At 65.3% G+C, this 110,703-nt stretch carries 127 protein-coding genes, 2 tRNA genes and 1 pseudogene (2 of these 130 cut by a window edge); 48 read left to right on the top strand and 82 right to left on the bottom strand.

Annotated elements, in window-relative coordinates:
- From leuS to holA, 5 genes are all read left to right on the top strand, one after another.
- Positions 1-168 carry the 3' portion of a leucine--tRNA ligase gene (gene leuS / locus LGT36_RS03240; RefSeq protein ID WP_226095726.1) on the top strand. 2,343 nt of this gene lie to the left of the window's left edge, so only the last 168 of its 2,511 coding nucleotides appear in the window; its start codon lies off the left edge, out of view; the stop codon is at positions 166-168.
- Between the two features lie 6 nt (positions 169-174).
- Complete coding sequence (locus LGT36_RS03245) at positions 175-1,050, top strand: DegV family protein (RefSeq protein WP_226095727.1); 876 nt, start codon at positions 175-177, stop codon at positions 1,048-1,050.
- Positions 1,051-1,200: 150 nt separating this feature from the next.
- The gene (locus tag LGT36_RS03250; RefSeq protein ID WP_226095728.1) at positions 1,201-1,947 is read left to right on the top strand and encodes a ComEA family DNA-binding protein; all 747 of its coding nucleotides are present in this window, start codon (positions 1,201-1,203) and stop codon (positions 1,945-1,947) included.
- Positions 1,944-4,319 (top strand): ComEC/Rec2 family competence protein, encoded by a 2,376-nt coding sequence (locus LGT36_RS03255; protein WP_226095729.1) that lies wholly within the window; start codon positions 1,944-1,946, stop codon positions 4,317-4,319. Before LGT36_RS03250 ends, LGT36_RS03255 begins: the two co-directional genes overlap by 4 nt.
- Before the next feature lie 4 nt (positions 4,320-4,323).
- A complete protein-coding gene (holA, locus tag LGT36_RS03260; protein ID WP_226095730.1) occupies positions 4,324-5,334 on the top strand; it encodes a DNA polymerase III subunit delta in 1,011 nt (336 codons plus the stop codon).
- Between the two features lie 142 nt (positions 5,335-5,476).
- On the opposite strand, the gene rpsT is transcribed toward holA, so the two are convergent.
- The 3 genes from rpsT to LGT36_RS03275 all read right to left on the bottom strand — a co-directional run bounded on the left by rpsT (position 5,477) and on the right by LGT36_RS03275 (position 8,103).
- A complete protein-coding gene (gene rpsT, locus LGT36_RS03265; protein ID WP_226095731.1) occupies positions 5,477-5,737 on the bottom strand; it encodes a 30S ribosomal protein S20 in 261 nt (86 codons plus the stop codon).
- Between the two features lie 82 nt (positions 5,738-5,819).
- Positions 5,820-6,317, bottom strand: coding sequence for a type II toxin-antitoxin system PemK/MazF family toxin (locus tag LGT36_RS03270; RefSeq protein ID WP_226095732.1), 498 nt, complete (start codon positions 6,315-6,317; stop codon positions 5,820-5,822).
- A 10-nt stretch (positions 6,318-6,327) separates the two neighbouring features.
- Positions 6,328-8,103 (bottom strand): bifunctional diguanylate cyclase/phosphodiesterase, encoded by a 1,776-nt coding sequence (locus LGT36_RS03275; protein ID WP_226095733.1) that lies wholly within the window; start codon positions 8,101-8,103, stop codon positions 6,328-6,330.
- A 135-nt stretch (positions 8,104-8,238) separates the two neighbouring features.
- Here LGT36_RS03275 and lepA point away from each other — a divergent pair, with 135 nt between their 5' ends.
- Entirely contained in the window at positions 8,239-10,092 is a 1,854-nt protein-coding gene (gene lepA, locus LGT36_RS03280; RefSeq protein ID WP_226264464.1) for a translation elongation factor 4, read from the top strand.
- Positions 10,093-10,130: 38 nt separating this feature from the next.
- On the top strand, positions 10,131-11,357 hold the full coding sequence (gene hemW, locus LGT36_RS03285; RefSeq protein ID WP_370634271.1) for a radical SAM family heme chaperone HemW: 1,227 nt from the start codon (positions 10,131-10,133) through the stop codon (positions 11,355-11,357).
- 25 nt (positions 11,358-11,382) lie between these two features.
- On the opposite strand, the gene LGT36_RS03290 is transcribed toward hemW, so the two are convergent.
- The 6 genes and pseudogenes from LGT36_RS03290 to LGT36_RS03315 form a co-directional block, all read right to left on the bottom strand.
- Positions 11,383-12,528, bottom strand: a complete 1,146-nt coding sequence (locus LGT36_RS03290) for a methyl-accepting chemotaxis protein (protein WP_226264358.1) — start codon at positions 12,526-12,528, stop codon at positions 11,383-11,385.
- Positions 12,529-12,627: 99 nt separating this feature from the next.
- A pseudogene (locus LGT36_RS03295) lies at positions 12,628-13,799 on the bottom strand (IS3 family transposase).
- 54 nt (positions 13,800-13,853) lie between these two features.
- Positions 13,854-14,252: an MCP four helix bundle domain-containing protein gene (locus tag LGT36_RS03300; RefSeq protein WP_226096042.1), complete on the bottom strand. Its 399-nt coding sequence runs from the start codon at positions 14,250-14,252 to the stop codon at positions 13,854-13,856.
- 234 nt (positions 14,253-14,486) lie between these two features.
- Positions 14,487-14,927 carry a DUF4870 domain-containing protein gene (locus tag LGT36_RS03305; RefSeq protein ID WP_226096041.1) on the bottom strand — a complete coding sequence of 147 codons (441 nt, stop codon included), beginning with the start codon at positions 14,925-14,927 and terminating at the stop codon, positions 14,487-14,489.
- 90 nt (positions 14,928-15,017) lie between these two features.
- Positions 15,018-15,380: a DUF4870 domain-containing protein gene (locus tag LGT36_RS03310; protein WP_226096040.1), complete on the bottom strand. Its 363-nt coding sequence runs from the start codon at positions 15,378-15,380 to the stop codon at positions 15,018-15,020.
- A complete protein-coding gene (locus LGT36_RS03315) occupies positions 15,373-15,729 on the bottom strand; it encodes a DUF4870 domain-containing protein (RefSeq protein WP_226096039.1) in 357 nt (118 codons plus the stop codon). Before LGT36_RS03315 ends, LGT36_RS03310 begins: the two co-directional genes overlap by 8 nt.
- A 109-nt stretch (positions 15,730-15,838) precedes the next feature.
- Here LGT36_RS03315 and hrcA point away from each other — a divergent pair, with 109 nt between their 5' ends.
- From hrcA to LGT36_RS03360, 9 genes are all read left to right on the top strand, one after another.
- On the top strand, positions 15,839-16,846 hold the full coding sequence (gene hrcA / locus LGT36_RS03320) for a heat-inducible transcriptional repressor HrcA (RefSeq protein WP_226096038.1): 1,008 nt from the start codon (positions 15,839-15,841) through the stop codon (positions 16,844-16,846).
- A complete protein-coding gene (gene dnaJ, locus LGT36_RS03325) occupies positions 16,843-17,973 on the top strand; it encodes a molecular chaperone DnaJ (RefSeq protein WP_226096037.1) in 1,131 nt (376 codons plus the stop codon). The genes hrcA and dnaJ overlap by 4 nt, the downstream gene beginning before the upstream one ends.
- A gap of 12 nt (positions 17,974-17,985) precedes the next feature.
- Positions 17,986-18,765, top strand: coding sequence for a 16S rRNA (uracil(1498)-N(3))-methyltransferase (locus tag LGT36_RS03330; protein ID WP_226096036.1), 780 nt, complete (start codon positions 17,986-17,988; stop codon positions 18,763-18,765).
- On the top strand, positions 18,762-19,100 hold the full coding sequence (locus LGT36_RS03335; RefSeq protein WP_226096035.1) for an HIT domain-containing protein: 339 nt from the start codon (positions 18,762-18,764) through the stop codon (positions 19,098-19,100). The genes LGT36_RS03330 and LGT36_RS03335 overlap by 4 nt, the downstream gene beginning before the upstream one ends.
- A gap of 38 nt (positions 19,101-19,138) precedes the next feature.
- Complete coding sequence (locus LGT36_RS03340; RefSeq protein WP_226096043.1) at positions 19,139-20,185, top strand: PhoH family protein; 1,047 nt, start codon at positions 19,139-19,141, stop codon at positions 20,183-20,185.
- Positions 20,182-20,634 carry an rRNA maturation RNase YbeY gene (gene ybeY, locus LGT36_RS03345; RefSeq protein ID WP_226096034.1) on the top strand — a complete coding sequence of 151 codons (453 nt, stop codon included), beginning with the start codon at positions 20,182-20,184 and terminating at the stop codon, positions 20,632-20,634. The genes LGT36_RS03340 and ybeY overlap by 4 nt, the downstream gene beginning before the upstream one ends.
- A complete protein-coding gene (locus LGT36_RS03350) occupies positions 20,635-21,972 on the top strand; it encodes a hemolysin family protein (protein WP_226096033.1) in 1,338 nt (445 codons plus the stop codon).
- On the top strand, positions 21,965-22,870 hold the full coding sequence (gene era, locus LGT36_RS03355) for a GTPase Era (protein WP_226096032.1): 906 nt from the start codon (positions 21,965-21,967) through the stop codon (positions 22,868-22,870). Before LGT36_RS03350 ends, era begins: the two co-directional genes overlap by 8 nt.
- 101 nt (positions 22,871-22,971) lie before the next feature.
- Entirely contained in the window at positions 22,972-26,424 is a 3,453-nt protein-coding gene (locus tag LGT36_RS03360) for a hypothetical protein (RefSeq protein ID WP_226096031.1), read from the top strand.
- 91 nt (positions 26,425-26,515) lie between these two features.
- Here the strand turns inward: LGT36_RS03360 and LGT36_RS03365 are convergent, their stop codons facing one another.
- The gene (locus LGT36_RS03365; protein WP_226096030.1) at positions 26,516-26,686 is read right to left on the bottom strand and encodes a hypothetical protein; all 171 of its coding nucleotides are present in this window, start codon (positions 26,684-26,686) and stop codon (positions 26,516-26,518) included.
- 246 nt (positions 26,687-26,932) lie between these two features.
- On the opposite strand from LGT36_RS03365, the gene leuA reads away from it, so the two are divergent.
- From leuA to LGT36_RS03385, 4 genes are read left to right on the top strand one after another with little or no spacing between them, the layout of a single operon-like run.
- Positions 26,933-28,681 carry a 2-isopropylmalate synthase gene (leuA, locus tag LGT36_RS03370; protein ID WP_226096029.1) on the top strand — a complete coding sequence of 583 codons (1,749 nt, stop codon included), beginning with the start codon at positions 26,933-26,935 and terminating at the stop codon, positions 28,679-28,681.
- Positions 28,681-29,106 carry a GNAT family acetyltransferase gene (locus LGT36_RS03375; RefSeq protein ID WP_226096028.1) on the top strand — a complete coding sequence of 142 codons (426 nt, stop codon included), beginning with the start codon at positions 28,681-28,683 and terminating at the stop codon, positions 29,104-29,106. The genes leuA and LGT36_RS03375 overlap by 1 nt, the downstream gene beginning before the upstream one ends.
- Positions 29,107-29,151: 45 nt before the next feature.
- Complete coding sequence (gene recO / locus LGT36_RS03380) at positions 29,152-29,898, top strand: DNA repair protein RecO (protein WP_226094537.1); 747 nt, start codon at positions 29,152-29,154, stop codon at positions 29,896-29,898.
- A 30-nt stretch (positions 29,899-29,928) separates the two neighbouring features.
- Positions 29,929-30,687 (top strand): isoprenyl transferase, encoded by a 759-nt coding sequence (locus LGT36_RS03385; protein ID WP_226264639.1) that lies wholly within the window; start codon positions 29,929-29,931, stop codon positions 30,685-30,687.
- Here LGT36_RS03385 and LGT36_RS03390 read toward each other — a convergent pair.
- The 5 genes from LGT36_RS03390 to LGT36_RS03410 are packed head-to-tail and all read right to left on the bottom strand — an operon-like array spanning position 30,638 to position 34,122.
- Positions 30,638-31,156 (bottom strand): DedA family protein, encoded by a 519-nt coding sequence (locus LGT36_RS03390; RefSeq protein WP_226096326.1) that lies wholly within the window; start codon positions 31,154-31,156, stop codon positions 30,638-30,640. The genes LGT36_RS03385 and LGT36_RS03390 overlap by 50 nt on opposite strands.
- The gene (locus tag LGT36_RS03395; RefSeq protein ID WP_226096327.1) at positions 31,157-31,561 is read right to left on the bottom strand and encodes a Fur family transcriptional regulator; all 405 of its coding nucleotides are present in this window, start codon (positions 31,559-31,561) and stop codon (positions 31,157-31,159) included.
- Positions 31,558-32,400, bottom strand: a complete 843-nt coding sequence (locus LGT36_RS03400; protein ID WP_226096328.1) for a metal ABC transporter permease — start codon at positions 32,398-32,400, stop codon at positions 31,558-31,560. The genes LGT36_RS03395 and LGT36_RS03400 overlap by 4 nt, the downstream gene beginning before the upstream one ends.
- On the bottom strand, positions 32,397-33,194 hold the full coding sequence (locus LGT36_RS03405) for a metal ABC transporter ATP-binding protein (protein WP_226096329.1): 798 nt from the start codon (positions 33,192-33,194) through the stop codon (positions 32,397-32,399). Before LGT36_RS03405 ends, LGT36_RS03400 begins: the two co-directional genes overlap by 4 nt.
- Entirely contained in the window at positions 33,187-34,122 is a 936-nt protein-coding gene (locus tag LGT36_RS03410; protein WP_226096332.1) for a metal ABC transporter substrate-binding protein, read from the bottom strand. Before LGT36_RS03410 ends, LGT36_RS03405 begins: the two co-directional genes overlap by 8 nt.
- Before the next feature lie 151 nt (positions 34,123-34,273).
- Here LGT36_RS03410 and LGT36_RS03415 point away from each other — a divergent pair, with 151 nt between their 5' ends.
- The 13 genes from LGT36_RS03415 to dusB all read left to right on the top strand — a co-directional run bounded on the left by LGT36_RS03415 (position 34,274) and on the right by dusB (position 53,359).
- A complete protein-coding gene (locus LGT36_RS03415) occupies positions 34,274-35,653 on the top strand; it encodes a glycine--tRNA ligase (RefSeq protein ID WP_226096333.1) in 1,380 nt (459 codons plus the stop codon).
- Between the two features lie 9 nt (positions 35,654-35,662).
- On the top strand, positions 35,663-36,817 hold the full coding sequence (locus LGT36_RS03420) for a YibE/F family protein (protein ID WP_226096335.1): 1,155 nt from the start codon (positions 35,663-35,665) through the stop codon (positions 36,815-36,817).
- 189 nt (positions 36,818-37,006) lie between these two features.
- Positions 37,007-38,251 (top strand): glycosyltransferase, encoded by a 1,245-nt coding sequence (locus tag LGT36_RS03425; protein WP_226096337.1) that lies wholly within the window; start codon positions 37,007-37,009, stop codon positions 38,249-38,251.
- On the top strand, positions 38,248-40,179 hold the full coding sequence (locus tag LGT36_RS03430) for a right-handed parallel beta-helix repeat-containing protein (protein WP_226096339.1): 1,932 nt from the start codon (positions 38,248-38,250) through the stop codon (positions 40,177-40,179). Before LGT36_RS03425 ends, LGT36_RS03430 begins: the two co-directional genes overlap by 4 nt.
- Positions 40,176-41,216, top strand: coding sequence for a nitrous oxide reductase family maturation protein NosD (locus LGT36_RS03435; protein ID WP_226096341.1), 1,041 nt, complete (start codon positions 40,176-40,178; stop codon positions 41,214-41,216). The genes LGT36_RS03430 and LGT36_RS03435 overlap by 4 nt, the downstream gene beginning before the upstream one ends.
- Positions 41,217-41,243: 27 nt before the next feature.
- A complete protein-coding gene (locus LGT36_RS03440) occupies positions 41,244-42,656 on the top strand; it encodes a UDP-glucose/GDP-mannose dehydrogenase family protein (RefSeq protein WP_226096343.1) in 1,413 nt (470 codons plus the stop codon).
- Positions 42,657-42,908: 252 nt separating this feature from the next.
- Positions 42,909-44,633: a right-handed parallel beta-helix repeat-containing protein gene (locus tag LGT36_RS03445; protein ID WP_226096344.1), complete on the top strand. Its 1,725-nt coding sequence runs from the start codon at positions 42,909-42,911 to the stop codon at positions 44,631-44,633.
- Between the two features lie 393 nt (positions 44,634-45,026).
- Positions 45,027-46,271, top strand: a complete 1,245-nt coding sequence (locus LGT36_RS03450) for a glycosyltransferase (protein WP_226096345.1) — start codon at positions 45,027-45,029, stop codon at positions 46,269-46,271.
- On the top strand, positions 46,268-48,283 hold the full coding sequence (locus tag LGT36_RS03455) for a right-handed parallel beta-helix repeat-containing protein (protein WP_226264638.1): 2,016 nt from the start codon (positions 46,268-46,270) through the stop codon (positions 48,281-48,283). Before LGT36_RS03450 ends, LGT36_RS03455 begins: the two co-directional genes overlap by 4 nt.
- Positions 48,280-49,464, top strand: a complete 1,185-nt coding sequence (locus tag LGT36_RS03460; RefSeq protein WP_226094704.1) for a right-handed parallel beta-helix repeat-containing protein — start codon at positions 48,280-48,282, stop codon at positions 49,462-49,464. The genes LGT36_RS03455 and LGT36_RS03460 overlap by 4 nt, the downstream gene beginning before the upstream one ends.
- A 39-nt stretch (positions 49,465-49,503) precedes the next feature.
- Positions 49,504-50,910 carry a UDP-glucose/GDP-mannose dehydrogenase family protein gene (locus tag LGT36_RS03465; protein ID WP_226264637.1) on the top strand — a complete coding sequence of 469 codons (1,407 nt, stop codon included), beginning with the start codon at positions 49,504-49,506 and terminating at the stop codon, positions 50,908-50,910.
- Positions 50,911-51,059: 149 nt separating this feature from the next.
- Positions 51,060-52,079 carry a hypothetical protein gene (locus LGT36_RS03470; protein WP_226094622.1) on the top strand — a complete coding sequence of 340 codons (1,020 nt, stop codon included), beginning with the start codon at positions 51,060-51,062 and terminating at the stop codon, positions 52,077-52,079.
- Between the two features lie 107 nt (positions 52,080-52,186).
- Positions 52,187-53,359, top strand: coding sequence for a tRNA dihydrouridine synthase DusB (dusB, locus tag LGT36_RS03475; protein ID WP_226094580.1), 1,173 nt, complete (start codon positions 52,187-52,189; stop codon positions 53,357-53,359).
- A 140-nt stretch (positions 53,360-53,499) separates the two neighbouring features.
- Here the strand turns inward: dusB and LGT36_RS03480 are convergent, their stop codons facing one another.
- Entirely contained in the window at positions 53,500-54,048 is a 549-nt protein-coding gene (locus LGT36_RS03480) for an endonuclease domain-containing protein (RefSeq protein ID WP_248642161.1), read from the bottom strand.
- Positions 54,049-54,598: 550 nt separating this feature from the next.
- On the opposite strand from LGT36_RS03480, the gene LGT36_RS03485 reads away from it, so the two are divergent.
- The 3 genes from LGT36_RS03485 (at position 54,599) to LGT36_RS03495 (ending at position 57,639) form a co-directional block, all read left to right on the top strand.
- Positions 54,599-55,876 carry a deoxyguanosinetriphosphate triphosphohydrolase gene (locus LGT36_RS03485; RefSeq protein ID WP_226264370.1) on the top strand — a complete coding sequence of 426 codons (1,278 nt, stop codon included), beginning with the start codon at positions 54,599-54,601 and terminating at the stop codon, positions 55,874-55,876.
- A 117-nt stretch (positions 55,877-55,993) separates the two neighbouring features.
- Complete coding sequence (locus LGT36_RS03490; protein WP_226264369.1) at positions 55,994-56,605, top strand: DUF6318 family protein; 612 nt, start codon at positions 55,994-55,996, stop codon at positions 56,603-56,605.
- A 5-nt stretch (positions 56,606-56,610) separates the two neighbouring features.
- The gene (locus LGT36_RS03495; protein WP_248642163.1) at positions 56,611-57,639 is read left to right on the top strand and encodes a hypothetical protein; all 1,029 of its coding nucleotides are present in this window, start codon (positions 56,611-56,613) and stop codon (positions 57,637-57,639) included.
- Between the two features lie 24 nt (positions 57,640-57,663).
- Here the strand turns inward: LGT36_RS03495 and LGT36_RS03500 are convergent, their stop codons facing one another.
- From LGT36_RS03500 to LGT36_RS03510, 3 genes are read right to left on the bottom strand one after another with little or no spacing between them, the layout of a single operon-like run.
- Positions 57,664-58,062, bottom strand: coding sequence for a hypothetical protein (locus LGT36_RS03500; protein ID WP_226094551.1), 399 nt, complete (start codon positions 58,060-58,062; stop codon positions 57,664-57,666).
- Positions 58,059-58,472: a hypothetical protein gene (locus tag LGT36_RS03505; protein ID WP_226264385.1), complete on the bottom strand. Its 414-nt coding sequence runs from the start codon at positions 58,470-58,472 to the stop codon at positions 58,059-58,061. Before LGT36_RS03505 ends, LGT36_RS03500 begins: the two co-directional genes overlap by 4 nt.
- Entirely contained in the window at positions 58,469-58,921 is a 453-nt protein-coding gene (locus tag LGT36_RS03510) for a hypothetical protein (protein ID WP_226096636.1), read from the bottom strand. The genes LGT36_RS03505 and LGT36_RS03510 overlap by 4 nt, the downstream gene beginning before the upstream one ends.
- Positions 58,922-58,993: 72 nt before the next feature.
- Here LGT36_RS03510 and dnaG point away from each other — a divergent pair, with 72 nt between their 5' ends.
- From dnaG to LGT36_RS03530, 4 genes are all read left to right on the top strand, one after another.
- Positions 58,994-60,877: a DNA primase gene (dnaG, locus tag LGT36_RS03515; RefSeq protein ID WP_226096637.1), complete on the top strand. Its 1,884-nt coding sequence runs from the start codon at positions 58,994-58,996 to the stop codon at positions 60,875-60,877.
- Between the two features lie 211 nt (positions 60,878-61,088).
- Entirely contained in the window at positions 61,089-61,319 is a 231-nt protein-coding gene (locus LGT36_RS03520; protein WP_226096638.1) for a hypothetical protein, read from the top strand.
- Positions 61,320-61,345: 26 nt separating this feature from the next.
- Positions 61,346-62,275, top strand: coding sequence for a tyrosine-type recombinase/integrase (locus tag LGT36_RS03525; protein ID WP_226096639.1), 930 nt, complete (start codon positions 61,346-61,348; stop codon positions 62,273-62,275).
- Between the two features lie 23 nt (positions 62,276-62,298).
- Entirely contained in the window at positions 62,299-62,673 is a 375-nt protein-coding gene (locus LGT36_RS03530; RefSeq protein ID WP_226096640.1) for a hypothetical protein, read from the top strand.
- Positions 62,674-62,765: 92 nt separating this feature from the next.
- Here the strand turns inward: LGT36_RS03530 and LGT36_RS03535 are convergent, their stop codons facing one another.
- The 54 genes from LGT36_RS03535 to LGT36_RS03795 form a co-directional block, all read right to left on the bottom strand.
- On the bottom strand, positions 62,766-63,227 hold the full coding sequence (locus LGT36_RS03535; protein WP_226096641.1) for a holin: 462 nt from the start codon (positions 63,225-63,227) through the stop codon (positions 62,766-62,768).
- A gap of 13 nt (positions 63,228-63,240) precedes the next feature.
- Positions 63,241-64,068 (bottom strand): N-acetylmuramoyl-L-alanine amidase, encoded by an 828-nt coding sequence (locus tag LGT36_RS03540; RefSeq protein ID WP_226096642.1) that lies wholly within the window; start codon positions 64,066-64,068, stop codon positions 63,241-63,243.
- A gap of 59 nt (positions 64,069-64,127) precedes the next feature.
- Positions 64,128-64,439, bottom strand: a complete 312-nt coding sequence (locus LGT36_RS03545) for a hypothetical protein (protein WP_226096643.1) — start codon at positions 64,437-64,439, stop codon at positions 64,128-64,130.
- A gap of 117 nt (positions 64,440-64,556) precedes the next feature.
- Positions 64,557-65,213, bottom strand: a complete 657-nt coding sequence (locus LGT36_RS03550; RefSeq protein ID WP_226096644.1) for a hypothetical protein — start codon at positions 65,211-65,213, stop codon at positions 64,557-64,559.
- 1 nt (position 65,214) lies between these two features.
- The gene (locus LGT36_RS03555) at positions 65,215-66,219 is read right to left on the bottom strand and encodes a collagen-like protein (RefSeq protein ID WP_226096645.1); all 1,005 of its coding nucleotides are present in this window, start codon (positions 66,217-66,219) and stop codon (positions 65,215-65,217) included.
- Positions 66,216-66,638, bottom strand: coding sequence for a hypothetical protein (locus LGT36_RS03560; protein ID WP_226096646.1), 423 nt, complete (start codon positions 66,636-66,638; stop codon positions 66,216-66,218). The genes LGT36_RS03555 and LGT36_RS03560 overlap by 4 nt, the downstream gene beginning before the upstream one ends.
- Before the next feature lie 23 nt (positions 66,639-66,661).
- Positions 66,662-67,549 (bottom strand): hypothetical protein, encoded by an 888-nt coding sequence (locus LGT36_RS03565; RefSeq protein ID WP_248642164.1) that lies wholly within the window; start codon positions 67,547-67,549, stop codon positions 66,662-66,664.
- Positions 67,550-67,584: 35 nt separating this feature from the next.
- Positions 67,585-70,437 carry a peptidoglycan-binding domain-containing protein gene (locus LGT36_RS03570; RefSeq protein ID WP_226096648.1) on the bottom strand — a complete coding sequence of 951 codons (2,853 nt, stop codon included), beginning with the start codon at positions 70,435-70,437 and terminating at the stop codon, positions 67,585-67,587.
- Entirely contained in the window at positions 70,437-70,805 is a 369-nt protein-coding gene (locus tag LGT36_RS03575; protein ID WP_226096649.1) for a hypothetical protein, read from the bottom strand. Before LGT36_RS03575 ends, LGT36_RS03570 begins: the two co-directional genes overlap by 1 nt.
- Positions 70,802-71,242: a hypothetical protein gene (locus LGT36_RS03580; protein ID WP_226096650.1), complete on the bottom strand. Its 441-nt coding sequence runs from the start codon at positions 71,240-71,242 to the stop codon at positions 70,802-70,804. The genes LGT36_RS03575 and LGT36_RS03580 overlap by 4 nt, the downstream gene beginning before the upstream one ends.
- A gap of 9 nt (positions 71,243-71,251) precedes the next feature.
- Positions 71,252-72,724 (bottom strand): hypothetical protein, encoded by a 1,473-nt coding sequence (locus LGT36_RS03585; RefSeq protein WP_226096651.1) that lies wholly within the window; start codon positions 72,722-72,724, stop codon positions 71,252-71,254.
- 12 nt (positions 72,725-72,736) lie between these two features.
- Positions 72,737-73,006, bottom strand: a complete 270-nt coding sequence (locus LGT36_RS03590) for a hypothetical protein (RefSeq protein WP_226096652.1) — start codon at positions 73,004-73,006, stop codon at positions 72,737-72,739.
- Between the two features lie 95 nt (positions 73,007-73,101).
- Positions 73,102-73,407 carry a hypothetical protein gene (locus LGT36_RS03595; RefSeq protein ID WP_226096653.1) on the bottom strand — a complete coding sequence of 102 codons (306 nt, stop codon included), beginning with the start codon at positions 73,405-73,407 and terminating at the stop codon, positions 73,102-73,104.
- Between the two features lie 88 nt (positions 73,408-73,495).
- Positions 73,496-74,077 carry a hypothetical protein gene (locus LGT36_RS03600; RefSeq protein ID WP_226096654.1) on the bottom strand — a complete coding sequence of 194 codons (582 nt, stop codon included), beginning with the start codon at positions 74,075-74,077 and terminating at the stop codon, positions 73,496-73,498.
- Positions 74,078-74,155: 78 nt separating this feature from the next.
- The gene (locus LGT36_RS03605; protein ID WP_226096655.1) at positions 74,156-74,557 is read right to left on the bottom strand and encodes a hypothetical protein; all 402 of its coding nucleotides are present in this window, start codon (positions 74,555-74,557) and stop codon (positions 74,156-74,158) included.
- Position 74,558: 1 nt separating this feature from the next.
- On the bottom strand, positions 74,559-74,834 hold the full coding sequence (locus tag LGT36_RS03610; RefSeq protein WP_226096656.1) for a hypothetical protein: 276 nt from the start codon (positions 74,832-74,834) through the stop codon (positions 74,559-74,561).
- Complete coding sequence (locus LGT36_RS03615) at positions 74,834-75,184, bottom strand: hypothetical protein (protein WP_226096657.1); 351 nt, start codon at positions 75,182-75,184, stop codon at positions 74,834-74,836. The genes LGT36_RS03610 and LGT36_RS03615 overlap by 1 nt, the downstream gene beginning before the upstream one ends.
- Before the next feature lies 1 nt (position 75,185).
- Entirely contained in the window at positions 75,186-75,686 is a 501-nt protein-coding gene (locus LGT36_RS03620) for a hypothetical protein (RefSeq protein WP_226096658.1), read from the bottom strand.
- Between the two features lie 72 nt (positions 75,687-75,758).
- The gene (locus LGT36_RS03625; RefSeq protein WP_226096659.1) at positions 75,759-75,986 is read right to left on the bottom strand and encodes a hypothetical protein; all 228 of its coding nucleotides are present in this window, start codon (positions 75,984-75,986) and stop codon (positions 75,759-75,761) included.
- A 69-nt stretch (positions 75,987-76,055) separates the two neighbouring features.
- Positions 76,056-76,937, bottom strand: a complete 882-nt coding sequence (locus tag LGT36_RS03630) for a phage major capsid protein (RefSeq protein WP_226096660.1) — start codon at positions 76,935-76,937, stop codon at positions 76,056-76,058.
- Between the two features lie 21 nt (positions 76,938-76,958).
- Positions 76,959-77,465, bottom strand: coding sequence for a hypothetical protein (locus LGT36_RS03635; protein ID WP_226096661.1), 507 nt, complete (start codon positions 77,463-77,465; stop codon positions 76,959-76,961).
- A gap of 69 nt (positions 77,466-77,534) precedes the next feature.
- Positions 77,535-78,224: a hypothetical protein gene (locus LGT36_RS03640; RefSeq protein ID WP_226096662.1), complete on the bottom strand. Its 690-nt coding sequence runs from the start codon at positions 78,222-78,224 to the stop codon at positions 77,535-77,537.
- 3 nt (positions 78,225-78,227) lie between these two features.
- Positions 78,228-79,817, bottom strand: a complete 1,590-nt coding sequence (locus LGT36_RS03645; protein ID WP_226096663.1) for a phage portal protein — start codon at positions 79,815-79,817, stop codon at positions 78,228-78,230.
- A 2-nt stretch (positions 79,818-79,819) separates the two neighbouring features.
- Positions 79,820-81,208, bottom strand: a complete 1,389-nt coding sequence (locus tag LGT36_RS03650; RefSeq protein ID WP_226096664.1) for a hypothetical protein — start codon at positions 81,206-81,208, stop codon at positions 79,820-79,822.
- Positions 81,209-81,293: 85 nt separating this feature from the next.
- On the bottom strand, positions 81,294-81,581 hold the full coding sequence (locus LGT36_RS03655) for a hypothetical protein (RefSeq protein ID WP_226096665.1): 288 nt from the start codon (positions 81,579-81,581) through the stop codon (positions 81,294-81,296).
- Between the two features lie 138 nt (positions 81,582-81,719).
- Positions 81,720-82,037 (bottom strand): HNH endonuclease signature motif containing protein, encoded by a 318-nt coding sequence (locus LGT36_RS03660; protein ID WP_226096666.1) that lies wholly within the window; start codon positions 82,035-82,037, stop codon positions 81,720-81,722.
- 37 nt (positions 82,038-82,074) lie between these two features.
- Positions 82,075-82,248, bottom strand: a complete 174-nt coding sequence (locus tag LGT36_RS03665) for a hypothetical protein (protein ID WP_226096667.1) — start codon at positions 82,246-82,248, stop codon at positions 82,075-82,077.
- Between the two features lie 277 nt (positions 82,249-82,525).
- Positions 82,526-82,729, bottom strand: a complete 204-nt coding sequence (locus tag LGT36_RS03670) for a hypothetical protein (protein ID WP_226094559.1) — start codon at positions 82,727-82,729, stop codon at positions 82,526-82,528.
- 224 nt (positions 82,730-82,953) lie between these two features.
- Positions 82,954-83,907, bottom strand: coding sequence for a hypothetical protein (locus LGT36_RS03675; protein WP_226264539.1), 954 nt, complete (start codon positions 83,905-83,907; stop codon positions 82,954-82,956).
- On the bottom strand, positions 83,904-84,956 hold the full coding sequence (locus LGT36_RS03680) for a hypothetical protein (protein ID WP_226096849.1): 1,053 nt from the start codon (positions 84,954-84,956) through the stop codon (positions 83,904-83,906). Before LGT36_RS03680 ends, LGT36_RS03675 begins: the two co-directional genes overlap by 4 nt.
- Before the next feature lie 254 nt (positions 84,957-85,210).
- The gene (locus tag LGT36_RS03685; protein ID WP_226096848.1) at positions 85,211-85,513 is read right to left on the bottom strand and encodes a hypothetical protein; all 303 of its coding nucleotides are present in this window, start codon (positions 85,511-85,513) and stop codon (positions 85,211-85,213) included.
- On the bottom strand, positions 85,513-86,046 hold the full coding sequence (locus LGT36_RS03690; protein ID WP_226096847.1) for a dATP/dGTP pyrophosphohydrolase domain-containing protein: 534 nt from the start codon (positions 86,044-86,046) through the stop codon (positions 85,513-85,515). The genes LGT36_RS03685 and LGT36_RS03690 overlap by 1 nt, the downstream gene beginning before the upstream one ends.
- On the bottom strand, positions 86,043-86,627 hold the full coding sequence (locus LGT36_RS03695; RefSeq protein ID WP_226096846.1) for a hypothetical protein: 585 nt from the start codon (positions 86,625-86,627) through the stop codon (positions 86,043-86,045). The genes LGT36_RS03690 and LGT36_RS03695 overlap by 4 nt, the downstream gene beginning before the upstream one ends.
- Complete coding sequence (locus tag LGT36_RS03700) at positions 86,624-87,064, bottom strand: hypothetical protein (protein ID WP_226096845.1); 441 nt, start codon at positions 87,062-87,064, stop codon at positions 86,624-86,626. Before LGT36_RS03700 ends, LGT36_RS03695 begins: the two co-directional genes overlap by 4 nt.
- Positions 87,061-87,513, bottom strand: a complete 453-nt coding sequence (locus LGT36_RS03705) for a hypothetical protein (RefSeq protein ID WP_226096844.1) — start codon at positions 87,511-87,513, stop codon at positions 87,061-87,063. Before LGT36_RS03705 ends, LGT36_RS03700 begins: the two co-directional genes overlap by 4 nt.
- A 39-nt stretch (positions 87,514-87,552) precedes the next feature.
- Positions 87,553-87,765, bottom strand: coding sequence for a hypothetical protein (locus LGT36_RS03710; protein WP_226096843.1), 213 nt, complete (start codon positions 87,763-87,765; stop codon positions 87,553-87,555).
- Positions 87,766-87,772: 7 nt separating this feature from the next.
- Complete coding sequence (locus LGT36_RS03715) at positions 87,773-88,045, bottom strand: hypothetical protein (RefSeq protein WP_226096842.1); 273 nt, start codon at positions 88,043-88,045, stop codon at positions 87,773-87,775.
- 247 nt (positions 88,046-88,292) lie between these two features.
- Positions 88,293-89,858 (bottom strand): DEAD/DEAH box helicase, encoded by a 1,566-nt coding sequence (locus LGT36_RS03720; RefSeq protein ID WP_226096841.1) that lies wholly within the window; start codon positions 89,856-89,858, stop codon positions 88,293-88,295.
- A 125-nt stretch (positions 89,859-89,983) separates the two neighbouring features.
- Positions 89,984-90,391: a hypothetical protein gene (locus LGT36_RS03725; RefSeq protein ID WP_226096840.1), complete on the bottom strand. Its 408-nt coding sequence runs from the start codon at positions 90,389-90,391 to the stop codon at positions 89,984-89,986.
- Positions 90,384-90,551 carry a hypothetical protein gene (locus LGT36_RS03730; protein WP_226096839.1) on the bottom strand — a complete coding sequence of 56 codons (168 nt, stop codon included), beginning with the start codon at positions 90,549-90,551 and terminating at the stop codon, positions 90,384-90,386. Before LGT36_RS03730 ends, LGT36_RS03725 begins: the two co-directional genes overlap by 8 nt.
- Positions 90,548-91,012, bottom strand: coding sequence for a hypothetical protein (locus LGT36_RS03735; protein WP_226096838.1), 465 nt, complete (start codon positions 91,010-91,012; stop codon positions 90,548-90,550). Before LGT36_RS03735 ends, LGT36_RS03730 begins: the two co-directional genes overlap by 4 nt.
- Positions 91,009-91,785: a DUF4326 domain-containing protein gene (locus LGT36_RS03740; protein WP_226096837.1), complete on the bottom strand. Its 777-nt coding sequence runs from the start codon at positions 91,783-91,785 to the stop codon at positions 91,009-91,011. The genes LGT36_RS03735 and LGT36_RS03740 overlap by 4 nt, the downstream gene beginning before the upstream one ends.
- On the bottom strand, positions 91,778-92,047 hold the full coding sequence (locus LGT36_RS03745; RefSeq protein WP_226096836.1) for a hypothetical protein: 270 nt from the start codon (positions 92,045-92,047) through the stop codon (positions 91,778-91,780). Before LGT36_RS03745 ends, LGT36_RS03740 begins: the two co-directional genes overlap by 8 nt.
- Complete coding sequence (locus LGT36_RS03750; RefSeq protein WP_226096835.1) at positions 92,044-92,358, bottom strand: hypothetical protein; 315 nt, start codon at positions 92,356-92,358, stop codon at positions 92,044-92,046. The genes LGT36_RS03745 and LGT36_RS03750 overlap by 4 nt, the downstream gene beginning before the upstream one ends.
- Complete coding sequence (locus tag LGT36_RS03755; RefSeq protein WP_226096834.1) at positions 92,358-92,834, bottom strand: RusA family crossover junction endodeoxyribonuclease; 477 nt, start codon at positions 92,832-92,834, stop codon at positions 92,358-92,360. The genes LGT36_RS03750 and LGT36_RS03755 overlap by 1 nt, the downstream gene beginning before the upstream one ends.
- Entirely contained in the window at positions 92,831-93,133 is a 303-nt protein-coding gene (locus tag LGT36_RS03760) for a hypothetical protein (protein WP_248642166.1), read from the bottom strand. Before LGT36_RS03760 ends, LGT36_RS03755 begins: the two co-directional genes overlap by 4 nt.
- Before the next feature lie 136 nt (positions 93,134-93,269).
- Positions 93,270-94,193, bottom strand: coding sequence for a hypothetical protein (locus LGT36_RS03765; protein WP_226096832.1), 924 nt, complete (start codon positions 94,191-94,193; stop codon positions 93,270-93,272).
- Positions 94,190-94,798 carry a hypothetical protein gene (locus LGT36_RS03770; protein WP_226096831.1) on the bottom strand — a complete coding sequence of 203 codons (609 nt, stop codon included), beginning with the start codon at positions 94,796-94,798 and terminating at the stop codon, positions 94,190-94,192. Before LGT36_RS03770 ends, LGT36_RS03765 begins: the two co-directional genes overlap by 4 nt.
- Positions 94,798-95,001 (bottom strand): hypothetical protein, encoded by a 204-nt coding sequence (locus tag LGT36_RS03775; RefSeq protein ID WP_226096830.1) that lies wholly within the window; start codon positions 94,999-95,001, stop codon positions 94,798-94,800. Before LGT36_RS03775 ends, LGT36_RS03770 begins: the two co-directional genes overlap by 1 nt.
- A 42-nt stretch (positions 95,002-95,043) precedes the next feature.
- Positions 95,044-95,433, bottom strand: a complete 390-nt coding sequence (locus LGT36_RS03780) for a hypothetical protein (protein WP_226096829.1) — start codon at positions 95,431-95,433, stop codon at positions 95,044-95,046.
- Entirely contained in the window at positions 95,430-95,984 is a 555-nt protein-coding gene (locus LGT36_RS03785; protein ID WP_226096828.1) for a hypothetical protein, read from the bottom strand. Before LGT36_RS03785 ends, LGT36_RS03780 begins: the two co-directional genes overlap by 4 nt.
- Entirely contained in the window at positions 95,984-96,514 is a 531-nt protein-coding gene (locus LGT36_RS03790; protein ID WP_226096827.1) for a hypothetical protein, read from the bottom strand. The genes LGT36_RS03785 and LGT36_RS03790 overlap by 1 nt, the downstream gene beginning before the upstream one ends.
- Positions 96,511-96,645: a hypothetical protein gene (locus LGT36_RS14130; RefSeq protein WP_255633189.1), complete on the bottom strand. Its 135-nt coding sequence runs from the start codon at positions 96,643-96,645 to the stop codon at positions 96,511-96,513. Before LGT36_RS14130 ends, LGT36_RS03790 begins: the two co-directional genes overlap by 4 nt.
- Positions 96,642-96,911 (bottom strand): hypothetical protein, encoded by a 270-nt coding sequence (locus LGT36_RS03795; protein WP_226096826.1) that lies wholly within the window; start codon positions 96,909-96,911, stop codon positions 96,642-96,644. The genes LGT36_RS14130 and LGT36_RS03795 overlap by 4 nt, the downstream gene beginning before the upstream one ends.
- Positions 96,912-97,067: 156 nt before the next feature.
- Between LGT36_RS03795 and LGT36_RS14205 the strand changes: the two genes are divergently transcribed.
- Positions 97,068-97,340, top strand: coding sequence for a helix-turn-helix domain-containing protein (locus LGT36_RS14205; protein WP_371922743.1), 273 nt, complete (start codon positions 97,068-97,070; stop codon positions 97,338-97,340).
- Here LGT36_RS14205 and LGT36_RS03800 read toward each other — a convergent pair.
- Positions 97,302-97,374: transfer RNA gene (locus LGT36_RS03800), tRNA-Asn, on the bottom strand. The two genes, LGT36_RS14205 and LGT36_RS03800, sit on opposite strands and share 39 nt — an antisense overlap.
- A 104-nt stretch (positions 97,375-97,478) precedes the next feature.
- Between LGT36_RS03800 and LGT36_RS03805 the strand changes: the two genes are divergently transcribed.
- The 5 genes from LGT36_RS03805 to LGT36_RS03825 all read left to right on the top strand — a co-directional run bounded on the left by LGT36_RS03805 (position 97,479) and on the right by LGT36_RS03825 (position 101,814).
- A complete protein-coding gene (locus LGT36_RS03805) occupies positions 97,479-98,723 on the top strand; it encodes an ammonium transporter (RefSeq protein ID WP_226096825.1) in 1,245 nt (414 codons plus the stop codon).
- Between the two features lie 17 nt (positions 98,724-98,740).
- A tRNA-Ile gene (locus LGT36_RS03810) sits at positions 98,741-98,814 on the top strand.
- Between the two features lie 76 nt (positions 98,815-98,890).
- A complete protein-coding gene (locus LGT36_RS03815; RefSeq protein ID WP_226096824.1) occupies positions 98,891-100,036 on the top strand; it encodes a TIGR04053 family radical SAM/SPASM domain-containing protein in 1,146 nt (381 codons plus the stop codon).
- A complete protein-coding gene (hemG, locus tag LGT36_RS03820; RefSeq protein ID WP_226096823.1) occupies positions 100,033-101,418 on the top strand; it encodes a protoporphyrinogen oxidase in 1,386 nt (461 codons plus the stop codon). The genes LGT36_RS03815 and hemG overlap by 4 nt, the downstream gene beginning before the upstream one ends.
- A 102-nt stretch (positions 101,419-101,520) precedes the next feature.
- Entirely contained in the window at positions 101,521-101,814 is a 294-nt protein-coding gene (locus LGT36_RS03825; protein WP_226096822.1) for a DUF1905 domain-containing protein, read from the top strand.
- Between the two features lie 11 nt (positions 101,815-101,825).
- On the opposite strand, the gene LGT36_RS03830 is transcribed toward LGT36_RS03825, so the two are convergent.
- A complete protein-coding gene (locus LGT36_RS03830; protein WP_226096821.1) occupies positions 101,826-102,677 on the bottom strand; it encodes an NAD(P)H-hydrate dehydratase in 852 nt (283 codons plus the stop codon).
- A gap of 78 nt (positions 102,678-102,755) precedes the next feature.
- Here LGT36_RS03830 and def point away from each other — a divergent pair, with 78 nt between their 5' ends.
- On the top strand, positions 102,756-103,250 hold the full coding sequence (gene def / locus LGT36_RS03835) for a peptide deformylase (RefSeq protein ID WP_226096820.1): 495 nt from the start codon (positions 102,756-102,758) through the stop codon (positions 103,248-103,250).
- 2 nt (positions 103,251-103,252) lie between these two features.
- Here the strand turns inward: def and LGT36_RS03840 are convergent, their stop codons facing one another.
- Positions 103,253-103,930 (bottom strand): NAD(P)H-hydrate epimerase, encoded by a 678-nt coding sequence (locus LGT36_RS03840; protein WP_226096819.1) that lies wholly within the window; start codon positions 103,928-103,930, stop codon positions 103,253-103,255.
- Positions 103,931-104,078: 148 nt separating this feature from the next.
- Here LGT36_RS03840 and LGT36_RS03845 point away from each other — a divergent pair, with 148 nt between their 5' ends.
- Positions 104,079-104,576, top strand: coding sequence for a DUF3145 domain-containing protein (locus LGT36_RS03845; RefSeq protein ID WP_226096818.1), 498 nt, complete (start codon positions 104,079-104,081; stop codon positions 104,574-104,576).
- 185 nt (positions 104,577-104,761) lie between these two features.
- On the opposite strand, the gene fabF is transcribed toward LGT36_RS03845, so the two are convergent.
- From fabF to aceE, 6 genes are all read right to left on the bottom strand, one after another.
- Entirely contained in the window at positions 104,762-105,997 is a 1,236-nt protein-coding gene (gene fabF / locus LGT36_RS03850; RefSeq protein WP_226096817.1) for a beta-ketoacyl-ACP synthase II, read from the bottom strand.
- A 42-nt stretch (positions 105,998-106,039) separates the two neighbouring features.
- Complete coding sequence (locus LGT36_RS03855) at positions 106,040-106,288, bottom strand: acyl carrier protein (RefSeq protein ID WP_226096816.1); 249 nt, start codon at positions 106,286-106,288, stop codon at positions 106,040-106,042.
- A gap of 88 nt (positions 106,289-106,376) precedes the next feature.
- Positions 106,377-107,375, bottom strand: coding sequence for a beta-ketoacyl-ACP synthase III (locus LGT36_RS03860; RefSeq protein WP_226096815.1), 999 nt, complete (start codon positions 107,373-107,375; stop codon positions 106,377-106,379).
- The gene (locus LGT36_RS03865; protein WP_226096814.1) at positions 107,372-108,283 is read right to left on the bottom strand and encodes an ACP S-malonyltransferase; all 912 of its coding nucleotides are present in this window, start codon (positions 108,281-108,283) and stop codon (positions 107,372-107,374) included. Before LGT36_RS03865 ends, LGT36_RS03860 begins: the two co-directional genes overlap by 4 nt.
- Positions 108,284-108,360: 77 nt before the next feature.
- A complete protein-coding gene (locus LGT36_RS03870; RefSeq protein WP_226096813.1) occupies positions 108,361-109,533 on the bottom strand; it encodes a CdaR family transcriptional regulator in 1,173 nt (390 codons plus the stop codon).
- A 173-nt stretch (positions 109,534-109,706) separates the two neighbouring features.
- Positions 109,707-110,703: the end of a pyruvate dehydrogenase (acetyl-transferring), homodimeric type gene (aceE, locus tag LGT36_RS03875; RefSeq protein ID WP_226264716.1), read on the bottom strand. It continues 1,718 nt past the right edge of the window; only the last 997 of its 2,715 coding nucleotides appear in the window; its start codon lies off the right edge, out of view; its stop codon occupies positions 109,707-109,709.

The following is a 110,703-nucleotide window of genomic DNA, read 5'->3' on the forward strand; positions in this document are numbered from 1 at the left end:
ATGGGCAAAGTGCGCGAGCGCCTCGAGGTGTCGCCGGACGCCACCGAGGACGAGCTGCGCGAACTCGCGCTCGCCTCGCCCAACGTGCAGCGAGCCATGGACGGCGCGCCGGTGCGGACCGTGATTGTGCGCCCGCCAGGGCTCGTCAACGTGGTCGTCAGCAAGTAGGCGGCGATGACGTCTCGGGTGGCTGTCGCGACGGACTCGTCGTCTTGCCTGCCCGCCGAGCTTGCGCGCTCGTGGCGCGTGGGCGTGGCGCCTCTCCAGGTCATCATCGACGACGAGGCCTTTGTCGAGGGCGAAGGGGTGACGCCTGACGCCGTGGTGAGCGCCATGGTGGGGGGAAGCAGGGTCAGCACATCCCAACCGAGCCCGCAGGCGCTGCTAGATGTCGCCGAGTGGGCCAAGGCTGACGGCGCCGAGTCGCTCGTGTTCGTCTCGCTGTCGGCCAAGATCTCCGGCACGGCTGAGACGATGGAGGCCGTCGCCGAGCGCGCGCCGCTCGCGGTCACCGTGGTCGATTCTGCCACCGTCGCGCTCGCGGCGGGGCTGGCGGCGCTCTCGGCGAGCGCGGTCGCGGCGGCAGGCGGCGCGTACGACGACGTGGTGGCCGAGGCGCAGAGAGCGGCCAGGTCATCGATGTGCCTGTTCACTCCCGAGACCCTCGAGTACCTTCGGCGGGGAGGGCGGGTTGGTCCCGCCGTCGCCGCCATCGGTAAGGCCCTGGGCGTGAAGCCGGAACTCGGCATTATCGACGGTGAGGTAGCGCCGGTGTCGCGGCACCGCTCCTCGGCCAAGGCGCACGCGGCCATGCTGGACCGCATCGCCTCGCGAGCCACCACCATGCGCCACCCCGTCATCGGCATCATGACGCTGCCTGGGGACGAGGCCCTCGTGACTCGGGCCCGGCAGATCCTTTCTACCAGGGGCGATTGGCCCGTAGTGGAGGCGGGGCTGTCCGCCGCGCTGGCCGCACACTCGGGCCCAGGCACCCTTGCGGTGGCGCTCGTGGACGTCCATGCCGACGTGGCGGCGCAGCTGAGCGCGTAGCTCTCGCGCTGGCGTCTTCGCGTGGGACATCTCATCTGGGCGTGAATCCACCAGCCGTCGCGTCGTCCACAGGCCGAGTCTGCTGAGCGGTACCCCCGTCTTCGTAATTCCTCCCGGCATTGCTCGAGCCGTGCGTCATAGCGTCGGCGTATGGACTCCAGCCCCGACGTGACTGCTCGGGTCGACCATGCGCTGCGGCAGGCCGCCGCGCGCGCGTACGAGGCCGCGAACGGCGCCCTTGGCGAAGACGTGCGCGACGCCCAGCCGGCGCGGTGGCGATGGGAAGTGTCACCGAGGGTCGCCGTGACGGTCGCCATCCTCGCGGCGATCATCGGCGCGGTGGTCGTGTGGGGTCCAGGGCTCGCGGGACCTGGTCCGCGCGCCCCCGTCGGGGAGATGGAAGGTGCGGCGGGTGGGGAAGGGGGCATGCCCGCGTCCGGAGATCTGGTCGGGGGTGCGGGTGTGGGCGGACTCGGAGGCGACGGCGCAGCCGTGAACGTGCACGTCGCAGGGGCGGTCACGCAGCCAGGCGTGTACGAGCTTCCGGCCGGCAGCCGCGTCACCGATGCGCTCGAGGCTGCTGGCGGCGCGGTCGAGGGTGCTCAACTGGACGCGATCAACCTTGCGAGGGTCGTGGCCGATGGCGAGCAAGTGAGCGTGCCCACTGTGGCCGAGGCGGATGCACAAGGCACCGGTCGTTCCGACGGCCGGATCAACATCAACTCGGCCGACGCGGGGCTGCTCGAGGACTTGCCCGGAGTGGGCCCAGTGCTCGCCGATCGCATCGTCGCCTATCGAGAGGATCACGGTCCCTTCGCTTCCGTCGAGGGGCTCGACGCGGTCAGCGGTGTGGGTCCTGCCGTGCTTGAGGGGCTGTTGGACGCGGCCACCGTGTGAAGGAGCACGACGCGAGACTGCTGCCTGCGGCCGGTCTCGCCATCCTCACGTGCGCGTGGGGTTCCTCGACGGCGGGGTCGTGGCGCGCGGCAACGTTAGGGTGGTTGGTCGCGGCTGCAGTCGCGCTACTCACGCTCGCGGCACTCACGCATGCCACGCGGAGGCTCCAGGGCATCGCGCCGAGGGTGCACCTACTCCGTGCCAGAGACCTCGCAGTCCTCGCTTCCTTCACCTGCGTACTCGTCGCGATCGTCTCGGCAACGGCGGCCGCGAGCCACCGGCAGCACGTGCCGGCCGAGGTGGTGGCAGGCGTGACTGGTGGCGCGACCATCGAGGCGATCGGCACCGTGATCTCCGATCCACGCCCTGCTGGTCGCGACGTCTGGACGGGCGTGGAGAGGCACGCCATCAAGGTCTCTGTCTATGGCGCGTGCGCCTCGCCGTGCCACGAGTTCGAGCCCGCCAGATTCACGCTCGACGCGATCGCCGAGGGCGCCGTGAGCGCTCGACTAGGCGACGTCGTCTCCGTGTCGGGCACCGCGAGCCCCAGCCGCGACAGCCGCGTCGAGGCGAGCGTGTGGGGCGCCTCTATTGCGGTGGTGGAACCCGCGCGCGGGCCGCTGGCCACCGTGGACAAGGTTCGCAACAGTGCGAGGGAGTCCGCCGCGTCGCTTCCAAGTGAGGTGCGGGGGCTCGTGCTCGGGATGGTGATCGGCGACACCGACCAGATGCCCGCGAGCCTCGAGGCCGATATGCGGACCACGAGCCTCACTCACCTGACGGCGGTCTCAGGGTCCCACTTCGCGATTGTCGTGCTCGTCAGCGGGTGGCTGCTCACCCGTTGGGTGCGGCGGCGGTGGCTGCGCGCACTCGTGCTCGCCGTGGTCATGGCGGCACTTGCGGCGGTGGTCTTGCCGGAACCGTCTGTGCTGAGGGCGCTCACCATGGCCCTTGCCATTGCTCTCGGATGGTGGTGGGGCAGACCGGCGAGGGCGCTCCCAGCGCTCGGCGCTGGCGTCCTCGTTCTGCTGCTGGTCGAGCCGGGCCTCGGAGGCGCGATCGGCTTCCAATTGTCCGTGGTGGCCGTGGCCGCCATCGTTGTGTGGGCGCCCCACCTCGAGCGACGGCTAGGCCGGTGGATGGCGCCGTTTCTCGCGCGCGCCGCCTCGATACCGCTCGCCGCATGGCTCGCATGCTGGCCGCTGCTCGTGTCCCTGAATCCAGGCATCGGCCTGTACGCGGTGCCGGCGAACCTGGTGGCCGCGCTCGCCGCGTTCCCCGTGACCATCATCGGCCTGGCATCCCTGGTCGCAGGCCTCGCATGGCCGGGCGCGGGAGAGGCGGGAATGCACTTCGCTGGAGCGTGTGCCTGGCCGGTGGTGTGGGCGGCCCGCGCCTTCGCGTCGGCTCCAGGAAGCTGGTGGGAGTGGCCAACCGGATGGGTCGGCGTGATCCTTGCCGCTACGGTGACCGCGGCCGTTGCCTTCGCCTCGACTGCGCGTCGGGTGCGGGGCGTCTTCAAGCTCGCCGCCGCCCTTGTGGCGGTGGTCTGCGTGATGACCGCTCCGGCGCTGACGGTGCGTGTGGGGCCGGTGCTCGACGACTGGAGCGTTGTCGTGTGCGACGTGGGCCAAGGGGACATGATGCTGGTGCGCGTCGACGCTCACGCCGCGGTCGTCGTCGACACCGGGCCTCCCGGCGGCGCGGGGGCGGCCTGCCTCGAACGCTACGACGTGCGGCAGGTCCCGTTGCTGGTGCTCACACACCCGCACGCGGATCACGACGGTGCCGTGACGGAGATCGCCGCCGTCGCCAGCATCGACCAGGCCTGGGTATCGCAGGTAGGGGAGTCGGGCGAGCATGGAGCGGGCGCGGCCGACGCGAGGGCAGCAGGTGCCACCGTCACCGTCCCTGCTGCGGGCCAACTGTGGCGAGCGGGCGATGCTTCGATCGTGACGCTCGGTGGGGCGCTGGCGCTTTCGCCCGCCCACGCGTCAAGCGAGATCAATGACGCGAGCATTGCCTTGTCGGTGCGGGCAGGTGAATCGACCGTGCTCGCCTTGGCGGACCTTGAGGAGCAGGGTCAGGCCGAGATTGCGTCGGCGCTGGCAGGTCCCGTCGTGGTCGACCTGGTGAAGGTCGCTCACCACGGCTCGGCCGTTCAGTCGGAAGCCCTCGCTGACAAGGTGACGGCTCGAGTGGCGGCAATCAGCGTCGGCGCCGACAACTCCTATGGTCATCCCGACCGCGGCACGGTCGCGTTGTATGCGCTCCGCGCCGCCATCGTGCTCACCACCGCCCAGTGCGGGGACATCGCGATCGGGCCCGGCGGCACGGTGGCGTCAGCGTGTCCCACCGGCGTGGCAGGCTAGTGCCGTGCCAGCGCCCTCCTCGACTCGCCGCGCCAACCAAGGTGCACCGCCTTGGCATCGCGCCAAGCCTGCGCCCGTGGTGCTGATCTCAGGGCCAGAAGCTCTCCTCGGCAGCCGGGCCGTGAGCCTCATCATCGCCGCGGCAACGGCCAGGGACGCGGAGACCGACGTTCACCGCGTCGAAGCCGCGACGTACACCGCAGGCCTGTTGCGCTCGGCGGCGAGCCCGTCGCTGTTCGGTGGCACCGCCCTCGTGGTCATCGATGGGGCCGAATCGATGAATGATGCCTTTCTCACGGACGCGCTCGAGTATGTCGCTGCGCCCGACCCTGAGGCGGTGGTGGTCATCAGGCACGGCGGCGGCAACAGGGGCAAGAAGCTCCTCGACGCAGCGCGCGCTGCAGGCGTTCCCGAGTTCGGCTGTCCCGCGATCACGCGAGATGCCGATCTGGTCGACTTTGTCGCGTCCGAATTTTCGAGGGCCGGGCGCCAAGCCAGCGCCGCCGCCGTACGAGCCCTTGTCGATTCGGTGGGCTCGGATGTCTCTCAACTCGCCGCGGCCTGCTCACAATTGACGCTCGATGTCGATGGCGGGATCGATGAGGCCGCGGTCGCCAAGTATTACGGCACTCGCGTCAACGCCACCGGATTTGCCGTGGCCGACGCCGCCGTCGTCGGCGATCGCGCCAAGGCACTCGCACTCGTGCGGCACGCCTTGGAGACGGGAACCGACCCGGTGCCGCTCGTCGCCGCCATGGCGTCAAAGCTGCGCACCCTTGCCAAGGTGGGAGCTGCGCGCGGCAGGGGAGTAGACCCCACTCGTGACCTCGGCATCGCTCCTTGGCAAGTCGATAAGGCCAGGCGCGAGCTCAGGAACTGGGATGCCGACCGCCTCGCGGACGCGATCGAGCACGTGGCAGCGGCCGACCACGCGATCAAGGGCGGTGACAGGGCGCCGGCCTTCTCGATCGAGCGGCTGGTGCGCCACATCGCAGACCTGGCGGCCGACGCCTAGGTCGCGATCGGCGGGCCGGTTCGCGAGGGCGTCATCGGCTACGGTGCGGAAGGACGGTGTGATCGGCCCGGCAGTGCACATCGGTCGACCAACGCAAAAGGCCCCGCAGCTGCGGGGCCTTCAGCGGTTCACGGGAGCGGCTTTAGAGCTGCCCCACCTGCTTGGCCAGTGCCGACTTGCGGTTGGCAGCCTGGTTCTCGTGGATGACGCCCTTCGAGGACGCCTTGTCGAGCTTCACGGAAGCGGTCTTGAGCGCAGCCTCTGCTGCAGCCTTGTCGCCAGAAGCGATCGCTTCGCGCACCTTGCGCACCTGCGTCTTCAGCTCCGACTTGACGGCGACGTTGCGCAGGCGCGACTTTTCGTTCGTGCCGATTCGCTTGATCTTGGACTTGATGTTTGCCACGGGAATCCCTTGAGGTCTACGAAAGTTTCTCGTGCGTCGCTCTTGCGCGCACACGGCGTCCTAGCATACCAGCAAGGCTGGATCAGAGCGAGCCGATGACCTTGTCAAAGGTCTTCCGGTCTAGGACGGCACCCTCCCGGCGTACATCGTCCGGATGGATCCTGATGATCCTATCGAGTCTGACCTCGCTCGGACGCCGCTGCGAGTCCCAAGCCCCGGATCCCACGTCCATCCACCGACGACCCCAGCGGGCCTCGTCGGCCGCATCCCTGTCGTGATCCTTCGATGTCAGCATCAGGCACAAGAGCCAGCCACGCGCCTGGCCGATGGCGAGCACCGGTCGGTCCTTGCCTTGAGTGTGATCGTCCTCGTAAGGGACCCAGGTCCACAGAATCTCGCCCGGGTCTGCCTTGCCATCGAGCTTCGCGGCGTACCTGGGCGTGAAGGAACCGGTGAAGTCGCCTGGGTAGCGACGACGCCGCGTCGAGCGACGTGTCCGGGCTGGCTGCTGTGAGCGGCGCCCGGGAGAGCGCATCGCCGATGCCGCGGCCCTGAAAAGCCCGCTGAGCGTAGGACGCATGGTGACGACGCTAGTGGGGTCGGGCGTCGGCGAGCCAACCAGGCAGCGCGTCACCGTCTGCGTCGATGGTCGCCCCGTCATCCGCGCCATCCCTCGCGCTGCTGGCTGCATCGCTAGACTCCGTCGCCGCCCGTGGCAGCCCCAAGGTGATCTGCTCGGCGGGCACGGCGTGGCCAAACAGGAAGCCCTGACCAAGCTGCCAGCCGTGGCGCCTGGCAATCGAGAACTGCGCTTCCGTCTCGATCCCCTCGATCACGCCGTACAGATTGAGTGATCGCGTGAGCGCAGCCATGGCTGTGGAGATGCGGTCGCCGGTGCCCCTGTCACCGAGGCGCAGCGTGAACTCCCTGGCCAGCTTGAGTCCGGAAACGGGGTTCTGGAGCACGGAAGACAGGGCGGAATAGCCGGTGCCAAAGTCGTCGAGGATGAGGTCAACGCCAAGATCGGTCAACGCCTTCAGGTCGGCGCGAGCCGACGCGGTGGCCAGCAGCATCCCCGATTCGGTGATCTCCAAGCCGAGCTGATGAGGGGAGGCCCCTGAGGTGTCGAGCGCACTGCGGACCACGCGCGCGAGATCGGCCGTGCCGATCTGCCGCGTCGAGACGTTGACGAACACCCTTCCAGCGAAGTTCGGGCGCGCCGCGAGAAACTCGCATGCCTCGTGCAAGACGACCGAACCGAGCGGCACCACCAAGTTGGCGTCCTCTGAGATCGGAATGAATTCGTCGGGAAGCAGTAGGCCCCGGACGGGGTGCTGCCACCTGACGAGCGCCTCGAAAGCCACGATGTCCTGGGTCTCAAGGTCAACGACGGGCTGGTAGTGCACCACCAGCTCGCCCTCGCGAATCGCGCATCGCAGTTCCGACTCAATTGACAACTTGGTGAGGGCCGTCTCGCGCATCGAGTCGTTGAACACCTCGACGCGGCCTCTGCCACCTTGCTTGGCGGCGCACATGGCCATGTCGGCATTGCGCACCAGCGACTCGGCCGTCACGCCAGGGGAGGCCATGGCCAGCCCGCCGGAAACGGACGGAGCAAGTTCATGGCTGTCGATGTGGAACGGCTGGCTCACGGCCGCAGCGATGCCGTTCAAGACGGACTTCGCGGCGTCAAGGCCCATGACGTCCTCGACAACGATCACAAACTCGTCTCCGCCGAGTCGCGCGACGGTGTCCGCGGCCCGCACGGCGCCCTGAATGCGCCTCGCAATCTCGACAAGCATGATGTCGCCAGAGTCGTGGCCTAGGGAATCGTTGACCACTTTGAAGTGGTCCACATCGAGGAAGATGCAGGCGACGGTGCCGGCTCGCGGCTCGTGACTATCGAGCGTCTGCTCAAGCCGCTCCATCAGCAAGGTGCGGTTCGCCAGCCCGGTCAGGTGGTCGTACAAGGCACGCCGCTCGAGCAGATCGCGTGCGCGCCGCACCTCCGTCACGTCCTCGACTTGAGCGACGTAGTGGTGGTCGGAGCCGTCGTCGGTGACCACATCGGAGACGGTCACGCGCACCCAGATGGTGTCGCCGTCACAATGCAGTATGCGCTTATGTACCTGGTAAAAGGGCACTTCGCCACTAGCGAGCCGGTTCATGAGCTCGACGTCACGCGGCAAGTCATCGGGGTGCGTGTACTCCGCGAAGTGGCGGTTCTCGAGTTCGCTTGCGCTACGGCCGACGATGCGCGCGAAGGCCTCGTTCACCTCGATATACCGGCCACCGGTGTCCATGATGACCATGCCGATGGGAGAGTCGCGGAAGGTCAGTCCGAACAGGTCGTTGCGCGTCGCCATTCGGTGCGCCCTCCCTGTCGATTCGTGTGGCCATAGTGGCACCGTTATCACTATCGGCATCACGTGACATCTCTGAAGCCCCACGTCGTGGGACGATAGGAACCCCTGACGTCGTCGAAGGAAGTCCCGCTACTCGTGCCCGCATCCTCCATCGAGCCAGCCGCCACTGCGCCGGCGCTCATTCGCAACTTCTGCATCATCGCCCACATCGACCACGGCAAGTCGACGCTGGCAGACAGGATGCTGGGCATTACGGGCGTCGTATCCGAGCGCGCAGCGCGCGCTCAGTACCTGGACCGCATGGACATCGAACGCGAGCGCGGGATCACCATCAAGTCCCAAGCGGTGCGCATGCCGTGGGCAGTGGAGGGTAAGGACCACGCCCTCAACATGATCGATACGCCGGGCCACGTGGACTTCACGTACGAGGTGTCCCGTTCGCTCGCAGCCTGCGAGGGCGCCGTGCTGCTGGTCGACGCGGCGCAGGGGATCGAGGCCCAGACCCTCGCCAACCTGTACCTGGCGATGGAGAACGACCTCGTCATCATTCCTGTGCTGAACAAGATTGACCTGCCGTCGGCCGATCCTGACCGCTATGCCGCAGAGCTCGCACAGCTCATCGGCTGCCAAGCCGACGACGTGCTGCGCGTGAGCGGCAAGACCGGCCAGGGCGTCGGCGAGTTGCTCGACCGTGTGGTGCGCGACATTCCAGCGCCGGTGGGGGATGCCGAAGCGCCCACGCGGGCGATGATTTTCGACTCCGTGTACGACACGTATCGCGGCGTCGTCACCTACATCCGCGTCATCGATGGCTCGCTCAAGCCGCGCGAGAAGATCGCCATGATGTCGACCCTTGCGACCCACGACTTGCTGGAAATCGGCGTCATTAGCCCCGAGCCGGTGCCGACCAAGGGCCTCGGCGTCGGCGAGGTGGGCTACCTGATCACGGGTGTGAAGGACGTGCGCCAGTCGAAGGTCGGCGACACCGTGACGCTGGCAGGGCGGCGTGCGACCCAGTCTCTTCCTGGCTATCGCGACCCTCGTCCCATGGTCTATTCGGGGCTCTTCCCCCTCGACGGCTCCGACTTCCCCGTGCTGAGGGATGCGCTTGACAAGCTTCAGCTCAACGACGCCTCGCTCGTGTACGAGCCCGAGAGTTCCGTGGCGCTCGGCTTCGGATTCCGGTGTGGCTACTTGGGTCTGTTGCACCTCGAGATCGTGCGAGACAGGCTCGAGCGTGAGTTCGACCTTGAGCTCATCTCGACCGCGCCCAACGTCGTGTACGAGGTGGAGATGGAGGACGGCAAAATCCACACCGTCACCAACCCCTCGGAGTTCCCCGCAGGCAAGATCGCCCAGGTGCGCGAGCCGGTCGTCAGCGCGACCATCTTGGTACCAAGTGAGTTCATCGGCACAGTCATGGAACTGTGCCAAGAGCGTCGCGGCGTCATGGGGACCATGAACTACCTCTCAGAGACGCGTGTGGAGATGCACTACACGCTGCCGCTTGCCGAGGTGGTGTTCGACTTCTTCGACCAGCTCAAGTCGCGCACGCGCGGCTACGGTTCGCTCGACTACGAGCCCTCCGGCGAGCAGGCCTCCGACCTTGTCAAGGTCGACATCTTGCTCCAGGGCGAGACGGTGGACGCCTTCAGCGCGGTGGTTCACAAGGACGCCGCCTACAAGTACGGCCTGTCGATGGTGGGCAAGCTCAAAGACCTGATCGACAGGCAACAGTTCGAGGTGCCCATCCAGGCCGCCATCGGCTCGCGGATCATCGCCCGCGAGACCATTCGCGCCATCCGCAAGGACGTGCTGGCCAAGTGCTACGGCGGCGACATCTCCCGCAAGCGCAAGCTGCTCGAGAAGCAGAAGGCCGGCAAGAAGCGCATGAAGAACATCGGTTCCGTCGAGGTGCCGCCAGAGGCCTTCATCGCGGCGCTCAGCACCTCTGACGACGGCTCGGACAAGGGCAAGAAGAAGTCGTGACCGACGCGGTGGAGGCCGCGGAGGTGCCGTCCGAGGGGGTGGCGTCCAAGGCGGTCGCATCGGCGGCCCCAGCATCGGCGTCGTCTGCGCGTGACTTCGGGGTCTACATCCACGTCCCCTTCTGCCGCGTCCGATGCGGATACTGCGACTTCAACACCTACGCTCCTGGCGAGGTCCAGGGCGCGACGCGCGAGGGCTACGTCGAGGCGGCGCTCGCGGAGATGGCGATGGCGAGGCGAGCCAGGGGTAGTGATCCCAGGCCTGCGTCGACAGTGTTCTTCGGGGGCGGCACTCCCACGATGCTCGACGCCTCGGCGCTTGTCGCGCTGCTCGACGGGGTGAGGGAGACGTGGGGTCTCGCCGTCGGCGCGGAGGTCACCACCGAGGCGAACCCCGACTCGGTGACGGCGGAGTCGCTCACCGCCTTGGCGGGCGCTGGCTTCACGAGGGTGTCCTTCGGCATGCAGTCGGCGGTCCCTCACGTGCTCGCAACCCTTGAGCGCACCCACGACCCGGCGAACGTGGAGCGCGCCGTCGACTGGGCGCGCGCTGCTGGCCTTGCGGTCAGCCTCGACCTCATCTACGGCACGCCGGGGGAGTCGCTCGATGACTGGAAGACCTCGCTCGCCGAGGCCATCAGGCTCGCTCCCGATCACGTCAGCGCGTACGCGCTGGTGATCGAGCCTGGAACCAAGATGGGTGCGCAACTGCGCAGGGGCCAGATCCCCGCAACCGATCCTGACGTCCAAGCGGACATGTACGAAGCGGCCGACGAGGCACTAGGCGGCGCCGGCTATGCCTGGTACGAGGTGTCAAACTGGGCGCGCACCCCTGGCGACGCTTGTCGCCACAACATCGCCTACTGGCGCAGCCAGGACTGGTGGGGAATCGGCCCTGGCGCCCACTCGTACCTTGGCCCGCGCGTCGGCGCCCAAGGGGAGGCGCTGCCTGCCACGCGGTGGTGGAACGTCAAGCATCCCCTCGCGTATGCGACGCGCGTCGCCGAAGGGCAAGACCCGGCCGACGGCCAAGAAGACCTTGACGACGACGACCTCGCCCTCGAGCGGGTCATGTTGGGTCTGCGGTTGTCCGACGGGCTCTCGCTCGATGACATTCACCCTGAGCAGCGTCAACGGGTCGCTGGACTGATCGCCAACGGCCTTGTCGATGGGATCGCCGCCGCGGGGCCCCAACGCACCGTGCTCCTTACGCGACGCGGCCGGCTGGTGGCCGACGCCGTCGTGAGAGAGCTCACGCCGGTGTAGCCCGTCCCGCCTTCCTTGGGGCGAGCTACACCTTGAAACTGCCCACGAGCGTCAGCAGCGACTCCGACATTTCGGCGAGGGACCCGATCGCGCCCTGCGCCTCAACCACGCCGTCGGACGTCACTTGCGACGCTTGAGCGACGCCGGTGATGTTGCGCGCGATGTCTCCCGTGCCGATCGCTGCCTCCGCGACCGATCGTGAGATCTCCGAAGTGGTAGCCGTCTGCTCCTCGACAGCGGCGGAAATGGTCGCCTGGTAGTCGTTGATCGACCCGACCACGTCCTCGATGTCGGAGATCACCAGCACGGCCGCCGCTGTTTCCGTCTGGATCGCCGCGACGCGCTGCGAGATGTCTTCCGTTGCCCTGGCGGTCTCTTGCGCGAGTTCCTTGACCTCGCTCGCCACGACCGCGAAGCCCTTGCCTGCGTCGCCCGCTCGCGCCGCCTCAATGGTGGCATTGAGGGCGAGAAGGTTGGTCTGTTCGGCAATCGAGGTGATGAGCTTGACGATGTTGCCGATCTGCTCGGACGACTGACCCAGGTTCCGGATGGTCGTGCCGGCAGAGGTGGCCTTCTGGACGGCCTGCGACGAGACGGTCGAGGCCGAACTCGCGTTGGAGGCGATCTCCTGAATCGAGGCGCCCATTTGCTCGGAACCTGCCGAGACCGACTCGACGTTGTGGGTAACTTGTTCTGCTGCCGCGGCCGCGAGTTCTGCCTGAGCAGCGGCTCCCTGGGCGGCAGAGCTGATCTGGCTGGTCGAAGCGGAAAGCTCTTCCGTCGCGCTTGCGAGTGTGGTGGCATTCTCTGTGACCGTGGTGACGACGGCGGCGATGGAGGTGACCGCGTCGTCGAGGGCGCGGCCCATGCGTCCCAGTTCGTCGGTAGAGGTGAGTGCGGCCCTGGCCGTGAGATCGCCGTCCTTGAGGCGGTCAGCCATTCCCACCACATGCTTGAGGTCGCGAACGATGCCCCTGGAAATCAGGACTCCGGCCGCGACTCCCATGACCAACCCCACCACCAGAATCACCGCGACCGTGAGCAGGGACGACTCGTACGTGGCTTCGCTGGCGTCTGCGGTCGCGGCGGCCGCCTCCATTTCACCCTCGATCAGCGCCGTCACGTCATCGACCATGAGCGTGGTGGGGTTCGCGAGTGCGTCGTTTCGCACCCTGATGAAACGGTCGAGGTCCTGAGCCTGACTGGTGGCGCGCAGCAGCGTTGACCAGACGTCGAGGGGGGCTGGTGCAGGAACTGGTGACAGTTCGGTTTAGGCCGCGAGGGCCAGTGGTGTGTTCATGATGGTCTCGTACTCGATGGGGGTCAAGCGTCCGAGCCGGTCTTGGCGGCGGCGCCGGTGGTAGGTCCGTTCGATCCAGGTCACGATCGCGATGCGGAGCTCTTGGCGGGTGTCCCACCGTTGCCTGTTCAGCACGTTCTTTTGGAGCAGGCTGAAGAACGATTCCATTGCGGCGTTATCCCCGGCAGCGCCGACGCGACCCATGGATCCGACCATGTGGTGACGGTTCAGTGCGTGGCCCATCTTCCGGGACCTGAATTGGGATCCACGGTCGGCGTGCAGGACGCATCCGGTGACGTCGCCGCGGGAAGCGACGGCGTTGTTCAGGGCGCTCACGGCCAACTGGGCTGGCATGCGGTCACCGATCGAGTAGCCCACGATGCGGTTGGAATACAGGTCTTTGACCGCGCAAAGGTAGAGCTTGCCTTCACCCGTTTGGTGTTCCGTGATGTCCGTGAGCCACACCTGGTTCGGGCGGTCGGCCCTGAAGATGCGCCTCACGAAGTCGTCGAACACGGGCGGGCCGGCCTTGGTGGCCTTGCCCCGTTTGCGTCGCTGTGTGGCCGACACCAGGCCCGCCTGAGCGGACAGTGACCACGCGGTTCTGCGCGCCATCGGCCACCCCGCGACCTCGGCCTCGTCGCCAAGGAACCGGTAACCAAACTCAGGGTCCTCGCGGTGAGCATCAACGAGCGCATTCATCCGATGCGCCTGCACCCACTCCAGCGCTGTCACCGGGTCACTGAGCCACCGGTAGTACGGTTGACGTGCGATCTTGAGCACCCGGCACGTCACCGTGACGGGCACGCCGTCCACGGCCAACTCGCGGACGAGCGGGTAGATCATTTTGGGTGGCCACCGAGCCTGAGGTTGGCCTGCGACAAGTACGCTGCCGCACGACGCAACACCTCATTCTCTTGCTCGAGAAGCCGGTTCCGCCGACGCAGCTCCCGCACCTCTTGCGCCTGCTCACGGGTCACCCCTGGCTTCTCACCGTCTTCGACATCGGCTTGACGCAACCAGTTCGACAACGTCGCATGAGAGATCCCGAAGTCCTCGGCGATCTGTTTCTGCGGCGCCTCACGGCGCCGCGCGACCGCGACCACGTCACGGCGAAACTCCTCAGGAAAAGCTCTAGACATGACAACATCCTTCCACCAGGACCCGCCCGGATCCCAGAAGTCAGTTGTCACCAATCACTGCACCAGCCCCAGGTACTTCTCGAGCGACGCTCTGAAGTGCTCGATAATGGGTGCCGCCTCTGGGTCGACAGTGATCGCCTCGAACTCTGCGAGTGCGTCCTGCACACCCTGGGTGCGCTCAAGGATCTTCTGGTCGACAGCCGTCTTGTCGGCGACATTGTCCGCGAGCAGGTGATTCACCACCTCCATACGGAGGTCATCCACCGCGACCCGAAGCTCACCGGCTGCGTGCACACCAGGGAGGTTCACCGTGGCGACTTCCTGTGCGCCCGCATCCATCGTGCGCATCGAGAGGATCCCTCCCGCGCCCACTGCCACAGCGACAATGAGTGCGATCCCGATTGCTCCCAGCACCCGAACGGCAATTCCTTGGTTGCGTACCCAACGTCCCATGGCGACAGTGTCCCCCTCGCTTTGTGTGGCCCAGGAAGGCCTCCACTGGCCTCACACGTGGCCACTATCGGTGGATGTGTTGGAAGCGCGAGGGGACTTGTGTCCTGGCCTACCGTGCGGTGTGCAAAAGGTCTCGTGGGCGTGGCGTCGAAGTGAGAAGTGCCGAAGCCTCCCCGTCCCTTGACTGGGATCGGAGAGGCTTCGGTCTGGTGTGGCCTCGTGCGGTGCGCGGCCTTACTTAATGAACTGGATGGCGAGCGGGATGCGGTAGTACTCACCATTGGCGGCCTTCACGCCCGCCACGAACGAGATGATGATCGCGTAGAGCACGTACAGGCCCCACAGCGGCAGCGTGACCGCGAGGCCCACCACGAACAGCAACAGGCCGAGCACGACGGCGCCTGCACCGAACACGAGCGCGGTGATCTGCAGGTTCAGATTCTGCTTGCCATGATGCGCCACGAGTGCCGAGCGGTCCTTATAGACCAGCCAGATCACCAGCGGGGCGACAAAGGCGATGGTGCCAGCGCTGACCAGGGACGCGACGGCGGCGATGACGTGCGCCAGCATTGCCCAGGTGCGAGCCTCTGACTCGAGCATCGGCTGGACGGTGGGGGCGAAGGGGGCGGGGTTCTGAGCGCCCTGTTCAGGATCGGGGGAGGTGTTCTCTGTCATGTCTCTACTGTGCCAAAAAGCCTCAGGGCCCCGCATCGGCCTTGTGACCGATTCGGGGCCCTGAGGGTGGTCAGGGTGAAACCCTGAGAGTTACTTGATGAGGCGCCAGTTCAGCGGATAGCGGTAGGTCTCGTGCTTGTTGGCCTTGATGGCAGCTTGAATGCAGAAGATCAGGGCGATGACCCAGACCGCGAAGCCTGTGATCAGGCCCAGGCCAAAGACGGGGATGAGGATGGTCGAGGCGACGTAGCCGATGGTGACCAAGATCGAGAAGTTGAGGGCTTCCTTCGCCTCAGTGTCAACGAATGCGCTGCGGTCCTTGCCGACGAGCCAGAAGATCAGCGGGGGGAGGAATCCGAAAAGGATGATCCCCGCGTGGCTGAGGGTCGCGTAGAGCCGCTCGTCGGACTCGCTGAGCGGGGCCGCTGCTGCGGGAGGGGGCGTTTCAGTCATGTGTTTTCACCACTTTGAGTTGGAACGGATAGTGTGCGGGATTGCCCTGCCGCGCCAGCCAAAACCCTGCCAAACTGAAGTAGATCGCGACGACGGGAACCACCCACAGCGCCAATGTACCGAGAAAGCCGACGAAAGGCACATACATTTTCACGACGACGGCCGCGATTGCCGCGCAGACCAGCGCGGAAGCGAAGTTCGCCGCCTTCGCCGCCTCCGTCGCGGCAAAGGGATCACTCCGTCTGCGCGCCACATAAACGAGCGCAGGAATCACCGGGCCCGTCATCGCGCCGAGGTGCCCGAGCGCGGCCGCCGCGGTGCTTGCGCGGCTGTGTGCCGTGTAGGTCATGTCGCCTCCGCACCACACGCTAGCGCGACGAGACGCGCGATCGGACCCAGTGCGCGGATCACTGCGTAGAATTAGCACTCGCAGCAACTGAGTGCCAATGGGAGGTGGAATGAGCGACGACAGGCGCGAGGCGATCTTGAGGGCGATTGTCGAAGGCTACGTCTCTACCAGCGAGCCCGTCGGGTCCAAGGCGCTGGCACAGCACCACAACCTCGGGGTGTCTCCCGCGACCATCCGCAACGATATGGCCGCTCTGGAGGAAGAGGGACTCATTGCGCAGCCCCACACCTCTGCTGGGCGCATCCCCACCGACAAGGGCTATCGCTACTTTGTGGACATGCTCGCCGCGGCGGCGCTGCAGGACAGCCACAAGCGCGCCATCTCGACCTTCCTATCGGACGCCGTTGACCTCAATGACGTGGTGGAGCGTTCGGTGCGGCTGCTGAGCCAACTCACCCGCCAAGTGGCCGTGGTGCAGTACCCCTCACTCAGGGAAAGCCCCGTGCGCCGGGTGGAACTCGTGCGCATGACGAGCGACCGCGCGCTTGCCGTGGTGGTGAGCGCCGACGCCAGGGTCGAGCAAGCTACCGTGTCGGTCCCGGAGGACGTGTCGGAAGACGAGTTCGAGCGGATCGCTCGCGAACTCAATGAGACCGCGTCGGGCCTGACCCCGCAGCCGCTCGAATCGGCCCTCGCGGCCTGGACCGAGCGCCACGCGACGCACGCATGGTTAGCCGAGGTCGCGTCGTCCGTAGTGGGCGCCGCCCGCGGCGGGACTATCGAACGCGTTGTCTTCTCTGGCACCGGTAACCTCACCAGGGCCGGATCCGACCTCAAGGCCGACGCGGTGTCGTCGATTCTTGATGCTCTTGAGGAACAGGTCGTGCTGTTGCGGTTGTTGCACGAGATGGCATTAGAGGGAGGCGTGTCTGTGCGCATCGGCCGGGAGACCGGCCACGCGGCGCTAGCGGGCACGTCGATCGTGGCGGCGGGGTACGGAAATGTTGCCTCGCCCGCATTGTTAGGAGCGCTCGGACCGATGCGCATGGACTATCCGGGAACGATGGCCGCGGTGAGAGCCGTGGCCCGTTACCTGTCGAAAGTGGTGGAGACGTGAAGGACTATTACGCCGTGCTCGGTGTGCCGAGAACAGCGACAGAGGCCGAGATCAAGAAGGCCTATCGCAAACTGGCACGCGAGCTGCACCCCGACGTGGCGGGGCCAGAGGCGGGAGATCGCTTCAAAGACGTCGCCGCCGCCTACGAGGTGCTCGGCAACGCGGACAAGCGCGCGCAGTTCGACAGGGGGGTTGATCCCAGGGGAGGCAACTCGTCGGCAGGCGCAGGCGCCGGGTTTGGCTTCGAGGACATCTTCGAGACGTTCTTCGGTTCTTCGATGGGAGGCTCGGCCCGCAGGGGTCCAGCGTCTCGCACCCAACGCGGGGGAGACTCGCTCGTCGAGGTGGACGTCACACTGGAAGAGGCGGTCTTTGGAGTTCACCGCGAGGTGATGGTGGACCTCGCCGAGGTGTGCACCACGTGTGACGGGACGTGCTGCTCGCCTGGCACACAGCCCGCCACCTGCCCCCAGTGCAACGGTGCAGGCGTGGTGCAGCGAGTCGCGCGCTCGCTGCTCGGCCAAGTGATGACCACCGCGCCGTGCCCCCGCTGCGGCGGCTACGGCTCGATCATCGAGAGCCCATGCACCACGTGTTCCGGGCAGGGGCGCACCAGGGAGCGCAGGTCGATCGAGATCGACATCCCGGCCGGAGTGGAGACGGGCACCCGTATCCGCTTGTCTGGGATGGGCGACGCCGGGCCAGGAGGAGGCCCACGCGGCGACCTCTACATCGAGATTCGCGAGCGTCCGCACGAGTCCTTCGAGCGCAGGGGAGACGATCTCCACTGCACGCTGGAACTGCCCATGACCGCCGCCGCGCTCGGCACCGTCGCCACCGTTGAGACGCTCGACGGGCCGCACGAGATCGACGTCCGGCCGGGAACCCACGCGGGCTCGACCGTCACGCTCAAGGGCCTCGGCGTCGGCCGTTTGCAACGCCCCGGCCGAGGAAACCTTCACGTGCACCTCGACATCCAAACCCCAAGCGAACTCGACGAAGCACAGACGGAGTTGCTGACCCAGTTGGCGCGATTGCGCGGCGAGGAGTTCCCTGAGGCACGCCTCGCGCCGCTCGGGGGCGGCGTGTTCTCGCGTCTGCGCGAAGCCTTTATGGGTCGCGGTTAGGAACACTCAGGCGTGAGCGCTCCCGTCTTCCTGAGTCCAGAGGTTGCCGACGCTGCGGTAGGTGACGTGGTGGCGTTGCGCGGCGCGGAGGCGCGCCACGCGGGCACCGTACAGCGCCGCGGCGTGGGAGAGCGCGTCGATGTCGTTGATGGCAAGGGGCGTCGCGCCACAGGGGTCATCACGCAGGTGACAACCGACCGGATCGACGTCGCGATCGACTTTGTCGCCGTGGATCGCGACCCCCCGGTGACTCTGGTCCAGGCTCTTGCCAAGGGGGGCCGCGACGAGCAGGCGGTCGAATCAGCGACGGAACTTGGCGTCACGAGGATCGTGCCGTGGGCCGCTGCGCGCTCGATCGTGCAGTGGAAGGGCCCCAAGGTGGACAAGGGGAGGGCGGCATGGGAGTCGCTCGCCCTCGCAGCCACGAAGCAGAGCCGTCGTGCGCTCGTGCCGGAGGTTGCTCCGCTTGTCACCACCGCCCAGCTGGTGCGCGACGTGGAGTCGGCGGTGGCAACCGGTCAGCGGGTGCTGGTGCTTCACGAAGTTGCCGCCACCGCGTTGACCTCCCTCACGTGGGCCAGGGATGACCAAGAAGTGTGGGTGATCGTGGGTCCCGAGGGAGGAATCTCCGATGCCGAGGTGGAGGCCCTGACCGCGGTAGGCGCTGAGTCTGTGGTGCTCGGCCCGCACGTGCTGAGGGCATCGTCGGCCGGCCCGGCGGCCCTCGCGGCCCTCGCGGTGTTACGCGGTACGTGGTCGAGTTCGCCGTCGAGCAATACCCTGGACTCATGACCGATTGCCTTTTCTGCCGCATTGCGGCCGGCGAGATCCCCGCCGACGTTGTCGCACGCACGGATACCGTGATCGCTTTTCGCGACATTCAGCCAAAAGCCCCGACGCACGTGCTCGTGGTGCCCGTGGTGCACCTTAAGAACGTCACGGACCTCGCTGCTGAGCGCCCGGAACTTCTTGCTGAGATGATCGAGGTCGCACAACAGGTCGCCGATGCCGAGACCGATGGCCAGTTCCGCTTGGTCTTCAACACAGGACCTCAGGCTGGCCAGACGGTGTTCCACGTCCACGGCCACGTGCTGGGCGGCGGCGACCTCAAGTGGGAGAACGCGTGAGTTCCTCTCGAGTCGTCATTGTTGATGACGCCGCCACCATGCCTGCCCTCCTTGGCACCTCAGACGCCGTGCTCAAAGAGGTCGAGCGCGCCTTCCCTGGGGTCGACGTCCTGGTGCGCGGCAACCACATTTCCATGACGGGCGACGACGCCGACGTGTCGGAATGCGCCGCCGCATTCGAAGAACTCCGCTCCCTGCTGGCCGCGGGAGTGCCGCTCACGCCGCAGGTAGCCAAGGAGTCGATCAGGATGCTTCAGGGCGCGCGCTCAGCAGTGGCCGCCGCCAGCCACGACGGCGAGGCGAGCGAGGCGCGCTCGGATTCTGTAGCGATCCTGTCGCGGTCGATCCTCAGCTCGCGCGGCAGGACGATCCGCCCCAAGACCGAGGGGCAGGCCGCCTATGTGCAGCAAATCGAGCGCCACACCGTCACGTTCGGCATCGGACCTGCAGGTACAGGGAAGACCTACCTCGCGATGGCTCAAGCCGTCGCGGCGCTCCAATCGAAGAGGGTCTCCCGCATCATCCTGACGCGGCCGGCCGTCGAGGCTGGCGAGCGCCTCGGGTTCTTGCCAGGCACGCTGTCCGAGAAGATCGACCCCTACCTGCGTCCGCTCTACGACGCTCTTCACGACATGGTCGACCCCGAGTCGATTCCCAGGCTCATCGAGGCTGGCACCATCGAGGTGGCGCCGCTCGCGTACATGCGCGGGCGTACGCTCAACGACGCGTTCATCATTCTTGATGAGGCCCAGAACACCACCCGCGAGCAGATGAAGATGTTCCTCACGCGCCTCGGTTTCGGTTCGACCATGGTGGTCACGGGCGATGTCACCCAGGTCGACCTGCCGGGAGGGACCACGTCGGGACTTCGCGCGGCGCGAGACATCCTGCAAGGCATCGACGACATCGGGTTCAGCGAGCTTGGTGCACAGGACGTGGTGCGGCACAGGCTGGTGAGCGACATCATCACGGCGTACGCGAGCGACGAGGCACAGCGGGAGCGTGCGCCGCGAGGCGGCCAGCAGCGCCGCTTTGCGCGGCCAACTGAGCATCGCGCAGCCCCCCACAAGGAGAACGACGCATGATCGAGGTCAACAACGAGACGGACGCCGTCATCGACGAGGCGGAGTTCGCGGCCCTTGGCGCCTTCGTCCTGGGCCAGATGCACGTGGCGCCCGACGCCGAGTTGGCGATCCTCTTTGTGGACGAGGCCGCGATGGAGGACCTCCACCTCAAGTGGATGGACGAGCCTGGCCCCACCGACGTGCTGAGCTTCCCGATGGACGAGTTGCGGCCAGGGACTGCTGACACGCCGACGCCCGCCGGGCTGCTCGGGGACATCGTGGTGTGCCCGACGGTCGCGGCCACGCAGGCGAAGGCGGCAGGCCACAGCGCAGAAGAAGAGATGCTCCTGCTCACGACGCACGGCATTCTTCACCTGCTCGGCTTCGACCACGCCGAGCCGGAAGAGGAGAAGGAGATGTTCGCGCTTCAGCGCAACCTTCTGCTCACGTTCTTGGCGCAGAGGGCCTGAGTGAGTAGCGAAGCCATCACCCTGCTCGTTTCCTTCGGCCTGGCGAGCATGATCGGGGCCGCCGTGATGCATGCCATCGTGGCCGCGTTCGAGCAGTTGCCTCACGCGCGTGAACGCGTGATGGGCGAGGCTCAACGCGCCGATGGCCGCCCCACTCAAGCCGCGAAGCTTGCCCGCGACACCGATGAGGTGGCGAACGCTGCATCCGTTGTGTACGCCTCCCTCGAAGCGGTGGCGCTCGTGTCGTGGAGCGTCCTCGCATGGACGTGGGGGCGGGACCTTGGGTGGCCGGGTTGGGTGGCGGCGCTTGTCACCATGGCGCTCGCCGCCGCGTACTCGCTGTTGCTGGTGCGCGCGGCCCCCAGGGTGATCGCCCGTGCGCACCCCGAGACGACCGTCCGCGTGCTTGCCCCCATCGGTGTGGCGCTCATCTCCTTGTCGACGCCGGTGCGCGCCATCATTCCCGCCCTGAGAATGCCCGCCCTGTCGGAGGCGGAAGACCTCGTCGAGCAGGCCCAAGACGCGCTCGAAGACGAAGACGCCGAACTCTTGCGGGGCGTCGTGAATCTTGGCGACACGCTTGCCCGAGAGGTGATGGTTCCGCGCACCGACATGGTGACCATCGCGTCGGGTACCCCGCTGCGCAAGGCCATGTTGCTCTTCATGCGGTCGGGATTTTCGCGGGTGCCGGTCATTGGGGACAACACCGATGACGTGCGCGGCCTGTTGTATCTCAAGGACGTGGTGCGGGCGACGTGGGACCGGCAGGAGGCGTTGGACACTCCCGTTGACGACCTCATGCGGGAGCCAGTGTTCTTGCCCGAGTCGATTCCGGCAGACGACCTGCTCCGCCGCATGCAGGACGAGGTCTTCCACATGGCGATCGTCATCGACGAGTTTGGTGGAGTCGCCGGGCTGGTGACCATTGAGGACGCGCTCGAGGAGATCGTCGGTGAACTCACCGACGAGCACGACCGCGCAGAGCCGCAAGTCATCGACCTTGGCGGCGGACGCTTCCGCGTTCCTGCGCGCCTCGCGATCGACGAACTGGGCGAACTCTTCGACATCGAGATCGAGGACGACGACGTGGATACCGCGGCCGGTTTGCTCACCAAGGCGCTGGGGAAGGTGCCGATTCCTGGGTCCACTGCTCAGGCACATGGCTTGACGCTCACGGCTGAGCGGGCGGAGGGCCGTAGGCGTAGGCTCACGTGGCTACTGGTCGAGCGAACCCCGGCCGCCACAGCAGACGCCGACGACGCTGAGTCACCTTCGGAGGGTCGGAACCGATCGTCTGGCCGCTCTAATGGAAGAAGAAGGTCCTCCTCAGATGACTGAGTTTCGCTCCGGCTTCGCCGCGTTCGTGGGTCGCCCTAATGCTGGCAAGTCGACCCTGATGAACGCACTGGTAGGGGAGAAGGTCGCGATCATGTCGTCGCGACCCCAGACCACGCGCCGCGCCATTCGCGGCATCGTCAATCGTGACGACGCCCAACTGGTGGTGGTGGATACCCCTGGTCTTCACCGTCCCCGCACGTTGCTGGGAGAGCGCCTCAATGATGTGGTGAGGGAGACCTTCGCCGAGGTGGACGTCATCGGCTTCTGCTTGCCTGCCGATGAGAAGGTCGGGCCTGGCGACAAGTGGATTGCTCGCGAGCTGAGCGAGGCCCGTGCGCCCGTCGTCGCGATCGTCACCAAGGTCGACAAGGTTTCCCGGGACGCCGTAGGAGCTCATCTCCTGGAGGTGCAGGCGCTCGGCGACTTCGCCGACATCGTCCCCGTCTCTTCGGTCGCGGGCATCCAAGTGGACGTCCTCACGGATGTGCTGGTGGGCCACCTTCCCGAGGGGCCGGTGCTGTACCGGGAGGGTGAGGTGACCGACGAGCCTGAGGACGTGATGGTCGCTGAACTCATCAGGGAGGCCGCGCTCGAGGGGGTGCGGGACGAGTTGCCCCACTCGATCGCCGTCATGGTCGAGGAGATGGTGGAGCGCGAGCAGGCGGCGGATGACCCACGTGTGCCGCTGTTGGAGATCCGCGCGCAGTTGTACGTCGAACGAGACAGCCAAAAGGGAATCATCATCGGCAAGGGCGGCTCACGGCTCAAGGAGGTTGGCGCGACGGCGCGCGCCGGAATTGAACGGCTCCTTGGGCGGCGCGTGTACCTCGACTTGCACGTGAAGATCGCCAAGGAGTGGCAACGCGACCCCAAGCAGTTGGGGCGGATGGGCTTTTGACAAGCGCCCTCTGAACCGGTTCTATTGGGCACTGTGGTCGCGCTCTCACAGCGGCGCGCACCGCCCAGTTGCGGGATCGATTCTGCCCATGGAGGCGTGCAATGAAGGACGTATCAACGGCTACTGCTGTCTCGACTCCACGCCGTCAGGCAGGGGTCGACGGACGTCTGGTCGACCTCGACGGCGAGCGGTTCTACCGGATCGGTCACTACGACCGTATGGATCCCTTCTTCATGAGCGTCGTGAGCGACTCTGATCACTGGATGTTTCTGTCGAGCACGGGGGGCCTCACCGCAGGCCGTCGCGACCCCAACAACGCACTGTTCCCGTATTACACCGACGACCGCATCCACGACGCGGCGCAGACCACCGGTTCGCTATCGATCTTCCGCGTAGTGAGGGACGGTCACACTGCCCTGTGGGAGCCGTTCTCCACGCGTCAGCAGGGGCTCTTTCGCATTGAGCGGGCGCTCTACAAGAGCGTGTACGGCAACAGCGTCGTGTTTGAGGAGACCAATCACGACCTTGGGCTTTCCTTCCGCTACTCGTGGGCCAACAGTGAGGCCTACGGATTTGTGCGTCGCAGCGAGCTTCGCAACTTGTCCGACCGAAAGGTGTCGGTCGAGCTGCTTGACGGGATCCGCAACGTGCTGCCGTCGGGCGTGAGTCGCCGCTTCCAGCTGGAGTTCAGCACGCTCGTGGACGGGTACAAGCGCACGGAAACCGCGGAAGACACGGACATCGCCCTGTTCCGTCTCAGTTCGATTCCGGTCGATACGGCGGAGCCGAGCGAGGCTCTCAGAGTCAATGCCGCATGGAACACGGGACTTGACTCGGCTGAGGTGCTCTTGTCTGAGATTCAGTGCGAGGCCTTTCGCGCGGGCGAGCCCATCGCGGCCGAGCGGGACATTCGCGGACGACGCGGTGCGTACCTCGTTGCGGCCTCGCTCGATCTCGCGCCTGGCGAGGCGAACGACTGGCTCCTCGTGGCAGAGGTGGAACTGGATGCGGCGCGCGTGCGCTCACTCATGCGGGACGTGGCCGAGCCCGGAGTGAAGGACCGCGTCCTCGCAGACGTCGCGCGAGGCACCGCCAAACTGGTTCGCATCGTGGGCGAGACCGACGGCCTCCAGGCAACGGCCGACGAGCCGAGCGTCTGGCGCCACTTCGCGAACACGCTCTTCAACGCCATGCGGGGCGGCGTACCCGAACATGGCTACCTGATCTCGCGGGAAGACCTCAAGGCATACGTGGCCAAGACCAATGCGCCGGTCGGGCTCCGCCACGAGGCATTCCTCGATTCGCTTCCCGAGCAGTTCGTGCGTGCCGACCTGATGTCAAGAGTCGCCACCGTTGGGGACGTCGACCTTGAGCGGCTCGCTGCGGAGTACCTTCCCCTGTCCTTCAGCAGGCGACACGGTGACCCGAGCAGGCCGTGGAACAGCTTCTCCATCAGGCTCAAGGACGATCAGGGCAAGCCGATGCTCAATTACCAGGGCAATTGGCGGGACATCTTCCAGAATTGGGAGGCGCTCGCGATGTCGTACCCCGAGTTCGTCGAGGCCATGGTGTTCAAGTTTGCCGACTCCTCCACGGTGGACGGCTACAACCCCTATCGTGTGCTGCGCGAAGGCTACGAGTGGGAGATTCTCGACCCTGAAGACGACTGGGCCAACATCGGCTATTGGGGGGACCACCAGGTCATCTACCTGCTGCGATTGCTCGAGGCGGCAGAGCGCTACCGCCCAGGGAGCCTCGACTCATTGCTGGCCCGCAAGGTCTTCACGTTCGCCGACGTTCCCTACCGGATCCGCTCCTACCAGGACTTGCTGCGTGATCCAAGGGACACGATCGACTTCGACGAGCGCGTCAACGACGCCGCGCTGGAGCGCGCGCGTGCCATCGGCTCGGATGGCAAAGCGGTGCTTGACGCCGAGGGCGACCTGCTGCGGGCCAACCTCACCGAGAAGCTCCTCATCGTGGCGTTGTCGAAGCTGTCGAACTTTGTTCCAGGCGGCGGGATCTGGATGAACACCCAGCGCCCCGAGTGGAACGACGCGAACAATGCGCTCGTCGGCAACGGGGTGTCGATGGTGACCCTGTGCTACCTGCGCAGGTACCTGACGTTCCTGGACCAACTCGTTGACTCGGCTGGCATCGACGACATCGAGATCGCTGAGCCGGTGGCACAGTGGCTTGCGGATGTCGCGCAGGCACTCGGCGACCACGCGAACCTCGCGACGCGTGTGATCTCGGACGCGGATCGGAAGGCCTTGCTCGATCGCCTCGGCGCTGCGGGGACGGCCCACCGTGCCAGCGTCTACGACCAGGCGTCCCGCGGGGAGTCGACCACCGTGACCATGACCCAGGTGCGGGGCTTCATCGAGATCGCGCTGCGCCACGCGGACCACACCATTGCTGCCAACCGGCGCGAGGATGGCCTGTACCACTCGTACAACATCATGTTGGCGTCTCCAGGAGGCGCGACGGTACGCCACCTGAGCGAGATGCTTGAGGGCCAAGTGGCGGTGCTTAGCAGCGGCCTCCTCGACCCTGCGCAAGCGGCGGCCCTGCTGGACGCCTTGCGTGCGAGCGACTTGTACCGCGCCGACCAGAACAGTTTCATCCTGTATCCCGACCGCGAACTGCCCCACTTCCTTGACAAGAACATCGTGCCGCAAGAGGCCGTCACCGCGTCGGCGCTGCTCACCGCGATGCTCGAGCGCGGCGACCACCGGATTGTGGTGAGAGACGTCGACGGGGGTGTGCACTTCAACTCCGCCTTCCGCAATGCCGACCATCTTGATGAGGCGCTCGCCGCCGTCGGCAACGGTGAGCTCGGCGACATGGTTGAGCGGGAGCATGACCGGCTGCTCGATCTCTACGAAGATGTCTTCCACCACGCGTCGTTCACTGGGCGGTCGGGGACCTTCTACAAGTACGAAGGCCTCGGGTCGATCTACTGGCACATGGTCTCCAAGCTTCTGCTAGCGGTCGACGAGGCCCGGCTGGAGGCGCTGCGCGAAGGCGTCGACGCCGACGTTGTCGACAGGCTCGCGCGCCACTACGAGCAGATTCGCGCGGGCATCGGCGTCCACAAATCGCCTGCGGAGTACGGGGCGGTGCCGACGGACCCTTACTCGCACACCCCGAGTTTCTCGGGAGTGCAGCAGCCTGGCATGACCGGCCAGGTGAAGGAGGACGTGATCACGCGCGCGAGCGAGATGGGCGTGGTGGTCACCGGGGGAGCGCTCGAGTTCGAGCCGCGGATGGTGCGCGCGCAGGAGTTCCTCGACGCCCCTGCTGAGCTCGCCTACGTCGCGGCGTCGGGCGACGTGACGACCCTGTCCCTGGACGCGGGCACCATGGGCTTCACCTTGTGCCAGGTGCCCGTCGTCCTGCGTCGCACGGGGCCGCAAGGCATCGTGGTCACCAAGGAGGACGGGTCGACGCGGGTCGACGGCCTCCGACTGAACGCGTCTGATGCTGCGGCGATCTTCGAGCGCACGGGGGAGATCTCACGGCTCGATGTCTCGTTGGGTCTGGCTGACTGAACCGTCGTTGGGGAACGCAAAACGCCCCCGGTCACCACAACGGTGACGGGGGCGTCGGCGCGGGGTTGTGAGGGCGGCGCGGGCCGGATTCTCAGTAGCCCATCGAGTCGAAGATCTTGATGGAGCTCGCGAGCAACCACATGAAGCCGCCGGTGCTCAGCATGATGATGGCGAGGATCATGGGCACGGCGTAGAACGGCGCGTCCTTGATGTCGTTCTTCTTGACCTTGGGGCTGCTGGTCTCGACCTGTGCGTGGGACATGGGTATCTCCTTGGGGCTATGCGTTAGTTGTTCGGTTAGTTGGTGTAGTAACTAACCAACCACCTTTGAGTCGGCGCGTCAAGGGGAACCCGAGATTTCTTTCATCGGCTAGGGTGTCGATATGCGTGCACGGCAGGTCAGCCTCCTCCTTCGTCGCCGCGACGAGGCCTAGACAGCCGGATACTCGTCGCGGTGGTTGGTGTGCCGGCTAGCAACTAGCCACCCCAAGACTTCGAAGGACTGACCATGGCACCACACGCTCATTACACCGGCGGCGATCAGGGCGCTTCCCACATGCCCCTGCACAGATACCGCCCCTTCCACGAGCAGATCACCGTTGATCTGCCCGACCGCAAGTGGCCGACGCGGCGCATCGACAAGGCCCCACGATGGTGTGCGGTCGACCTGCGGGACGGCAATCAGGCGCTCATCGAGCCCATGAACGCCGAGCGGAAGATGCGACTCTTCGACCTGCTGGTCAAGATGGGCTACCGCGAGATCGAGGTGGGTTTCCCCTCGGCCAGCCAGACTGACTTCGACTTTGTGCGGGCGCTGATCGAGCAGGACAAGATCCCCGACGACGTCACCATCCAGGTGCTCACGCAGGCTCGCGAACACCTGATCGAGCGCACCTACGAGTCGCTGCGCGGCGCCAAGAACGCCATCGTTCACCTGTACAACTCCACGTCGATCCTCCAGCGCGACGTCGTCTTCCGTGCAGACAAGGACGAGATCAGGAACATCGCAACGCACGGAGCGATGCTGTGCCAGAAGTTCGAGGAGCTCATCCCCGGCACCCAGGTGTTTTACGAGTACAGCCCCGAGTCCTACACGGGCACCGAACTCGAGTACGCGGTCGAGGTATGCAACGCCGTCCTGGACGTGTGGAAGCCGACCCCAGACCGCAAGATGATCATCAACCTTCCCGCCACCGTCGAGATGGCCACCCCGAACGTCTACGCCGATTCGATCGAGTGGATGAGCCGTCACCTCGACTACCGCGACTCCGTGGTGCTAAGCCTGCACCCCCACAATGACCGCGGCACGGCCGTCGCGGCTGCAGAGTTGGGTTACATGGCGGGCGCCGACCGCATCGAGGGCTGCCTGTTCGGCAATGGAGAGCGGACCGGCAACGTCGACCTGGTGACGCTCGGCATGAACCTGTTCAGCCAAGGCATCGATCCGCAGATCGACTTCAGCGACATGGACGAGGTGCGCCGCACGGTCGAGTACTGCACGCAACTCGACGTCCACCCGCGCCACCCCTGGGGTGGAGACCTCGTCTTCACGGCGTTCTCCGGCTCGCACCAGGATGCGATCAAGAAGGGCCTCGAGCGCATGGAGCAGGACGCCGCGCGCAAGGGCGTCGCCGTGGGCGACCTCGAGTGGGCCGTGCCGTACCTGCCGATCGACCCCAAGGACGTGGGCCGTTCCTACGAGGCAGTCATCCGCGTCAACTCCCAGTCAGGAAAGGGCGGAGTCGCGTACCTGCTCAAGTCGGAGCGTCATCTCGACCTTCCACGCCGCCTCCAGATCGAGTTCTCGCGGGTGGTTCAAACCGCGGCAGACGCCTCCGGTGCCGAGATGACGGCCGACGCGATTTGGCAGATCTTCGAGGACGAGTACCTTCCCTCGCCTGACCCCGCCAAGGCTTGGGGGCGTTTTTCGCTTCAGGGGACCAGGGCGTCGTCGAGCGATACGGGACCCGACACCCTCGCGGCCGACGTGGTCGACAACGGTGAAGCCGTCACGATCGAAGGTTCTGGCAATGGTCCCGTCGACGCGTTTGTCGCGGCCCTTGGGACCCGTGGCGCCAAAGTCGAGGTCCTGGACTATGCCGAGCACGCTCTCACTTCTGGTGGCGACTCGAAGGCCGCCGCCTATGTTGAGTGCCAGATCGGCGAGGAGATCCTGTGGGGCGTGGGCGTCGACCCCTCGATCACCACGGCCTCGCTCAAGGCGATCATCTCGGCGGTGAATCGGGCCGCACGCTAGTGGCACTGATACGCCCCTTCTCGTCCGTCGACGAAGCGGCAGTGAGTGCCTTGTGGGCCCAGGCCTTTCCTGGCGACCCTGCCCGCAATGAACCACGCGGGTTCATCGCGCGCAAGCGCACCAGGGACAGCGACCTTTTCTGGGTGGCCGAGGCGGACGGCGAGGTGGTCGGTGCCGTCGTGGCAGGCTACGACGGTGTGAGGGGGTGGCTGTACCACCTCGCCGTCGCACCGGGCCTCCAAGGGCGGGGGATCGGTAGGGCGCTAGCGGAGCACGCTGTCGCCGCGTTGCGGGAACTCGGTTGCATGAAGGTCAACCTGCAGGTGCGCCGTGGCAACGACGCCGTCAGGGGCTTCTACGAGTCGCTTGGTTGGGTCGAGGACCCCGCGATCTCCATGGGACGGGTGCTGAGCGACTCGCCCTGACGCGAGTGCGCCGCACCTGTCCTACCAAGGCGGGACAATGGATAGGTGCCCCTCTACCGCGACCACGCCATCGTCCTCAGGACGCACAAGCTGGGCGAGGCCGACCGCATCGTGACGATGCTGACGCGCAGTCACGGCAAGGTGAGAGCCGTCGCGAAAGGGGTGCGCCGCACCACAAGCAGGATCGGCTCGCGCATGGAGCCCTTCATGCTCGCTGATGTTCAGTTGTATGAGGGCCGCAACCTCGACATCGTGAGTCAGGTGGAGACGCTCGAGCCGTACGCGCGGCGCATCTGCGAGGACTACGGCCTCTTCACGGCCGCAACGGCCATGGTGGAGACGGTCGACTCGCTCGTTGACCTCGAGAAGGAGCCTGCGCGAGACCACTTCATGTTGTTGCACGGGGGGCTTGGTGCGCTGAGCCGCCGCGAACACGATGCTGGTCTGGTGCTTGACTCGTTCTTGTTGCGCTCTCTCGCGTTGGCTGGCTATGCGCCAAGTTTTGATGAGTGCGCGACGTGCGGCGCGCCAGGGCCGCACCGTGCGTTCGCGGTGGCCGGCGGTGGGGCGACGTGCGAGAACTGTCGCCAGCCGGGTTCCGCGGCACCCGCCCCGGAGGTGTTCTCACTGCTCGCCGCGCTGATCGACGGGCGTTGGCGCGAGGCGGATTCCTCTGAGGGGAGGCATCGGCGCGAGGCCGCCGGGCTTGTCGCCGCCTACGCCCAGTTCCACATGGAGCGGCGGGTGCGCTCACTCACCCACGTGGATCGCTCTGATCAGGGCGGTCGATAGGCGCGCGGACGGGGACGGTATCCTCAAGCCGTGACCACCAGGCCCTTTCCTCACCCCTCTGGCGCCACCCCGCCAGCCCTACCAGCGTCGGCCGTTCCCGGTCACGTCGCCGTCGTCATGGACGGAAACGGCCGGTGGGCGAAGCAGCGAGGCCTGCCCCGTACGGAGGGACACGCCAGGGGAGAGGCAGCGCTTCTCGATGTGGTGGCTGGCGCCATCGACGTGGGGGTCACCCACATCAGCGCCTACGCCTTCAGCACGGAAAACTGGAAGCGCAGCCCAGACGAGGTGCGCTTCCTCATGGGCTTCAACCGCGACGTCATCAGGCGCAGGCGCGACCAAATGCACGAATGGGGAGTGCGCGTGCGGTGGGCCGGGCGTCGTCCCAAGTTGTGGAAGTCCGTGATCGACGAACTCGAGCTGGCCGAAGACATGACGCGCAACAACAAGGTGCTGACCTTGACGATGTGCGTCAACTACGGAGGCAGGGCGGAGATCGCCGACGCGGCGAAGGCCATCGCTCTCAAGGTCGCCGCCGGTCAACTCGATCCGTCCAAGGTGTCGGAGAAGACCCTCGCCGCACACCTTGACGAGCCGGACATGCCCGACGTTGACCTCTTCTGGCGATCGAGCGGGGAACAACGCTCCAGCAACTTTCTGCCGTGGCAGGCGGCGTATGCGGAGTACGTGTTCTCAGACGTGCTGTGGCCCGATGTGAACCGGACGCACTTATGGGCAGCTATTGAGGAGTACGCACGGAGGAACCGGCGCTTCGGCGCCGCCGAGTGAGAGCGGCGGCCGCTACAAGGAGCGCTGCGACGCCGAGCACTGCGGCCGCCAGAAGCCATGGCGAGCGGCTCCATGCCCCCACGAGCGAGTAGGTCACGCCCGTGTACAGCGCCGCCCACATGATGCAACCAGGAATCATCGCGACGGTGTAGAGATCCCATCGCATCCTGATGAAGCCAGCGGAGGCATTCACCATCGTCTGGAAGCCCACCGTGAGAAACGACGCGGGAATCCCGATGAAGCCCCAGCGTTCCAGGTAGTCACGGGCCTTGTCAGCGCCAGGCCCCGACAGCCTGCGTGCCATCGAAGCTGCGCGCACGCTGTGTGACTGAGCGCCAGTCTCCGCACCCTTGCGTGCCCATCGTCCGAGCCAATAGGTGCCTTGAGCCCTCAGCAACACCACACAGAAGAGGAAGAGGAACACGGCCCACCAGCCGAGCTCCTCGACGAAGCCGGGGATCCCTGGCATCTACAGATCCTTCGCAGTGCACTCCGAGCACACGCCGGTCAGTTCTACGGTGTGGTCGATCTGCGAGTAGCCGCGTTCGGCGCCCACCTTGGAAGCCCACACCTCGATGGACGGCATGTCGATGTCCTCGGCCGCTCCGCACGCGCGACACCGCAAGTGGTGATGGTGCGTCTCCCGCGCCTCGCACAGTCGGTAGAGCGTTTCTCCTGACTCAGTGACCACGGCGTCGACGTCGCCGGTCTCTGCCAGCGCCTGAAGGGCCCTGTACACGGTGGCGAGCCCGGCACTCGAGCCCGAGTGGCGCAAGCGGTCATGCCAGTCCTGAGCGGACCTGAACCCGCCCTGCTTGAGGACCGCCAGCACGGCCGTCCGCTGTTTCGTCATGCGCGGTGGCGCGTCAGTCACGGCGTTCCCTTCGCGCGTCGCACGATAGTTGCGACGATGTTCGTGAGGACGTAGGCGGCGACACCCAGCACCACAATGAGCGCGCCTGGCTGAAGATCATGCTCGAGGGTAATCGCAACCCCAGCCATGGTGAGCACGGTTCCGATGCCCATGGCCAGGTGCATGGTGCGGGAGAACGAGTACGTGAGCTGCTCTGCGATGGCCACCGGGAGGATCATGAGTGCGCTCACGAGAAGTACTCCCACCACGCGCATCGCGACCGTGATGGTCACCGCGGCGAGGATTGCTACGACCATGTTGAGCACCGCGACAGGCAAACCTGTGGAGCGGGCGAACTCCTGATCGTGCGTCACCGCGAAGAGGGCGGGCCGCAAGTAGATACCAACGGCAAGGATCACGACGGCGAGGCCGCCAGTGATCCACACATCAACCCAGGTCACCGTCGAGATGGAACCGAAGAGGTACCCGAGCAGGTTCGCGTTCGATCCACCTGCGAGGCCGATCAGCAGGACGCCGGTGGCGATGCCTCCGTAGAACAGGATGGCCATGACGACATCGGCAGCCGCACCTCTCGAACGCATGCGTTCGATGGCGACAGCGCCGCCGACGGCAAAAAGGATGGCACCGGGAATCGCCAGAGCATCTCGCTGGGCAAGGCCCGCTGCCGAACCAGCGAGCCAGCCGGCAGCGACGCCGGCCAGTGCGACGTGCCCGATTCCGTCGCCTAGCAACGCCATCCGGCGCTGTACGAGGTACGTGCCTACGACGGGAGTCGCCATGCCCACCATGAGTCCCGCAATGAGCATCCGCTGCACGAGCGGCTCCATGAGAATGCTCACTGAGGCCCCTCCAATCCGAGGCGCGAACCGGTGCGCTGCGCGGGCTCCTCGTGGGGGTGCTCGTGATCGTGGCCAGGCAGCGCGTGCACGCCAAGGTCGCGAGGGGGAGCGCCCACATAGGTGATGCAGCCGTGCTCGATCACCACGGCCCGGTCGATGTGCCGCGCGAGCGCGCCGAGCTCGTGGAGCACGATGACGATGGCAACACCGGCTTCCTTGAGGTGCCCAAGGGCGTGTGCAAACGCCACCTGGGACTCGAGGTCGACGCCTGCCATCGGCTCATCGAGGATGAGCATGCGCGGCTCTCTGACCAGGGCGCGCGAGATCAGCACCCGTTGCTGTTGGCCGCCGCTCAGGTGGCTCACGTTGCGATCGGCAAGATCCTGGACACCAAGAGTCGCGAGAGCCTTGAGCGCCTTGGTGTGTGCCCCGCGCCCAGGCCTCAGCGTGCGTTGTCCCAGTAGTCCAGACATGACGACCTCAAGGGCGGTGGCCGCGAGGCCCCCTGACGCGGTGAGGCGTTGCGGAACGTAGCCCACCCGCGCGCGTGCAAGGGCCGAGGCGGGCTCACCAAAGAACTCGATTGTTCCCGTGGTGGATGGCACGGCGCCTACGAGCGCCCTCACGAACGTCGACTTGCCAGAGCCATTGCCGCCCATGAGCGCCACGACCTCGCCCGGAGCGGCTTCAATGTCGACGCCGTGCAGGATCTCTGAGCCTTGGAGAGACACGCGAACGTCCCGCGCCACCAAGACGGGGCGGGGGACGTTCGGCGTCGAGGTTTCGCTACTCACAGGCGAGGGCCGCCCTCAGGGCGTCGAGGTTGCGCAGCATGACACTACGGTAGTCGTCGTCCGAAGCCACGGACTCAATCGGATCGAGAATCGCGGGCTCGACACCTGCGTCCTGAGCGATCGACTCCGCGACCTTCGGGCTCACCAGCTCCTCTGTGAAGACGGTGGTGGCGCCAGTCTCTTCGATGATGTCGTGGATCTCACGCATGCGGGCAGGGGAGGGTTCGGTGTCCGGTTCGAGCCCGGCGATGCCGATCTGGTCGAGGTCGTAGGCGCGAGCGAGGTAGCCGAATGCCTCGTGCGCCGTGATCATGTCCGTGCGCTCGCACATGGCCAGGCCGGTTGAGAACTGCTCGTCGAGGCCCCGCAACTCGTCCGCGAGAGCGGCGGCATTGGCCGTGTAGTCATCCGCGTTGTCGGGGTCGAGCGTGGCGAACTCGTCACCCACGGCGACTGCGTAATCGGCCAGGAGCGTCGGGTCGAGCCAGAAGTGTGGGTCCGATGAGCCGTGGTCGTCCTCCTCGGCGTGGTCTTCTTCGTCGGCGTGCTCCTCCGCCTCGGCAAACTCGATCACAGAGGCCGCATCAAAGGACTGCACGCCTGTCGAGGAGATGGCCTCCTCGACCGCGGGCTGGAACTCATCGATGAAGAGGACCAGATCGGTGTTGCTCAGGTCGCGGACGGTGGCGGGGGAGAGTTCGACATCGTGTGGTTCCACGCCGGCCGGAGTGAGGGAGGACACGGCAACGTGGGCGCCGCCCACGCCTTCAGCGACGTACTGCAAGGGGTAGAAGGCCGCGGCAACGTTGAGCGAGGCGGTCGCCGCTTCGGCGGATGAGTCTGACGAGGCTTCGGTGCTGGAGCAAGCCGCGAGCGCGAGTGCGCCAAGCGCGCTGATGGACAGGGTCATGGGCGAGGTCGTCTTCATGACCATCACCGTAGACCGGACTGATAATCATTGTCAACTAGGAGCGCGGGCACGGGACCGGACCGAGCAACGGCGAGGGGGCAGTGGCACCGCGGTGCGTGACTAGACTGGGCGAGCACTTCAGGCAACCTTCAACCCAGGAGAGTTACCCATGGCTACGCGCCTCGACGATGTCATTTCCCTTGCCAAGCGACGCGGTTTCGTGTTCCCGTGCGGCGAGATCTACGGTGGCACGCGGTCTGCCTGGGACTACGGGCCGCTGGGCGTCGAGCTCAAGGAGAACATCAAGCGCCAGTGGTGGCGCGCGATGGTCACCAGCCGCGATGACATCGTCGGCCTCGACTCCTCCGTGATTCTGCCCCCGCAAGTGTGGGAGGCCTCCGGTCACATCTCCGCGTTCGTGGACCCCCTCGTCGAGTGCCTGAGTTGCCACAAGCGCTATCGCGAAGACCACCTCCTCGAGGAGTTTGAAGAGAAGAAGGGCCGCGCGCCAGAGAACGGCCTGGCAGATATCGCTTGCGCCAACTGCGGCACCCGTGGGCAGTGGACGGAGCCCAAGATGTTCAACGGTCTGCTGCGCACCTATCTTGGCGCCGCCTCGGACGACTCCGGCCTTCACTACTTGCGCCCAGAGACGGCTCAAGGCATCTTCGTGAACTTTGCCAACGTGCTCTCGGCAAGCAGGCAGAAGCCGCCCTTCGGCATCGGCCAGATCGGCAAGAGCTTCCGCAACGAGATCACTCCAGGAAACTTCATCTTCCGTACGCGCGAGTTCGAGCAGATGGAGATGGAGTTCTTCGTGGTGCCTGGCACCGACGAGGAATGGCACCAGTACTGGATCGACACCCGCATGGACTGGTACACCGACCTTGGCCTCAGGCCAGAGAACTTGCGCCTGTACGAGCACCCCAAAGAGAAGTTGTCGCACTACTCCAAGCGCACCGTCGACATCGAGTACAGGTTCGGCTTCCAAGGAACCGAGTTCGGCGAGCTCGAAGGCATCGCCAACCGCACCGACTTCGACCTCAAGACCCATGCGCAGCACTCCGGCAAGGACCTCAGCTACTTCGATCCCGCCACATCGGAGCGGTTCGTGCCGTACGTGATCGAGCCGGCCGCTGGTCTGACGCGCTCCCTCATGGCGTTCCTGGTGGAGGCCTACGAAGAGGAGGAGGTGCCCACCGCGAAGGGTGGCACCGAAACCCGCATGGTGCTCCGCCTCGACCGCAGGCTTGCGCCGGTCAAGGCGGCGGTGCTGCCGCTGTCCAAGACCGACGCCCTGAGGCCCACCGCCCAAAACCTCGCGAAGGAACTGCGCGGCGCATGGACCGTCGACTACGACGAGACGCAAAGCATCGGCAAGCGCTACCGCCGTCAGGACGAGGTGGGCACTCCTTTCTGCATCACCGTCGACTTCGAGACTCTCGACGATCAGGCCGTGACGATCCGCGACCGCGACACGATGCTGCAAGAGCGCGTGAGCCTCGACAAGGTCAAGGGCTACCTCGCCGAGCGGCTCCTAGGCGCCTAGGGAGAAGCCATGGGAGCCGGACACAGCCACGACGGACCGCGACCGCGCGCCTCCGAACGCACGACCACGATTCTCAGCGTCATCGTCGGCGTCATCATCTTTGTCACCCTGTGGGGCGCCGCAGCGGTCTGGCCGGACGACTTCAGCTTTCGCGGCTCGCTCGACGCCTTGGGCGAGGGATCCACCTGGGTGAGCGCCACCATCGAATCCGTCGCGGAGGACGGGTCGGCGACGGCCATGGTGAAGGGCGAGGAAGGCGCCTACGTCAAGCCGATCTCGACTTTTGACGACCCCACCATCGTGCTCCAGCCCGGCGACAAGGTGCGCGCGCTCGAACTTCCCACCGGAGAATTGGGTTTCTCCGATTTCGAACGCAGCAGCCCGATGCTCGCACTGTTCATCGCGTACGTGATCGTGGTTCTCGCCGTCGCTCGCTGGCGGGGCCTTGGCGCGCTGCTGGGCCTTGTCGTCGCCTTCGGGGTGGTCTTCTTCTTCACGATCCCGGCGCTCTTCGACGGCGGCAACGCCCTCGTGATCGGGCTGGTGACGGGCTCTGGCGCCTTGTTCGCGCTCTTGTACATGGCACACGGCCCGAATGCGAGAACGACCACGGCCTATCTGGGCACCTTGGCGGGGCTTGCCGTCACGACAGTGCTTGCGTGGTGGGCCGTCGACGCCTCCAAACTCATGGGCTTCTGGAGCGAAAACCGTACCCACCTCGAGTTCTTCGAGCGCGGAGTCTCCTTGCAAGGAATCTTGCTGTCTGGCATCGTCTTGGCGGGTCTCGGTGTGCTCAACGACGTCACGGTGACCCAAGCGTCGGCCGTGTGGGAGTTGCGCGCTGTGCGACCGGATCTTGGGTGGGTCGCGCTGTACTTGAGAGGAATGCGCATCGGGCGTGACCACATCGCATCGACCGTCTACACGATCGCGTTCGCCTACGTGGGGGCGGCGCTTCCCACGCTCATGTTCATCTCGCTGTACGGGACCAGTCTGGGCTTCACCCTCACGTCCTCCGACATCGCTGAAGAGGTCGTCCGCACTCTCGTTGGCTCGATCGGGCTGGTGCTGGCTGTGCCACTCACCACGGCGATCGGCGCTCTCGTGGTGGCCTCGCCCGGATCGGTGGCCAGGACTCCAGAAACGGAGCAGCACGCGGAATAGTCCGGCACGCGGTATGTGTTGCACATCACACGCCGCGCGATTAGCGTGGAAAAGGTCCGACGCCGGACCAAGCGCTCGTAGCCCCCCGCAATTGCGGAGGCGGCTCGCTTGATCCCACTAGCGCTGCGTCCCCGCCCTTGATGCGGGCGACGCTCCTGCCCCTTGCACGCGAGCTTCTAGGACCCGCACATGAATCTACTTTCCGACGTCCTGCAACACTTCTCGACGGAATGGCGGACCTACGTTCCCATCGCTCTCGCGGGGGCGATCGTGTGGTCGTTGTGGCTGTATCGCTTCGTGCTATCCCGCTTTGCGCGGCCCATCCAGTCCGATTTCCGCACCACCACCTCGGTGGTGGTGCCGTCGTACCACGAGGACCCCGACATCCTCATGTGGTGCCTCGACTCGTGGCGTGAACAGAACCCGACCGAAATCATCGTGGTGCTCGACGTCGAGGACGGGGAGGCCTACCGCCGCATCAGCGAACTCGGCGACGAGCGCGTCAAGCCGGTGCTGTTCAAGCACGCGGGGAAGCGCTCCGCTCTCGGGCATGGAATTCGCCGCGCCACCTCGGAGATTCTTGTGCTTGTCGACTCCGACACCTGGTGGCAGCCGCGCCTGTTGGAAGAGGTGCAGAAGCCGTTCATCGATGAGCGTGTGGGTGCGGTGAGTACTCATCAGAACGTTCAGGAGCGTCGCTCCAGTGTGTGGAGGAGAGTCGCAGACTGGCTGGTGAACCTCCGCTACTACGACTACGTCCCCGCGATGGGGCGGGCCGGGGGCGTCGCGTGCGTCTCCGGTCGCACCGCCGTGTACCGCCGCAAGGCCGTGATTCCCGTTCTTGAGAATCTGGAGAACGAGTTCTTCCTTGGCAAGCGCTGCATCGCAGGTGACGACGGCCGGCTCACCTGGCTCGTCCTCGCGTCAGGGTACAAAACGGTGCACCAGTCGACGGCGCGAGCGCTGTCGATGTTCCCCTCGACGTTCAGGGCGTTCATCAAGCAGCGTGTGCGTTGGAGCCGCAACTCCTACCGGACCTACATGACGGCGATCGCGAAGGGCTGGCTGTGGCGCACCCCGCTCGTCACGCAGGTGACAGTGCTGCAGATTGTGCTGACGCCAGTGACGATGGGAATCACCATCGGCTACATCGCCTTCTCCCGACTCGAGTTCACGTGGCTGTCGGTCGGAGCGATCTCCGCTTGGCTCATCGTGAGTCGTGGCATCCGAGGGTTCTCCCACCTGATCAGGCACCCCCTCGATGTGTTGTACCTGCCCGTCGTCACGGCAACCGTGATCCTGATCGCCCTTCCGATCAAGGTGTACGCCTTCATCACCATGAACAAGCAGGGCTGGCTGACGCGCGACGCGACCGGGCGTGGCGGCGAGGGCCAGACCGCTTCGAGTCTCGAACCAAGGGAGCAATTGGTATGACCAAGACGATGACGATCATCGCCGTACTGGCGCTCGCCGGGCTCGCGTGGCTCGGACTCGGTTCTCGCGTGGATGCGCAAGCGCAGGGCGCTGAGGAGCCCGCGGACTCGGGCACCGAGACGGTGGCGTCCTATGACGGGGACCCGGAAGCGGAAGCCTCCTGGGTTCAGCGCGAAGACGAACGCCTGGAACTCGTGGCCGACGTTCAAAGGGATGTGCGCACCGAGCCTGCAACGCACAGCTACCCGTACCGCGTGGACACCGAGCCTTTCACTACGCTCGTGCTTCCACCACGGCCAGCCCCGTACACCGTGCCGGACCTCCTGAACGTTGCGCCCGACACCGTCACCAAGGACGTCACGGGCGTCGTGACCATTGGTGAGCACGTGGTGGTCGCCAGGGGGGCGACTCTCGAACTGACGTCGGACGACGCCATGCGCATCAGGCTGCTCAGCAACGAGGAAGGCTTCGCCAGCATCGTCACGATCGGCGGCACGCTCGTTCTTGAGGGCTCCGAAAGCACGCAGCTCGCGGTGGCGAGCTGGGACGGCGACGGGCCCGACGAGACGACGGCGGACGGCAGGGCCTACATCCGCGCTTCAGGAGCCGAGGCGCGAGTGCGAAACGTTGACGTCTCCTCGCTCGGGTTCTGGAGCGGGAAGACGGGCGGGCTGTCCTTCGTCGGCAACGAATCCCCTAGGGACGCGCTCCCGCCGCTCGTCGAAGCCGGTTCGACTGACAGCCACGCAGAAGCCGAGCGCGACACCACCACGGCGTCGCCTTCCGGGAATTTCGGTGCCACCGATGAACCGCTGCGCGCTCTGGCCCTCGCGCCAGCAGTCGAGGTCTATCGCACTCAGGTGACGGACAACGCCTTCGGCATGTTCGTGTCAGGGACAGGTCCTGCGCAGATCGCCGAGTCGACGGTGCTTGACAGCCGAGTTGATGGCATCGTGATTCACCGCGACGCAGACGGCACGATGCTTTCGCACACGGAGGCGAGTTCGAGCGGCCGAGACGGGATCCGCGTGATGGCCGGATCCCATGCAGTGGCGTTGCTCGGGACTACCACCAACGACAACGGTCGCAACGGAGTCACGGTCTACGCCGACGCGCTTGCAGAGGGTCCTTCCGTGAGCGGTTCGAGCACGAGCCCGTTTAGCGATCACCGCATCGAGTCGAGTGTGGCGGAAAACAACGCCGACTTCGGCATCAGGATTCACGGCGGTGATTCGATCGCCGTGAGCCACAACCGCGTTGACGGCGGTCGGTACGGCATTGCCGTCTCCGGTCCCGCTGAAGAGGTCTCGGTGGTGGGCAACCAGGTGGAGTCGGTCCAGTCTCAAGGCATCAGTTTCTGGGATGGCGTCGCGGGTGCGGCGCGCGCGAACAGCGTCGACGGCGCCCAGATTGGCATCTACGCGAGAGCGGCCGACGCCGAACTGCTCGCTAACACGATTACTGATGCCACCGTTCACGGAGTCTCCGTCGTGGGCACCGCGACCGGGACCACGATCGCAGGAAACGAGGTGGCAGGGGCAGGATCGTCAGCCGTTGACACCTTGAGAGCTGAGGGCGCGGTGGTGTCCGAGACCAATGACGTAGCGAACTGGTCGTACGGCTCGTTCTTTGAGCGGGCGGTCGACTTCGCTACCACGCCGCTGTCGCTCATGTGGGCGTTGCTCGGGCTGATTCTGGCCCTCGCGGCGAGTGTGAGGATCCGCGCGCGTCGTGCAGGCGTCCGGCATCCCTATGAGGACAGGGAGCCGCTCGAGAAGCTCACGCCTGGTGCCATTGAACCGCAGGAGGTCCGTCGCGACGAGACCGCCAGCGGCCGGCACACGGACGTCCGTGACGAGCACGCGGAGAGCCAGTGGTTCGCTCCCGTGTTCGCGGATGATGACGCGAACGTAAGGAGTACGCGATGAAGACAGGCCTAGCGTTAGGCGCTGCCGTATTGGCGGCCGTGGGCATTGCGGCGGTGGTGGTCATGTTGATGCCCGATCGCGAAGACCCCGATGCCTTGCCTTCGCTCACTCGGCAACCGGCGACTCCCTCGGAGGCGCCCGTCGGCGAGTGTCCCGCCGCCACAGTCACGGTCGAGAGCGCCATTCAGTTGCACGAGGCGCTCGATGGGGCCGAGCCGGGCGACGTCATCGTCCTCGAGCCCGGCACCTACCAGGGAGAGTTTGTGGCGACGACCGATGGGACCGAGAGCGACCCCGTGGTGCTTTGCGGTCCTCGGGAGGCGGAGCTGGTGGGCCCAGGGCCCGACGACGCGTACGGCCTTCACCTCGATGGCGCCGACTACTGGCGCGTCTCCGGTTTCACCGTGCGCGACTCGCAAAAGGGTGTGATGGTCGACAACGGACATCACAACGTGATCGAGGGGCTCGACGTCCATTCGATTGGCGACGAGGCCATTCATCTGCGCTCCTTCAGCAGCGACAACGTGGTGCGCGGAAACGAGGTGCACGACACCGGCCTGCGCAAGCCGAAGTACGGCGAGGGAATCTACGTTGGCACCGCGGAATCGAACTGGTGCGACATCTCCGGGTGCGAACCCGACAACTCGGACCGCAACCTGATCGAGGCCAACACGATCTATGACGTGAGCGCAGAGGCCGTTGACATCAAGGAGGGCACCTCGGACGGGATTCTTCGGGACAACGACTTCGACGGCGCGGGGGCGTCCGACGAGGTGGATTCGTGGGTCGATGTGAAGGGCAATGACTGGCTGATCGAGGGAAACCGCGGAGTGAATGCCCCCCTCGATGGTTTCCAGACTCACGAGATCCTTGACGGCTGGGGCACAGGCAACATGTTTCGCGGCAACGTCGCGACGGTTGACGCCGACGGATATGGCTTCTCTCTTACTCCTGAACGAGACAACTCCGTCTCCTGCGACAACGAGGTTTCAGGGGCAGGCGAAGGTTTCAGCAACGCGCAATGCCGCGAGGGCTAGCGCGACCATCACGAGGAAAGGAACAGTATGGCTTCTGACAACATGCAACGGCACATACCCGACCGACCCAAGATGACGGTGATTGGCACCGGCTACCTTGGCGCCACCCACGCGGTCTCCATGGCCAGCCTCGGCTTTGACGTCATGGGAGTTGACGTTGACCCTGGCAAGATCGAAAAGCTCGCCGCCGGTGAAGTGCCATTCTTCGAACCAGGGCTGCCAGAACTCTTGGAGGAACAACTCGCTTCTGGCCGGTTGCGATTCACCACCTCCTTCGAGGAGGCCGCGCACTTCGGCGATGTCCACTTTGTGTGCGTGGGGACGCCCCAACGCAAGGACGGTCGCGGCGCGGATTTGACCTACGTCGAGCAGGCCGTCTCTGCGCTCGCGCAGCACGCGGATCGGCAAGCGCTGGTCATCGGCAAGTCCACTGTTCCCGTGGGAACCGCAGAGAAGCTCACGATGCTGGTCGACTCCATCACCAGGGAACCAGGGGTGCTGGAGATCGCCTGGAACCCCGAGTTCTTGCGCGAGGGCTACGCGGTCGAGGACACGCTGCATCCCGATCGCTTGGTGTTCGGCGTGGAGTCCGCTTGGGCCGAGCGCATGCTGCGAGCGGTATACGCGCCCGTCATCGACCAGGGCGTTCCTGTCGTCGTGGCCGACCTGCCGACGGCCGAGCTCGTCAAGGTAGCGGCGAACTCGTACCTGGCCACCAAGATTTCCTACATCAATGCTATGGCGGAGGTATGCGAGGCGTCCGGCGCTGATGTGCAGGTGCTCTCGGAAGCGCTCGGATACGACAATCGGATTGGTTCGCTGTTCCTGAAGCCAGGGCTGGGCTTCGGCGGTGGCTGCCTCCCCAAGGACATCAGGGCCTTCACCGCCCGTGCCGAGGAACTTGGCGTTGGCCAGGCGGTCGAGTTCCTCCACCAAGTGGACGGCATCAACAACCGTAGGCGCCAGCGCACCGTCGATCTGGTCAGCGAACTTCTCGACGGCGCGCTTCCAGGGGCCCGCGTCGTGTGCCTCGGTGCCACCTTCAAGCCCAACTCGGACGATGTGCGAGACGCCCCTGCCCTCGACGTCGCTCGTCGTCTCGAGGAGGCGGGTGCCGACGTCGTGGTGTTCGACCCAGAGGGCATGGACAATGCGCGTCGAACCCACCCGCAGTTGACCTACTCCGCGACGTTCGCGGAGTCGCTCAAAGACGCCGACGCCGTGGTCCTGCTGACGGAGTGGGACAAGTTCAAGAACGCTGATCCCGAGATGATGGGGGAACTCGTGCGCCGGCGCATCGTCGTCGACGGCAGGCACGCCCTTGACGCTGACGCATACCACCGCGCGGGCTGGGTTTACCGAGCACTCGGGCGGCCGGCCGACGTCCACTCGCAGATGGCTCGCCAAGACGCTCTCGACAAGGAGTTGTCGAGCGTCTGACATCGTTCCTGGTGATTCCACCAAGCATCGCGGGGTGCCCCCCATCATGGGGGGCACCCCGTCATCTTTCTCACAGGTGACGTTTCTCACAAACGGGTTAAAAGGCCCAAACATGGCTCCATACGGTTGCTACCTTCATGGCATCCCGGAGCCGGATTCGCCGCAAGGCGCGTGGCTCGATGTTCAGCAACAACACGGAGACGGACCTTCGCGGTCGTCCCGGGGGCTCAAGGCCCCAGTGAGGAAACACCCATGCATGTCTCAAGTGCGCCTTCGCGCGCCCTGACGGCGTTGGCCGTCAGCGTCCTTGTCGCGGGGACGGCCGCCGTCTCGTCAACGCCGGCATCCGCGTCGTCAGCTGCTTCTTGCCCTAGCCCCAACGTCACGGTCGCTACGGCATCCGAACTGCACGCGGCGCTGGATTCCGCCACTCCCGGTGCCGTGATCGCTCTGCGGGACGGCGTCTACAACGGCAAGTTCATCGCGGACAACCCTGCGACGGCGGCCAAGCCGATCACGCTATGCGGCTCGGCCAATGCCGTCCTGAACGGCGAGGGCAGCAGCGGCGGCTACGTCTTGCACCTGAAGAACGCCGACTACTGGCGGGTCACCGGAATCACGGTGCGCCATGGCCAGAAGGGCATCATGCTCGACGAGACCGACCACGCCGTGATCGATGGTGTCGAGGTCTACGACATCGGTGACGAAGCCGTGCACCTGCGCAAGTTCTCGTCGCACAACGTCGTCCGCAACTCCGTGATCCATGACACTGGCCGCCGCAACACGAAGTTTGGCGAAGGCATCTACGTCGGGACCGCGCAGTCCAACTGGTCCTCGATCTCGGCAGGCAAGCCAGACGAGTCCAACTTCAACCTTCTCGAGGGCAACACGATCTACGGCGTCACCGGTGAGGCCGTCGATATCAAGGAAGGCACGGAGGGCGGAGTGCTCCGCAACAACCGCTTCGATGGCTCGGCCCTTGTCTCCTCCGGCGCTGACTCCTGGGTCGACGTGAAGGGGCGCGGCTGGCTCATCGAAGGCAACACGGGCGTCAACACGCCGATGGACGGATTCCAGACGCACGAGATCGTCGATGGCTGGGGAACCGACAACGTGTTCCGCAACAACGTCGCCAACGTCAATGGGCCGGGCCTCGGATTCTCGCTCACCCCAGTGCGCGGAAACGTGGTCGAGTGCTCTAACACGGTGACGTCCGCGCGCGAGGGCTATTCCAATGTGGATTGCGTGGCGAATCCCGTGGACGTGACGCCCTTGCCTGAGCCCACCCCTGAGCCCGAGCCCACCCCGGAGCCCGAGCCCACCCCGGAGCCCGAGCCCACCCCAGAGCCCGAGCCCGTGCCGAGTCCTGCGCCCGAGCCCGAGCCCGCGCCGCAGCCGGCACCCTCACCCGAGCTCCCGACCGACGGCAACCAGTGTTCGGCACCCACCGTCACCGTGTCGACGGCGTCCGCGCTCGACGCAGCCCTTGACGACGCTGTTCCTGGGGATGTCATCGTGCTCGCGCCTGGCACCTACGCAGGCGAGTTCGAGACCCGTGCAGACGGTGCGGCGACCAATCCCATCTGGCTGTGCGGTGAAGGTGCCGTGATCGTCGGCGCTGGAATCGACGGAGGTGAGGTGTTGTCGTTCAACAGGGCCTCCCATTGGCGTGTTCAGGGGCTCACCTTGACCGGCGGTCAGACTGGCCTCGAAATCAAGGCAAGCGACGACATTCGCGTGGAACGCGTGACCGTGTCCGGCATCGGCGATGAAGGCGTCGTGGTCAAGTACGGTTCCGTCAACGCGTCTCTCGTTGACGTCTCCATCGACACGACGGGACTTCGTCGCGCGCGCAACGGATATGGGTTCATCGTGATGGACTCAGCCGGCACGCGGATCCAAGCAGCCAGCATCGTTCGCGCACCAGCTGGCGACTACCGCATCGATTCCTCCGCGACGGGAACCGTCATCGAGTAGAAGCATCAGGCGGGGGTTGGTCCAGCCGGATCGGCCCCCGCCTGCGCTCTCCTCAGGTTACGAGCACGTAAATTCGGGACGTAGTACCTACGTACTACATCCGCCCCCGGCCATTCCCCTCGGGGTATTCGCACCAGGCCTGACTGGCAGTCGAAACGATTTGGGTAAAGATCGCTTCAAGCCAAACGGCACATGAACTCTCATCAAATGGAGTTGAGTGTGACGTAGATCACACACTATGTTCTCCTTGTCATTGAGTTGCAGGTCGCGCAGCTGGGGTCACATGATCAGACGTCGCGACCATGCACCGTCAATGGGGATGTGCGAACGTCACGGTCAACGGCACGCTCGCAGCGATGACACACCACGCAAAGTTGCACCGGAGGTGTGTTCATGGAAGCTTTTCTTGCTGAGACCTGGGATCTGATTCGGGAGTACCGAAGCTACTTCCCGCTCGCTATTGCTGGGACGATCGTATGGGGCCTGTGGCTCTATCGCGTGATTCTTTCGCGACGCGCCAAGCCGATCATCACGTCGTTCCGCACCACCACTTCGGTGGTCGTGCCGTCGTTCCACGAAGATCCCAACATCCTGATGAGGTGTTTGGAGTCCTGGCGGGCGCAGAACCCCACCGAGATCATCATCGTGCTCGACGTCGCCGACGTGGAGGCGTACAACCGGATCGTCGCGCTGGGCGACCCTCGCGTGAAGCCCGTGCTGTTCCACCACGCGGGCAAGCGCTCCGCACTTGGTTGCGGTATCCGTCTCGCCACGTCAGAGCTCCTCGTTCTCGTTGACTCGGACACGTGGTGGAGAGAGGGCCTGCTCGAGGCGGTCCAGATGCCCTTTGCCGACCCGCAGGTGGGCGCGTGCTCGACGCAGCAGAACGTCTTTGAGCGAAAGTCCTCCGTCTGGCGGCGCGTCGCTGACTGGATGGTCAACCTGCGCTACTACGACTATGTGCCAGCAATGGGCAGGGCCGGGGCCGTGCCATGCGTCTCGGGGAGAACGGCTGTGTATCGCCGAAAGGCAGTCGTTCCTGTTTTGGAGCACCTGGAGAACGAGTTCTTCTTGGGACGCCGATGCGTCGCGGGCGACGACGGTCGTCTCACCTGGTTGGTGCTTGCTTCCGGCTACAAGACGGTGCACCAGTCGTCGGCGCTCGCGCTGTCGATGTTTCCCGATACCTTCAAGGCCTTCGTCAAGCAGCGAGTGCGTTGGAGTCGCAACTCTTACCGTTGCTACCTGACCGCGATCGCCAAAGGCTGGCTGTGGAAGGTTCCCTTCGTGACCAAGGTGACGGTCCTGCAGATCCTGTTGACCCCCGTCACGATGGGGCTGACGCTCGCGTACGTCGTGCTGTCGCGCTTTGAGCCCACCTGGAACGGACTTGCGGTGGTCGCTGCCTGGCTGCTTGTTGGCCGCGGGGTTCGCGGCTTCTCCCACCTTCGCCGGCACCCAGCGGACGTCTTCTTGCTTCCGCTGTACGCGCTCGTCGTCATCTTTGTCGCGTTGCCCATCAAGCTCTACGCGTTCGCGACCATGAACAAGCAAGGCTGGTTGACGCGCACCGCCGATCAAATCGGTGGCGAGGGCCAGACGTCGCGCTCGATCGTTCCGCAGGGGGTCCCAGCATGAACACGTCGTCCATCGTGCGTAGGTCGCTGACAGTGGCCGTTGCAGCCGTCGTCGCCGCCACGTCGCTCGGCGCGTCAGCAGCGTCGGCCGGGCCCGTGACCGAAGTGGGAAGCCCCATCGAGGAGTCTGCGGCGCCGACGCAAAGCGCTGCAGTGAACCCCGTGCTCGAAAGCTACGGCGGTGATCCCGCTCGCGAGGCCGAGTTGGTGGCGGCCGAGGATCGCAGGCTCATCGACGTGGACCTCGTGGCTAACGGCACTCTCTTCCCGCAACTGAACACGGCGCTTCCGTTCCGCGTCGCTGGGAAGCCGGTCACGACGCTCGTGTTGCCTGGGCGAGACGCTGCGTATACCGAGCGTGACCTCGAGGTGCTCGCTCCTCTCAGCTTTGTGGAGACTTCTCCCGGGGTCTACGAACTGAGCGAGCACATCGTCATCTTGGATGGCGCGACTCTCGATTTGAGACGTCCTGGAGGGCTTCTCATCAACATGACGAGCCAAGAGAATGGCTTCGCATCGATCGTGGTCGCTGGCGGAAACCTGGTCATCGAGGGCACCCCCACCGAGCACGTCGAGTTTCAGGCGTGGGACTCAACGCGTCGCCAACCTGACACCGAGACGGCAGATGGTCGCGCCTACATCAGGGTGATGGGTGGATACGCCTCGATCACCAACGCCTCCTTCTCCGACATGGGTTTCTGGTCTGGCGTGACCGGCGGACTGGCGCTCACCGGCACGCAGCTCGCTTCGACTCTTGGCCTTGACTCTGACGGCCAGCGAGAGATCCCTGAGGTGCACCTCGCTGCTCCCGACACCGCCGAGACGGTGGAAGAGGGTGACCCTCTCATCGTTGACGGAACGTCGGAGGGAGAGACCGGCGTTGACCTTTCGCGAGGAGCGGGGCTGTACTCCCAGGGTGTGACTGCATGGATGTCGGGCCTGACGGTCAACGGCAATGCCTTCGGGCTGTTCGTCTCTGACGCAACGTCCGTCGAACTCCAGAACTCGGACTTCATGAACAACCTGGTAGACGGCGTGGTGTTCCACCGCGAGGTCATCAACTCACGCGTCACCGGTGTGGAGTCGAGTGGCAACGGGGGAGACGGATTTCGGGTGACCAGGGGCTCGCAAGGTGTGCTCCTTGACACCGTCGAGGCCGTGAACAACGGCGGCAACGGCATCACCATTGACGCTACTCCGCTGGCTGGTGGCCCTTCGGCCACGGGCCTGCCCGTCAACTCCTATGGCGGGCACTCGATACTGAATTCGCGCTTCACCAACAACGGCAAGTACGGCATTGCGGTGATCGGAGGGGCCGACATTGCAGTGCGTCGCAACACCGTCGAGGGCGGCGAATTCGGGATCATGGCGACGGACGTCGCCACCAACATCGCCATCGAGGAGAACCGGGTGGAATCCGCCCTGAAGCAGGGAATCGTCTTCAGGGATGGCGTCAACGGACAGATCTGGGGAAACATCGTCAACGGCGGTGAGATCGGCATCTACGTGCGAGACTCGACCGCCGCCGTCGCTCGCAACACGATTGATGAGGTCACGAGCCACGGCGTCACCATGGTGGGCGCTGTCAACGGTTCGCTGATCGGGCAAAACGAGGTAGGCGGCCAAGGCAACTCGCCGATCGATACGGTGCGAGCGTCTGGCGTGAGCGTTCTCGACAACAACGAGTCGCCCACCTGGATCTATCAGAACATCACCGAGCGCGTGATCAGGATGGTCACGAAGCCCATGACGTTGCTCTGGACGATCCTTGCCATGCTGCTCTTGCTCACCGCATTCCGCGGATTCCGCTACAGGGGCTCAGGCTTTGGCAACCCCTACCGAGACAGGACTCCGCTCCACGACCTCTCTCAAGGACTGGTCGATCCCGCCACGGTTCCCGGTGTGGTGAGGCCGCTCGAGGTGGAGCTTCAGGATGCGCGAGATCTGGCACACCTCCCCAGTCCTTCTGGTCTGCCGCGAAGAATCACTGACCGTGAGCAGGTCAGGACGTGAGCAGGAGGGAACTCACCATCATGGTGGTCTCCTTCGCCTGCGGACTGTTGTTGGCGATCGGCCCGGCAATCATCTTGGCGCGGGCCTTGGTCAACACCGACGGCGATGTGGGCGCAGGCGAATGGGCGGGAGCCGACTCGTCTCAATCAACGCAGCCCCCGGTGACCGCAGCGCCAGGGATCGGAACAGACCCTGACGCCAACGCCACTGCCGATCCATGGTCAGGTGAAGTGCCTGGTATCAATGGAAACGGGGATGGAGCAGCGCCCGGTGTCCCGACGTCCGGTTCCGTCACGTGTCCCAAGGCGACAACGACCGTCACCGACGCGGAGACGCTCACGGCGGCTCTCGGCTCGGCGAGCGCAGGAGATGTGATCGCGTTGGCTGACGGCACGTATGACGGGGAGTTCGTCGCCACGACCTCGGGTACCTCGGATAGGCCGATCTACCTGTGCGGCACCTCCAAGTCGGTGCTTCAAGGCGAGGGGCACTCGGCCGGATATGTGTTTCATCTCGACGGCGCCAAGAACTGGCGACTCGTCGGATTCACGGTGCGCAACGGACAGAAGGGCGTGATGGCTGACGGAACGGAGGGCACCATCATTCAGGGGCTCACCATCCACAGCATCGGTGACGAAGCGTTGCACTTGCGCAAGTTCTCGACCCACAACACGGTGATCGGCAACACGATCTACGACACGGGAAACCGGCGCGAAAAGTTCGGCGAAGGGGTCTACATCGGCACCGCCGAGTCGAACTGGTGCGACATCAGCGACTGCAAGCCTGATCGTTCCGACAACAACCTCGTCGAGGGCAACGTCATCTACGGGGTGACAGCGGAGGCCGTCGACATCAAAGAGGGCACGTCGAATGGCGTCGTCCGCGCGAACACTTTCGACGGCTCAGCGCTCGTGGAGAACGGCGCTGACTCGTGGGTCGACGTCAAAGGCAATGAGTGGTTGATCGAGGGCAACATCGGTCAGAACACCGTCATGGACGGATTCCAAGTGCACGAGATCCTCGATGGTTGGGGAATCGGCAATCGGTTCAGGAGCAACACCGCAACGGTCAACGGGCCTGGCTTCGGGTTCTCCCTGACACCTGTACGAGACAACGTCGTCGAGTGCTCAAACGTCGTGTCCGACGCTCGGGAGGGCTACGCCAATGTCTCCTGTTCATGACTCGATGTTGCCCAGTACCCATCACCTGAAGGAGGAATGATGAGCGCCAACGATATGCAAGGAACCGTCCAGGAGCGACCCAAGCTCACCGTCATCGGCACCGGCTATCTTGGTGCCACTCACGCCGTCGCGATGGCATCCCTCGGCTACGACGTGTTGGGCGTCGATGTCGATCAGTCGAAGATTGACCGCCTGACGGCGGGGGACGTCCCCTTCTTCGAGCCAGGCTTGCCGGAACTCCTCAAGGAGGTGCTCGCCACAGGCAGCTTGCGCTTCACGACGTCTTTCGACGAGGCCGCAGAGTTCGGCGACGTCCACTTCATTTGCGTCGGCACTCCTCAGCTACACGGCAGCCAGGCGGCCAACCTCGAATACGTCGAAAGCGCATTCACCGAACTCGCCAAGCGGGTCACCAAGCCAGCGCTCTTCGTCGGGAAGTCCACCGTTCCGGTCGGTACGGCCTCGCGCCTCACCGACATGGTGCAGTTGGCTTCTCCCAACCCTGACCTCGTGCAGCTCGCGTGGAACCCTGAGTTCCTGCGAGAGGGCTACGCGGTGCAAGACACCCTTCGCCCCGATCGTTTGGTGTTCGGCGTGGAGTCGGAGTGGGCAGAGCAGATGTTGCGTGCCGCATTCGCGCCGATCCTCGAGGTAGGAACGCCGCTCGTGGTGGCCGACTTGAAGACGGCAGAGCTCGTGAAGGTGGCTGCGAACTCGTTCCTTGCGACCAAGATCTCCTACATCAATGCAATGGCAGAGGTGTGTGAGGCGACCGGTGCCGACGTCAACCTGCTCGCGAGCGCGCTCAGTTACGACGACCGCATTGGTGGCCGCTTCCTCAAGCCGGGTCTCGGTTTTGGCGGCGGCTGCCTGCCCAAAGACATCAGGGCGTTCGCGTTCCGTGCCGAGGAGCTCGGCGTGGGGCAGGCCGTCGCGTTCCTCCACGAGGTGGACGCGATCAACAACAGGCGGCGCATGCGCACCGTCGACTTGGTGCGAGAGCTCGCGGGCGGGGACCTGAAGGGCAAGCGCATTGCGTGCTTGGGAGCGGCGTTCAAGCCAAACTCCGACGACATTCGGGACGCTCCAGCACTCGACGTGGCCGACATGTTGCGAGCCGAGGCCGCCGACGTGGTGGTCTACGACCCCGAGGCGATGGCCAACGCAAAGAAGTCCTACCCGCAGCTCACCTACGCGGACACGTTCTCCTTGTGCATCAAGGGAGCCGACGTGGTGGTGCTGCTGACGGAATGGGATCAGTTCCGCAGTGCGGATCCCGAGATGATGGGTGAGTTGGTCGCAGGCAAGGCGATCGTCGATGGGCGCCACGCGCTCGACGCAGACGCCTACCGCGCCGCAGGTTGGGTGTATCGCGCACTCGGACGGCCTGCCGATCCCAAGACCGTGCGGCTTAGCGAGGATGCTAAGGATCAGGTGTCCGTCTAGGCCTAGCGGCCCTTGCGCACGCCCGCTCGCCCGGATGTTCCCCCAGCCATCCGGGCGAGCGGTGGCGGTCGTCACCTGAGGACGCACGGGGCCACCGCGAGTCGCTGCGGCTACTCGCTTCCGGCGATACGGGGGTTCACAATGGCTTCATGGACCTCGCGGCCCCTCCGGACCTGGGCCCGACGTGGCGGTGGCTGGCCCACTCGCGCCACCCGTCGGCCGAGTTGTTGCTACGCCGCGCGCGTCTCGAGGTGCCGTGGGGAATCGGCGTTGAGGGGGCGAGGACCGAACTGCTCGTCGACCCGGCGATGGCAGCATGCCTCTCGCAACAACGCGCCGACGGGTCGTGGGGGACCGCTTCGAACGCCGGCAGCCGCGTGCTGTCCACGCTCTGGGTGGTGAAGGCTCTGATCGAAGCTGGACTCGACGCACAGGTTGCAGCGGTTGACTCCGCCATCACCTTCCTGTCGCGGCACGCGGTCACCGACGCGGGCTACTTCACGGTCTCTGGCACCGACAGCGGTGTGCTTCCTTGCTACGTGGGTCTCGTATCGAGACTCTTCCGTGACGCTGGGCGGATCGAGTTGGTGGGGCCGCAGGTTGAGTGGCTCACGCGCTATCAACAGGTAGGGGTTGCGGGCCAGGCGCGCCGCACCGCTGAAGAGTGGGGACACGGGCTCGACAGACGCTTCGGCGGCTGCTTTTCCTCGACGTCGTGCCTGATCGGCGTCGTCCGAGCGACGCAAGCATGGGCCGGTGGGAGCGAACCGGCCCACGGTGAGGCCCTGGCTGTCTCGAGAGAGGCGTTGATGGAACGGTCGCTCGCCTTCACCAGAGACGGAGAGCGATTGCTCGACTTGCCGTCACCGCTCAAGGATCCGGGCGGGTGGGCCTTGCCAGCCTTTCCCACCGACTGGCGCATCGACGCGATCGACGCCCTTCACGCGGTAGCGCTAGGTGAGGGACAACCTGACCCCCGCGTCGGGCGCGCCATCGCGCTCCTGATGGCGGCGAGACGGGACGACGGTTCGTGGGCGCGAGGCTGGCACGTCACCTCGCCCTACCTCAAGGGCTTGGGGGTGGCGCCGCGGGGCAAGGGGAGCCCGATCGTGACGGCGCGCGCCCTCGTGGCGCTAGCGCTTCTGACAGCGGCCGCCCCGGCCGACTGAATCGGTTCCGGCCCGTCGAGCCCAGGCGAGTGCCCGCCCAGCCCAGCCCAGCGTGAGCTCCGGCTCGTGCGAACCGGGCCGCGGCGTCGTCGGGTGACAATAGATGGGTGACCAGTCCCGCCACCGCCGCCCGCCTGCTGCCCGCTCTCCGCATCGGGCCGCTCGTGGTTGACACTCCCGTGATCCTTGCGCCCATGGCAGGCATCACCAATGCGGCCTTCCGTCGTCTGTGCCGCGAGCACGGTGGCGGGCTCTATGTCGCCGAGATGGTCACGTCGCGCGCCCTCGTGGAACGCTCGCCAGAGAGCATGCGGATCATTGCCCACGATCCCGACGAGAAGCCGCGTTCAGTGCAGGTTTATGGCGTGGACCCCGCGACCATCGGAGCGGCGGTGAGGATCCTTGTACAAGAGGACCGTGCTGACCACATTGATATGAACTTCGGCTGTCCCGTTCCCAAAGTGACGCGCAAAGGCGGGGGAGCGGTACTGCCGTGGAAGCGCGACCTGTTTAGGGACATCGTGCGCGCGGCCGTGCGCGAGGCGTCCAAGCGCGATATTCCTGTGACAGTCAAGATGCGCAAGGGCGTTGACGACGATCACCTGACCTACCTCGACGCGGGCCGAATGGCCGAACGCGAGGGCGTCGCGGCAGTCGCGCTGCACGCGCGCACCGCTGCTGACTACTACTCGGGCGTGGCCGATTGGGATGCGATCGCGCGCCTGAAGGATGCGGTCACCAGCATCCCTGTGCTTGGAAACGGGGACATCTGGTCGGCCGAAGACGCGGTCGCGATGGTCGAACGGACTGGTTGCGACGGCGTGGTGGTGGGGCGCGGGTGCATGGGCAGGCCGTGGCTCTTTGCCGACCTCCAGGCGGCGTTTGAGGGCCGGGACGAGCGAGTTCAGCCAGACCTGCGGCACGTCGCCGACACGATCTATCGTCACGGCCAACTGATGGTGTCGCACTTCAATGATGACGAGAACCGCGCCATGCGCGAGATTCGCAAGCATATTGCCTGGTACCTGAAGGGTTACCCGGTGGGAGGCGAGGTGCGCCGCCGCCTCGGCTTGGTCGAGTCCCTGGCGCAACTGCGAGGCATCCTGGACGAGATGGACCTCGATTCACCGTTCCCAGGGCCCGACGCCGAAGGGCCTCGCGGCCGACAGGGCACCGCGCGCACGCCTGCCTGTCCTGACGGATGGCTGGATACTCAGGAGATCACGCCCGACCTCGAGCGTCGGCTGCGAGAGGCAGAGCTGTCGGTCTCTGGCGGCTAGGTCCCGACACGCCCTGCACCAGGCCGCAAGCCTCCCCGCAGCAGGCCGCAACCCTCCCCGCAACAGGCCGCAACCCTCCCCGCATATGGTTGTGGTGGACGTTTCGGCACGCCAAACGTCCACCACAACCATATGGCGCGCTATGAGGGGCTTGAACGCGCGCGAATGGCATCGGCAATGACGCGCTGGCACCATTGCGGCCTGCCCATCACGTCCTCATAGGTCAGCCGGATCGTTTGAATGCCGACGGATGCCAAGATTGCATCTCTCTCGAGGTCCTGGCGGCGACGTCGGTCGTCGTTGTGGTGTCGTTTGCCGTCTGTTTCGACATCGAGGCGCGCGCCCGGGTGGTAGAAGTCTGCTTCGAACGTGCGCCCTGCAGGCCCGACGCGCGCGTGCCGAACAATCCCAGCAAACTCAGGTCCGACGAGCACCTCTCGCGCCGTATGCAACTCGAGAAAACTGTCGATTCCACCAGCTAGGTCGTCGAGTAACTCGATGAACTGCCCGCGGCGTTTGAGGGTCGGATAGGACAGGGCCCGCACCGCGATGGCTTGTGCGGTGACGAGCTCGCGTCGGACTGCCTCGATGGCGACGTCCCGACCGGCCCGGGTTCCAAGCTGTTCCCAGGATTGGATGGCAGTATCAATCGCTCCCGCGACCTCGACGCCCTGGGCGGTCATCGTCATCTGGGCGGGGGCTCGATGGCGGATCCGCATCCACGCGGGTCCCCGGATATGGACGCGCGGCCGCCCAAAGACGTGGACGACGCGCGGGTCGAGTGGCGTGAGCGACGCTAGGAAGGCGGCCGTCGCGCCACCCACAACGCCGCGGTCGCCCAGCCACAAAGAGGTGGCGTGAGCGCGCGCCACTGTGGTGCGGGCGTGGACAGGTGAAACGTAAACACCCTCAAGAAGCCGTACCGCCGCGCCTCTTGCGATGGCCGTCTTGACGGCACTGTCTCCGAAGCGGCGACGCAGACGCGCGTGCGTCCAGGCTTGCGGAGCCGCTTCGAGCGATTGCGCGAGCGCTTGCCACGGGCGCGATGTGGTCACGGCGACACGGTAGGCACGTGGGAGCTTGCCGCGTGAAGACCTGTGGATATCTGGTCGCCGGAGGCCGACCCGCGCCCCGCGATATGGCTGTGGCGGACGTTCGGCATGCCGAAACGTCCGCCACAGCCATATGCGGAGGGAGGCGGGAGGAGGGGGAGGAGGTGCGGCGCTATAGCATCAAGGCGTGACCGCGTTCCCTGAGGGCTACGGCCCGTTCGACACTCAGAGATTTGTCGACGAGCCGCCCAAGCAGGCTAATAGGACTCCCTTTGAGAGGGATCGCGCGCGGATTGTTCACTCGGCCGCTCTGCGCAGGCTCGGTGCCAAGACTCAGGTGCTCGGCGCCGGCAGCGGAGACTTTGTCCGCACACGGTTGACCCACAGCCTCGAAGTGGCTCAAGTGGGCCGGGGCCTCGGCAAGGAACTTGGCTGCGACCCCGACGTGGTGGACGCAGCGTGTTTGGCGCACGACCTGGGACACCCACCCTTCGGCCACAACGGCGAACGCGCCCTCGACTACGCGGCGCGGGACATCGGCGGGTTCGAGGGGAACGCGCAGACGCTGCGACTCCTGACGCGGCTCGAGCCCAAGTCCGTTCACCCAGAGACAGGAGCGAGCGTCGGGCTCAATCTGACCCGCGCCACACTCGACGCGAGCATCAAGTACCCGTGGCGGGAGAACGCCACACCGCTTCGCCCCGACGGCAGGCCCACGCGCAAGTTTGGCGTCTACGACGATGACCTCGCGGTGTTTGAGTGGCTGCGCGAGGGGGCCCCTGAGCGCACTCCCAGCTTCGAGGCCCAGGTGATGGACATTGCGGACGACATCGCATACTCCGTGCATGACGTGGAGGACGCGGTGGTCCACAATGCTGTGGCGCTGAGCAGACTTCGAGACGAAGGTCAGGCGCAGGCGGTCGCCGCGCACGTGCGGGAATGGTACGGCCGGGGGGATGAAGGAGCCGTGCTCGAATCGCTCGATCGGCTGCGCGCACAGCCCTGGTGGATGGACACGTACGACGGTTCCCATCGCTCCTTGGCGAGCCTTAAGGACATGACGAGCCAGCTCATCGGCCGGTTCCTGTCGTCCATCGCCGACGCGACACGGGCCGAGTATGGCGACGGCCCCTTCGCGCGCCATACCGCTGGCCTCGTGATCCCTGAACAGACGGCCGCGGAGATTCTGTTGCTCAAGGGTGTGGCTGTACATTTCCTGATGGCCCCACGCGAGACGAGGCCCGCATACAAGGAGCAACGGGAGAAGTTGATCGACCTGGTCGCTGCGCTCGCCGATCGCGGCCCAGACGCCTTGGAACAACACTTCGCGGTGTCGTGGCAAGACGCGACGGACGACGCTGCCCGGCTCAGGGTCGCTGTGGACCAGGTCGCGTCGCTCACCGACAAGTCGGCCTACGACTGGCATCACAAGTACGTGGTGAGGCCCAAGCGCTCCAAGGGTTAGATGCTGCGTGCCACCTGATCGGGGGTGTTCCTGGCGAGCCGCCGAGGGTGACCGGGTTTTCCACAGCCCCCAGTCTTGGGGTACCGGGAGTCCGGTTTGGTCGGTATGGTCTCGGGCATGACTCGACTGCTGCGTGTTGCAGCGGTCGTTGTCCTCGTGGGGGGCGCGGCTGCTGTTCTGTCATCTTGTTCGAACGATCCTGGGGCGATCGTGACGACCACTCCAACGGCCCCCGTGACTGCCGAGCCTGTCTCGTCTCCAAGTCCGACGCCGAGCGTGACTCCTGAAGAGGAACTGCTCGAGCAGATCCCCGAAAACGCGCGGGGGGAGGACTTTCAGAGTGCGAGCAACTTCGCGAAGTTCTTCGTGCAGCTCTATCCCGAGTTGTTCAAGAGCGGCGACGCTGAACTGTTTGCGACATTGTCGGCCCCGAGTTGCGAGTTCTGCGAAAGTGCGCTCGAAAGTTACGAGGCCTTTGCTGCGAGCGGTGACAACTACACCGGCGGCGACATCCAAACTCCTGATCCTGCACAGTTCACAGGAGGTCTGCAGCCAGACGGTACCTGGCTAGTGCAGTTTCCGATGGAGATCGAGGCGTCCGCCACCACGTCCGCCGCGGGCGCCCCGGTTGGCACGACTCAGCCGGCTTCCGTGAGGACAGCAGTCGCGCTCGAATTCACAGACGGCCGCTGGATGGTCCTCGGTATTAACTCCGAGAAGCAGGCTTAGTAGGGATGGCCGGTTTGGGGGGATACGGGATCGCGCTTCTGGGAGCGTTCGCCCTCGTCACTGGGACCGGGCCGATCGACTGGTTGTCGGAGACGACGGACAGCGAGGTCGAGCTGTGGGGAAGCCAGCAAGCATCAGCGCAGGGCGCTCCGACAGGTGGCGCTGGTTCAGGTGATCTGTGGATGCGCCATGAGTTGTGTCGTGAGTGGTTCACGGTTGAGCTCACGGGTCAGATGTTTCCCGGGGTGTGGCCGGGGGAGATTCCCGAGTGCGCGACGGTGTTGCCTGCGCCACCGACCCTGTGTCCCGAGGGGGAGGCGGCGTTGGATCCGTGGTGGAGGTCTGAGGACCTGGGCGGCGGTGCGTATGGTCCGTGGACGCAGGTCGGTGGCTTCCAATGTGGCTCCGACATTTTGTTGGCTCAGGTGGAGCAGGCGTGGGCGAGTATGCCGATTGCGCCGAACACGTACGACGTGCAACCCGAGGGTGGGTATGCGGTCGCTGAGCTCGGTGTGAACCTGATCGTGGACACGAACCCGCGGACGATGGACGTCACCTTGCTGGGCACTCCCGTCACGATTCGGGCCGTGCCCACCTTGTACACGTGGACCAACACGGATGGCACGGTGTGGACCTCCACCGATCCTGGCAAGCCTTATGCGGATGGTGGGGAACCGTTCACGTTCCCCCGCACACCCGAACACCGCACCACGTTCACGCTCACCACCACGTGGAGGGGTGAGTTCACCACCAACGGTGGTGCCACCTGGAGGGACGCACCAGGCACCGCGACCACCACATCCGGTGCCACCACGGTGCACGTGTACAACCCCCACACCCACCGGGTCGATTGCGACCTCGACGGAAACTGTGCCAACGGCACCCAAGGCGGCGGGAACCAGAAAACCGTGTTCGACCCCGACGGAGACGGCATCCTCAACTACCAAATCCCCGACCACAAAATCGACGACTACCTGACCACCCGCGACGCCGAGAAACGCTGGACAGACCCAGAACGCAAAAGCACCGAGTAGCGGGATACCGCCGCCGATCCTCCCCTAAGCGCCGCTAGCCACGTGCTCGGTGGCGGTTCGGCGGTTGCGAAGCAAGGCCCAGAGCGCGAGCATCGGCAAGATCAACGGCACCCAGCCGTACGCCGAGCCGTAGCCCGTCCACACGGTCTCATCCGGCCACCAGGAGGACTCGATGTACCCGAGGGTTCCCACGATGACAACGCCCGCCAACTCGATGGACGTGCCGATCAGCGCCAGGTGGCTGAGCCCTTTCAGCAGGGCCACCGCAATCACCAAGTACAGGGCGGCAGAAAGCGCCGAGACGGAGTAGGCGAGCGGGGCGTCGTCGAACTTGGTGGCGATTTGGTACGAAGACCTGCCGAGCGCGGCGAGAGCGAGCACCGCGTAGGCAACGATGAGGCCGATGCGCGCGAGCGGGTTCACAGCGCACCTTCAAAGATCACGGCGAGGCGCCAGGCGACGACGGCGGCCGCGACGGCGATGATCATGGCTGCCACGGCGTCGACGCGCGCGATTTGGTCGGGCTGCAACACCGGGCGGTTGGGGTCGGGGTCATCGGCGTCAGGAGAGCCGAGGCGGCCGATGCCGAGCAAAGGAAGCAAAGCGACGGCCGCAAGCCCGTAGCCGATGGTGATGACCACAGGGACGTCCCCGGAGACGATCGCCGTCAGCAGGGTCAGGACCTCCACGAGCGTCACGACATAGAAACCGGTGACGGCCCACTGGAGGACGCGGTGAGCGCGCACCCACGCAAGAGTGATGGCGGCGACCACAAAGAGCACGGCGGTGGCGACGAGTACCGCCGGGTAGACGGCGTCGAGAAAAGCGGTCACTGCTGTTGAGCGAGCTGCACGCGCATCGGGAGGCGTGCCTCCTCTGTGCCGTCGATCGATACGACCCAGTTGAACTTCGTGGCTTGGGCGAAGCGCATGCCATCGACAGCGAAGGCGAAGCAAGCGACTTGCTCGTCCCCGTCAACGAGCAGCGGAGGCCTGCCGAGCGTGAATTCGCCGCCGAGTGCCTGGACGGCCTCCGGCTTGCCGTCCTCACCCATGCGTGCGCCAACGGGGTAGGGCTTGCCGTCCTCGGTCACGAGCCTCAGCTCGAAACGGTGCGACACGTTGGTGTCGGTGAAGGGCACGTGGACTACCGCCGCCACTGCGAGTCGGCGGTGCACCGCGGGGAATGAGCGCACAAAGACCGTGTTCCACCCCGCACCCAGGGCATAGATCTTGTTGTTCACCACTTCTGCCGAATCGGCAAGGAAGGCATCAACCCTCACGCTCGTCTCCTCTCGTCGCTGCCGCCTAGCCTACCTACGAACTGGTGCCCGGTCGGGCCTAGAGTGTGACCCATGGCTGGCACGATCAACAGGGACGACGTTGCGTCCGTGAGAGAGCGTGCACCGATCGAGCAGATCGTCGGGGAGCACGTGACCCTGAAGCCCGCAGGGGTTGGCTCTTTGCGGGGGCTTTGCCCTTTCCACGACGAACGCTCGCCATCGTTCCACGTACGCCCTGGCGTCGGCCGGTACCACTGCTTTGGTTGCGGCGAGGGTGGCGACGTCATCGACTTCATCATGAAGCTCGATGGGATGAGCTTTGTCGAGGCGGTCGAGTACCTGGCGCCGCGCGCAGGGGTCGAGCTCCGTTACGAGGCTGGCGGCCAGCGCAGCGAACCGCAAGGGCCGCAAAGGGCCCGCCTTCTCGAGGCCCACCGCATCGCTGCCGAGTTCTACCGGGACGCACTGACTAGCCCCGAGGCGAAGATTGGGCGCGACTTCCTCACCGAGCGTGGCTTTGGCAAGGAGGCTGCCGAGGAGTTCGGCGTCGGCTATGCGCCGCAGGGTTGGTCGGCGTTGCTCGATCACCTGAGGGCGCGCAACTTCGCCGAGCCAGAACTCAAGGCCACTGGCTTGTTCTCCGAGGGGCAGCGAGGGCTTTACGACCGCTTCAGGGGCAGGCTGGTGTGGCCCATCAGGGACGTGACAGGCGAGGTCATCGGCTTTGGTGCCCGCCGCCTTCACGAGGACGACCAGGGGCCCAAGTACCTCAACACCCCTGAGACGCAGCTGTACAAGAAGGCGCAGGTGCTCTACGGGATCGACCTGGCAAAAGGCGCGATTCGCTCCGACAAGACCGCGGTCGTTGTCGAGGGCTACACCGACGTGATGGCGTGCCACTTGGCGGGGGTCAAGAACGCTGTGGCGACGTGCGGAACCGCCTTTGGCGAAGAGCACGTCAAGATCGTGCGCAGGCTCATGGGGGATACCGGCGGCGCGCGCCTCACCGTCGGCGGCGTGGGCGCCAAGGTGGTGTTCACCTTTGACGGGGACGAGGCGGGTCAGAACGCCGCGCTGAAGTCCTTCAGCCTCGATCAACAGTTCCTGGCCCAGACGTTCGTTGCCGTCGATCCCGACGGCCTGGACCCATGCGACTTGCGCCAGCAGCGCGGGGATGGAGCGGTGCGAGCACTACTCGAGGCCAGGGTGCCGCTGTTTGAGTTCGTCATCAAGACGACGCTCGCAGGGCACGACCTCAACACTCCTGAGGGCAGGGTGACGGCACTACGAGCGGCGGCGCCGGTCGTGGCGAGGCTGCGGGATTCCGCGTTGCGCCCCGAGTACGGCAGAAGGCTTGCGGGATGGCTCGGCATGGACACCGACACCGTGCTGGCCACCGTGACGAAGGCGGGATCGACGGGCTCCCGGCCGGCAGGTGGCAGCCAGCCAGCCCCTCCTCAAGGCGGGCAGACCATGGGGCGCCCCGACCGTCGTGACCCGATGGTGCGAGCGGAGGCGCTCTCTCTGGGCGCGTTGCTCCAGGCGCCAGACGCGATCCGCGCCGATCCTTCCGCCTTGCAGGTGGCCGACGATCTGGTGGCCGAGGCGTTCGCCGTACCTCAGTACAGGGCGGTGTTCTCCGCCATTGCCGCCGCAGGGGGAGTGCGAGCAGCAGGCAAGGACTGGGTTGCGCAAGTGGTCACGGAGGCAGGCGAAGACCTGGCAGGGATCGTCAACGAGTTGGCCGTCACCCCGCTGCCGCACGACAAGCCGGAGACGCTTGGCGTCTACGGCGGCTCTGTCATGGGGAAGGTCCTTGACGGTCACCTGACCCGCAGGATCGGCGACCTCAGGGGCGCCATGCAGAGGGCAGGGGCGGGCACGGACGAGGCGCAGCGGCTCTTCGCAGAGATGATCGCCATGGAGACCAAGAGACGGTCGCTCCGGGGGGATTAGCGCGGCGTCGGGTCCGGGTGGCGCCCGACGCTCGAGGGCTGACAACAAGAAAGGCCAGCCCCGCTACGGGACCGGCCTTCAAGCTCCCCCGACTGGACTCGAACCAGTAACCTGCCGGTTACAGGTCTGTGTCGTCGCTCGACGACAAGCGCCGCATCGCCAGCGAGCGCCAGCGCGTCACCCGCCCCGACCTCGACCACAAGGCCGCATGATGCTGCACCTGACACGCCAAGACGAGCGCATGATCGAAATCGACGCGATCACCTTTGCTGCGTTGGCGACGAGGTCTGACGTTCTCGACGAGTACCAGATGTGGGAGGTCGACCTCCTCGAAGGCCGAGTGGAGTGGTACGGGTCAGAGTTGGCGATGAGCCGCCTACGGCACTTCGCGTCAGCCGCCCGAGCACGCCGCATCGAACTGCGCGACGCCCGCGGTTTCTGAGTCGTCGCCAACAGGCTCCAACCAGCATGCCCATCCCCAACGCTGGCGCCAGCGTGCTCAAGTTCCCTGGTCCCAGGCCGATAATCACTGATGGCAACGACGCCGCAGGATTCGGGGGTCACATGTGGGAAGAACTCGTCGACGGCTTTTGTAGTTCGCTCGCCGCCGCAGGCCGAGCGCCAGGCACGATCAGACAACGACGCCACTACCTTCGCTCCCTCGCATACTCAGCACCCGACCCGCTCGCCGTGACACAACAGGCATTGGAAGCATGGATGGGCTCACACGACTGGGTGCCAGCCACACGCAAAACCGCGCGCACCAGCGCCATCATGTTCTACCGGTGGCTCGTCTCCACCGGCCAACTCAAAGAGTCACCCGCCAACGGACTTCTCCCGGTATCCGAGCCGCGCGCCATCCCCAAACCAGCGCCCGACGCGATCTACTTCGAGGCGATCGCAAACGCCCCCTACGAAGTCCGCATCATGCTCGCGCTCGCCCGACACGCCGCACTGCGATGCGTCGAAGTGTGCAAGGTCCGTGGCAACGACCTCGAGCGCGGCGACATGCTGCGCGTTGTCGGCAAGGCTGGACACCAACGACTCGTACCCATCCGCGACCCACAACTACTCGCGGTCCTCAGGAGCACACCCGGCTACCTATTCCCCGGCGCCGTCGACGGACACCTCAGCGCCGCATGGGTCTCGAAGCAACTCGGACGGGCGCTGTCCGGCGAATGGACCGCCCACAAACTCCGCCACGCGTTCGGCACCAAGTCCTATCAGGCGGACCCCGACCTGCTCGCCCTAGCGGACGTTATGGGCCACGCGAACGTCAATACCACGAGACGCTACGCAGGCATCAATGACCGACAACGCATCAGTGTCGTCGACGCGGGCGCCCCAGGAGAGGTATCCCTCGTGCCTGCCGCCTGGCAACGTCCACACGCCGCGTGAGTGCGTCGCGCTACGATGCCGTCATGATCGAGATCACGCAACGAGGCGGGACCTACTACGTGGAACGCCGAGGGCGCACGTGGGCGAAAGTGTGCTCGGGCATCCTTCTCGTCCCATGGCTTCTGTTGACACTTCTGCCTCTGCTTGCAGGGTACGGGTTCGCGCCACTCGACGTGGTGTGGACCCTCGTGTGGTTCACCCCGGCCGCGTTGCTGTCGTTTGGTCCAGGTCGCACCAAGCGGCACGAGATCATCGCGATGCTTGACGCTCGCGACGTCGCCGGCGGAGTTCTCATGACCGTCATGGATGCTCGCCAAGTCACGCACCAACTCGTCGTCAACGGCGACGCGTCAGCAGCGATGGCGAGTGCTCTGTCCGGTTCCCCGAACAGCGACTAGACGCACAACAAACGCCCCCTCACGCTGCCCGGCGAACCGGTGCGTGAGGGGGCGTTTGTGTCGTGTGCGGCCGTCAGTGCGGCCGCGTGCAATCAGTACGCAGGGACAGCCTCTGACGGCGTCTTGGTGACGTTCTTAGCCAACGCAAGCAACGTCGTCGTCGCCGCGATCGACAACATCGTGGGCCAGTCGACCTCGAACACGTTGAGGACCTCGACTGCCGTGAGCAGTGTGATCAGAGAGTTGCCGAACGTGCGAGTGATCCGCCACACGACCGCAACCCACACAGGTCGAGCGGTCGCCGGATCCGGCACATGCACGATCGACACGAGCAGCGACAAGCCACCCGAGCCGGCGGTGATGCCGACGACGAGAACCCAGTCGACGTCAGCAAGCGACGAACCAGCCGCGAACAGCGACATCACGACGAGCTTCTCAGCAGCCTGAGAACCCGCGCGCTCGAGTGCGTCCTTCCAGAACGCCCAAGTAGCCAAACGACCCAGCCACATGGCCAGGGCAAACCGAATGCTTTGCATCCGTGTGGGGGGGAGCATGGTGATTCCTTCCCTAGTTCTGAATGAGTTCCGTCCACGACGCGGGGCCGCAGACGTCGTCCGGCTTGCCGTTCGTGCCGGTGTGCGGGTGGTCCTTCTGGAACTGGCGGAACCACGACTTGGTGAGCGTGCCGCCGATCTTGTCGGGACGCCCGGTCTTGGGATCGACGAGGCCCTTGGGGCCGTAACCCTGGGCCATCAGAAGCCCCTGCATCTGACCGACATCGTCACCGGTGACACTGACGGAGTCGGCGCGTGACAGGTCGATACGGCGCATCGTGACGTTCACGGTGACCTTCCTTCCATTCGAGGGGGTAGAGGGGGTTGGCTTGGGGTTCGACACCGTCACCGGTGAGCCCGCGACCAAAGCGAGGAAGTCGTTCCAGCCGATTCCCTGAGATCCGGAGCGCAGGAACGTCGGGCAGTTCTTGCCGGACCAGTGGTTGTGCTGCACCACGCGCGACAGCGGGATCCCGTGCTGCGCCATCAGCTGGCGGGTGCGCGTCGCCGCGTTTTGCACGGCCTTGATGTAGTCGCCGTCACGGTTCACGCAGATCTCGATCGCGTAAGAGTTCAAGTTCCCGTTGCCCCTACCGTCGCCGGCGTGGAAGCACCGGTCCGTGTCGAGGTAGGACTGAATGGCCTCGCGATCGTCGACCTGCTCGTGCCATGACGCAGTGCGGACATTGCCGCGGGACTGCAAGTTCGCGTGAGCTTGTGCGTCGGCGCCGTCGTTGGGGTTCGCCGTCTCGTGGATCGTGATGTAGAGACGCTTGTTGGTGCCGGCGTACCGACGTGTTGCCCGTCGCCACAAGGCGACGATCTGCTGGAAGAAGCGCATGGCGGTCTACCTCCTGGGGGTATACGAAAGCCCCACCGCAATCGCGACGGGGCCTGGGGTCAAAGGAACTGTGGGCGAGGTGGCGGTGGCGGTGGCTTCTCCTTCCAGATGTGATCCTCCAGGATGTCGATGAAGTCGCCCTGCGCCCGCTTGATCAGCGCATCAGCCTCACGAGCCGCCCACAGGACGTTGCACCGCTGCTCCCACATCGCGTCTCGATCCTCCAGATCTTTGATGCGTTGCCTGTCGGCCTCGCGTTCTTGTTGTTCGACCTGGCGGGCGCTCGTGCGTGCCGACGTTCTCGCGACGAGCCATGAACCCGATATGGAGACGATCGCGGTGATCAGTACAGCGGCAAGCGTGACGTCCATCGGTTCAGGCTCCTCAGCGGTCGGGGGGTCTTGGGCGCTTTCTTGGTCTGTCCATGCACGGGGATGCTCTTCGCTGACGGCGCGGACGACGTCTCGAGGTGACGCAGGCTAATCGGCCTAGACGGGTGCGTAAACGTTTCCGCCGCGAGGCCACCGTTGGGCGGTTCCACGGGGAGTCAGTGCAAGCGCTACTTGATGGTGATCTCCGACGGTCGATGACCACACCGGTGTATCTCCCTTGGGTACGTAGGCGGCATATGCGTACTTCGTGGTGCCGCCGCCGGCGACGGACCTCGCAATGGTGTTGGCCCCAAGCACAATGGTCGCGGAGTTCGTGGCGCCGAAAGTCGCGAGCACGAGTTGTGCGCTGGTGGAGGCGTCAGGGGATGTAGGTGTGACAGTTGCAGCGGTCGAGGACACAACGGTTGCCGCGTCCGAGATGGTGCTCACCTCCGACGCGGCAACAATCATCAGGGCAGCAGACGTGCTTCCCGTCATGTTCACCGTGATGGATTCGGCAGAGACGCCTGGCAGAGACCTTGTGTCCAGTTTGAACACCGATAGGTAGTAGTTCGTGCCTCCACCTGCTGCGGAGTCCACCTCAGTGAACGGAAGACCGCCCATCGTCACGGACGTCGGCGCATACGTGTCGTTGTAGACAACCGCGATCAGAAGAAGGTAGTCGACACGTCCGGATATCGATCCGAGCGAAAGCACCCTCACCGAGTCCCCGGAGGTCGGTGGCGTGATCGTCTGAAATGTGGGGGTGGCCACGCTAAGCCTCCAAAACCAGGTTGTGGATGGTGACTGTCACTGCCTCCGCACCCGCAGACCTGTTCTCGATTGCGGCATAGACGTTTCCGTCTTCCGTGACCGCACCAACCATCGGAATCACAGTTAGCGTTGGTGAGTCTGTGATGTCTATCGTCGCGTCTATGTAGCACTGGTGATTGCCGTCCGGAAATGAGTCAACGGACCTGCTAGCGTCGGCCGTTCGCGCTGCCGCCGTGGCGTAAAGGCGGATACGGCACGAAACATCGGCGTCGATCTTCCACACCAGAACTGACGTACCAAGATCGAGTGTCACGTCCTCTGCAACAAACGGCGCGATCGACGCCGTCGTATGGATCACCGAGTCGCGCACGGCTCCAGACCCACTGCCGCCGGCGGGTGGCGACCACTGGGGCACGAGTCCCACACCGAGGGTGAGCACATCGGCTTCCGTTGCGCCCGTCGTGTCAGGCAGACCGGATCCTGGGTCCTCGAGCGAGTAACCGCCAGCACCGTCCGTGGTTGGGACCTGACCAGCGGGGGCCGCGGTGGCATCGGGGACGCCAATACCGTCGGCGCCATCCGCACCGTTGATGCCTGGCTCGCCTTGGGGGCCCGAGTCGCCTTGTGGTCCTGCCGGGCCGGGATCACCCTGAGGGCCCTCGAGTGAAACCAGCCACTCAGTGACGGTGCCCACGAAGCCGTTGGCTTGTGCTACCTCGAATGCTGACAGTCCGTCGGCGCCGTCAGCGCCTGGCGCTCCGTCGATTCCGGGTGGGCCTGCGTCACCCTGTGGGCCTGCTGGGCCCGCTGGCCCTTGAATCCCGTCTGCTCCCTGTGGGCCTTCGGGACCTGCAGGACCTGCGGGCCCGTCGGCACCTGCCGGTCCTTGGGGGCCTGCTGGTCCGGCGTCGCCAGGGTCTCCCTTCGCCCCACGGGGGCCCTGGGAGTTCACGAACCCGGCAACCTGGATTGTTTGCTGGATCGCCTCAGCGACAGACTCGCTCACGGCGCCACCTCTGTCCGGGTGACATCCCAGAACACGCGCACACGGCCCGTGGTGTGGCGAATCACGTTGTCGTCAGGGTCGGTGAGCTCGACGTCATACACCCCGCTCCGTCGACTGTTCCACGCTTCGTCTTCCGTCACGTCGTGGGGAAGGATGACCGTGAAGTATCCGTCAGCAGCGAGCTCGATACGGGGGCCGGCTACGGCGTCTGACGAGAAGTCCACCCACACTTCGCCGCCGACCGCGTCACGCATCTGGGCACGTGCGGACCACCCTGCAGTTAGGTTCGGATACACAATCGGATCGTCACCGGTCTTCGTCCCGTAACGCAACGCGTTCACGGTGTCAGCCCCTTGGGGTACCTGCCACTCACGCGACTGCAAAGCCTGATAGCCCGCTGCGTCGACCACTTCAGCCATTCGATCCTCCTAGATGGTGACGGTCAAAGACCGGTCTGACGTTGACGAAGCGGCCACGAACCCGAATGCCCGCCGTTGCGACGTTGACGAAGCGGCCACCCGCCTGCGTTTCCTCCTGCGGTCTGGCGTTGCCGAGTCGTCCAGTAGCCTGCCAAATCATCTGGGTACGTGATCCGATACCGGGGAGGTGTGTACCGCCGTGCCGCCGTAGGAGGGAAGTTTGGGATCGCCGCCGTAGCAAAGAGGCGATGCAGCGCACCAAAGTGCGTGTCGTGAGTACCGGTCAGGTGAGCCACGAACACAGGCATCGCCGTGATTACCGATGACCAAGTCTCTACGATGTGGTCCGAGTCCTGTCCGGTCGACGCAAGGGCGTTCCACTCACGCCACCCAGCGCCCGGGTAGGCCATCGCTCCGACGAAACCCCCGCCCATCTTCCACATCGTGCGAGCTTGCGACCACACCGCCTCACTACTCGATGAAAGGCTCGACCGGATCTGGAAGCGATAGTCAGCGTGCCACGAACCCACCAGCGACTCATATTCAACGGTCGCGCCAGGAGGAACGTCGTCGGGGACGAACAACGGGTTGTCGTCGGTACTGGTATCGGCAGCGAGTTCGGCAAACGCGAACCGCGTCTCAAATGCTGACGACGATCCTGCCGTCGGTTCCCATACGTTGCTGATGATGGACGTACTCGGACCGACGTCCGGGGTGATCTCCTCAGAGGCCTCGGCATCGGGCCATGCGTCACCTGCCACCAGCGCCGCCCATGTAGGCGAGTCCGCCGTGAACATTGCCGCCCAGCGCGCGTCCCGCTCTGCGATCGACAACCCGTAGTCATCGGGCAACCAATTCATCTTCCGCCAGATGCTGGTGCGGTCCAGGTCTACTGGCCGAGACACCCACATGTCGTCGGGCTGAAACCAACCAGTCGTGGACGGCATCAGTCCGCGGCCCCGTAGAAGCGACCCTCAATGAAACATGCGGCGGGCGCGAACGCTGCGACCCAAAGCCATGGGGAGCGCTCTGAGGCGTAGTCCCATGACGCATCATCGAGGAGCCTCCCGGTCACAGGGCTCGCTGTCTCACCATTCGGGTTCGAGTACGTGTCGGGGTAGTAGCCTGCTGGCTGGCTTGCCCACCCCCACGCCTGAAGCAACCCCAAATCGTCCACGGCCTCGTTGCTCCACGGGTTTGTGGCTGTTGACAGCGGGTTTCCTACTGCCGACACAAGGTCCGCTGCCGTCAGTGGTTTGCCGAATACCGCGAGCGCGAACGGTTGCGCGGAGCTCGTTGTCTTGAAGTCGGTTCGGACGACACGACCGTAGGCGCCCATCGGTATCTGGCGCACATCCCACAGACCGGAGAAGATCGCGTGTCGCGGCATCCGACCAGCTGGCGACTCTGCGTCGTAGGTTGCGCGGTCGGTCCCGATGTCTCCCTCGAGCAGCCGCTTCTGTGCCACTTTCGCTGGGTCCGTGGCGTTTCGGTCACGGGTGCGGATCGCTTCGAGGGTGGGGTAGTCACGGGCCTTTGAGTCAACCTCGCAGATCGCGAAGTCTTCGTCGAATCGAACCCGCGCGGTGTGGACGTCTACTGTCTGTCCGTGTAGCCCGAGCAGTCTCCAGTTGTCGCCCTCTCGGATTTCGTACCGTGACTTGTTCGGCGGGTCAAGCTCGAACGTGATGATGCCAGCCCATCCGGGGTCGGACTCCCGGGCGAGTACTTCCTCTGCGTTCGCAATGCCTTCGGCCTTGGTGACGTCTTGGCCGTAGTTGATCTTGTCTTCGACGCGGATGATGTCCGGGTCGTGCGTTGGGTTTGGTCCGAGGTCATCGCCGTCGGGGCCGTAGAGGCGAGGCATGACTTCCTCAGCTGCCGCGAGCGGTGCAATGAATGCGCCGTCAAGTGACCCCGTGTTCGCGCCGGTGTTGAAGGTTGTTGCCCACGTCTGCGGGCCCAGAACTCCGTCGACGGTGATTCCCGAACGACCCTGCAGACGCTTCATCGCGAGCACGTCCGCGGCTGACAGCACACCGTCGGCGGGCAGCCCCATCTTGCGTTCCCACGTCGAGATGCCGTTCCCCGAGTCGGTGGAAGCGTCCGTGCGGCCCTGCCGCATCGTGTCGGCAGGGTTCACGTTGGGGTAATCGGGAGTGTCGTCTGGCTTCCAGTTTGGGTACTTCGAGTTGCGCCACCTGCCACCGTCCGGCGCGATGCCTTCGCCGTAGATCACGTTGGGGGCCTGTGTGGCATCCGAGTTCACATCGACGCGGTATCCGCGCTGGCCGACACGAATGCTCGCTTCGATGTTGGTCGTGTCCTTGAGCATCAACTCGGGTGTGCGCTCTTCACACCTGACGGTCCACTGCTTTCCGTCCTTGATGGCGGTTGCCAGCAGTTGCTGGATGTACCCGGTCAGGAGAGGCTCCCAACCACCGGCAACCGAGGTGCGGGCGCCAGTGACGATGGAGGCCATGCTTAGCCACCGACGGCCAGCCACCTTGTTCAGCAGCTCCGGTACAAGCGAGCCGAGGTCGCGCGGCGCAGTCGTGAACGAAGGAGTGCGCAGTGTCAGATCGGCACCGAACAGCACACCGAGACACTCGAGAGTGAAGATGCCCGTGTCCTCGTTGACCCCAAGGTCCATCACGAAACCCTCGAAAAGGGACACCGAACCGCCGGCGATCTTCACTAGATCTATGCTCACGTTTGCGCCATGAGCCGCCCAAGACGGCATCGCAGAGAATGTCGTGATCTGAGGCACCTCAATGGTGGCGGACTGAGGCCCGAACGGCTCGCCGCGCCGCCACGACGGGAACGGCGTCTCGACTCCGTCAAGTAGCGTGATGTCCACACCCTCAACCGTGATCTGAAGGTACCCGTACTCGTCATCACCGTGCGAGCTCGCAGTCCAACCAACTGGCAGATCATTCACCAGCGTCGGTGCTGGCATCGTCTCGAACACATGGCGAATCGGGTACACGCCCGCAGACTTCATTTCGGAAGGCGTCGCTGGTGTCGGCTTCGTAGGCGGCGACTGTGACCCGCCGGAAGGAGGCGTCGGGGTCGTTGGAACTGTCGGCTCCACGTTGACGGACGCGAGCGCGGTGCCCGATATGGCCCACTCGCCTACGCCTGAGGCGTCTGACGTTTCGGGGGACAGTGCGGCGAGGATGGCGTCCATCGTGTCGATGGCGTCTGTTGTCGACACCTCGACGTTGTCAAAGTGCCACATCCCGAGAATGTCGACGTCGTCGCTGTCACCATCCGTGGTGTCGGTGGACGTGGTGACTAGTCCGGGGTCGGTTGTTGCCGGGGCTACCGAAGCGATGACGCCTTCGAGCGAGTTCGCGACGAACGCTGCAGTGGAGTTGTTGACGAAGCAGTAGACGGAGATTCCGTCGACAGTGTGGGGTACCGTCAGAATCGTTTCAGAGGCGATGACTGACGTGTCGTGGACGTAGGCGTAGGAGATCCTGTCGCGCATGATCCCCGAGTTGAAGTAGCACATCGGTGCGTTCGGGGTTGTGTACGAAGCGACCAATCCGAATCCGCCACGAAAGGCGATGAACGTGGCACCGTGTAGCGCAACGGAGACGGCAATGTCGGATGTGATGGTGCTGCGACCCGGGTAGTCGGCCTTGGTCGGGATGCCTGGCAGGTCGTCCACGATCCGCACGGGGTGGGGGGCGATCGAAGGAGTCAGTGTTTGGTCGCCAAACGCGAGCGCAGAGAATGGCGCAGGCGGACACACGAACGACCGGGTTGCGACGTCGAGGTCAAGCGCTGCCATTACGCGCCGCCGACGTCGTAAGCGAAGACGAGGGAACCTGACGGGATTGACAACAGGTCGCCACTGACGGGAGGCACATCAAACGTCACGGCCGCACGTGCGATCAAGTCGCCACCGGATGCGGCGTCGAAGAGCGCAAAATGCGCAGGCACGCTGGCCGGGCACACGCCACCGTCGATGGATGCAGTGTTGGCCACACCACCAATCACTGCACCGAAGTCGGCGTGTGGGACAGTGAGTCCCGTCATTGACAGCACAGCGAGAGACCCATCGAGCCAACCCGACCAGAGCACATCTGGAATCGCGCTCGAGTGCGCAGGGCCAAGCACTGCTTGAATCACGGCCGACTGGTACGCGGTTCCGATCATGGTGCAACCTCCGCGCCGATGACTGGCGTGCAACGGATCTCAATGCTGTAGTCCGCGAACCCCGACTCCACCTGGCCTCGTGTGCGCTGACCGTTAAGAGGACGAATCGTGGCGGGTTGGCAGTCCTCGTAGACCGTCGCCACACCAGCGAACGTGGCCGTTACGGTGTAGGAGAACTGCTGCAGCGCGAGATACATCTCGTTGATCGCCGCGTCGGTGGCGTCCCAGTCTTCACCCATACACCGGAACACGCCCCCGATTGTCATGGTTGACGGGACGGCTTGCTTCAGGCGCTCTCCGGCCTGGTACGAACCCCTGACAGCCTTTCGCATGTACTCCAAGTCAGGCTCGTTCCACACCACGAGCTCGTGCGAAACTCCGTCGTCAAGGTTCAAGTCAGAGACTGGGCGTGAGACCACGATTGAACGAGTCGGCACAGGCATCGTCTACCTCGTCAATCTTGGGTCGATACCGCGAGTTCCAGCCCACTTGTTCGTGCGGGCGGACTTCTCTGCCTGGCGCACAATGTCGTCCGTATCGGAGGCGATGACTGTCTCGATGTTGATGATCGGGGCACCTCCCCATTCACCGGTCGCGGTGATGGGCGGCACGATGTTCTGGCCCGGGATGCGAACGTTGCTCAATCCGATGTCAGACGCCGCCGCATTGCTCTTTGGATCAGTCTGCGACTTGCCCCCCGCGCCCCACCACAAACCCCACCACTCGTCGGTAGTGGTGATATTGTCCGCGGCGATCTCAGCGCCCGTCGTCCAGGTGTCCCACACATCTTGGGCCGCGATCTCAGCGCCTGTCTTCCAGGTGTCCCAGGTCTCGCTCCAACCGCCCTCCTCGAATCCTGCGATGACACCCTCGAGGGCGGGCACTCCGTCGGTCGAGATCCAGTTCGCGATCTCTTCAAGCCGGTCTGCGCTGTACTCAATCTCGGCACTCAACTCATCCATCAGCGCCTCTAGACCGGTGGCGAGCGGGCCGTCAATAGCCTCCCAGACCTCTCCCGCGGACTCGCCCAGAGACCCGAGCGATTCCGCGAGTGCGCCAATGGTGGTCGTCGGGTCGTCGATGTCTTCGAGGAATGTCTCGATCGCTGGCAGTCCGGTGTCGACAAGCCACGATGTCGCGGCGCTCATGGCAGGCAGGAGCTCCGCACCAAGCTTCGCCTGGAGGTTCTCCCACTCTGCCCCAAGGATGCGTTGCTGGTTTGCGAGTTCTCCCGACGTGTTTGCGAAGTCGCCCGACGTCTGGTTGGTTTGCTCCATCAGGGAGCCGTACCGGGCCTGCACCTTCTCGGCTTCAGTGAGCTTCTCACCCACGTTGGTGATGCCGTTCGCGTATGCATAGGACTCGACTGCCGCGGCGGACAGGTCGATGCCGAAACGGCGCAACGGTTCGGTCTCACCGGCAAGCCCGGACTGGAAGAGTCCTGCCGACTCAGTCACTTCAAGGTTCATGACCGACGCGAAGTCTGCGGCACGTCCCGTCAGGTCACCGAGTGTCTTCGCAACGTCCCCGCCTTCGCCAGCAACTGTCTTCACGAAGTTCGAGAACTGCACGGCAAGCGAGTTGTAGTCGGACGCGGCGAGGCCAAGGTTGCTAGCAGCCGAAGACGACTGGACGGCGATTTCCCCCGCAATGTCGCCGTAGACGACGTTGATCGCGTTCAAGGACTCGCCGAGGTCAGACGCCGCGGTGATCGAGTCACGGCCGATATCGAACGCCTTGGCGCCCAGACCGAGGGCCGCAAGAGGTGCGATCGCTCGACTCAGTCCCGCGTTGAAACCCACGCCGGCCGCAGCGCCAGCCTTGCGGCCATCGACCCCGCCAAGTTGCCGCTCGATCTCGCGTTGCCCGCCTTTGAAGGACGGGATAATTGTGAGTTCCGCAGTACCAATCTCGGCCATGGCGGGACTCCTCTATGTGGGTTTGATGACGCCTCGGTCCCACCAGTCGTTGAACTCGTGGATGGGAAGAGCTCCCGACCCCAGGCGTGTGCTCTCCGACTTCTCGCCCGGTCGGCTGATCTGCTTGGGTCGCGAACCCTTGCTGCCAGCGCGCTGCCAGTTCGCCCCCTCCAACGCCTCGACGGCACGAGCCACCAGGTACTCAAGGACGTTCCACTCCACAGAGTCGCCAAGCTTGGATCGAGCCAGCGCCGTGGCGCGTGGCCCTTGGCGGACGATCACGTAAAGGTCACGCCACGTCAGAACCGGTGAGCCCAGGTCACCCAGCCGAAGTCCCAGTGCTATGAGGTCGTACTCGACGGCCTCGCCGTGCTCCGCTAGGAGTTCGACGAGGCGGCAGATTCCCCCACGGTGATGCCTGAAGCCTCACCCCAAGCCTTCACCAACTCGGACACCTGGTCAGTGGTCAGCCCACGAATTGCGAGCGCCAGCGGCTCCTCTGGCGGGCCGAATAGTGGCATCCAGTCCCTGACCTGCTTGGCGACCACTACCTTCTCGGCGATCTCGATGGGCAGGTACTTGAGGAGTGGGACCGCCCACTTCTTCTTCGAACCCGGCATGGTGAACTCGAACCGTGCATCAGGGTCTGTGACCGACTTCGGGGCGGGTACGGCAAATGTCATGGCGGAAGCCTTTCTTGTGGGGTGCGGAGGCGAGCGAACACCGGGGCGGGGGCAGGCCTCCGCAGGTAGGCCCCCGCCCCGGTGGCTGCTAGACGACGATCTGGCCGTCGTCGGTGAAGAAGTAGATGGCGTTGTTGGTGCCGTCCGGGTAGGCCGTCAGAGTGACGCCCCACGCGATCGGCTGGCCCTTGCGGAACTGGATCGCTTCGCGCTTGGTGATCTGGCCGATGGGCACGTAAATCAGGATGCGAGTGTCGCCGTCCTTCATCTTGAAGACCCACGACTTTCGCGGAAGGTCGTAGGCGCCCATCTTGGCCGCGACTTGATTGCCGTGAGTCCCGTCTGCTGCGGTGACTTCGACGTGGTCTTCGCCGAAATAGTTCTCCAGCGATGCCTCGTTCGTCTCGAGGTGTGCCCACTTGATCGTGCCGTCGAACTGCTCCAGCACCTCGCGCACGGTCGCACCAGACCAGTCCTTGAACTTCGCGGTCGTGATGTCCGGAGCGAGCTCAAGCCCGTCCTCCGAGACGAACCCCGAGTCACCGAACCCCGGATCCAATACGTCGACGGCCGTCGTTGGTGCCGCGGTCGCGAGAGGGGCCGACATGATGGCCCCAGTGGTCGTCTGATCGGGTGTGCCGACCAGAACTTTGGTTGCATCTACTGCCATGAGAGTGCCCCTTTCCAGGCGGGTGTGCGGAGACCTGGGAGTGACAGCGCCCCGCCTTGGGGAACTGCGTGACCAGACCTAGAGGTCAATGCCCCGAACTCGCAGAGACGCGGTCAGGTACAGGTGTGTGTGGTCGGACGCTTCGGCGATCTCCGACGCGACGCCCGCGATGGCGTTGACAAATGGCGAGTCGCCCAAGCCGGGCATGCTGTTGATCAGCGCCGTCAGGTACGCCGCCAAATCGACGGCGTTCTGCTTCTCGAGCGCCCATACGTTAAGCCCGGCACGCACATCGGCGAACACCGTCGCGGTGGGCGGGCCTCCGTCGTTGCGGACGGTCACCGCGTAGTCAGGGCGCGGATCCGCGAGCGCGTTGCTCACGTCAACATCTGGCGCGAATACGAGTGGCAGCAGGGCGATGCGTGGCTTCAGGTGTGTGATGAGAGCGGCTTCAACGTCTGGCCAGAGGATCGCGGTCATGTCAACCGCCAGCCCTTCCTAGAGCGCGTGCCAGGTTGCCCGTGTTCGCCTCCACCGACATGGAGTGCGGTGCGTCGGCGAAGACCTTGCCGCGGGGCCGAACCCAACCGCTCACTACCTCTGCATGGATGCCTGCGTGGTAGGCGCCAGTCACGAAGGGACCGGAGGCTTTGGCGTCCTGCGCGATGGGCTCGACGATGGCCGCGAGTTCTCTGATCACGCCGGGCTGTGACAGGGCCTGGTTCAGCCCTTTGACGTCAATCTTCACACGTGCCATCAGCCGTCCACCCTCTGCAATTCGACGACGACGCCGCCCACCTCAGAGCCGAACGGGTCGGGCCAGTCGGCCGGATCGCCTTGCACGGTGTAGCGCTTGCCTGCGATGAGGACCTCGTCCTTGTCGGCGATGTCCACCACAGACTCGACGAAATAGAGCTTCGGAGTCGTGACGGTTTGAGTGCGACCTACTTCGACCGGTTCCCGCGACCCACCAGGGTCAAACGCCGGACGCTGATCCAACACCACGTCGACGGGAGTCTTCGTTGGCTTCCCGTACCTATCATCCGGGCCGTCGGTGAAGCGTCGGCGTGTGACCGCGACGCCGCCCGGGAGTGAAGTCCACGTCATGTCAGGATCCGAATATCGGGAAGCCCGCGTACTCGGCGCCACAATCGCAGTAGCCCGCTCCAAGGTTGATGGCGCACGTGTCTGCGTGAGTCACCCCAGACCCCACCGTGTCCACCGCAAACGCCTTCGAACTACAGGCATAGGGATTGAGGGCCTCACGGTCCGCTTTGGTTAGCCACGGAGCATTGGTGCGTGAACCCTGCGAGAATGAGACCTGGCGGCCAAACGGTCCGACGTTGTTGCTGATCTGGTCCGCGCCGAACGTGCCGGCGGTCGTGTCCGCCTTCTGCTCGATGACCCGCGCAACGATCCGTGACGTCACGATGGTGACCGTTGCGGGCACATCGGCGACCGTCGCGTAGGGCGTCTCGCCACAGCCCATGTACCCGACAACCAGGGCCTGAGCCTCGGCGATCTTGCCGTCGATGTACTCGGCTTCACCGGTCGTCAACTGTCGCTCGAGGCGTGCCTCTACATCGACGTCTTTGCAGAACGCAACCATGGCGGCCTCCTCAAGAGTGGGCACACCCGCGCGCGACCACGGATGGTCAGCGTCGTGCGCGGGTGTGTGGAACTACTCGGACTCGGTGGCGTCCGCGTCGTCGGTCGTCTCTGCCTCGGCAGGCTCGACCTTCTTCGCTGGCGTCTTAGCCGCCGCCTTGGCAGGTGCCTTGGTCGGAGGCTTCGCGGTTGCCTTGGTGGGCTTCCACTGAGGCCCGAGAGCCTTTGCCTTCTCGGGTGACACACGGACGATTGAACCGGTGTCACTGTTCTTCAGTCGAACGAGGCTGTCCTCGCGCATGGTCATGCCTTTCGTTAGGAGGGAACGTGAGCCGGGGCGAGGGTGCCCGCCCCGGCTACGTGGCCTTGGTTACGCGACCTGGTCCTCGATGACCGCGAAGCGGTCGAGGTCGCCGATGACCCAGCCGTAGACCAGCTCGGCACGAAGCGCGATCTGGTTGAACTGCTGCAGGTCACCCTCGCCGTCCGGGTCACCGAACTCGATCATGCGGACGCCGATCTTGCGCTGGACGCCCCAGTAGATCTGCGAGTAGTCGCCAACGAACCCGCGGATGCCGGTGTCGACCGCCACCTCTTCCGAAGCGGAGATCGTGTCCGACACCGACGTGGTGTAGCCGTCGAGGTCCGTGGGCTCGGTCTGCAGGCGCAGATCCGGGAACATGCGACGGCCCTCCGAGTCACGCACCGAGCGGAAGCCCTTGGCGTAGGTCGGGTCGAGCGCGGCACCGTTGGGGATGCCCGCCACCAGAGCCTCTGCGGCGTCGAGGTCGGCAATGGAAGCGCCGGCCGTCTCGACACGGTTCGTGCTCTGGTTGATGAACTTGGTGATCGCCGCGAACGCGAGACCCGTGAGGGGGTTCACGCCGTGGTAGACACCCAGGTCGAGCGCACGCGCCAGGGCTGGGCCGGACTTGTCGGCGAGTTGCTGCAGAACGCCGAGCTGGTAGTCCTCGTCAGCCCACTTCACCTCTTCGTTGAACCGCATGGTGACCTGGGTCTTGTACGGCTTCACGGTGATGATCGACGGGGTGACGGGGCTGTGTGACTTCTGCGCACCTTCGCCCACGAACTGGGCCTTGGGGTTGGAGAAGGTCATCGACTGGGATTCGCCGAAGAGCATGGGCTTGGCGCCCGACAGCGCGGCAATGGTAGAGCCGAGCTGAGCCTCCTCGAAGATTCCCTTCGCCATGTGCTTGGGAAGTTCAAGACTTGCGCTGGTCAGAGAAGCCATCGTGGCCACTCCCTTTCTTGGTTAGTCAGATTTGCCGAAGAGTTGCGCAGCGAACTGCGCGCTCTCGTCGGCTGGGGGGACGGTGTGTCCTTGCTGCTCAGGCACGTATGGCGCGCCCTTCTTGCGGTCGGCGATGCGCTCGGACAGGGCCTTCGCCTGCTTGTCGAGCACGTCGGTGTCGGTTGCAGTGAGGAACAGCGCGGCGTCGTCGTCGGAGATCTTGTACTTCGCCTGGATGCGGGCCTTGACGGCCTCGGACTGCGACTGCGTGAGGTTGTCGTTCAGACCGTCAATCTGCTTCTGCAACTTGGCGATCTGCTCGGCTGCCTTGTCCTCCACGGACTTGGCGGCGTTCTGCCCCTCGACGTACTTCGCGGCCTTCTCTTTGAGGTCGTCGTAGTCCTTGAACGGCTCAATGGCCTTCGCCTCGGCGCGCTTGATGCGGTCCGCGATGACGGTGTTGAGCTGCTCCTGGCTGGTGATCGGCGTGAACTCGCTGCCGGTCTTGATCTCGGGTGCCTTCGTCATGGTGTTCCCCTTGCATGCCGCGCATTGACCGCTGCGCGTAGGCGTGACCCCGCGAGCGCGGGGGAGTCTCTAGTCCTCGAAGTTTTCGAGGTAGCCGGCGACCGTTTCCCGGTGGCGGGCCTTCTGTTCGTCCGTCATGCGCGAGGTGCGCTCGGAGGCGACGTACTGGGTGGCGCTCACCTCTGGGGCGGACGAGTCGAACGATGGTGCTGCGACGCAGTCGCAGTGATGATGGGCCGCGAAGTCGGCCGTCTCACGCCGGTACACGGCGCCGCGCGAGGCGAGCATCCGGCAGAACTTGCACGTGTCGCCACGGATCTCGCGTTGCCACCCGGACGAGTCCGGATCCGATATCGACGACCGGGTGATGGTGTCTCGCCCCACCTGCTTGATCTGCTTGTCAGCGATCGCTTCGAGACCGGCGATCATCGCCTCGGCGTCTCCCTCGAAGAGCGACCGCGCCAGGCGGCGCGTGGCCTCCGTGGTGGCGACGTCGTCAGCACCCGCGATGATCGACTTGAACTCGCGGCGAGTGCGCACGTCGGAACGCAACTGGTCGTAGAAGTCAGCGGCCGCGACACCCGCGGCGTTGCCGTACTCGTTCACCAATGCGGGCATGAACTCCATGAGGGCGTCTCGCGCTACCTCCGGATTCGACAGGTCCAGCGAGAGCCAGAACCGTCGCAACGTCGCGTGAGCCTCCTTGACTACGCGGGCCTGCACCGCCGCATGTTGGTCGATCTGGGCGGGCGTGGCCACGGGCTACTCGCCTTCGAGGTTTGCCGCTTCGCGCTCTGTGGGGCGCAGCGTGACCGGGACGGCGCCGGTGAATCCGACGTCAAGCCCGACGATTCGTGCCGCATCCGCGGGGATCACACCTGCGCGAATCAGGGAACCTAGCGCCTCGCCTTTCGCGGCGATTGTCTTGGCCTCCTCAGCGGCGGATCCGCTGCCGCCGGCGGCGATCGCCTGGAGGGTCGCGGATCCCGCCTTGCGTCTGCGGTCGCCCTCGGCACGGCGCGCCTGGTCTGGCGTGAGTCCCACGAGCTCCGGGCCTACCTCGGTCTCCGCGAGCCACGGGAGTGCCTGCAGTTGCTTCATTCCACCGTCGGCCTTAGCCGCGCGAGACTCGTAGCGGACGTCGCGCCAACTGGTGTTGATCGACCACCACTCGGCAGGGACGTCCTCCATGCCATTGATGCCGTTCTGCATCGCGAGCGCGCGGATCATTGAGCGACGAAGGAACGGTGACCAGTCATCGGTCGCACCTTCGGCTTCTGCAACGAGCTCGTACTGCGAAGCGTCGTAAGACTCTGCACTCGTGGGGTTCGCGAAGTCGGATATCGCGACTGACGAGTCCGGCAGCGATGCCTCGCGCGCAAACAACTTGGACAGTGCGTTGATGTCCTTCAGGTGCGGTTCAGGGCTCGACGCCAGGAACTGCTTCACGTCGGCTCGGGGGTTCGTCAGGTCCTCATCGTCGGGGATGCCCTTGATTCGACCGAGCATGACTTGCCACGTCGATCGCACGGTGCCGTCGGGCGCTTTGAAGATGGACGGGTCCGCACCGAGCATCCACATCTCTGGGAACGAGTAGACATCCATGTGACCCTCGAGGCGCGCGAGCTCCCGCACCGCGGCGTCCTGAAGGCCCATCATCGGGCGGGTGATGCGCGACGACCCAAACGGGCGTCGGAGACGCGGCTTGTATGGCAGCGGCTCAGCGGGAACACCCCAAACGTGCTCCTGGTCCGCCACCACCAACCACTTGCCCTGCTCACGGCGACACGTGATCGTCCGGTTCGGCTCATACAGCACGAAACCCGTGAGGCGACTGTCCGCATACGACGTGACCACCAGGAGGTTGTCCAGACGGCGAGTGCGGGCATTCCAGTCACCGATGGCCTGCGTGGCGTCGCGGAACTGCCACAACACCTCAGGCTCACCAGGTCCGCCAGCGGTCGTGATGGTGTATCCGGTGCAGTGAACGAGCGAGGACTCAAGGCCCTGATCGACCTCTGCGCCAAGCATGTTGCCGTCCCACACTTCGGCGAACCCAAGTGAGCCGAGGTCCCCATCAGGCCACGTGAACGTGTCCAAGTGGCACCGACGGTTCAACGCGTCGACAGCCTTCGCGGTCCACCCCAACACCAGACCAAGGTTGTTGTATGCCGGAGGGAGCACAGACGTGATCTGGCGTGCCGCTCGCTTGCCGTCGTAGTACGCGCCTCGCAGAACGTTGCGCTTGTTCTTGGCTTCGAGATCACGCAGGAGCCGGTTGATCCGGGCGTTGAGACCGGTATTGAGGGCGTCGACCTGCACGGTCTCGTGGCTTTCGGTGATCTCGCTCACGCTCACATCACCGTCCCTCTACGCCCACCGCTCGTGCGGCCTTGTCCGGTGCGCCCATTGGCGCTTGTACGTTTGGTCTTGAGCCCGAAAATTGCCAAAGCCGCTGCTTCCGTTGGCGTGGAGTCCCCGTCGGGGTGGTTCGGCTCGTACCCCCACGCGCCCTGCGTGCCGATCTTGCGTTTCTTCGAGCACGCGATCGACGCGGCGAGGCCCGGCTGGCCCGAGTGGTGCACGCTCTTGGACAGCACGAGGTCCGGCAGGCCCGCATATGCGGCACCCGCCTGTCCAGGCGTCACTCGCGTGATCTTGCGTGGCTGAACGCGTTCCTTCTTCAGTCGAGCCTCGAGAAGATCCGCTGCGCCGCGGCCGTCAATCACGATGCCGTCACACGTGCGCCAACGCGACGACAGCCACTTCACCAATCCGTCGATGCTCGACGCGGGTGAACCGGCGTAGATGCCCTCGACGAAGCAGCCCTGGCCGTCCGCGAGCGCGACGGACAGCGCCACGCGTGTTCCGCTTGGGTCGAACCGGATCCCGTAGGCGACCTGGTTCCCTGATGGTGGACGGCGTTGAAGCAGTGCCCAGTCTTCGGGGTCGATCACTGGTGGTTCCAACTGGCCGCGTGCGTCCCACACGCCCAACGCCTCACGGCGCCAGGAGTCGTCCGACGGGAGGTTCTTGCGGAGCCTCTGCATCGACGCCAGCGGTGTGCGGTAAGGGAACGACGGGTTGGCGATGCGCCACTGCTTGTGATCGTCGAGTGAAGGGCCGTTCTTGCGGCCGACATTTGGGGCTGCCGAGCACTCGATATAGAGGGAGTCGCGAGAGCTGCCGGACAGTGCCTCTTCACGCCGGGCGATGAACACTTCGCCCGGATCGATGCCGGGCCTCGGCGGCGTGCCCATGTAGAGCAACAGCGCGCCGTGGGGGTGCTGCGACTGGTTTGTCGCCGCGACCATGTCCTCGAGCGCCTTCTCCGTGAGGATCTGCGCCTCGTCGAACACCTCAATGTCGAGTTCGTCGAACCCGCGACCGAATCCCTGCTCGCGTGCACCGAACAGGATCACCGAACCGTTGTGGAACCGGATCTCTTGCTCACCGTTCGCGACGCGAATGGACTTGACGTACTTGGCGGCGTTCCGCGACTTCGCGAGTCCCTGCAACTTCTGGAACGTGTTCGTCGCGGTACGGGTGCGGTGCGCGGTCCACACCACACGAAGACCCGGGAACAGCGTGCAGAGCGCGAAAACGATGCGCCCCACGATGAATGTCTTGGCTACCTGGCGAGGGATGGAGAGCGTCGCCCCGCCGACCGTCGCTGCGTACAGGCCGTTGGCGCGTTTCGCGAGAATCAGTTGCCCGATGCCGCGCTGCCACTCATCGAACACATCGCCGAACTCAGTGCAGCGACGCTCTACAGCCGGCCATCCCGTCGAGACAATGCCCGACGGGGTGACGACGTGCCGGGCTACTTCAGACAGCCGCCGGGTCGAACGCCTCGTCTTCGGCCTGGTCATCGTCGCTGTCGGGCTCATCCGTCATCCCCTCCAGCTCGCGGCCAATCTCTTGCAACCGACGAGAGAGGGCGGCAAGGTCGCGGGGCGGTGTCTTGGGATCGTCCACTGTCTTCGCGATGCGTGACTGCATGGCCTTCAGCAAGGCACGACGATCGCCAGCAGACGCCGCCTGCTCGACGTTCATCTTCGCCTTGGGCTTTGGCACCTCGGACTCAGGAACGGCACGGAGGGCGGGGCGAGCCATAGCGCCTCCAATCGTTCGAACGAGCGTTCGACTTGGGGTGGTGTGGAAAATACCAGGAGAGATATTGCTCAGTGCCGAGAGGGTGAGGGGAGGGGTGGCTCGGGGGGACCCCTGGGGTGGCTTCGAACGAGCGTTCGACTACCAAGCCCTTGAGGGCGGGAAGAGGTTCGCGTTCTCCTCGACTGGCGCCTGAGCGTTGCTTCCTCGCGATTGGTTGCAGTGCGCACAGATCGTGCGCCAGTCTTCGAGGTCGGTGCTTGTCTCTTGGGTGTGTGACCACGGTGTGATCTCGTCCGCTTCCGCCTTGGCAGGATTGCTGCGATCCGTCGTGTCGTAGTCGAGCTCGGCGCCGCAACCTGGGATGGGGCAGTGGGTAATACCTGCCGCACGATCCCGCGCGAGTGTCCGCTTCCTCATCCGCTTGTGCACCGTGGTGCCCGTGCGAGTCGCTGCCATGCCGTGACCTCGCGTGTGGCTAGGGGACAGTGGTCGACTACGGCGACTTGACGACGCAAGCGAATGCGCCTCTTGCGAAGATCGCGACGTCCTTGCCTTGGGCATCCCTCAGCATGAGGTGTCCGAACTCAGGGTCTAGTTCGGCCTTGTCGGCCTCGACGACTTCTTGGCCGAGGCGCGGGTCTGACATCGTGATGGTGTGTTTCGACATGAGATTTCCCTTGGTGTGTGTGTTGGGGAATTGCTCAACCGGCGTCGGACCGGAAGTCTTCTGACTGCGATCGCGCAGCGAGCCCGCCAACCACCCCACGAGGGTGAGTGACGGGCTCGCGCGCTGCTGCCGTCTCGGCGCCCTGCTCGCGCCTCATGCACTGGTGGCATGCAAAAGGCCCGATCCGAAGACCGGGCCCAGAGACACTTCACCTAGTGGGCAACATGCTACGCCCACCAACAGACACCACGCAACAACCCACCACGACCGCGTGTCGTCACGGCGCCGCAACCCACCACGGCCGATACCCATCGATCTCATACCCCGACTGAGCCAACGTCTCCAACGTCGACACCAACGCCTCAGAGAACATGTGCGCCAACTCCTCATTGCCGTTCGTCAGCACTTCCGGCACCGGCGTCTCGGGATCGACCAACGCACCATAGATCCCCAACGTCGCATGATGCAGCTCGTGAGCCACAACCTCCACCGACAACGCCGGGCAACACAGATACACGAACGCCAGCGCGTCACGAGGATCGGCCTCACTCCGATACAGATGCGTCACCCCATCAGCCCGCAAATCCAACGGATCACCCGTGATCCCATGACACACCCGCCGCATCCACCCACGCGTCCGATACACCCTCAACTCGATATGACGCTCCGGCCCCAACACCGTCGACGTCAACCTGAACCGACGCATCACGCACGCCCAGGATGAAACGCCTTGCATAGCGAGCAGAAGTGCGCCGTCCCCGCAGGATGCCGCTCCACCACATCAACCGCACGACCCCGCACCGAAGACGCAGCAGCCGACGCCTGAGCCGAACACGACTCACACACCTTCACCTCACCCTTCGGATCCACAGCCGCCGCATCATGATGCGACCGAAACGACCACTCCAACGTATGCCGCACCTCCACAGGCACCGACGCGCTCGCGGCCTCCGCCTCCTGCTCCTTGATCGCCCGCAGCAGGATGCCGATATACCCGGCGTCCTCATTCTCGGCAGCCGCAACCGGGTCACCAGTCCACACCGCCAAGCACTCCCGACACATCGCCAGCCCGAACCGACCCGGGATATCGAGCCTCACCCTCAACGAGTCCAGCGTGTCGCACCGCGGACAACGCACATGCGGCGCCATCGGCCGATCGTCCATCCCGGCCACAATCTTCGCGTGAGCCCACCACGACCGCACATCCCGCTCGAGCGCCCGCAACTCATCATCAGACAGCGTCGAAGCCAACGCACCCAACGACGTCAGATTGCTCTCCGGCAACACCGACGGCTCACCGCCCGTCAACTCCCGCACCTTCTCAGCAGCCGACACCCTGATGCGCTCGCGGGCGTCGATCGCATCGAGTACTGCCGCCGGCCGCGACTCGAACGATCCTGTCGTGCCACTCGACCACCCGACGCGGCTCACTGCCATATCGATCTGCTCAAGCAGCGGAGGGAGCTCCGTGACGTGGTCACCCATCGGCACGTCGTACCACTTGCCACCATGGGCATCCCAAGACCACCACGGCTCCCGCACCTCGAAAGGATCGGTGAACTGGCGGAGACGACGCCGCACCAGGCGAGCCTTCTCCCGACGTTCGTCTGGCGTGAGAGCCTCACGCTTGGAATCCTCAATGCTGGCCACTGTGGTCACCTCTGTTCCTTCCGTCGACGTGATCGCTTTGACCCACCAGTAGGCGCGGCGGTGCCAGAGCCGGGAAGACCCGGAACTACCAAACCCGTCCCGACCCGACCCGACCCGGCAGATCTAGATCCGTCAGACCCCCGATCTACTGGTCTGCTGTAGATCGGCTGTGGGGGCCCGTGTGGCGGGCTTTCGCCCGCCTGTGGGCTGGTCGTGCCCGACGCGTTCTCCGATACGTTCTCGGGCCGCTGTGGGGCGTCTTGGGTCGCGTTCTTCCGGGCGGGCCGCTGGTCGGTCGGCGCGTGCTCCGAAGAGGTCCGCAGGCCAGTGTCCGCGCCCTCCTCTTCGGTCCGCTTGCCCTCTACCGCGTTCCCCGCCCAGATCCGCAGACCCGGGTACATTTCGTCAATCTGTGCGCGCGTCGGCCACTTCCCGAGGCGCTCCCTCACGAACTCTCTCGTCTTCGGCCCGTACTTGGGCTGCTCAGGCGGCGCCAGAAGCGGACCGCGTGACGAAGGCTCCCGGTTGCATGCGAAGCAACACACCACGAAGTCCCGCAACGCTGTTGGCTGGGCCGCGATGTTGACGTGCTCCCACGTTGCCCCGCGCAGGCTCTTGCGGTCCGACCAGTTGACGTCCTTGCTGCAGTACCGACAGTTGTCACCGTCACGCAAGCGGGCGGGCACGGTGAGCATGTCGTCGCGCGCGTCTTTCTGACGGACGCGGTCGCGATCGATCTCTCCCTGAGCCCGAAGGTGCAAGTACTTCTCATCGTTGATGAGTTCCCAACCGTCGCCGTCCGGCCTCCACGCTCCCGCCGCGACAAGCATCGCCATCATCGCTGTCGCGCGGGTGGGCGAGCCCGCGAGCGCACGGACCATGCCCAGGGTGGCGCGGCGGTCGGTGTTGTCGTTCTCTTTGCTGCCGCATTCGGCGGCGAGGCGTACTGAGAATCCGAATACCTCGTCGACGGTTCGTTCGTCGGCGTCGGCGCTCTCGAGGGGGTGGAGGGTGCGCGGGTCATACGCGGATGAATCGCTGACTCGCAGGAAGCTCACGGGTGGGGTGTCCTCTCGGGGTGTCTAGTCGGAGCAACCGCTGCACTCAGCGGTCTCAGGGTTGATAGGTCGGCCGCAGGCTGTGCACCGGACTGGTGTCGGCGGGTGACATGTGAGGCACGGGCAGGGCACTTCGTTGTCGTTCGCGTCGAACGACACGCCCGTGCAGTTGGAGTGCTTGCCGACACGGCACTCTGGGCACATGCGAACACGTGGCGGGTCGGCCGCGAGCGCCGACGGAGGCGGTGTCGTGGTCATGTGGTCTTCTCTCCCTTGGGTCGGTGGTGGACGCCGTCGCGGATGGCGGCAATGAACTCGGCGGGTGTGCCGTCGAAGCAGACGACCGTTCCCGGTTCGCTGATGCCGTCGATCCACTGCTGGTCGCGAAGCGTGATGCCCTCAAGCCACTTGGCTACCGCCTCACGCTCTTGTGCTTCTGCGTGGAGGGCTTCGATGTTCGGGGGTGCGTCTACTCGGTCGAGGTGGACCTGAACCTCGACGGGGCCCTCTGGTCCCTGGATGTAGGTGTGGCCGGCGCCATCGATGGTTAACTCCATCACGCACCCTCCCTTGTGCGGACGTGCTCGATCGCGCGGTCTTTGGGCTGTGTGCGCCAGTTGGGCCACTCTCGGGCCTCGTTGTGTTGTTGCTTCGCGAGTACCGCGTCGAGGACCTCCTGTGCGGGTACGCCCGTGCGCAGTGCACCATCGAGAGCGAGGATGATGACGTCGACCCACTCTTGGACGGCCTGCTCGAGCGTCTCCGCGTCCGCGATCTCGACGAGCTCCTTGCGGATGTGGTCGATGACACCGGCCTCACGCACACCGGGACCGAACGTGGCCAGGCTGAACTCACGTTGCCTGGTGAGGTGTGCGGCGTCGATAGCGAACGGCTCGGCGGGCACGGACGATTGGCTCTTGGCGCGTGGGGCGCCCCAGTCCAGATTCTGGACGAAGGTCCCGCCGCAGGTGACTCCGCTCGGCTGGGGCATATGGTCAACCGAACCGATGCTGCTCTTGTCCCAGGTGCTCCGGCCACACTTGGTGCACTTGCCGACGGGCGGGTCGTCGGCCGCATTGCGCCAGCTCATAGTGCCCACCTGACGGGGAAGCGGCAGCGCACGAGATGAGTTCGCGGCACGAACCTGAAGCGATTGCCGTTCACCCACTCCCACCGTTCGGCCCCCGCGACGATTCTCAGCGCCCACATGTCGCCGTTTCTGCGGTCGACGTAGTGCCCGGGGATCATCAGTACCCGCATCAAGCCTGGACGTGGCTTGCGGTGCCCGTTGGGAACATTGGGCAGAGGTGTCACCGTGTTCGCCTCGCCAGGAGCCTTGTCGAGGTCGTAGGCATCGACGATGAGTGCGATCATCTGCGGAGTGATGCCCGGCACCCGCGCCCAGTGCATGATGCCCTCAGCGAGCTGTTTCGCCGTGTACGGGGTCGTCTGAGCGAACTCTGCCAACTCTCCGAACACCGCCGGCACATCGGCGGCGGCCGCGATCGCGGCGTCGGCTGCGGCGCGTGCTATGTGTGGCCACGCTTCTTTGTGGACCCGTTCGGTGTCCCAATGGAGGGAGGGCCAACGTAGGCGTTGCTCGATGGCTTCGAGGGCCGCGACTTGGGGCTTGGTGAGGACGTATCCGTCAGCGGTTCTGCGTTCGGTCATGCTGGCACCTCCTCGGGGTTGAGTGCCTGACACCGCTCGCAGTACGAGTAGGCGGGTAGGGTCTTGCCTGCGTAGGGGGATGTCGGAGGGGGCGTGTACGGCTCGACAGTGCGGATCGTGGTGTGGCCGAAGCGCTTGCAACGTTCCTCGTCCGCACAACTGCCGCAAAGGACCGTGCCGTCCTCCAAGAGCACCCACTCGGAGGTGAGCACCATGGCGATCGCCTCTGCCACGCTGTCGAAGTGGAGCGAGATGTCTTCGCCCGTGTAGTCCTGATTGCAGGCAGAGCACGAGATCATCACGCACGGTCGGGCGAAGACCACGACTGAGGGCGGAGGCGGAGCATCGGCCGGCCAGGCGTCCAAAGTCGGCAACTCCTCATCGGGTGCCGTGTCTTCTGGCTCGGGGGTCACGTCGACGAACGTCGGGCCGCTCATGACGGCACGTCCCCGTCCGCCTCGTCGTCGACGTCGCCGTCTTGCTCGGTATCGTCGTCTTCGCCGTTGAAGACGCCCTTGCCGAACTTCAGCACCGTGGCGTGTACCTCGCCTGTGCTGTGTTGCACGGCACCCTCAGCGAATGCCTCCTTGACGTCGTCGCGGATGAACAACGGCAACGTGTTCGGGCTTGTGCGCTCCTCGAGCGCCCTGGTGAGTAGGCGTTCCGCGTCGCCGGCGTCGCGCGGGCGGACCAACTCAATACGGTCGATCGCCATGACCGGTTCCACCGAATGGGAGGCCCGGTTGTCGATCAGTTTCGCTGTGGACAGCACGACGATCGCGATACGCCGTTCGTCCGGGTGCCGGACGACGTCGGCGGCGTGGACCGCGAGACCGTTGCGCATGTAGTCGTCGTCGGCCTTCGGCAGTGTTGCTGCAAGTTTCATGATGTGTTTCTCCTTGAGGGTGGTTGCAGGGCGTTGGAGTCAGCGGCGCTGACGGTTGACGGCACGCGACCGGCGGGCCACACGGTTCTTCGCACGACGCTTCGCCACCTGGTTGTGGTTCGCCGTGCCGGCGTACACCTGCCCGGGCTTGCGGTTGCTGAGCGCGTTCAGCGCGTCTTGACGCACTCGCTGCCGCGGGCTTGTCAGCCGACGCAACGTCGCGAGGGCCTTGTCAGATAGGAACTGCATCATGTGTCTCCTAGTCCCACTCGTCGACGATCGCGACGGTGTTGTCGGGGTTGAGGTTGAAAGTCCGCGTACCCACACGGGCACCCGGTAGCGGCAACTCGCCGCGACGCAACTCGGTCACGCCGCGACGGTCCTGCACGATCGCGCACCGACGAATCAGCGCCGGCTCACCCACCGCATGACACACGTTGATGCGGTTCCGCAGTTGCCGCTTCGCGTCGATACGCCACGTCGGAAAGTCAGGGGTGCACGACCGCACCGCGACCTCTTGTGCCGGGTTCATCTGGCAGGGCTTCTTTCGACACGCCACGCCTTGAGTGGGGCTGTGACTCCGCACGCGTGCTTGAGGACTTCGACCTGGCCGGGTGACTTGGTCAGGGGCCCGCCGACGGTGTGGAGGGCGACAGCGGCGCACCGGGCGCACTTGTCGACCGAGCACCCACACGGGACGAGGGTCAGGGTCACTGACACGCCTTTTGACCCGCATCCGGCGCACCGGCGTGCCGCGAGCGCTTTCATCTGCTCGGCGGTCATGCGGCCCTCCGGTGGTTGGCGAGGACCGTGCGGGCGAGGCTGCGGGCCCGGTCGGTGTCGACCGTCGCGTTCGTCAGGAGCTTCCCGTCGGGGCTGATGATGGGCTCCGCCTGGTTGCGCTTGATCTGCAAGGTCTCCATGATTGGCGGGTCAGATCCCTCATCGGAGGTCAGGAAGTACGCGACGACGGGGTTGTTCTCGTCCATGCCATCGCGACGGAAGCGGCCGATGCCTTGCTCGTGGATCTGGGGTGACCAGTCAAGTTCGCCGAACACGGCCACCGAGCACACCTTCTGCAGTCCGTCGACGCCAGCACCGGACCGCAGGCTCATCATCAGCACCCGAGCATCCCCATGGATGAACGCGTCCTCGGCTGCGGCTTTCTGTGCCGGCGACTCACTGCCCGTGTACATCACCGGGCGGAACGCGTCGAGCTCTCGACGCCAGATGCCCCACACCGCGCGGTGCCACCCAAACAGTGCGACCTTTTCCTCAGACTCGAGAAGCATCTTCACGAACTCAGCGACGTAAGGCGCCTTCGCGATACCGGTCGCCTGCCGCACCTTCCAGTCCAACTCACCCGCCGCCTGAAACCGCTCCTGGCGAGTGGTTCCCTGCGCCAGAATCACCTCAGCGAGACGGGCAGCATCACCAGTGATTGCGGTCAATGCGGCAGGGTCTGACTCCACCGTGTGCGGCACCTTCACCACCTGCGGCAACTCGCGACCCACCTCCTTGCGGGTGCGCGCCAACAGCAAACCCTCACGACGCAAGTACTCGCCCAGTGCTGCCGGCTCACGCACCAACACGTGCCCGCCATAGGTTTGCGTGCCCCACTCGCGGATGAACTCCTCACGAGTGCCCAACACGTCCGGCGCGATGATGTCGTACAGGTTGTGGATCTCGCCGCCGTAGTTGTACACCGGCGTTGCCGTCAAACCCACCACGAACGAAGCCTCACTAGCCACATGCGCCGCCGCACGACCCTTGTCCGACACCGTGCCGCGACGTAGATCCTGCACCTCGTCAAACAACACCGTCCGCACCCGACCTGCCAGCGCGTGCGCCCATCCGGCTAACTTGGAGTACGGGACCACGACCACGTCGGGAAGGTGGCCGTCGATGATGTGCTGCGGAGGCTTGGTCTTCTTTGCCACCTCAACGGTGAGCATCGGTAGCGATTCGTTCAGTTCGGTCACCCACCGTCGGGGCAGATGGGTGAGCGGCACCACTAGAGCGGGGCGGGCGTCGTCGTCGATGACGGTGAGTAGCCCTGTGAGGGTCTTGCCCAGCCCCAGCTCATCGCCGATGATCATCCGGCGACGCTCACGCACCAGCTGGTATGCCTGCACCTGGTAGTCGCGGGGCGTCTTCATCAGGTCCGGCGGGAACGACGTCTGGTGCGACGGCGTGGTCAGGATCCGCGCAATCGCCGCTTCCGTCTCACGATGTTGGGTTGCCGCCATGGCAAGGAAGTCGGCCGACGCGCCATCGAACGGCTCGAGCGGGAACCGTTGCATGAACCACTCAATATCGCGGGCCACCTCGGGGGTGTGCTTCACGACAATTTCGCCTGACCGGGTCGACTGCACTCGAGCGAACATGCGGCGTGCACGTATCGCCGTCGCCGGATCTAACGCAAGACGCCAAATCTGGGCGAACGGATCGTGTTGGTAGGTGCCGTGGTTCACAGGGCACCACCGGACAAGATCAACACGTCAGGAGCGGCGCCCACACCACCGACAAACGTCATCGCCGGCACCCCAATATGTGCTGGCACGGTCGACACCAACAGCAACTCATCCACGGCGGGGTGGGCCGCATACGCAGCCAACTGACGGGCCACCGTAGGTGCCGCACCTTTGACCTTCACCTCGACACCCACGCCACCGACCATGAAGTCGATCCGCATTCGGTCATTCAGCCTGTCCTCCCGGTGCACGAGGTCACCAAACCGGGATGTCAATGCGACAGCGAGTCGCTCCTGCAGTTGCCGCTCCCCGGTGAACTGGTACGGCTCACCCGCCTCGATGACCTCCCGCACCACGAGCGCCGTGGGCGTGTCGTCTGCCACGGTGAGATTCGTCTCAGCCACGACCCACCACCGCCTCGAGGAGACGTCGCAGCGGGCGCGACACCTCGGCCCAGATCGCACCGAAGGCCGCGTTGACACTGTTGGCCGCGAACCGATACGACCCCTTTGCAGCGTGTGCCGCCACGAAGAAGTCCGACAGGTCGCGAGCGTGGCGTGTCATGAGGCGACCTCCGCCCACACTCGGGCCTCGACGTCGTCGGGCAGGGTCCGCAGACCGAGCGCACCCGTGTACCGGATCGGGGTCGCGAGCGCGCGTGGGTTTTCGAGCACTAGGTGATAAGTCCCGTAGGTGTCGCCCCATGGCGAGCATGGGAACTTGCCTGCGCGCGGCGTGCACTCGTTGTCGGACGGGTGCGAGTAGTGCACGTCGACGAGGTCGACCACGCCGATGATCGCGCCGAGGTTGGGCGGGAGGGTGATGAGTGGCATCCAACCGGTGATCGTGACGATTCGGTCGCTGGCGCCACCTGGCTCGAAGCGGTTTGGTACTTCGCGCTTCGCGGCGTGGATCGCGACGGGGCCGCGGTAGTCGCCGGCGATGTTGCGGGACCTGTTCTCGACGTCTTTGCCACCATGGATGATGGCCCACGCCCACGGTTGGCGCACTGTCAGGATCTTCATACCGTCGCCCCTGTCACGTGCGCCTGTAGGGCCGCGAGCTCGATGGCGGGACCGGCGAGACCGGCGCGTGAGGGATGTGGGTCCCACACCAGGTCGCCCGTCACCCAGTCCACGAGGACGGCGTGCATGAAGTCACCTCGAGGCGACTTACCGGTCGCGATCACTACCGGCGGAAGCGCCTCTGTCTGCGTGGCGACCGGGAACACCGGGTCAATGCACACGAGCGTCGTGCCGGGGGCGTTCTCTTCCACCCACGTGACGGTCGCGTACCACCACGCGGGTGTCGTCTCGTCGGGGTAGAGCTGCGCAAAGTGGGGCACCACTTCCAACGGGGCATTCGTGAGACCCGCAATGCACGCGCGCCAACAGTCACCGGGCACGTCCGACTCGCCGTGTAGAAACTCTTGCGTCGGATACCGGTCAGGTTCGGGAGCGTTCGCAATCTCAAGCAACACGTCCGCGTGGCAGGGGTCGCCGGGCTTGCACCAGCACGCGAGATCCTTGCCCGCGAGCGCGGTCCGTATCTCTGCGGAGGTGGGGACGGTTTCGTGGACGTCGGTTGCCTTGACCGTGATCACGTAACTGGGCGTCACGATCTTCGCTGCGCGGCGCACCACCAGGTCGCGGTAGCCGTAGACGATCTGCTCACGGGTCAAACTCTTGATGCCGCCCGGCAGAGGGTTGCCCCACCTGCTCGGCCTGGCAACGATCACCGCGTCGGGGTGTTCGGCCCGCCATGGGTGCTGGCGTGACATCTGGACGCGCTTAGGCATCAGGCGCCTCTTCCCAGTCTTTGCCGGGCTTGCGGCGCACGATGACGTAGGTCTCCCAGTAGCACTTCACTGCGGTGTGCCGGGCGCTCTCTTCGGTCAAGAACGGCAGGCACCCGAATGCATAGGCGATGACTGTGGGCGAGTCGTCGGCGATGAAGCCGTACTGGTAGCCGTCCGGGCCGAAGTCCTTCGGGTCGTCGGTCAGGCCCGGGTCGGCTGGCCACGTTTTGCCTTGCCTCTCTGCTGCGTCGGCCACGGTCACACACCGGCCATGGTGGCCACCGTGATGGCGTTGGCGGCGCGTTGGCGCACCGCGGGGGCGATTTCGTAGTAGCCCTCGGAGCGGAACGCGGCACGGATCATGGGGAGGGTCGCGAAGGCGAACCCGACTCGTGACGTGTTGGTCTCAAAGTCATAGTCGACGTCGACGTCGCACATGATCTCGCACGTCTCGTTGGGTCCGTAGATCCCGCCGAGCATCTGGCGGCGGTCGCCGTCATAGTTCGCGAACCGAGCGGGCTTCGGCAGCCCTGACACTTCGTAGCTCTGGGCGTCGTCGGTGTTCTCTTCCATCAGCTGCTCTCCTTTGGGTATGCCTCAACTTCGATCACGGTGTACGGGTGTGCGGGGTCGGCAGCCCACCGCTTCGCGGAACACAGGTCGACCACCTGGGCGTCGTCGACGATCGCGCCCGCGTCAGTGAGGGCGTCGAGGACGTTGCGGTCGATCTTGTCCATGTCGCCAGTCCTCTTCGCCGTCGGCATCGGGTCCCGGTTCGACTTCGGTTGCGGCAGAAACGACATGACGGTCACCCGCACCGGACCCGACACCGGGCCAGCGCTGCGCAAGCCCTGGCGCACACGCCACGCGACCTCGGCACGCCACTCCTTCGAGTGCGCGGTGGACTCCACCAGGCGGGCGTGACCCACCCCGTAACTCACACCGTTCACGATGCGGCGAGCCTGCTTGGTCTGCATGCTCCCCTTGGTGCGCGCCCGACCTTCAACCACCACGCGCACCACCGGCACCATCGCCGTCCCCGCGATCACGACGCACCGACCCTCGTCATCAGGACCGCTTCCCACGTCGACTTTCGTGACGCACCACCAGGCGCGCCCGGGTCAAGCCGGTAGATGGAGACCACCAACTTCGGCGCAACGCTCAAGATGTGCCTGTTAGCGGCGCGGCGATATGTGCTGGCGTCGACGGCAGTGCCCTCGAATTGCACCGCTCCAGTGCGGTTGTCCATCAGCAGACCAACCAGCGCGACTCCAACAGACCGAACCGCTTTCTTGGGCCGCGACGAGGCCTTCTCGACGGCGCGCAGACGCGCATACGGGTCTCTCACGCCGCCACCCCCTCGCCTTGAAGCAGGCCAACGCGGGCTGAGATCGAGCCGAGCAACTTCACGGCGATCGCGGCACACTTGGGACACATCGGGTCATCCAGAGTCGCGCTCATCTGCGCACCACAGTCGATGCACTTCACGCCGCCACCGCCTCTAGCAGCACTGCGATATCACTGCGACCGTGGCGAGCGATAGCGGTGTTGATCGAGTCGAGCTTCACCCCGAGGCGTGAAGCAGCACGTTCAGGGGTCTCGCCTGAACGGAGAAGAAACGCGAACTCGTCAAGGTCGACACCCCGGGCTGGGCCTTCACACGGGGACGGCGAGTCAGTGAGGTAGCCGTCGTCGTCAAGGTCGATCGGTGATGGCCAACCAAGATCGATGGCACGTCGTCGGGTGCGGGTCGCAGCGATCTTCGCGCGCCACTCCACCGGGGTGCAGGGCGTCCGCCACAGCCTCGTGAAGACGTCACGGACGGCGATGTGAGTTTGCACCGACGCGGTAGGTGTGCCCTTCATGATCTTGTCGAGGCGTTGCCTATCCACACGCGCGACACGGCTGATCTCGCCGACGCTGTATCCCATTCGACCCAGCGCCTGGATGCGGTTCCGAGTAGGCGTCCCGTCGATCAACTGATGCGCCGCGAGCTCCTCGGGCGATGGGATCGCGACAGCGAGGAGCTTCGCTTCAGTCTCACGCGAGATCTTCGTCCGCACCCCACGGCCGCGCGAAGGGGTCGGGTAGAGCAGAGCGCCAATCGCCGAGCAACCCGTGCCTGCACGCTTCGCGATCTGCTTGTAACCCAACCCCGCGGCTTGCAACGCGAGAACGTGGGCCCGAGCGCGCGACGCGTCAACATAGGGCTCATATCGGTCGTCGGTCGCGTACCTCCGGTAACTCTTGCGACGGCTCTCCTCGCGGCGATACGCGACCGCAACGGGCCGGCAGTCGTCGCATCGGCAACCGTCGAGCACGTAGCACGCATAGGTGCCGTGCCGATGGGTGGTGCGCGGATGTGTGCATGCTTCGTTAGGTGCAGTGGGGTGGTCGAAGGCCGTCATGCGAACACCACCCACCAGGCGGCGACACCCACCGTGAACACCGACGCGCCGACGACGGAGAGCACGGGACCCGACAGCACCATCCGCCGCTTGGGATCGGCGGGGGCGTCAGGTGCTAGTTCTGCGTCGGGAGCGTCGTCGACGTCCACGGTGGGGTCAACCTCCACGACATCGCGGGGAGGCACGATGCCCTGGTCTTGCGGGGCGGCACGAGACAGCATCACAGCCGACGCCAAAGCCGCAGGGTGGCCACCCAACGCCAACAGCCTCCCCGCGTACCGTGGGGCCGTCCTAGGGCGAATGGTGCGCGACCACAACGCCGTGACCTTGATCAGCGCTCCCTCGGTTGAGTCGGCCCGCGCTTCGGCACTGCCTGCCCTCAACCTCATGGCATCGAACTCACGCGACACGTTGATGTACCGCTCCTGCGCCTTGGCCGCGTCGCTCTTGGCTCGCTCTAGCGCGACGTCCAACGCCGACGACCGCAACCACAGCGCGACGATCATGACAATCGCGGCGACCATCCCAATACCGACGTTCGACGTCACCAGGCACGCCACACCCAACATGCAGGCGATGCCGTAGAGGAAGCGTGACCAGACCATCACGACGCACCACACGGACGTGGACGGGACATCACCGCGGCCGCGATCGCGGCGCAATACAGCGCGATCGACAACAGCCACATGCCCCACAGGCCGCCGACGAAGAACACGACGAATGACGCCACGGCGGCAACGAGAGCGGCCAACGCGATCGCCCGCCAACGGCGCGCACGGTACGGCTCAGAGTGGTTCACGTACACCATGAGGAACTTCTTTCGGTCAGCAGGGAGCAGGGACGACGGGAGTCAGATGCCGCGCGGTGGCGGTAGCCACGTCTCGCGGTCAGGCACCGGCACTGCGGTGCGGCGGTAGACCTTCACGTGGGCGCCGTTCGCGGACTTGCCGCGAGACGGGATGGAACGGTGCACGTCACCAACACCCGGGATGTGGTCCATCACCGGCTCGAGAAGGTGAAGAGCGCAGACCTTGCGAAACAGGCCCGCGCGTGACTTCGTCGGCACGCCCCGGCGGTCGAGTTCGTCGCGCACGTCATTCGACGTGAACTCGCTGCCCGTGGCCAGCGGCCGCACCGCATCGAAGATCACGTCGATGTCTTCACGCATCGAGTCCCAGAGGGAGGCCTGCTGGCCCGATTCCTTCGCCGCCGTGTACTCCGCGACCGTCGCGCCGCTCATGAGGTGGCCTCCGGCAGATCGGGCACCGGCTCAAGGTGGCGCTCGCCTGGCGTCACGGGCTCGACGGGCCCCACGGAGTAGACGTCGCAGCCAAGGAAAGTGAACACGTCATCAATACGCCCCACAGCTCGACCACACATCGTGGCCCACTCGGCAGCGCCGTCCACACCCGACGCCATCTCGGCGGCATCCGCTAGGAGCTCACGAGCCCGACGCACACGCTCCGTCACCTGCGCCGCAAGCGCCGGAGAGGCAGCCATAGGCGACGCCTCCCGTACCCTCACCGCGAGCGCGGGGATTGCTTCGACGGTGCGGGCGAAAGAGTTCGGCATTACCACGACGCCGTCGTGGTCGGGGGCTTGAAAGAAGTGGTGTGAGGCCTGAATCCGGTCAATTTGGTCTGTGAGCCATGTCTGCGCGGCGTTGCGGTAGATGAAGGAGTCATGCACTGATTGCTCGCCGGCCATCACGCCGACGTGCCACATGGCGGTCGTGGGGTGTACGGGGCAATCGGCGTCGCACAGCGTGGGCTCAAGGATCCGGAGTTCCATCACGCCACCCCCAGGTTGTGCAGACGCTCGATCGCGTCATCCAGCAGAAGCTGTGCGCTGCGGGCGTCCAGTCCTGCGCCCTTCACACGGTGACGCGGGTCGTTGACGTCATTGGGCATCACCGACGCGATCAGTTCGCGAGCGCGGCGCACCAGGGCGTGAGCGGTCTCGAGGTCTCGTTTCGCGTCGACGAGCGGGTGTGCGTCGGCCGCGAGCGCGTCGACGACGTATTCGCTTCCGTCGGTGCGGGTTGTGTCGGTGGGACGTGATACGACGTCGTGTCCGGCGAAGGGGACTCCTCCGCATCCGGTGATGCGTTGTCCTTGTGCGGTGAGTTGGTTCGCGAGACGGGAGGGGATGTCAGTGACGTCGATGCGTCGCGCTGGTTGCCATGTGTTGGGCGAACCCGGGAGCCACGGCGCGTGGGGGACTGGTTCCGTGGTCGCGTGCTCTGGGACCGCGGCCATCTCGCGTCGGGCACACGATTGGCCAGCGAGGAACTCCACCAAGGTGGACGGCTCGGCGGTCATGAGTTCGTCTCGCTGATGAACACGACCGCGGCGGCAGTGAGGCCACCGGCGGCGAGACCGAGGACGGCGGCAATGCCGAGTGCCACCCACCCGAACGTCGCGCCGATACGGCGACCCGTGCTGTGCCTCACGACGCCACGTCCTCGAGTTGTGCGCGCCGAGCCTCAAGACGGGCCGCTTCCTCCGCGATGCGTTTGCGGGCGGCGGCGATCACGACGTCGCGGCGGAAGAGATAGGAGCCCAGGGTGCCGGGGAGTTTCTGCTCGAAGTCGAGCCGCCCTCCCTCGGCCATCTTGCGAACAGCGCCCGGTGTCACCGAGAGAATCTCCGCAGCGTCTCCCGTCGTGATCAGCGTTGCACGAGAGTCGGTTTGCGTACCTGTGTGCGTTTCGGCCATGAGACACATATAAGCACCACCAGAGCGCATGCGCAACCCTCGACGTGTTTACGGCGTGTCGTTGCTATCGCTCCCCTTGCGCACTTGCGCACCAGTCGCTATTCTGTGCTGAGAGAGGAGAACGACATGTATCCCGTAATTCACGTAGGACACCGGATGCGCATCGCGCGCGAAGAAGCCGGGTATGAGGTGCGCGCGTTCGCCGATGCGCTCGGGATTGCACCGAGCACCGTGACGCGCTACGAGAAAGGCCGCGCGCGGCCGAAGAGGCTGGCGCTGAAGGCGTGGGCAGAACTCACCGACGTGCCTGTGCACTGGTTGGAGTTCGGTCTGATGGAGGCGGCTCCCTTGCCGCCCACCGCCGCAGTGGCAGTGAGCGGCAAGAGCCAGCTCCCCCGGTTGGACTCGAACCAACAACCTGCCGATTAACAGTCGGCTGCTCTGCCAATTGAGCTACGGAGGATCATCGATCGATTCAACGATCGCGAACCGAAGAAACTTTACACGATCCGACGCGGCCATCGGTGCACGATAACCTTGCTGCGCAGCACACCTTAAGGGAGAGTCATGACGCCCTCGTATGACACAGGGGATACCGCGTGGATCATCCTGTGCACGGTGCTCGTCCTGCTCATGACCCCCAGCATCGCGACCTTCTACGCTGGCATGGTGCGCTCCAAGCACGCGCTCGGCATGATGATGCACGGCCTTGGCGCGATGGTCGCCGTCTCCATCACGTGGGTGCTGGTGGGGTTCTCGCTCTCATTCGGGCCGCACGCGCTCGGCGGCCTCGTGGGCAATCTCGAGCACGCAGGGCTTGCGGGCCTGGCGGAATCTGACATCTTCTCCGGCCTTGAGGTGCCGCCCATCGCCTTCGCGACGTTCACGATGATGATCGCCATCCTGTCGGCCGCCGTCATCACGGGCGCCGCCGCCGACCGCATGAAGTTCGGCGCGATGTTGTCCTTCCTCGCACTGTGGTCCGTTTTTGTGTTGCCCGTCATCTCCCACTGGGTTCTTGCCGACGACGGTTGGCTGGCTGAGTGGGGCGTGCTCGACTTCGCTGGCGGGTCGTTGGTCGGGGTGAGCGCAGGGGCGTCCGCATGGGCGCTCGTCATCGTGCTTGGGCCTCGCCGCAAGTGGCAAGTCAGTTCCATGCGTCCCCACAGCCTGCCCCTCACTTTCGTGGGCGCTGCGTTCTTGTGGGTCGGTTGGCTTGGGCTTACGGCGGGTTCCGCGTTGGCGGCCGACGCCGTTGCGGCTTCCGCTGCGCTGGCAACTCACCTAGCCGCCGTGGGCGCGGTGGCAGGGTGGCTCTTGCTGGAGAAGCGGTTAACCGGTGCGGCATCCGCGCACGGCGCGGTGTCGGGCGCGGTTGCGGGGCTCGTCGCCTCGACGCCGGCGGCTGGCTACCTGGACCCCTTCGCCGCGTTGCTGCTTGGCTTCATCGCAGGTGGAGCCGCGTACCTCGCGATTCGCCTCAAGTTCCGCTTGCGCTTCGACGACGCTTTGGACGTGGTCGCCGTCCACCTGGTGGCTGGCTCCATCGGAATGCTGTTCGTCGGCCTGTTCTCCCGCGAGATCGTGAATGGCGGCACGGTGGGAATCGGCCTCACCAGTACTGGCGACGCCTCCCTGCTGGGCAAGCAAGCGGTCGCAGTGCTCGTGATCGCTTTGTACTCCTTTGTTGCTTCGGCCATCATTGCGATGGTGTTGCGTGCCGTCATGGGCCTGCGAGTCACGCCTGAAGGCGAGGAGCAGGGGCTCGACATCGCGCAACACGGGGAGTCCGCGTACCAAATACGCCACTAGTCTCTCCGTACCACCAAGGGCCAGTAGCTCAGCCGGTTAGAGCAGCGGACTCATAATCCGTCGGTCGTGGGTTCGAGCCCCACCTGGCCCACTTTGTGAAGCCCGCCCTGGCGGCGTCGTGACCTGGGTCCCGGAGCAAGTACCCAGGTACGACATACCGTGAATCGGTGAGACACGTCGCTCGGGACTATGCCCAGACCCCCGTCAACATCTACTGGGAAATGACGCAGGCGTGTGCGCTCGCGTGCAGGCACTGCCGAGCCTCCGCGATGCCCGACGCCCAGCCAGGGGAGTTGACCCACCAGGAGAGCTTGGACTTCCTTCGCCAGATTCCGGCGTTTGGGGACCCGCTGCCTACGCTGATTCTGACGGGTGGCGATCCGCTCAAGCGCCCCGACCTCTTTGCGCTCATTGATGAGGCCAGGCGGCTAGGGATCGACGTGTCGATCACGCCAGCAGCGACTCCCGCTTTCACACGGGACATGCTCGTGGATCTCCAGGACCACGGGGTCACTGCTCTGGGACTCAGCCTCGACGGCTCGACCCCCGAGCGCCACGACGGGATCCGCGGAATCCCTGGCACGTTCGACCGCACGATGGAGGCCATCGGCTGGGCGGCCGAACTCGGGAAGCCGCTTCAGGTCAACACCCTGGTGACGGCAGAGACGGCCCCTGACATCCCCGCGGTGTACGAGCTGCTGCGGCCGCTCGGCCTGGCCCGGTGGAGCCTCTTCTTCCTCATCGAGGTGGGCCGAGGGACGGTGCTCGAGCCGCTCGCGCCCGCCGACGGCGAGGAGTTCATGCGTTGGGTGTACCGCACGTCTCTCGAGGCGCCGTTCGTGGTCGCGACCACCGAGGCGCCTTCGTATCGTCGCGTCGCGATCGAGGTGATGAGGGAAGAGGGGCTCACGCCTGAAGAGATCCGACATTCGAGCACGGCGCGCAGCTTTGGCGTCAGGGACGGTCACGGCATCATGTTTGTGTCCCACCTCGGCGAGATCTGTCCCGCTGGGTTCCTCCCGCTGCCCGTGGGCAACGTGCGCACTGACAGCCTCGTGGAGGTGTACAGGGGCGAGCCGCTGTTCAGGTCGCTGCACGACCCGCGTGAGTTTGGTGGACGTTGTCACCACTGCCAATACCAGCAGCAATGTGGGGGATCGCGTGCCAGGGCGTACTCCGCCTTCGGCGATCCGCTCGCGGAGGATCCCTTCTGCACCTACGTGCCGCCTGGGTATGAGAAGGCCACAACTCGCGCGGACGCCGGCGCTGGCACCCCTGCTCAAGCAGGCATTTCGGTGCAGGAGGCGCGGTGAAGGTCGTCGTGATCGGCGCGGGCATCACTGGTCTCGCGGCAGCCGTCGACCTCATTGACGGCGGTGCCTCCGTCGTCCTTGTCGACGCGGCGCCCCGCGCCGGGGGCAAGATCACCACAGAGCAGGCAGACGGCTTCGTCATCGAGCACGGTCCGGACTCCTTCGTGGCCTACCGCCCGGCTGCCGCCGCGCTGGCTCAACGATTCGGCTTGAGTGAAGACATCATCGCCGTGTCGGAACCCCGCGTCGTGTTCCTGAGGCGCAACGGCAAGATGGTGCGCATGCCTGACGGGATGGGTCTGGTCCTGCCCACCAGGCTGGGTCCTTTCATTCGCACCCGGCTCTTCACGTGGCCCCAGAAGCTGCGTGCCGGGCTCGACATCGTCTTGCCCCGCTACTTGAAGCAAGAGGACATGGCGATCGGGAAGTTCTTGCGCCACCGGCTCGGGCCTGCCGTGATCGAGCGGCTTGCCGACCCACTCATCGGCGGCATCTACGGCACGTCCATCGAGGAACTCAGCGTCGATTCCGTCTTGCCGATGCTCCGCGACTACGAGGAATCCTCTCGTAGCCTCATCATCGCCTCGCTCCTGTCTGGGAGAAAGGCCCGCAAAGACGGCTCGCCCTTCCGGACGCTACGCGGCGGGCTCGGGGACCTCATCGAGGCGCTCGTGGCGCACCTTCGAGCTTCCGATGCTTTCGAGGAGCGGTTTGGTGATGCGGCCGAGTCCCTCACAAGGATTGCGGACGGCACCTCCAGGCTTCGCCTCGTCTCAGGCGAGGAGATCACGGCCGACGCCGTGGTGCTGGCGACGCCCGCTCCCGTGACGGCGATGCTGATTGACGGGGATTGTCCGGAGGCAGCTGCCGCTCTCAGGACGATTCCCCACGCGTCCACGGCCGTCGTCTCCCTCGCGTACCGGGCAGAAGCCTTTCCCTCGCCGCCAGCTGGCCACGGCTATCTCGATGCCGGCACTGGCAAGGAGGACCGGAGCCCGTCCTCAGGCTGCACTGTGACGTCGGCAAAGTGGGCTGGTCGCGCCCCCGATGGCACCGTCCTCATCCGTTCCTTCCTGCCCGAGCGCTCTCGCGACCTGTTTTCGGGACCAGATGACGACGTGCTTGCGGCCGTCGAGCGAGACGTCGCCGAGACCTATGGCGTCGAGGACGAGCCGATCTTGCGGCGCGTTGCGCGCTGGGACAACCTCATGCCCAAGTACACGGTGGGGCACCAGGAGCGGCTGGCACAGATCGAAGCCGCGCTCGCCGAACGGCCAACCTGGCACCTTGCAGGCGCGAGCTACCGCGGTGTCGGTCTGCCTGACTGCGTGACGTCGGGCCAGGCGGCCGCGGCAACGGCCCTCGCGAACGTGCAGGGCTGAGCTACTGACACCGACCCGGCCTGACCCGCGCTGGGTCGCCGTCACGACGTAGGCGCCAACGGCGTCGGCCGCTGTGTGAGGGGGCGGCGGTAGGGTGCCCACATGATCTACCGATTCGCAGCCCAGATCTGGCGGTGGGAGGCGCAGAGCGCCGCGTGGCACTTCGTATCGCTGCCCCAGGATGTTGCCGACGAACTGGATGAGACAGCGCCGGAGCCGCGGGCAGGCTTCGGCTCGGTGAAGGTCGAGGTGACGATCGGCGGCACCACCTGGCGCACGTCGGTGTTCCCTTCCAAGGAGCACGAGACGTTCATCCTGCCCGTGAAGAAGGCCGTGTTGAAGGCGGAGGGATTAGCAGCGGGCGACGCCGCGGACGTCGTCCTAAAGGCTGTGTAGCCAGAGGCCGCCTAGGCGTTCTCCAGCAGGAGTTCCGCGACAACGGCCGGGACGGCTTCGGCGATGTCGAGCGCTGCGATCGGGCCGCCACCAGACGCGGCCTCTGCCGCACGGGCGTGAATCCAGGACGCTGCCACTCCGGCATCGAGTGCCGAGAGGCCGGACGCCAGCAAGGCGCCTGCGATGCCAGCCAGCACGTCGCCCGCGCCAGCCGTGGCGAGCCAGGGTGTGGCGTCGGGAAGGGTGACGACAGCCCCGCCTGGCGGCGCCACCACCGTGGCCGATCCCTTGAGCAACACGGTGGCGCGAGCCGTCTCGGCGAGCAACCGGGCGTGCGCCGGCCTGTCGCGCTCGACATCCCGTTCGGTGACGTCGTGCCTGATTGACCCCAAGGTGGCCACCAGTTCGCGCATGTGGGGCGTCATGAGCACGCGATCGGGCGCCGCCTGACGCGCACCCGCTGCCCGAGCTCGTGCGCACGGTTCGAGCGCTCCGGCGTCCACCACGATGGGCGTGCCGGAAGCGAGGACCGCCCCGATCACGGCGTCTTGACCAGGGTGGTCGGCCACTCCTGGCCCAATCACCCAGGCCGACACCCGCGGCAACCGTTCCGTCGCCTCTCCGGAATCGTGAACGACCACCTCCGGCCGAAGGGACAGGACAAGGTCTTGAGCGCGGCGGGGCCCCACGTAGCGCACGAGTCCAATGCCGGTCCGCACCGCCGCCGAGGCAACAAGGGCGGCCGCGCCTGGGTACGCCTCCGAACCAGCGACGATGCCAAGAACGCCGCGCGAGAACTTGTCATCAGCGGCGGTAGGGACGGGCCAACGGTCCGCTACCCAGCTCCTGTCAATGGGCTCCATGCCCCTAGCCTGGCACGCACCACCGACCTGGGCCATCACGCCCGCAAGGGTGACCTCTCGGCATGACAGAATTGCCCCATGGCAATGCGAGAGATTCGGGTAGTGGGCGATCCGGTGCTACGCACCCCCTGCGAGCCCATCACCACGATCGACGACCGGGTGCGCTCCGTCGTCGAAGACCTGCTGGAGACCGTCGACCACGAAGGCCGCGCCGGGCTTGCGGGCAACCAGATTGGGGTCTCACTGCGCGCGTTCTCGTGGAACATTGACGGCGACATCGGCTACGTGCTCAACCCTGAGATCGTCGAGAATCACTCCGAGTATCAGGAGTTGGGGGAGGAGGGGTGCCTCTCCGTCCCGGGGCTCTGGTATCCGTGCGAGCGGCCGCTGTACGCCAAGGCAGTCGGCACGGACCTCGACGGTAACGAGGTAGTAGTCGAAGGCGAAGACATCTGGGCCCGCCTCATCAACCACGAGGTGGATCACTTGAATGGCAAGCTGTTCATCGACCGGCTGAGCAAGGACGTGCGCCGCAACGCGATGCGCGAACTGCGGGAGCAGATCGAGCGCTAGGGCTACGGGTCGATGCCCACGTCGGCGACGATGACCTTTCCGGCCGCCGCGTTCGCGGGGGACAGGACCAGGCACGGCTTGAGAGCAGTGAAGGTCACGGTCGCCTCCGCGGTGACGTAGGAATCCGGCAGGGCGCCGCTGTCTGCGTCAAAGCCGGAAGGGATGTCGACGGCTATCACGGGCGTCTCGGGTGCGATGGCGGCGACGAGTCCGGCGGCGGGCTCCCGCAGGTTCGGCTTGGATCCGATCCCCACGATGCCGTCGATCACGAGGTGAGCCGACGCGAGGGCCGTGTGGGCGGACGCGAGTCCTGCGTCTACCCGTGCGTGGTGCCAGTGGCCACCCGCACCCGTCAGCGTAGCGAGCCCGCGCTCGTGGGCGGAAGGCCCGACGCCGACGGCCGTCACCGTGCCGACGTCTGCGGCCAGTAGCGCTCCCGCCAGGAGCGCGTCGCCACCGTTGTTGCCGGAGCCGACGAGTACGACGATGCGCGCGTCGTCGACCGAGACGCCGTGTGCGGCGAGAAGTGCGAGGGATTGCTCCGCCACGGCCTGGGAGGCTCGATCCATGAGCTCAGACTCCGGAGTGTGACGCATCGTCGCGGCCTCGGCATCCTTGATCTGCGCGACCGTCATGACGCGGCCTGATGCCGGCGTCGGCGAGGTTGGTGGGAGGTTCACACGTCCACAGTGCCACAGGGATATGCAACTCGTCGTCGTGTCTCGCTGGTGCTTTTCGCATGCTTAAGGCACGATAGAGACACACCCGGTGGAACCGGACACCTCGATAGGTCGTAGGGGAAGACGCACCTATCAATAAGGAGGGGTCATGGCTGCCATAGCCCGTGGTGTTCTTTTCGTGCACTCAGCAACCCGCGCAATGTGCCCCCACGTCGAGTGGGCGGCACAGTCTGTGCTGGGTTCGCGCGCCACTTTTGACTGGATCGACCAGCCAGCAGGCACCCAGCTGTTCCGTACCGAGGTTGCCTGGCAGGGCAAGCAAGGTACCGGCGCGCGCCTCGCATCGGCGCTACGCGGCTGGGAGCACTTGCGGTACGAAGTGACCGAGGACCCTTCCTTCGGTTGCGATGGAGCCCGCTGGTCACACACCCCGTCGCTCGGCATCTTCCATGCGGTCACCGACGTGCACGGAAACATCGTGGTCCCTGAAGACAGGATCCGCGCTGCGATGGAGGCTGGCGGCACGGCTGCCGACTTCAAGCGCTCCATGGACCTCGCTCTTGGAACGGCATGGGACGAAGAGCTCGAACCCTTCCGGTACGCGGGGCACGGCGCCCCTGTCCGCTGGCTCCACAGAGTCGGCTAGCACGCCACCCGCGCGTCAGTGGGCGCGCGCAGCGGCCCGAGCGCCCCCGACACTGCGAACCGATCTGAACGCGACACGCCGCAGTCGGGGCGCAACGTTGACCAAAGTGCGGCGCGCCGCGCGCCGAAACGGTTCGTACTGTCGGCGCGGTGGCGGTGGTGGTGGTGGTGCAGACGGCCGGGACGTTACGGCGTGGTGAAGACCAGCGCCACGTTGTGGCCCCCGAAGCCAAACGAGTTGTTGATCGCGGCCAGGTCACCAGAGGGAGCCATCGCGCGCGGCGTGTTGCGCACGAGGTCTACCTCGAGGCCAGGATCTGGGTTATCGACGTTGATCGTCGGCGGCGCCACGCGGTCCTCAAGTGCCTTGATCGTGAACACCGACTCCACGGCGCCGGCCCCACCGAGCAGGTGGCCCGTCATCGACTTGGTGGCGCTCAGCAGCACGTTGTCGCCGTGCGAGCCCATGATGCCGCGAATGCCGCGCGCCTCGACCATGTCGCCAGCGGGCGTTGAGGTCGCGTGCGCATTGACGTGCACCACGTCAGCAGGCGTGAGGCCCGCTCGTTCGAGAGCGAGCTTCATGGCGCGAGTCTGGCCAGCGCCTTCAGGGTCTGGCGCGGCAATGTGGTGAGCGTCCGACGTCATGCCGAGTCCCACGAGCCTGGCGTGGATGCGCGCGCCTCTAGCCCTCGCGTGCTCCTCCGATTCCAGGACGACGATGCCGGCGCCTTCACCGAGGACGAAGCCGTCGCGCGTGGTGTCATACGGCCGAGAAGCCGTCGCGGGGGAGTCGTTTCGCTTGGACAGCGCCTGCATCGCGGCAAAAGCCGAAATCGGTAGCGGGTGAATTGCCGCTTCAGTGCCTCCGGCGACCACGACGTCGGCGCGGCCAGACTCGATCATCTCGAAGGCCATGCCGATCGCTTCTGCGCCGGATGCACAGGCGGAAACGGGGGCATGTGCGCCCGCCTTCGCGCCAATCTCCAACTCCACGTAGGCAGCCGGTGAGTTGGGCATCAGCATGGGAACGGTGAGGGGAAGAACGCGCGCGGCGCCCTTCTCCCTCACCGAGTCCCAGGCTGTCAGCAATGTCCACACCCCGCCGATGCCAGAGGACACCACTGCGCCAAGACGCTCAGGGTCTACCTCGGGAGACCCCGCATGCTTCCACGCCTCACGCGTAGCGATGATCGCGTACTGGGCGGAGGGGTCCATGCGCTTGGTCTCGGGGCGCGAGAGCACTTCGCTTGGTTGAACCGCGATTTGGCCTGCGAAGTTCACGGGCAAGCCATACAGCTCGGCCCAGTCGTTCTCGAGCGTGCGCACGCCCGAGCGACCCTCGAGCGCTGCCTGCCACGTGCTTGCCACGTCTCCGCCGAGCGGGGTCGTGCAGCCGAATCCAGTGACAACCACTGCCATGGTGTTCCTCCGAGGTGTGTGCGGGTGGGGACAGGCGGCTGTTTAGGCCTGTGCCGTGGTGATGTAGTTGACCGCGTCGCCGACGGTGACGAGGTTCTTGACCTCTTCGTCGGGGATGCGGACGTCGAACTTCTCTTCTGCGAGCGTGACGATCGTCATCATCGACAGCGAGTCGATGTCGAGGTCGTCGGTGAACGACTTGTCGAGCTGAACGTCGCCGGTGTCGATACCGGTCTCTTCAGCGACAATCTCTGCCAGACCGGCGAGGACTTCCTGCTCAGAAAGGGCCATGAGGGTTTTTCTCCTTGGGTTGGGTGATGCCAGACGGCATCGCTCTTGTGAGGAACGACTATCGAGACTAGCGCGGAAGGCGCCGACGCTAGGGGAGGACCACCACTTGGGCGGCGTAGACAAGGCCAGCACCGAATCCGATCTGCAGCGCCAAATCGCCTGACTGCACGGCTCCGTCGCGCAACAGACGTTCGGTCGCGAGAGGGATGGACGCGGCCGATGTGTTCCCGGAGTCAACGATGTCGCGGGCGATGGCAACGTGCTCCGGAAGACCGATCTGCTTGACCATTTGGTCGATGATGCGGATGTTCGCCTGATGAGGAATGAAGGCCTTGATGTCCGTGGGCGTCACGCCTGCCGCCGCGATGGCCTCGAGCGCGACGGGCGCCATCTTGAACGACGCCCACTTGTAGACGCTTGGGCCTTCCTGGAAGAGGGTGGGGAAGGGAGTACCGGGATTGTCGCGGTACTCAAGCCACGAAGCGGTCTGGCGGACCAGGTGGGCGCCAGCGCCGTCGGAGCCCCACACCGTCGGGCCGATGGCGGGGGTGTCGGAAGCGCCAACCACCACGGCTCCTGCCGCATCACCGAGCAAGTACGAGATAGAACGATCGGCGGGGTCGATGAATTCGCTCATCTTCTCCGCGCCGATGACGAGCACGTTCCTGGCCTGACCGGAGCGCACGAGCGAGTCGGCTTGGCCGATGCCGTAGCAATAGCCAGCGCAAGCGGCCGAGATGTCGAATGCGGCCGCAGTGATCCCCAAACGATCGGCGACCACGGGAGCGCCGCCGGGAGTGATGTGGGGGAACGTGATGGTCGACAAGATGACGGCGTCAATCTCATCAGCGTCGATCCCAGCGTTCTCGATTGCTTGGCGGGAGGCCGCCTCCGCCATGTCGATCACGGTGGTCTCGGGGTTTGCGCGCACTCGCGTGGCGATGCCCGTCATCTTGCGGATCCACTCGTCTGAGGAGTTGATGGGCTCGATGATGTCTTCATTCGGCACCAACATCTCGCCGCGGAACACACCCAATCCACGGATGCGCGAGAACTCGGGGCCCTTGGTCGTGCGAATGACGGTCATTCCAGGTTCCTTGCCAGTTCGAGGGCGGCCGCGAGGTCGTCCGGAGTCTTCAGCGCCACGGACGGGACGCCTTTCATCCCGCGCTTCGCGAGCCCGGTAAGTACGCCACCAGGAGCGAGTTCAATGATTCCGGCGACGCCCATCGACAGCATCGTCTCCATGCATAGGTCCCACCGTACGGGGCGCGCGACTTGGGCGACCAGACGAGAGACGACGTCGTCGCCCGACGTCACCACGGAACCGTCGGCGTTGCTCAGGAGAGCGACGTCAGGGTCGCGGCGCGTCGTGGTTGCTGCCGCCTCTTCGAGTACTGACACCGCTGGCGCCATGTAGTGAGTGTGAAATGCGCCAGCGACTTGCAACTCGATTACGCGTGACCTGGCGGGCGGGTTCGCGACCAGAGCGGCGATCGCATCGGCAGAGCCCGCGGCGACCACCTGACCACCGCCGTTCATGTTCGCCGCCGTGAGATCGAGTTCGGCAAGGGCGAGCGCGACCTCCTCCTCGACGCCGCCGAGCACGGCGGCCATCGAGGTCGCCTCCGATTCCGCGGCGGCGTGAGCCATGGCGACTCCGCGCTCACGGACGAGCGCGACGGCGTCTTTGCGGGACAGCACCCGAGCCACGGCGGCTGCGGCAAACTCGCCAACCGAGTGACCGGCGACCACGCCAGGCGAGATGTCGCCGAGGGCGGCGTACGTGGCAAGAGCCGTCGCAACGAGTAGCGGTTGGGCGACGGCAGTGTCGCGGATAGCGTCGGCATCTGCGACTGTTCCCAGCTGGGCGAGATCGAGACCGCTCGCCTCTGAGTACTCCCCGACCGCAGTGCGGACCTCGTCGAGTTCGAGCCACGAAGCGAGCATTCCAGGGCTTTGGGCGCCTTGGCCGGGACACACGATCGCAAGCATGGTTCAAGCGTGCCCTATCTTGAGGCGGGCGGTGACTCCTGGCGGTACCGACTTGTAGGCGAGGATTTGTAGAAGACCTACAAAAGAGCTCGACCCGCATCGCGCAGGCGACCGAGGGCGAAGGCCATCTCAAGCACGTGTGCATCGCGCGTCGACAACACGTCCCAACCGGTCAGTTCCGACACCTTTTTCAGGCGGTACCGCACGGTGTTGGCGTGGACGAACATGGTGCGCGCGGAGAGTTCAAGCGACCTACCGCAGTCGAGGAAGGTTGCCACCGTCTCTTGTAGGGAACCTCCAGCGCGCTGGATGGGATCGTAAGCGATCGTCAGGAGCCGATCGCGCGCGCTGGCGTCTCCCACGAGTACCCGTTCCGGCAAGAGGTGGTCGGCAAAGACGGGGCGCGGGGTGAGCGACCACGCCGGTGCGGCGACCACGCCTGCGAACGCCGCCCGAGTGGATCGAGCGACTTCGAGGAGGGTGACGGCGGGGGGGCCGATGACGACAGGTCCCTGTCCAAAGTTCTCGATCATGGAGTGCGCGAGATCTTCGAGCGGCTGGTCGGAGCGTGAGATCACGATCAGATCCTCGCCGTGGATGCCCACCATGGCACCGGGGGCTGCCCTGCGCAGGGAGCGTCGCAACTCCGCCGACTGAACCTCGCCGAGCGCACCGTCGGTGTGGCCCACCATCACCAGCGTGGGACCAGGCTTCCAGCCGAGCGCCGCGGCGCGGGAGGGAAGATCGTCATCGACCTCTCCGCGCACCAGTGCGTCGACCACGAGGGCTTCGAGTCGTGCATCCCATGCGCCGCGCGACTCAGCGGCTCGTGCGTACACCTCTGCCGCGCTGAATGCCACTTCGCGCGAGTAGCGAAGGATGGCCTCGCGAAGGTGAGCTTCTCCGCCAGGCGCTGCGAAGTCGTCGGCGTGCTCCTCGACAATCTTCACCACACTACGGACGATGCTCAACGTGTGTTGAAGCGAGATGGAGCGTGCCAGCTCAGGCGGGGCGGCGGCGAAGACCTCGATGGCGCCCCGATATGAGCCGCCTGGGCTCGCGTACCACGTGACGAACGACGTGATGCCGGCTTGGGCGACCGTGCCGACCCAGGAACGCTCTTGAGCAGGCAGTTCGCCGAACCATCGGTACTCGGCGTCGAGTTCCCTGAGGGCGGCGGTGGCGAGCTTGCCTGTGCCTGCACGGAGCTTGCGCAGGGTGTCGTGCTTGACGTCGGCGGTTGCGACCATGCACTACAGCATAGGGCGATTTTGTACGACAGGGACAACCGAGTGCCCCCACAATGGGGGGCACTCAGCCGGAAGAACTACACCAAACCGGTGCATTCGCGGCGCGGCACTCATGGAGTGTCCAGCAATGGCGCGCCGTGTCTTGCACAGGGGCGAGCCCCGTTCGCTTGGCGCTATGCCTCGCCGCCAGCGTTCCCTGACGTCCCCTTGCTCACATCGTGCAACTCGTAGCGCTCGATGGCCCTTGCCGTCGTGCCGCGCTCCACCTCGCCTCTGCGCTCCAACTGCTGGAGAACGCGCACGGCGGTGGACGGACCGTCGATCTTGAAGAAACGGCGGGCAGCAGCCCTGGTGTCGGAGAAACCGAAGCCATCGGCGCCCAAGGTGGCGTACTCGCCAGGAATCCAGGCACGCACCTGATCCGGTACCAAGTGGTCGTAGTCCGTCGTCGCAACAAACGGTCCAGGCGCGCCCGCGAGCTTGCTCGTGAGGTATGGCGTCCGGGGTTCCTTCTCCGGGTGGAGGAACGCCTCTTGCTCGCAATCAAGGGCTTCGCGACGCAGTTCGTTCCATGACGTCACTGACCAGACGGAGGCGTGAACGTTCCAGTGAGCCTGGAGAAGTTCTTGGGCCTCGAGAGCCCACGGGACGGCAACTCCCGACGCCAAGATCTGAGCTTGAGGGCCCTCGCCAGTGGGAGCATCCGCGAACTTGTAGATGCCCTTGATGATGCCCTCGACGTCCACGTTCTCTGGCTCGGCCGGCTGCTGGATGGGCTCGTTGTAGACCGTCAGGTAATACATGACGTTCTTGTCGCGCCCGTCCTCAGGGCCGTACATGCGCTCGATTCCGTCCTTGATGATGTGACGGATCTCGTAGCCGAATGCAGGGTCGTACGTCACGACCGCCCGGTTCGTGCCCGCAATCAGCGGCGAATGGCCGTCCGCGTGCTGCAGGCCCTCTCCCGTGAGCGTGGTGCGGCCGGCGGTGGCGCCAATGATGAATCCGCGAGTGAGCTGATCTCCCGCCGCCCAGAACTGGTCGCCCGTCCGCTGGAAGCCGAACATCGAGTAGAAGATGTACATCGGGACCATGGGCACGCCATGGGTGGCGTAAGCAGTGCCCACGGCCTGGAACGCGGCGGCAGAACCCGCCTCATTGATCCCCGTG

Origin of the sequence: Demequina sp. TMPB413 (genome assembly GCF_020447105.2) — a bacterium.
Lineage (GTDB): Bacteria > Actinomycetota > Actinomycetes > Actinomycetales > Demequinaceae > Demequina.

Excerpts from the sequence above, each read along its gene's own strand:
- LGT36_RS03305 (WP_226096041.1), bottom strand. The coding sequence starts at position 14,927 with ATGACAGAGAACACCTCCCCCGATCCTGAACAGGGCGCTCAGAACCCC.
- LGT36_RS03695 (WP_226096846.1), bottom strand. The coding sequence starts at position 86,627 with ATGACCGAACGCAGAACCGCTGACGGATACGTCCTCACCAAGCCCCAA.
- LGT36_RS03665 (WP_226096667.1), bottom strand. The coding sequence starts at position 82,248 with ATGTCGAAACACACCATCACGATGTCAGACCCGCGCCTCGGCCAAGAA.
- LGT36_RS03520 (WP_226096638.1), top strand. The coding sequence starts at position 61,089 with ATGCTGCACCTGACACGCCAAGACGAGCGCATGATCGAAATCGACGCG.
- LGT36_RS03575 (WP_226096649.1), bottom strand. The coding sequence starts at position 70,805 with ATGATCGGAACCGCGTACCAGTCGGCCGTGATTCAAGCAGTGCTTGGC.
- fabF (WP_226096817.1), bottom strand. The coding sequence starts at position 105,997 with ATGGCAGTGGTTGTCACTGGATTCGGCTGCACGACCCCGCTCGGCGGA.
- LGT36_RS03610 (WP_226096656.1), bottom strand. The coding sequence starts at position 74,834 with ATGGCACGTGTGAAGATTGACGTCAAAGGGCTGAACCAGGCCCTGTCA.
- LGT36_RS03660 (WP_226096666.1), bottom strand. The coding sequence starts at position 82,037 with ATGGCAGCGACTCGCACGGGCACCACGGTGCACAAGCGGATGAGGAAG.
- LGT36_RS03365 (WP_226096030.1), bottom strand. The coding sequence starts at position 26,686 with ATGTCCCACGCACAGGTCGAGACCAGCAGCCCCAAGGTCAAGAAGAAC.
- LGT36_RS03750 (WP_226096835.1), bottom strand. The coding sequence starts at position 92,358 with ATGGAAGAGAACACCGACGACGCCCAGAGCTACGAAGTGTCAGGGCTG.
- LGT36_RS03805 (WP_226096825.1), top strand. The coding sequence starts at position 97,479 with ATGACGCCCTCGTATGACACAGGGGATACCGCGTGGATCATCCTGTGC.
- LGT36_RS03560 (WP_226096646.1), bottom strand. The coding sequence starts at position 66,638 with ATGGCTGAAGTGGTCGACGCAGCGGGCTATCAGGCTTTGCAGTCGCGT.
- LGT36_RS03700 (WP_226096845.1), bottom strand. The coding sequence starts at position 87,064 with ATGAGCGGCCCGACGTTCGTCGACGTGACCCCCGAGCCAGAAGACACG.
- LGT36_RS03825 (WP_226096822.1), top strand. The coding sequence starts at position 101,521 with ATGATCTACCGATTCGCAGCCCAGATCTGGCGGTGGGAGGCGCAGAGC.
- LGT36_RS03870 (WP_226096813.1), bottom strand. The coding sequence starts at position 109,533 with ATGGTCGCAACCGCCGACGTCAAGCACGACACCCTGCGCAAGCTCCGT.
- LGT36_RS03525 (WP_226096639.1), top strand. The coding sequence starts at position 61,346 with ATGCCCATCCCCAACGCTGGCGCCAGCGTGCTCAAGTTCCCTGGTCCC.
- LGT36_RS03595 (WP_226096653.1), bottom strand. The coding sequence starts at position 73,407 with ATGACATTTGCCGTACCCGCCCCGAAGTCGGTCACAGACCCTGATGCA.
- def (WP_226096820.1), top strand. The coding sequence starts at position 102,756 with ATGGCAATGCGAGAGATTCGGGTAGTGGGCGATCCGGTGCTACGCACC.
- hrcA (WP_226096038.1), top strand. The coding sequence starts at position 15,839 with ATGAGCGACGACAGGCGCGAGGCGATCTTGAGGGCGATTGTCGAAGGC.
- LGT36_RS14205 (WP_371922743.1), top strand. The coding sequence starts at position 97,068 with ATGCGCATCGCGCGCGAAGAAGCCGGGTATGAGGTGCGCGCGTTCGCC.
- LGT36_RS03275 (WP_226095733.1), bottom strand. The coding sequence starts at position 8,103 with ATGGCGACGCGCAACGACCTGTTCGGACTGACCTTCCGCGACTCTCCC.
- LGT36_RS03435 (WP_226096341.1), top strand. The coding sequence starts at position 40,176 with ATGAAGACAGGCCTAGCGTTAGGCGCTGCCGTATTGGCGGCCGTGGGC.
- LGT36_RS03410 (WP_226096332.1), bottom strand. The coding sequence starts at position 34,122 with ATGAAGACGACCTCGCCCATGACCCTGTCCATCAGCGCGCTTGGCGCA.
- LGT36_RS03390 (WP_226096326.1), bottom strand. The coding sequence starts at position 31,156 with ATGCCAGGGATCCCCGGCTTCGTCGAGGAGCTCGGCTGGTGGGCCGTG.
- LGT36_RS03735 (WP_226096838.1), bottom strand. The coding sequence starts at position 91,012 with ATGAAGATCCTGACAGTGCGCCAACCGTGGGCGTGGGCCATCATCCAT.
- LGT36_RS03785 (WP_226096828.1), bottom strand. The coding sequence starts at position 95,984 with ATGGAACTCCGGATCCTTGAGCCCACGCTGTGCGACGCCGATTGCCCC.
- LGT36_RS03845 (WP_226096818.1), top strand. The coding sequence starts at position 104,079 with ATGGCTGCCATAGCCCGTGGTGTTCTTTTCGTGCACTCAGCAACCCGC.
- LGT36_RS03455 (WP_226264638.1), top strand. The coding sequence starts at position 46,268 with ATGAACACGTCGTCCATCGTGCGTAGGTCGCTGACAGTGGCCGTTGCA.
- LGT36_RS03530 (WP_226096640.1), top strand. The coding sequence starts at position 62,299 with ATGATCGAGATCACGCAACGAGGCGGGACCTACTACGTGGAACGCCGA.
- LGT36_RS03730 (WP_226096839.1), bottom strand. The coding sequence starts at position 90,551 with ATGACACGCCACGCTCGCGACCTGTCGGACTTCTTCGTGGCGGCACAC.
- LGT36_RS03605 (WP_226096655.1), bottom strand. The coding sequence starts at position 74,557 with ATGACCGCGATCCTCTGGCCAGACGTTGAAGCCGCTCTCATCACACAC.
- LGT36_RS03770 (WP_226096831.1), bottom strand. The coding sequence starts at position 94,798 with ATGGTCTGGTCACGCTTCCTCTACGGCATCGCCTGCATGTTGGGTGTG.
- LGT36_RS03715 (WP_226096842.1), bottom strand. The coding sequence starts at position 88,045 with ATGAACCCGGCACAAGAGGTCGCGGTGCGGTCGTGCACCCCTGACTTT.
- era (WP_226096032.1), top strand. The coding sequence starts at position 21,965 with ATGACTGAGTTTCGCTCCGGCTTCGCCGCGTTCGTGGGTCGCCCTAAT.
- LGT36_RS03480 (WP_248642161.1), bottom strand. The coding sequence starts at position 54,048 with ATGACGATGACCGCCCAGGGCGTCGAGGTCGCGGGAGCGATTGATACT.
- LGT36_RS03620 (WP_226096658.1), bottom strand. The coding sequence starts at position 75,686 with ATGGTTGCGTTCTGCAAAGACGTCGATGTAGAGGCACGCCTCGAGCGA.
- LGT36_RS03570 (WP_226096648.1), bottom strand. The coding sequence starts at position 70,437 with ATGGCAGCGCTTGACCTCGACGTCGCAACCCGGTCGTTCGTGTGTCCG.
- LGT36_RS03710 (WP_226096843.1), bottom strand. The coding sequence starts at position 87,765 with ATGATGCAGTTCCTATCTGACAAGGCCCTCGCGACGTTGCGTCGGCTG.
- LGT36_RS03340 (WP_226096043.1), top strand. The coding sequence starts at position 19,139 with ATGCCTGCCCTCCTTGGCACCTCAGACGCCGTGCTCAAAGAGGTCGAG.
- LGT36_RS03535 (WP_226096641.1), bottom strand. The coding sequence starts at position 63,227 with ATGCTCCCCCCCACACGGATGCAAAGCATTCGGTTTGCCCTGGCCATG.
- LGT36_RS03335 (WP_226096035.1), top strand. The coding sequence starts at position 18,762 with ATGACCGATTGCCTTTTCTGCCGCATTGCGGCCGGCGAGATCCCCGCC.
- LGT36_RS03540 (WP_226096642.1), bottom strand. The coding sequence starts at position 64,068 with ATGCGCTTCTTCCAGCAGATCGTCGCCTTGTGGCGACGGGCAACACGT.
- LGT36_RS03465 (WP_226264637.1), top strand. The coding sequence starts at position 49,504 with ATGAGCGCCAACGATATGCAAGGAACCGTCCAGGAGCGACCCAAGCTC.
- ybeY (WP_226096034.1), top strand. The coding sequence starts at position 20,182 with ATGATCGAGGTCAACAACGAGACGGACGCCGTCATCGACGAGGCGGAG.
- LGT36_RS03855 (WP_226096816.1), bottom strand. The coding sequence starts at position 106,288 with ATGGCCCTTTCTGAGCAGGAAGTCCTCGCCGGTCTGGCAGAGATTGTC.
- LGT36_RS03495 (WP_248642163.1), top strand. The coding sequence starts at position 56,611 with ATGGCCGGTTTGGGGGGATACGGGATCGCGCTTCTGGGAGCGTTCGCC.
- LGT36_RS03860 (WP_226096815.1), bottom strand. The coding sequence starts at position 107,375 with ATGACCGTCATTCGCACGACCAAGGGCCCCGAGTTCTCGCGCATCCGT.
- LGT36_RS03685 (WP_226096848.1), bottom strand. The coding sequence starts at position 85,513 with ATGGAGTTAACCATCGATGGCGCCGGCCACACCTACATCCAGGGACCA.
- LGT36_RS03635 (WP_226096661.1), bottom strand. The coding sequence starts at position 77,465 with ATGACGAAGGCACCCGAGATCAAGACCGGCAGCGAGTTCACGCCGATC.
- LGT36_RS03740 (WP_226096837.1), bottom strand. The coding sequence starts at position 91,785 with ATGCCTAAGCGCGTCCAGATGTCACGCCAGCACCCATGGCGGGCCGAA.
- LGT36_RS03690 (WP_226096847.1), bottom strand. The coding sequence starts at position 86,046 with ATGAGCTGGCGCAATGCGGCCGACGACCCGCCCGTCGGCAAGTGCACC.
- LGT36_RS03625 (WP_226096659.1), bottom strand. The coding sequence starts at position 75,986 with ATGCGCGAGGACAGCCTCGTTCGACTGAAGAACAGTGACACCGGTTCA.
- LGT36_RS03450 (WP_226096345.1), top strand. The coding sequence starts at position 45,027 with ATGGAAGCTTTTCTTGCTGAGACCTGGGATCTGATTCGGGAGTACCGA.
- LGT36_RS03310 (WP_226096040.1), bottom strand. The coding sequence starts at position 15,380 with ATGACTGAAACGCCCCCTCCCGCAGCAGCGGCCCCGCTCAGCGAGTCC.
- dnaG (WP_226096637.1), top strand. The coding sequence starts at position 58,994 with ATGGCTGGCACGATCAACAGGGACGACGTTGCGTCCGTGAGAGAGCGT.
- LGT36_RS03250 (WP_226095728.1), top strand. The coding sequence starts at position 1,201 with ATGGACTCCAGCCCCGACGTGACTGCTCGGGTCGACCATGCGCTGCGG.
- LGT36_RS03425 (WP_226096337.1), top strand. The coding sequence starts at position 37,007 with ATGAATCTACTTTCCGACGTCCTGCAACACTTCTCGACGGAATGGCGG.
- LGT36_RS03655 (WP_226096665.1), bottom strand. The coding sequence starts at position 81,581 with ATGGCTCGCCCCGCCCTCCGTGCCGTTCCTGAGTCCGAGGTGCCAAAG.
- LGT36_RS03565 (WP_248642164.1), bottom strand. The coding sequence starts at position 67,549 with ATGTGGGTGTCTCGGCCAGTAGACCTGGACCGCACCAGCATCTGGCGG.
- LGT36_RS03490 (WP_226264369.1), top strand. The coding sequence starts at position 55,994 with ATGACTCGACTGCTGCGTGTTGCAGCGGTCGTTGTCCTCGTGGGGGGC.
- LGT36_RS03270 (WP_226095732.1), bottom strand. The coding sequence starts at position 6,317 with ATGCGTCCTACGCTCAGCGGGCTTTTCAGGGCCGCGGCATCGGCGATG.
- LGT36_RS03545 (WP_226096643.1), bottom strand. The coding sequence starts at position 64,439 with ATGGACGTCACGCTTGCCGCTGTACTGATCACCGCGATCGTCTCCATA.
- LGT36_RS03445 (WP_226096344.1), top strand. The coding sequence starts at position 42,909 with ATGCATGTCTCAAGTGCGCCTTCGCGCGCCCTGACGGCGTTGGCCGTC.
- LGT36_RS03300 (WP_226096042.1), bottom strand. The coding sequence starts at position 14,252 with ATGGGACGTTGGGTACGCAACCAAGGAATTGCCGTTCGGGTGCTGGGA.
- LGT36_RS03420 (WP_226096335.1), top strand. The coding sequence starts at position 35,663 with ATGGGAGCCGGACACAGCCACGACGGACCGCGACCGCGCGCCTCCGAA.
- LGT36_RS03775 (WP_226096830.1), bottom strand. The coding sequence starts at position 95,001 with ATGGTGTACGTGAACCACTCTGAGCCGTACCGTGCGCGCCGTTGGCGG.
- LGT36_RS03360 (WP_226096031.1), top strand. The coding sequence starts at position 22,972 with ATGAAGGACGTATCAACGGCTACTGCTGTCTCGACTCCACGCCGTCAG.
- LGT36_RS03430 (WP_226096339.1), top strand. The coding sequence starts at position 38,248 with ATGACCAAGACGATGACGATCATCGCCGTACTGGCGCTCGCCGGGCTC.
- LGT36_RS03705 (WP_226096844.1), bottom strand. The coding sequence starts at position 87,513 with ATGAAACTTGCAGCAACACTGCCGAAGGCCGACGACGACTACATGCGC.
- LGT36_RS03615 (WP_226096657.1), bottom strand. The coding sequence starts at position 75,184 with ATGACGTGGACTTCACTCCCGGGCGGCGTCGCGGTCACACGCCGACGC.
- LGT36_RS03780 (WP_226096829.1), bottom strand. The coding sequence starts at position 95,433 with ATGAGCGGCGCGACGGTCGCGGAGTACACGGCGGCGAAGGAATCGGGC.
- LGT36_RS03765 (WP_226096832.1), bottom strand. The coding sequence starts at position 94,193 with ATGACGGCCTTCGACCACCCCACTGCACCTAACGAAGCATGCACACAT.
- LGT36_RS03830 (WP_226096821.1), bottom strand. The coding sequence starts at position 102,677 with ATGGAGCCCATTGACAGGAGCTGGGTAGCGGACCGTTGGCCCGTCCCT.
- LGT36_RS03415 (WP_226096333.1), top strand. The coding sequence starts at position 34,274 with ATGGCTACGCGCCTCGACGATGTCATTTCCCTTGCCAAGCGACGCGGT.
- LGT36_RS03600 (WP_226096654.1), bottom strand. The coding sequence starts at position 74,077 with ATGGCAGTAGATGCAACCAAAGTTCTGGTCGGCACACCCGATCAGACG.
- LGT36_RS03245 (WP_226095727.1), top strand. The coding sequence starts at position 175 with ATGACGTCTCGGGTGGCTGTCGCGACGGACTCGTCGTCTTGCCTGCCC.
- LGT36_RS03585 (WP_226096651.1), bottom strand. The coding sequence starts at position 72,724 with ATGGCCGAGATTGGTACTGCGGAACTCACAATTATCCCGTCCTTCAAA.
- LGT36_RS03315 (WP_226096039.1), bottom strand. The coding sequence starts at position 15,729 with ATGACCTACACGGCACACAGCCGCGCAAGCACCGCGGCGGCCGCGCTC.
- LGT36_RS03630 (WP_226096660.1), bottom strand. The coding sequence starts at position 76,937 with ATGGCTTCTCTGACCAGCGCAAGTCTTGAACTTCCCAAGCACATGGCG.
- LGT36_RS03440 (WP_226096343.1), top strand. The coding sequence starts at position 41,244 with ATGGCTTCTGACAACATGCAACGGCACATACCCGACCGACCCAAGATG.
- leuA (WP_226096029.1), top strand. The coding sequence starts at position 26,933 with ATGGCACCACACGCTCATTACACCGGCGGCGATCAGGGCGCTTCCCAC.
- LGT36_RS03790 (WP_226096827.1), bottom strand. The coding sequence starts at position 96,514 with ATGACCGCCGAGCCGTCCACCTTGGTGGAGTTCCTCGCTGGCCAATCG.
- LGT36_RS03865 (WP_226096814.1), bottom strand. The coding sequence starts at position 108,283 with ATGCTTGCGATCGTGTGTCCCGGCCAAGGCGCCCAAAGCCCTGGAATG.
- LGT36_RS03795 (WP_226096826.1), bottom strand. The coding sequence starts at position 96,911 with ATGGCCGAAACGCACACAGGTACGCAAACCGACTCTCGTGCAACGCTG.
- LGT36_RS03470 (WP_226094622.1), top strand. The coding sequence starts at position 51,060 with ATGGACCTCGCGGCCCCTCCGGACCTGGGCCCGACGTGGCGGTGGCTG.